The organism is Ruegeria sp. F12 (genome assembly GCF_056533885.1).
On sequence record NZ_JBQFOV010000005.1, the window covers coordinates 167,281 to 279,593 of the forward strand.

The following is a 112,313-nucleotide window of genomic DNA, read 5'->3' on the forward strand; positions in this document are numbered from 1 at the left end:
ATGCCTGCTTCGAATGGCTTTTTCCGGTGCTGGAATCCTTTCGCAAATCCTGGGGCGATGTGGATGTAGATATCCGCCCCGGTCTGGCCTTTGACGCTTTGCCCGCGCTGCAAAAGGAAGAGGTCGATCTGGTCGTCTCGTCCGACCCTGAGGACCTGCCGGGGGTCGAGTTCATCAAACTGTTCGACTATGACGCGGTGTTTGTTGCGGCCTCGGCACACCCATTGGCGCAGAAGAATTTCATCGAGGCCGAGGATTTTCGCGGCCAGACCCTAATCACGTACCCGGTCGAGCGCACCCGGTTGGATGTATTCAGCCAATTGCTGATCCCGGCGCGGGTAGAACCAGCCGCTATTCGGCAGGTGGAACTGACGGCGGTGATCTTATTGCTGGTCGCATCAAATCGCGGAATTTCGGTGTTGCCAGACTGGGTGGTGAGGGAAGTGAAGTACAATTCAGACTATGTGACCCGCCCGCTGACCAAGGATGGGATCACCCGTAGCTTATATGCGGCAGTGCGGGCTGAGGACCTTGAAAAACCCTATGTGCAGGAATTGATCGACCTTGCCGGAACCGAGGCGCGCAAGCTGCAATCGCAATAGGCGCGAAACGCGGGTCTGCTATGCGCATCAAGCCTCTTGGCAAGGGCGCATTGCATCAGTATACGCGCGGTTTGACCGAACAGGAGCCGTGGGACAATGGTAGGCAGTGCAAACCTCAACATCATGATCAAAGCCGCGCGCAAGGCGGGGCGGTCTCTGGTCAAGGACTTTCGTGAAGTCGAGAACCTGCAAGTCTCGATGAAAGGCGCGGGCGATTTTGTCTCCAAGGCCGATATTGCTGCTGAAAACATCCTGAAAGAGGAACTGCTGGGTGCCCGCCCGACCTATGGCTGGCTGGGTGAAGAAGGCGGCGGGCAGGCCGGTGAAGACCCGACACGCCGCTGGATCGTTGACCCGCTGGACGGCACCACCAATTTCCTGCACGGGCTGCCGCATTGGGCGATTTCTATCGCTTTGGAACACAAGGGCAAGATCGTTGCCGGCGTGATCTATGACCCCGCCAAGGATGAGATGTTCTTTGCCGAAAAAGGTGAGGGCGCGTGGATGAACGACACCCGCATCCGCGTTTCGGGCCGCCACCGCATGATCGAGTCCATTTTCTCGACCGGTTTGCCCTTTGGCGGACGTTCTGATTTGCCTGCGACCCTTCAGGATCTGGCGCGGATCATGCCCACTTGCGCAGGCGTGCGCCGCTGGGGCGCTGCGGCGTTGGATATGGCCTATGTGGCTGCAGGTCGTTACGAGGGCTTCTGGGAACGCCGCCTGAACGCGTGGGACGTGGCTGCTGGTATCATCATCGTGAAAGAAGCCGGTGGCTTTGTGCAGGCTCTGAACCCCGAAGGTAGCGTCTTGGAAGATGGCGAGGTTATCTGTTCGAATGAACCGATCTTCGACCAGTTCTCGAAGGTGATCCGGGGCTGACTTGCAGAACCCTGAGACGAACAAGCGCGCCCTGTCCGAGGCGCGCTTTTTTGTTGTCGGCAGCACAGGCGATCAAGGCCGCCAATGTCGTGCAAGGATATGCATCTACCGGCGCGGGATTCGGGGGATGCGGGATTGTGACAGTTTGTATGTATGCTCGGGGTGCGGCGGGTGGCCATGTGTTCGGTTCCAATACCGCGTACCGCCCCGCCGCGCCCAAAGCGGGATGCACAAAAGCAGACCGACAAAGAACCCGCCGGTATGAGCCCAATAGGCAACGCCGCCTTCGTCCGGGTTGCTGGCAAGGCTGCCCAGGAATTGCATCCCCAGCCAGACCCCCAGCATGACGAAGGCCGGGATGGTGAAAACCCGCACATAGACGATCAGGATCAGCAGAATATCCACGCGGGCCTTAGGGAACATCAACAGGTATCCCCCCATGACCCCGGCGATTGCACCAGAGGCCCCGATGGTCGGCACCACTGATCCCGGGGCCGTCAGGACGTGGATCAGGCCTGCTCCGATACCGGCCATCGTATAGAAAAGCAAAAAGGGCAGGTGGCCCATCTCGTCTTCCAGATTGTCGCCGAATATCCAAAGGAACAGCATGTTCCCTGCCAGATGCATCCAGCCGCCGTGAAGGAACATTGAGGTGAACAGCGTCTCATACGCGACCCCGTCTTCGATCCGGGCCGGGATGACCGCGTAGTCGAAATAAAGCCGGTTGAGCAACCGCGCATCATCCATGATGCCCACATAGCTGAGGAAAATCAGAATGTTCGCGGCCATCAGCAGATAGACGACGTATGGGGTGCGCCCCGAGGGGTTATGGTCACGGATCGGAAACATGGCGCGACGCTGGGCTTTCGGGCGGGCAAGGTCAAGGTACGTTTACGCAGCATACGGCATGGTGGCGAGGTGTGTGACGAAGACTTGAACGAGCCCAAGGGTTGACGCAGCCTGTCTGCGCGTCACCGTAGACACATGAAACACATCGCCTCAGCCTTTGTCGTGCTGGTCGCAGGCACCATCGCTGCCCATTCACAGGACTGTCCCGCCGCTCCGGATCACTCGGACGGGGTGGCCGGGATTATCTCTCAAATTCAACAGGCCGAGACCGAGCGCGCCGCGCAGGTTTTGTCGGGCAAGCTTTGGGAGTTTTGGACAGATGCACCGGATAGCAAGGCACAAGTCGCGCTGGACAGGGGGATGACACGTCGTAGTCAAAGCGATCTGCTGGGCGCAATCGAAGACTTCAACTCGCTGATAGATTACTGCCCATCTTATGCCGAAGGATATAACCAGCGCGCCTTCGCCTATTTTCTGGGCCGGGATTATCAGGCCGCTCTGCCGGATCTGGATCGGGCAATCGAACTGTCGCCCAATCATGTGGCAGCAATCAGTGGGCGTGCACTGACTTTGTTAGGGCTTGGGCGGATCGACGAAGCTCGCGAGGCTTTGGAACAGGCGCTGGAGCTGAACCCGTGGCTCTCTGAACGCCACTTGATGGACCCCGGAGGGCCGTTGGCACCGCAAGGCCAAGACATCTGAAATACAAAACCCCCGACCAAACAGGCCGGGGGTTTTCGATCTTGGGACTTAGCCGACAAGACCGTTATCGGCGCGTTTGATCGCAATGACCGACGAGCGCGGCGTGCCGCCGTCGGGCCAGTTGCTGCCGGGGTGCTGGATGCCGACAAACATGGTCCGCAGGTCTGTGGACCACGCCAGACCGGTCACCTCACAGCCGTTCGGGCCAGTCATGAAGCGTGCAATCTCACCGGTCACGGGATCACCAACCAGCATCTGGTTGTTGCCGTTGCCTGCGAAGTCTTCCTCGTTGTCGTCATTCCCGTCTGTCTGGATCCAGATCAGACCGGTAGAGTCGATCACCATACCGTCGGGCGAGTTGAACAGGTTGCCCTCGTTCACATTGGACGAACCGGCGCGGTCGTCGGAATGCACGGTCGGGTTGCCCGCCATGACGTACAGGTCCCAATCGAACGCTTGGGCGGCGTGGTCGTCATTGGCCGGACGCCAGCGCACGATCTGACCGTACTTGTTGGCCTCACGCGGGTTGGCCGCGTTGACCGAGGTATCATCACCGCCGGCGTTTGGCTTGACGCCGCGGTTCTTGTTATTGGTCAGGCAGCAATAAGCTTCGACCGCCACCGGGCTGGACGCGACCCATTCAGGGCGATCCATGGTGGTGCCGCCCGCTTTGGAAGCCGCCATGCGGGTAAAGATGCGAATCTCGGCATCGTCCATTCCGGTGGTTTCCGGGGTCAGAGCCAGCCATTCACCCTTCATGTCATCGTTGAACTTGGCGACATAAAGCGTGCCGTCGTTCAGCAGGCTCTCGGTTTCACCACCGGGCTGATAGGTGCCGTTCGAGACGAACTTGTACAGGTATTCACCACGTTCATCGTCGCCCATGTAGACAACCACGCGACCGTCGGCAGCCAGGGTGACTTCGGCGTTTTCGTGCTTGAAACGACCCAGACCAGTGTGTTTGACAGGGGTGCTGTCAGGCTTGGTTGGGTCAATCTCGACGATCCAGCCTGCGCGATGCGGCTCGTTGGGGTTCTTCGAGGTGTCAAAGCGCGGGTCAAAGAACTCGTAACCGTTCCAGCTTTCGGCTTTGATACCGTAGCGCGCCATACCGTCCGAGACCTTCTGGTCATAGGCGGCATTTTCATCCGACGAGCCGAAGTAGCCATTGAAGTTCTCTTCGCAGGTCAGATAGGTGCCCCAGGGCGTCTTGCCCGCACCACAGTTGTTCATGGTGCCCAACGAGGTGGTGCCGGTCGGATCAGCCTCGGTTTTCAGCAGGTCATGACCGGCTGCGGGGCCAACGATTTTCATCGGAGTGTTATGATGAATACGGCGGTTGAAGGGGCTGTCTTTGACAACAGACCAGCCCTCAGGGCCTTCGGTGATTTCCATGACTGTCACGCCTTGGATGTTCTGCAGCTTCAGAACATCACCTGCGTTTGCCGGAACACCTTCCGCAGCGGCCGGCAGGTTGATCTTGCGGTTGGGGTATTCGTGGTTGATCGCGATCAGTTCGTGACCCTGGAACGAAAAGGTTTCCATCCCGTCAGTGTTCTCACCAAAGATACGGTCGGATTTTTCGACCGAACCACCATCGGCGATGTCATAGCCGTCGGCATCCGAGAACAGTGGATCGCCCCAACGCATCATGACTTTCCACTCGTACCCTTCGGGGACGTGAACGGTGCCATCAGTCTGGGCTGCGATCGGGGTGAAGGCAAAGCGCGACGCGTCAGCGGCCTGCGCCGAGGTCGAGCTGAGCAGACCTGTGCCCATTGCGGCAGCGCCCGATCCAAAAGCCACCACACCGGCCAGAAAACCACGGCGGGAAATGGCGCTTTCGACCACGCGGTCAAAGTCGTTTTCCTTGGGGCGGGGGAAGTGCAACTCGTCCCAGTCGTCTGCGGAAAGTGTGGTGTTGTCGACGTCTTTCATGGATGGCTCCTGGCTAAAATGAAAGTTGATGAACGGGATTTAAGAGGTCTTTGTGACAGGTTCTTAACAGCGCCATTAAAGCCGCTGTATTTCGGCCTGAAAATAGATTCATTTTTGTTGCGCTAAATCGCGCCGAAGCCCTGCCTGCGCGACGCAGACAGGGTTTTACAATCATCTAAACTGATTGATCACATCGCCGTGATAGGGTTAACGCAGCCGCTGCCCATCGGCATTGAACCGATACGCTTTTTCGGGCGCGAACCCAAGGCGTAGGTCTTGACCTTCGGATATTGCGTGTTGCCCGAACAAGCGCGCCGTCACCGAATGGTTCTGAACAGTCGCAATGACGTTGGTATCACCGCCCAGCTTTTCGACATGGCTGACCTGCGCTGACAGGGGGCCGTCGTCAGACAGGAACAGATCCTCTGGCCGAATACCAAGGGTGTCTGACCCCTGATCCAGCAGGCTTTCGGGCAGGAAGTTCATCGAAGGAGATCCAAGGAATCCCGCAACAAACTGGTTGGCGGGGTTGTTATACAGCTCCATCGGTGAGCCGATCTGTTCCACCCGGCCATCGCGCAGAACTACGATCTTGTCGGCCAGTGTCATCGCCTCGGTCTGGTCGTGGGTGACATAGATCATCGAGGCATCCAGTGCCCGGTGAAGGTTTGCAATCTCAATACGTGTGTTCATCCGCAGCGCCGCGTCGAGGTTCGAGAGCGGCTCGTCAAACAGAAACAGTTTCGGCTCACGCACGATAGCCCGCCCGATGGCGACGCGTTGGCGCTGACCGCCGGACAGCTCAGATGGATAGCGGTCCAGATATTCCTCAAGGTTCAGCATCCGGCTGGCGCTGGCGACGCGCTCCTCGATCACCGCTTTGGGCTGCTTCTCTTGTTTCAGCGCCAGTGTCATGTTCCCGCGCACGTTCAGATGGGGGTAGAGCGCATAGCTTTGGAACACCATCGCAATGCCGCGTTTCGACGGCGGCACCAGATTGACCTGCTGGCCGTCGATATTGATCTCACCCGAGGTCGCATCCTCCAACCCCGCGATCACGCGCAGCAGGGTGGATTTGCCACAGCCCGAGGGGCCGACGAAGACGACGAATTCGCCTTCTTCGACCTCAAGCGAGATGTCTTTCAGGACATGTACCTCGCCAAAGGACTTGTTCACGTTTGTCAGGGTCAGAGCGGTCATGATGCGGATTCCTGCAGGGAAACGGGCTGGCCGGTGCGGATGCTTTCATCGGCGGCCAGACAAATGGCAAGGGATTGGACGGCGTCACTCATATGGCGCGTCAGGTCGATATCGTCAGCGATGGCGCGCAGCATATACGCCTGCTCGGCGTCACAAAGCTCCTGATGGCCGGGCTCATCGGGCATCTCAACCGTACGGTCACCGCCCGGCGTGTGGATCATTAGACCACCAACCTTGGTGTGGCCATCGATATCCGCCGACGCGCCTTTGTTGCCGTCGGTGATCGAGACCGAGCCGTTGGGCGAGACGATATCTTTCACGAAAAATGCGGTTTCGGACATCATCGGGCCCCATCCGGCCTCGTACCAGCCGACCGAGCCGTCCTCGAAAATCACCTGAAACTGGCCGTAATTATACATGTCGTCGGCGATCTCATCGGACAGGCGCAGGCCCATGCCATGCACGCGGACGGGCTGCGCATCGGTGATCTGGCACATCACATCCACATAATGCACACCACAATCCACGATGGGCGAGGTCGTCTGCATCAGCGCCTTATGTGTCTCCCACTCAGCGCCTGAGGATTGCTGGTTCAGGTTCAGGCGGAACACATACGGCCCGCCCAGATCCCGCGCCTCGGCAATCAGGCGCATCCAAGAGGGGTGGTGGCGCAGGATATAGCCCACGACCAGTTTGCGGTTCAGACGGGTTGCGGTTTCGACCACACGCCGCGCATCGGCCACATTTGTCGCCAGCGGCTTTTCGACAAACACATGCGCCCCGGCCTCCATCGCGGCGCAGGCGTAGTCGGCGTGGCTGTCAGAATAGGTGGCGATGATCACCAGATCGGGTTTCGTCTTGGCCAGCGCTGTGTCGAAATCCGAATAGGCGGGGTATTGGCTCAGCTCGGGGTGATCCACACGGCCCGAGCGGTTCACCAGCCCCACAATCTGCGCGTCGGGGTGGTTGTGATGGGCCAGCGCGTGGCTGAGGCCCATATTGCCAAGGCCAGCGATCAGAACTTTGGTCATTTGACAGCTCCTGAAGTGATGCCGCGGATCAGCTGGCGCGAGAAGATGACGTAAAGCACCAGCACCGGCAGGATCGCCATCGACAGGGCCGACAGAACCGCGTTCCAGTCGGTGACGAACTGCCCGATAAAGACCTGACTGCCCAGCGTGAGCGTCTTGGTTTCTTCAGCCGGGGCGAGGATCAGCGGGAACCACAGATCATTCCAGATCGGGATCATGTTGAACACGGCCACGGTCGCCATCGCGGGCCTGATCAGAGGCAGAACCAGCCGGAAAAAGATCGTATATTCCGACAGCCCGTCGATACGGCCCGCGTTTTTCAGATCATCACTGACCTGTCGCATGAACTCCGACAGGATGAACACGGCCAACGGCAGCCCTTGCGCGGTGTAAACCAGGATCAGTGCCCAAAGCGTGTTCACCAGCCCGGTGGCCACCATCATCTCAAGGATCGCCACAGTGCCGATGCGTATCGGGATCATGATCCCCAGCGCCAGATACAGCCCCATCAGCAAGTTGCCCTTGAACTGATATTCCGACAGCGCATAGGCCGCCATGGCCCCGAACAGCAGGATGAAAAACAGCGATGCGACGGTGACGATCATAGAGTTCTGGAAGTAGAGGAAGAAATCCCCCTGCTTCATTACCGTCTCATATCCGATCATGGAAAAACTGTCGGCATTCGGCAGCGCCAGCGGCTCGCGGAAGATCGCGCGGCGGGATTTGAAGCTGTTGATGATGATCACAAAAACCGGGAACAGGGCGATCAGCGTGTAAAGGATCAGCGCCCCGTGCATCGCGGCGGTATTCAGCGGGTTATGACGTGCTTTGTTCATCGCTGGCCCCTCACAGTTGATACCGGCGCATCCGGGTCTGGATGCCGAACAGGTAAATGCAGACGCCCACAAGGATGATCGCGAACATGGCCCCGGCGATGGCGGAACCCATATGCGGGTCGCCCAATTGCAGTTGGAACCCAAAGAAGGTGCGGTACATGAAGGTGCCTAAGATATCGGTCGAGAAATCCGGCCCCGCCAGCGCGCCTTGGGCGGCATAGATCAGGTCGAACGCGTTGAAATTGCCCACGAAAGTCAGGATCGAGATGATCCCGATCGAGGGCAGGATCAGCGGTAGTTTGATCTTCCAGAAGGCCGAGGCCCCGGTGATGCCGTCGATCTCTCCGGCTTCAAGGATTTCCTCGGGGATGGTCAGCAGGGCGGCATAGATCAGCATCATCGGGATGCCCACAAATTGCCAGACCGAGATCAGCGCCAGCGTGGTGAGCGCATATTCCTCTTTCCCCAGCCACGGCGCAAACAGGGATTTCAGGCCCACGGCATCCAGCATCGACGGCGCGATGCCCCAGATGGGTGACAGGATCAGTTTCCATGCAAAGCCAACGATCACAAAGCTCAGGATCGTTGGGATGAATATCGCCGACCGATAGAGCGCCGAGAACCGCAGGCGCGGGTGGCTGAGCAGGGCTGCCAGTGCGATCCCGATGGGGTTTTGAACAAGCATATGGATCAGGAAGAACCAGAAGTTGTTGCCCAAAGCGTTCCAGAACTGCTCGGACCAGATGGGATCGAAAAACAGCGTTTGAAAGTTCTGCAAGCCCACGAACACGCGGCTCTGATCCACTTCGGAATAGAGCGCCAGCCGCAGCGTGTTGAACAGCGGGAAGATCATCACCGCCGTATAGACCAGCACAGCAGGGGCCAGAAACACGACGATATGCCAGCGGAAGCGGGGGCGGTTCATGGGTCAGCTTTCAAAGGGGTGTCAGGGGGTACTCGGGCGGGATGAGCCGCCCGAGTAGGGGTCAGTTTACTGGTGCGGCGCGTACCAGGAGGCGAGGCCTTCCTGCAACTCGGCGCCCAGTTCTTCGGGCGATTTGGCGCCCTTGATAGCGGCGACGGATGCGCCCCAGGTCTCGTTCTCGAGGTTCGGCGTGCCGCGCGACAGGATTTGATAGGTCGAGCGGATGGTCGATTCACACTCATCCCGCCAGCCGACGATTTCCTTAGCCAGCGGGTCCTGCAGTTCAACCGGTGTGCTGGACAGCGGGAAGAAGCCGGGCAGGGCGTTGCCAAAGATTTCCGCGAATTCGGGGCTTGCGACCCAGGCCAAGAAGGTTCCGGCTGCTTCGGGGTTCTCGGTCGCGGCGTTCATGCCGATGCCGATATCGGTGTGGTCCGAGATATAGCAAGTATCGCCCGCGTTGCGGACCGGGGGCTTGAATGCGCCCATCTCGAAATCGGCTTGCGTGTTGAAGCCCGAGATTTCCCACGATCCGGCGGGATAAATCGCTGCGCGGCCCAGTGTGAAGATGTTCTGACTGTCGGGATAGGTCTGTGCCTCATACCCATCGCCCATATACTCGCCCCAACGGGCCAGTGTTGCGTAAGGTGCGGTCCAGGCCTCATCCGTCAGCTTCTGCTCACCTTTGATAAGCGCTTGACGGCCTTCTTCACCTTTCCAGTAGTTCGGGCCGATGTTGTTGTAACCCATTGTGGCGGCTTCCCACTGGTCATTGGTGCCCATCGCGATCGGGATATAGGTGCCGTCTTCCTTGATCTTGTCCAGCGCGGCAAAGAACTCATCCTCGGTGGTGGGCACTTCGATGCCTAGCTCGTTGAAGGCGTCCTTGTTGTAGATGAAGCCGTGGATCACCGAGGCCATCGGAACGCAGAAGCTGACCGCGCCGTCATCGGTCTGCCACGCGGATTTGGCGACGTCCGAGAAATTGCTCATGGCTTCAACGCCCGAAAGGTCCGTCAGGTGTCCTGCCTCATACAACGCCAGCGAAGCATCGAAGGGGCGACAAGTGATCAGATCACCGGCCGAGCCCGCATCCAGTTTCGAGTTCAGAACAGCGTTGTATTCGGCGGGCGCCGATGGGGTGAACTGGACCTTGATGCCGGGGTTGGCGGCCTCGAATGCGGGGATGATCTGGTCTTGCCACAGGGTCAGGTCATCGTTGCGCCAGCTTTCGATGGTGATCGTCACGTCTTCGGCCAAGGCCGATGTTGCCACCAAGGTTGTGCCCAGCAGGGCCAGTTTCAGGCTTTTGTGTTTCATTTCAGTCTCCAAGTTGGTTAGCGGTTGTTATCTGTTGTAAGAACGGTGCTGAGGTTTCCGCCCGAGTTGCCCAGTTGGGTCATGGCCTCGGGCAATGACAGGCCGAGCGCAGCGATCAGGATCGCTGGTTTGACCTCACCCTTGGCTGTGTCCAGCGCGGATTGCGCGACAGCGGTGTCTACATTTGCAATACGCGCTACGATCCCTGCGGCGCGGGCGCGCAACTTGTCATTGTCGGCGCGCAGGTTGACCATCATGCCGCCATGCACATGCCCCAACTCTAGCGCCATAAGGGATGACAGCATGTTCAGGGCTATCTTCTGCGCCGTACCAGCCCCCATGCGGGTCGAGCCCGAGATCAACTCCGGCGGCGTGGCCAGCAGGATCGGGATGTCCGCATTCAGCAGCAGGGGGCTGCCTGCGTTGTTGGCGATGCCGATCACCTTGGCACCTTTGGACTGTGCGATGGTGCTGGCGATTAGGGTGTAGGGTGTCGATCCACTGGCCGACACAGCGATGACAGTGTCATGCGGGCGCAAGTCTTGCAACGCGTCGGCAAGGCCCGCATCCGCGTCTTCTGCTGCGCCGGGCATTTCAACCCCGGTGGGCAGGCCGCCTGCCATGTGAATGCGCAGCCGCGCGGGTGAGATCGAAAACGTGCCGCCCAGCTCTTGGGCATCTGCGGCGGCCATCAATCCTGACGAGCCCGCCGCCACATAGTGCAGCACCCCGTCCGTACGCAAAGTCTCTGCCATTGCCAGTGCAGCCTGCGCGATGCTGTCGACGGCCCCCTCAACCGCCTGCGCCGCAGCGATTTGACCGGCGGCCAAGGCGCGGGCGGAGCCTGCCAGATCGCTCGGGTCAAGTCGTGCGGCATCAGTGTGCAGTTGTTCAGTCGACGGCAGCGTCAAGAGAATCCCCCTTACAGTTCCTTTACAATACCTATCTAATACCACCTGTCCATAACTTTCTTATTGCGACCGAGATGAACGATTTTTTCGCATAAATCTCTCTAAAATTGCTGATCATAGCAGGTTTGATCTTTTCTGATGGCAAAAGGTATTATAATGGTATTGTCATGAGTGAGTCTGAAAACCACGCAGTTTTGGCCGTTGATGGCGGTGGAACCCGATGCCGGGTTGCCTGCGATGTGGATGGTGAAGTCCATGCGGTCGAAACAGGTGCGGCCAATGTCTCAACCGATTTTGAGGGTGGTGCCGACCAGATCAGGACGGGCGTCGCGCGTTTGGCCGAACGTCTCGGACGGCCCGCCGCCGACCTGTTCGATTGGCCCGCTTTCGTAGGCTTGGCCGGAGTGACTGGGGACGCGGTAGCTGGGCGCTTGCAGGCTGTTCTGAACTTGACGAATGCCCGGGTGGAAGATGATCGGCCGGCCGCCGTCCGAGGGGCCTTGGGAGCAACAGACGGCCTTGTCGCGCATTGCGGCACGGGCTCATTCCTTGCGCTCCAGACCCGTGGTCGCATGCGGTTTGCTGGGGGATGGGGTTCAATCCTTGGGGATGAGGCCTCGGCCCAATGGGTCGGACGTCGCGCCTTGGCCGAAGCGTTGAACGTTGCAGATGGTGTTCAGGAAAGCTCGGGCCTGACCCGGGCCCTGTCTGATCGGTTGGGTGGTACCGCAGGCATTGTTGCATTTGCAGGCCAAGCGTCGCCGGGAGAGTTTGGCACGTTGGCGCCGCAGGTTACGTCGGCGGCGGTCGATGGAGATATCGTTGCCCGGAAAGTTCTGCAAACAGGTGCGGATTACCTTACGGATGTGGCCGCCCGTTTGGGTTGGAAACCCGGTCTGACGCTATGTCTGACCGGGGGAATTGCGCCGCACTACGCCGACTACCTGCCCGGCGAAATGCAAGAGGCAATCCGTCCGCCGCAGGGGGAACCGCTGGCAGGTGCGTTGGCTTTGGCAAAGGAGGTGGCAGATGAGCATCGCTGAATTCCTGCGCGCCGATGCATGGCTAAGCCCCGAAAACGGCCCTCGATACGTACAGCTGCGCCGCCGGTTGCAAGAGGGGATCGACACCGGTGTGCTGGCCCCCAATGCGTCGCTGCCGTCAGAACGGGAATTGGTGGAAATCACTGACCTGTCCCGCGTCACCGTACGCAAAGCGATCCAGGAGCTGGTGCAAGAAGGCGTGATCGAACAGCGTCAGGGGTCGGGCTCATTCATCCGCGAGCGCGTGCCTCGGGTCGAGCAATCGCTGACCCATCTGACATCATTCACCGAAGATATGTCGAGCCGGGGGATGCAGACCACCTCGAAATGGCTGGAACGTGGCGTGTTCGCCGCAACACCACACGAGGTGGCCGCGCTGAACCTGTCGGACGGCGCGCAGATCGCCCGTATCTATCGTCTGCGCGAGGCGGATGGCCGCCCGCTGGCGCTGGAAAAAGCGGCCTTGCCCTTGGACATCCTGCCGAACCCGATCGAGGTGACGACCTCGCTCTACGAGGTGCTGGATGGGTTGGGTCATCGTCCGGTGCGGGCGGTTCAGAAGATCTCGGCGCTTAATCTGGCAGCGCGCGAGGCCGAGTTGCTGGACGTGCCTGAAGGGGCGGCGGGGCTGAATATCGAACGTCTCTCATTTCTCAAAAACGGTCGGGTCGCAGAGCTGACCCGCTCGCTCTATCGCGGTGACGCCTATGATTTCGTCGCCGAGCTACGGCTATAACCGGAAGGATCAAAGGCCGATGTCCGAAAATACATCCAAGATGCGTCAGGAAATTCTGGAAATTCCCGATGCGGTCGACCGGCTGCTGGGCAGTGGCGCGGCCAATATTCAAAACGCCGCTGGGCTGGTCCGCGACGCCGATCCGCGGTTCCTGATCACCGTGGCGCGCGGGTCGTCGGACCATGCGTGCAGCTATCTGAAATACGCCAGTGAGTTGCTGCTTGGTCTGCCTGTGGCCTCGGTCGGGCCGTCGGTCAGTTCAATCTACGGGGCCGATCTGTTGGCGCGGAGGGCGGTCTGTGTGTCTGTGTCGCAGTCCGGCCAAAGCCCTGACATCGTCGGGTTGACGCGGTCCTTGCGGTCTTCGGGCGCTGTGGCACTGGCGATCACAAACAATTCAACCTCGCGTCTGGCGGAAACCGCTGATGCGGTGCTGCCGCTGCACGCCGGTCCTGAACTGAGCGTTGCGGCGACCAAGACCTTCGTAACCTCGCTTGTCGCGGGTCTGTGGATGCTGGCCGAGGTCAAGGGGGATGCCGACTTGCTGGCGGCTATCCGGGCTCTGCCCGCCCAATTGGACCGCGCAGCCCGATGCGACTGGTCCGCAGCGGCGTCTGCGATCACGGGGCGGTCGCTGTTCACGCTTGGCCGGGGGCCGTCCTTTGCGGTGTCGGGCGAGGCGGCGTTAAAGATCAAGGAGACCTGCCAGATTCACGCTGAAAGCTATTCGGCTGCCGAAGTGCTGCACGGCCCCGTCTCGATCGTTGAAGAGGGGTTCCCTGCAATCATTTTCGCTGCTCAAGATGCGGCGGAGGAGACAACCGCACAGGCTGCTGATGCTTTGGCTGAAAAAGGCGCGGTGGTTTTTGCGACGACGGATCGGGTCGCGCGAGCGCAGTCTTTGCCGGTCGAGCGCACGGATCACTGGATCACCGATCCGATCACGGCGATCACCGCCTTCTACAGCATGGTCGAATCGGTTGCCAGTATGCGAGGAATCGACCCTGACGCGCCACGCCACCTCAAGAAAGTGACCGAGACGGTATGACAACGAACAGGGTGATCTTTCGAAACGGGGAAATCTTTGATGGCAAGCGGTTGCTGTATGATCATGCGTTGGTCTTTGACGGCGATGCGACCGGGAGGATTGTGTCCGATGCGGATATAGCGACCGGTGACTATGTCGATCTGAACGGAGACATCGTCAGCCCCGGTTATGTGGACTTGCAGGTGAATGGTGGCGATGGGGTCATGCTGAATGACGCCCCCTCGGTGGAGACGATCCGGCGCATCGCGCAGGCCCATCGCCGGATGGGGGTCGCCGCGCTGCTGCCGACTTTGATCACGGATACGGCCGATAAGACCCGTGCCGCGATTGATGCTGCCATTCACGCCGTCAATGAGGGCGTGCCGGGCGTCGCCGGGTTACATCTGGAGGGCCCCCACCTGTCGGTTGCACGCAAAGGGGCGCATGATGGCGATCTGATCTGTCCGATGTCTGATGCAGACCTCGCTGCCTTGATAGAGGCGGCGGGTCATCTGCCCTGTCTCAAAGTGACTGTGGCGCCCGAATCGGTGTCAGAGCAGCAGGTTCGCGCGCTAACCGATGCGGGTGTACTGGTATCGTTGGGGCACACTGATGCAGATTTCGCCACCTGTCAGCGCTATGCCGCCGCAGGTGCGCGCTGTGTGACCCATCTGTTCAACGCCATGAGTCAGTTGGGCAACCGCGAACCCGGATTGGTCGGGGCGGCGCTGTCGAATGGTGGGTTCTCGGCCGGGCTGATTGCTGATGGCATCCATGTCCACCCGCAGGTCATGCGGGCGGCGTGGGCGGCTAAAACCGGACCGGGGCAAATCTATCTGGTCAGCGACGCGATGGCGGTTGCAGGAACGGATCAATCCGAGTTTCGTCTGGAAGGGCGCAGGATCACCCGCACTGACGGGCGGCTGACGCTGGAAGACGGGACGCTGGCTGGCGCGGATCTGGATTTGACGACTGCCATCCGGGTGCTGGTCACGCAAGTGGGCGTGCCTTTGCCTGCGGCGCTGGCCGCTGCCACCACCTATCCTGCACAGTTGATCGGGCGAATGCCGGGCGCTGCCATCACCCGCGACAGCATGATCCGCATCAGCGGAACGCTCGACAAGTGCGCGTGGCTGTAGGCAGTCGCGCCCTTTTTCTGCCGCACCGGGCGGGAGATTATTTTCCAGGAATGATTTTGAAATCCGGCACCGAACGGCGCTTGACGCCATCTGACGCATCGCTTAAACCGACCTCCGCTGAGCGGGCGTCGTATACTGGCTATTACCTCAGCCTTCCAAGCTGATGAAGCGGGTTCGATTCCCGCCGCCCGCTCCAAATCAGCCCTTACATTCTGCGTCAAAAGGCCCGTTTGAGGCTGCATTTCTGTCGTGCAGCTTGACCCCACCTGCACTGACCGCCAAGAAGCGCATTAGTAAGTTTGAACACGACGTAGGGCCCAGTCATGGCAAGAAACGCCTCAGCCAGTCCATCCGCAAAAGCTGCGCCCGGCGCTAGCGAAGAGCGCGCGCGATCCCGGAAAATAGGCGTTCTGGCCTCACTTTGGCCCTTCATGAAGCCGTACCGCCTGTTGATGATCGGGGCGACGCTGGCATTGATCCTCACGGCCAGTATGACGCTGACCCTGCCACTGGCCGTGCGCCGAGTAGTCGACAATTTCCGCATCGAAGATGGCGAGCTGCTGGATTGGTATTTTCTGGCCGCGCTGGGCATTGCTGGAATTTTGGCCATCGGTACAGGCATCCGCTATGCGCTGGTGACGCGGCTGGGTGAGCGCGTGGTGGCCGATATTCGCAAGGCCGTCTTCGATCGCGTCATCGGGATGAGCCCCGAATTCTACGAACGGATTATGACCGGAGAAGTTCTAAGCCGGATCACCACAGACACCACGTTGATCCAGTCGGTGCTGGGTTCGTCCGTGTCGATTGCGCTGCGCAACATGTTGATGTTTGTCGGCGGATTGGTGCTGATGTTGCTGACCTCGGCCAAGCTGACAGCGATGGTCCTTCTGCTGATCCCGCTGGTCGTAGTACCGATTCTGGTTCTGGGTCGCCGTCTGCGGGTCATCAGTCGCGAAAATCAGGACTGGATCGCCGCCTCATCCGGCAATGCAGGCGAGGCACTGAGTGCGGTTCAGACCGTTCAGGCGTTTACCCACGAACAGGCAAGCCGCGCTCAGTTCGGTGAGATGACAGAAACTTCGTACGAAGTTTCTCTGCGCCGAATCCAGACTCGTGCGGTGCTGACGGTGATCGTGATTTTTCTGGTCTTCTCCGGCATCGTGGGCGTTTTGTGGATGGGGGCGAATGACGTCCGTAATGGCGTGATGACCGAGGGCGTTTTAATCCAGTTCGTGATCTATTCAATCATCATGGCAGGCTCGGTCGCGGCCCTGTCCGAGATCTGGAGCGAACTTCAGCGCGCCGCGGGGGCGACCGAACGCCTGGTTGAATTGCTGAATGCACAAGACACGGTGAACGATCCAACGGCGGCCAAAGCGCTGCCTGCACCCGTGCGTGGCGAAATCAGGTTTGAAAACGTAACCTTCCGTTATCCTGCGCGCCCCGATGTTGTTGCGCTGGACCAGATGTCGTTGACCGTAAGTCCTAGCGAAACAGTTGCCTTTGTCGGTCCTTCTGGTGCAGGCAAAACGACTGTCATTCACATGATCCAGCGGTTTTTTGACCCAGACGCTGGTGGCGTTAGTCTGGACGGTGTCGACCTGCGCAACCTGAACCGGGCTGAATTCCGCCGCCACATGGCGCTGGTGCCGCAGGACCCGACGATCTTTGCCGCATCGGCCCGCGAGAACATTCGCTTTGGCCGTCTGGACGCAACAGATGCCGAGGTCGAGGCCGCCGCCCGCGCCGCTGCCGCGCATGATTTCATCTCGGCGTTGCCAGAAGGCTATGACAGTTTTGTCGGCGAGCGCGGGGTGATGCTGTCGGGCGGTCAGAAACAGCGCATCGCGATCGCGCGCGCCATCCTGCGCGATGCACCGGTTCTGCTGCTGGACGAGGCGACCTCGGCGCTGGATGCAGAAAGTGAGCGCGCGGTGCAGGGGGCCGTGGATCAGATGCGCGCCGGACGTACCACTCTGATCGTGGCGCACCGTCTGGCCACCGTCAAAAAGGCCGACCGTATCGTGGTGATGGATGCAGGCCAAATTGTGGCACAGGGCACCCATGACGACCTGGTAGCACAAGATGGGCTATATGCACGTTTGGCAAGACTTCAGTTCACAGACGGGGTCGCGGCTGAATAGGCTGACGCGAGGGAAAGGCCTAACCGCCGCAGCGTCATTTTGTTTTTCTGACTCTGTGCCACTAAGCCCTTGCTTGAACCAGCGCGGTTTTGCACCCATCCTACTGTGGAATAATCCGCGCGAAGCGTGCGGCACAATAGGGAGGAGACGCATGGCCTTTGAGGGGATCGACGACAAGGTAAAACTTGAACAAGAAATGCCGTGGGAGGATCGGGATATCCCGGTCACGTTCCACCAGATGCTGTCTCGTACAGCGGCCCGGTATCCGAATAGCAGCGCGGTCAGTTTCCAACTGTTTTCCGGCCCTACGGACAAGGCCGAGACGCTGACATGGTCGGACTTGCTGGGCAAGGTCAATCAGGCCGCCAACCTGTTTCGGTCGCTGGGCGTCGGGGAAAAGGATGTGGTCGCTTATATCCTGCCCAACTGCAATGAAACGCTGATCACCATGATGGGTGGCGCAGTTGCGGGGATCGTCAACCCGATCAATCCGCTGCTGGAGCCTGAACAGATTGCGGCCATTCTACGGGAAACCGGCGCCAAGGTGGTTGTGACGCTCAAGTCCTTCCCCAAGACCGATGTGGCGCAAAAAGTGGAAGAGGCCGTGCGCCATGCGCCCAAGGTCAACACCATCCTTGAGATTGACCTGAACCGCTATCTGACGCCGCCCAAGTCATGGATCGTTCCTTTCCTGCGCCCCAAAATGGGCGACAAGGAACATCTGGCTCACGCGGATTACAAAAGCTTCAACGCCGAACTGGCCAAGCAACCAACCACGCTGACATTCGAAGACAGCAAGGAAGACCGCGTTGCCTGCTATTTCCATACCGGCGGCACAACGGGCATGCCCAAAGTGGCGCAGCACAAGTACTCGGGCCTGATCTATAACGGTTGGCTGGGCGACACGCTGCTGTTCTCGGAAGAGGACGTGGTCATGTGCCCGCTGCCGATGTTCCATGTATTTGCAGTGCATGTGATCATGATGGCAGCCGTATCTTCGGGCGCGCATGTGATCTTCCCAACGCCGCAGGGCTATCGTGGTGATGGTGTCTTTGACAATTTCTGGAAGCTGATCGAACGCTGGAAAGTGACGTTCATCATCACCGTGCCTACCGCGATTGCCGCCAAGATGCAGCGCCCGGTGGATGCCGATATCTCAACCGTCAAAACCGCGTTCTCGGGCTCAGCCCCCTTGCCTGTGGAGCTGTTCCGTCGATTTGAAGAGGCCACAGGTGTCACCATTGTCGAAGGGTACGGCCTGACCGAAGCGACATGCCTTGTGTCTTGCAACCCGGTGGATGGTGAGAAAAAGATCGGCTCGATCGGGATTCCGTTCCCCTATACGGACGTCAAAATATTGACCGACGGACCGGATGGACCAGTGGAATCTGCGGCCAACGAAATCGGTGAAATCTGCGTTTCCAATCCCGGCGTTTATGCGGGCAATACCTATACCGAGGCGGAAAAGAACGTCGACCTCTACCACTTTGACTCATATCTGCGCACGGGCGATCTGGGGCGGTTCGATGAGGATGGCTATCTGTGGATCACCGGACGTGCCAAGGATCTGATCATCCGGGGTGGACACAACATCGATCCCGCTGAAATTGAAGAGGCCCTTCTGGGCCACGACGCGGTCGCCTTCGCTGGGGCCATCGGTCAGCCCGATGCCTACGCAGGCGAGGTGCCTTGCGCCTTTGTCGAGCTGGTTGACGGTGCCTCGGTCACCGAGCAGGAGTTGATGGAATACTGCGACGTTCACGTCCACGAACGTGCCGCGCAGCCCAAGCATATGACCATTCTCGATGAATTGCCGAAAACCGCGGTGGGCAAAGTGTTCAAGCCAGAACTGCGGAAACAGGCGATCACCCGCATCTACAATGGCGCGCTGGAAAAGGCGGGCGTGGATGCGCGGGTCGTCTCGGTGCTCGATGATAAAAAGCGTGGGCTTGTTGCACAGCTTGACGCGAACGGCTCCTCAGAGGACGATGTCAGCAAAGTGCTGGGCGCATTCACCCGGCCATGGGAATGGGCTGCCTGATCGCGGAGGGGACATGGATTATGAACGCCTGATTGATGAAGAAACTTGGGCGTTCATAAGCAGGACCGCCGAAAGCTATCCCGATGATGCGGTCGATCTTTCGATCCAGGATCAGCGCGGGGTCTATGACGCGATGTGTCGTGACTTTCGGCAGCCGCGCCCGATGGGGGTCGAGGCTGAGGACACGCACGCCGACGGCGTGCTTGTTCGCGTTTATACTGCCGGTGATCCGACGCGGACGGTGGTTTATCTGCATGGCGGTGGTTTTGTTGTCGGTGGGCTGGACAGCCATGACGACGTTTGCGCCGAGATTTGTGCGCAGACGGGATATCGGGTGGTGGCGGTAGACTATCGCCTTTGCCCTGAACATGTGCACCCCGCGCAGTTTCAGGACGCATGGACGGCAGTGAACTGGGCCGCGAAGGAATATGGCAACGCGCTGGTATTGGCGGGGGACAGTGCAGGAGGCAATCTGGCTGCTGCCGTCACCCATCATGCACGGCGTCGGTTGGATACGATTTTGGGGCAGGTTCTGATCTATCCCGGTTTGGGTGGTGATCGGACCAAGGGATCGTACCTGGAACATGCCCACGCGCCGCTTTTGACGCTGGATGATATCGTTTTCTACGAAAAGGTGCGGTGCAGCGGAGAACCTCCTCAGAGCGATCCGACTTACGCGCCGTTGCAGGACAGCGATTTCTCGAACCTGCCTCCGACCGTGGTTGTGACTGCTGATTGCGACCCGCTGCGCGATGACGGGCCCGACTATTGCGCCCAGATCACGCAGGCCGGAGGGGTTGCCCATTGCATCAACGAACCAGGCCTTGTGCATGGCTATCTGCGGGCGCGCACCTCGGTTAAACGCGCCGCAGACAGTTTTGAGCGGATATCCGTCGCTATTGAGGCATTGGGCCAACAGATCTGGCCCTACGACTGATTACTTCAAGAACGGCTTGGCTTTCATCGTCTCGGCGATTGGTGCGCCCATCCGGTTCAGGATCGTGGGTGCCAGTTGCAACTGGTCGATCACCGTATCACCCTGGGGGCCTTTGGCATCGCCGAAATAATACAGTGCTGTTTCCTGTTGCAGTGGTCCGCGCCCGCCGTGATGACCTCGTTCATCCTGCCCGTGGTCGGCGGTGACGATCACTTCATAGCCCAACTGCCGCCAGCGGGGGATGAATGGGGCCAGCATCTCGTCTGCGACGAAACAGGCGTGGTCCATTTCCTCGCAATCATGGAAGAACCGGTGCCCCATGCTGTCCAGGGTACAGGCGTGTAGAATGCCGTAATCCAGTCCGAAGCGCAGGCACAGGTTGGTCAGGGTGGCATAGAGATCGACATCGGACGGCGTCATCTGGTTCGCCTTGCCGTAGCCGGTCATTGTGTGGAACCGACCGTGATTGATTGTGGTGCTGTCCGGCTCGTCATATTCCACGTCCCGCACATAGTCGAAGGGATGGCGGTTGAAGAACTGCGACCAATAGCTGTGGGTGACAGCTCCGGTGACGCCTCCGGCCTCGCGAACCTGGCTGAACACGTCTTTGTGGCTCAAGCGGAAGACATTGCCGTTACCGGTGCAGCCATGTTCCTGTGGTGTCACCCCGGTGTGGATCGAGGCATAGCAACTGGCCGAGGTCGATGGCAGCACCGAGCGAAGCTTCCATACGCGCGCCTCGCCGCTGTCGACCCAGCCTTCAAGGTTGCCGAACAGACGGCGGAAATTGCGCCAGGGAACACCGTCGAGGATGATGAGAAGAAGTTTGCGGTCCATGGTTCGGCCTTTTCATGGGATCTTTCGGCGACCCTACGAGATTCGCAGGGCAGGGGCAGCTTGTTCACGCCCCAAATAGCAAAATCCCGACACCTGTTTATGACAAGCGCCGGGATTTTTTGATTGTTTTGCGCGGGATTAGTTCCCGGCGCTTTCCATCTTGCGGTGGGCGACCACCTCTTCCAGCCAGCCCAGATGCATTTCGGGCACCGAGCTGAGCAGAAGGTCGGTGTAGTCGTCGAACGGTGGGCTCAGCACTTGTGATTTCGGGCCGTAGCGGACCACGCGACCCTGATACATTACCGCGATACTGTCGCTGATCGCACGGACTGTCGCCAGATCGTGGGTAATGAACAGATAGGCCACGTCTTCGATCTTTTGCAGGTCCAGAAGCAGTTTCAGGATGCCGTCCGCCACCAGCGGGTCCAGTGCCGAGGTGACCTCGTCGCAGATGATCATCTTGGGCTTGGCCGCCAGTGACCGCGCGATGCAGACACGCTGTTTCTGCCCACCAGACAGTTCTGCTGGATAGCGGTCGATGAACTTCTCGCCCAGCTCAATTTCATCCAGCAGTTCCACGATCCGCTTGCGTTTTTCCGCACCGCGCATATTGAAGTAGAACTCCAGCGGCCGGCCGATGATGGTGCCCACGGTTTGACGCGGGTTCATCGCAACGTCGGCCATCTGGTAGATCATCTGCAACTCGCGCAGGTCCTCGCGGGTGCGTCCCTTGAGGTCGGGCGACAACTTACGCCCGTTGAACGTGATCTCACCTTCACGAGGAGGCAGCAAGCCAGTAATCACCCGCGCCAACGTGGACTTGCCCGAGCCGGATTCGCCCACAACTGCCAGTGTCTGCCCAGGATGGAGGTCAACATTGACGTTGTGCAGCACGTCGAAATTCAGCCCCTTGTAGCGCGCAGTGATGCCGGCAATGCTCAGCACCGGTTCCGCTGTGGGCTGTTTCTCCTCATGCTCGATGGACCGGACCGAGACAAGCGCCTTGGTATAGTCTTCCTGCGGGTTGTTGATGATCTGGTCGGTATTGCCGTATTCGACCGTGTTGCCCATGCGCAAAACCATGATGTCATCGCTCACCTGCGCAACGACGGCAAGGTCATGGGTGATATAGAGCGCGGCAACGCCGGTATCCGCGATGGCTTCCTTGATGGCCATCAGAACGTCGATCTGTGTGGTCACATCCAGCGCCGTGGTGGGTTCGTCGAACACCACCAGATCAGGCTCGGGGCACAGTGCCAGTGCCGTCATGCAACGCTGCAACTGCCCGCCCGAGACCTGGTGCGGGTAGCGGTTACCAATATTGTCCGGGTCCGGCAGACCCAGCTTGGCGAACAGCTCACGCGCGCGGGCTTCGGCTTCTTTCCGGCTGAACTTTTTCTGCTCAACTGCGGCCTCAACCACCTGATCCATGATCTTCTTGGCTGGGTTGAAGGACGCCGCAGCGGATTGGGACACATATGTGACCTCACCCCCGCGCAACTTGCGGATATCGCCGTGCGACGACTTGAGGATATCACGCCCGTTAACCCAGACCTCGCCCCCGGTGATCTTCACACCGCCCCGGCCATAGGCCATCGAGGCCAGACCGATGGTAGACTTGCCGGCCCCGGATTCACCGATCAACCCCAGCACCTTGCCGCGTTCGAGGTCAAAATCGACTCCGTGCACGATTTCGATGTCATGAGGCTTTTCGCCTGGCGGATAAACCGTCGCGCCAATCTTGAGGCCACGGACTTTGAGAAGCGGTTCACTCATCCCCGGCCTCCTTTCAGCGATGTGGTTCGGTTCAGGACCCAGTCAGCGACAAGGTTGACCGAGATAGCCAGCGTCGCGATGGCTACAGCAGGGTAAAGCGCCGCGCCGATACCATAGACGATGCCGTCCTTGTTTTCTTTCACGATCCCGCCCCAATCGGCCAGCGGCGGCTGAACGCCCAGGCCCAGGAACGACAGGGTCGAGATGAACAGAACCATGAAGATGAACCGCAGCCCGAATTCCGCCACCAGCGGTGACAGGGCGTTGGGCAGAATCTCGCGGAAGATGATCCACATGCGGCCTTCACCGCGCAGCTTGGCAGCCTCGACATAGTCCATCACGTTGATGTCCACGGCCACCGACCGCGACAGGCGATAGGGGCGTGTGGCGTCCAGCAGGCCCATCACAAGGATCAGGATCGGCACAGTTACCGGTACGATCGCCAGAATGACCAGCGCCAGGATCAGTGTCGGGATCGACATGACCAGATCTACCGTCCGGCTGAGAACCTGATCCGCCCAGCCACCCAGAACCGCGGCCAGCAGGCCCAGGGAGGTGCCGGTGAGAAAGCTGAGGATCGTTGCGGCCGCGGCGATAAAGATCGTCGTGCGCCCACCATAGATCATGCGGGTCAGCAGGTCGCGTCCGATATTGTCAGTACCCAGCAGATGCGCAGAGCTTGAAGGCTCCCACACATCGCCGACGACCTCGGCCATGCCATAGGGGGCGATCAGCGGGGCGGCGAAGGCGACGAAGAAATACAGGCCCGTAAAAAACAGACCGATCATCGCCGAAATAGGGATATTCTTCATCATTTCGGGTGCCTCAGTCTTGGGTTGGCAAGGATCGAGACGATGTCAGCCACCATATTCAGCCCGATATAGACGGCGGCAAAGACAACGCCGCAGGCCAGAACAACAGGCACGTCGCGTTTTGTCACCGAGTCGACCAGATACTGGCCCATGCCGGGATAAACGAACACCACCTCAACCACGACGACGCCCACGACCAGATAGGCCAGGTTCAGCATCACGACGTTGACGATGGGTGAAATTGCATTGGGAAACGCATGCCTCGCAATGACCTGAAAGTTCGACAGGCCCTTCAACTCGGCCGTTTCGATATAGGCCGATTGCATCAGGTTCAGGATCGCGGCGCGGGTCATGCGCATCATCTGCGCCAGAACCACCAGTGTCAGCACGAAGGCCGGCAGGGCGATGGCGTTCAGTTTTTGACCGAATGACATCGACTCGTTAATCATCGCCAGCGATGAGAACCATCCCAGTTTCACCGAGACGAAGTAGATCACCACGTAGCCGATCAGGAATTCCGGTATCGAAACCGTGGTCAGGGTGATCGCAGAAATCAGTTTATCCGGCCAGCGATTGCGGAACCGGACGGCCAGAAGACCCAAAAAGATCGCAAGCGGAACCGACACGACTGCGGCGGCACAGGCCAAAAACAGGGTATTGCCCAAACGTTTGCCGATGCTTTCAGCGATATCCAGCTTGTTGGTCAGTGATTGTCCCAGATCGCCCTGTAAAATACCCCCCAGCCACTCGAAATAGCGGGTCAGGGCAGGGCGGTTGAGGCCCATTTCCTCGCGCAGGTTTGCCAGAGATTCAGGGGTTGCGGACTGCCCCAGGACGGCTTGCGCGGCGTCTCCGGGAAGGGCTTCGGTCAGGCCAAAAATCAGGGCCGAAGCGCCGAGCAGCAAGAGTATTCCCAGCGCAATGCGCTGGGAAACCAATTTGACAATAGGATGCATGATCCGTGGTCCCTATCAGGCGAACCACATCTTGCGGGACATGTTGCCATTCATCATCTCTTGGGTGGGATCGCTTTCCCAGCCGGCCAGCTGATTGCTGACACCTTCGATGAAGTCATTGAACATCGGGCAGATCAGGCCGCCTTCGTCGCGGATCATTTGGCCCATCTGGCTGTAGATGTTCTTACGCTTGTCGTTGTCCAGTTCGGCACGTGCCTGGAATAGCATCTCATCAAAGGCCGGAACCTTGAAGCGCGTGTCGTTCCAGTCTGCAGTTGACAGATACGCGGTCGAGTACATCTGATCCTGTACCGGGCGGCCGCCCCAGTAGGACGCGCAGAAGGGCTGCACATTCCAGACCTCGGACCAGTAGCCATCATTGGGTTCACGCTTAATTTCCAGCGGGATACCAGCTTGTGCAGCAGTTTGCTGGAACAGCGCAGCAGCATCCACAGCCCCCGGGAAGGCACCGTCAGCCACACGAAGGATGATGGGCGAACCATCGTGGCCGGATTTCTTGTAGTGTTCAGCTGCCTTTTCAAGGCTGAACTCCCTCTGAGGGATAGAGCCATCGAACAACGGATAAGCTGCGTTGATGGGCATGTCGTTGCCAATGGTGCCATAGCCGCGAAGAACCTTGTCGACCAGCTCTTGACGGTTGATCGCATGCTTAAGTGCCAGACGCAGTTCGTTCTGGTCGAATGGTGCGGTGTCGCAATGCATGATGAACACGTAGTGTCCGCGACCGGCAGTCGAATGCACGGTCAGGTTGGGCGCGCGGCCTAACAGATCGGCAACCTTCGGTTCGACACGGTTGATCGCGTGGACCTGACCTGATTGCAGCGCAGCAGTACGGGCAGTTGCGTCGTTGATTACGATCACCTCGACGCTGTCGAAATTACCGAAATCCGGGTTCCAGTGGTTTTCAAACTTCGTGTAGAGGTGACGTACGCCGGGCTCGTCGACTTCGACTTTGTAGGGCCCGGTACCGATGCCTGCGCCAGGGTTGTCCATGCCTCCGTCCGGCTGAATGATCAGGTGATAATCAGCCATCAGATACGGCAGGTCGGCGTTGCCCTCACTCAGGGTGACCTGGAAATTGTCGCCATCGGCCTTCATCGATTCGATGCCCTTCATGATGCCAAGGGCACCAGATTTCGAATCTTCATTGGAGTGACGTTGCATGGTTTTCAGCACGTCTTCGCTGGTCATGGTCTTGCCATTGTGGAACTCAACACCTTGACGCAGCTTGAAGGTCCAGACCTTGGCGTCTGCGCTACCTTCGACGCTTTCGGCCAGGCGAGGTTCGATCGAGCCATCTGGTGCAACTTCGACCAGTTGGTCGCCAAATTGCTTGCCGTTTTGGAACGGAACCGAGCTGGCATAGGTGGCCGGGTCTAGCGAGTTAGTGGATTCGCCGCCTTGCAGGCCAAACTTCAGATCGCCGCCCTTTTTCGGGCCCGCCGCGCGCGCCGCGTCGGCAAAAATGGTGCTGGCCATCGCTGCCGAAACACCCAGAGCCGCCGCTTTCCCCATGAATTCGCGGCGGGTCAGTTTGCCCGAAGTGACCTGTTTGGTCATGTGAGTGAGTTGTTCGTTCATTATGGTCTCCCAGTTGATTGGATTTTACCCTTGAGGGCTTTTTATTGACGCATGAGTCAAAATAGGCGGAATTCGTCCTGACGGGCAAGGGTTAATCTTGGCCCCGGCAGGTGCCGCGTCACATGTGATTGCGCGGAATTTCATCCTCCAGCTCTTTCGAAAAGATCAGGTCTTGCCCTTCATAGGCCTTCAGCTCTGCACGGAGGTAGAAGTTTTCCGAGTCTGACCACATCGTACAGGATGTCTCTGTCCGCAGGAGGATGTCATCACGCTGCATTTCTTGCGTCCAAAGGCAATGGCCGCGTGCTGACAATGGGTCGTCGGGATAGATCGACCACCGTTCCGTGGCCGTGCTGCCATGGGTCAGGCCGTGATGGTTGTCGGTGATCAGGCCGAAATCATCTTCGATGATCAGATGGGTTTCGCCGGTGTTCATGTCCACCTCGACCCGTCGCGCATTTTTGTCGGGACGTAAAGTGGTGACATCGCGCGGAGTTTCGGATTCGGGCGGTTGGAACACCCATTCATCAACGGTCGAGTGGCGGACGGGGATGTCAATCGTACCTTGAGTCAAATGCAACTCGGCGGCTTCGGGCGTGGGCCAAATCAAGGGCCAATAGGCGCTGGAGATCGCAACCCGCAACCGGTGCCCCTTGGGCACGCGGTACGCAATGTAATCCAAATCCAGCTTGACCTCATAGGTTTCACCGGGGGTCAACGGCGACGGCGTTGCGTGGCTATTTCGATGGGACAGGTTCAGCACCCCATAGGTGATGCGCGTCGAGGCACCGTCGGGGTGGATATGGTTCAGTCGCACAGCCAACTGGGCGTGTGGCCGGTCTGCGCTTATCTGTAGCCGCAGGTGGGGGGCACCCACGACATCCATATCGTCGGCCAGCGGGACACTGTCGAAACACGCGGACAGCGCGTCGTCCGCGCGTTGATCGCCGGGCATGTCGGGGCCCAGCCAGATCGCGCAGTATTCGCCGCTTTCCATCCCGCAAGTTTGTGGAGACCGGATGCGTGCGTCCAATGTGCCTGCGGTGCCAAGCCCGTTATCCGCCAAGTCCAGCGTCTGAATTGGCAGATGCGTGGTTGCGCCTTTGACTTCGGTAATCCAGCGGCCGGGGCGCTCGGTGTACCAACGTTGCGGTCGCACCCCATCCATCAGATAGGCGCGATAGTCGGGGTCTTGATCCACGCCGGTATCCGCACCTTTCAGCCAGTGGTCCCACCACCGCAGTGCCTCTTGCAGGAACCCGATCCGGGGTTCGGGCACCGCGAAATGAGGGTATTTATGCACCCAGGGGCCGACGATGCCTTTGACCGGGGCGGCAAGCTGTTCGACCAGCAGAGGTACCGTATTTTTGTAGGCATCCCCCCAGCCACCGACGGCTAAGGTTGCCGCACGGATGTCGCTGAAATCTTCGCAAACCGATCCGTGCTGCCAATAGCTATCCCGCGTCTGATGGCGCAGCCAAACCGAGGGCAAGAAGGGTTCATTCTCAAGCCGTTCAAGCCATAGCTCGCGCCAGTTCGAGCGCAGCGCTGGGTCGGGCGCGCGCGAGGAATAGGACCACATGGTGGCTCCCCAGCCCAAGTTTTCATTCAGCAGGCAACCGCCCTTATAGTGAATGTCATCCGCATATCGATCGGCAGTCGAGCAGAGGGTAATTATCGCCTTCAGCGCCTCGGGCTGCATGGCGGCCACTTGCAACGAATTGAAACCGCCCCAGCTGATCCCCATCATTCCCACATGGCCGGTGCACCAAGGTTGTTCGGCCAGCCATTGGATGGTCGAAACCGCGTCGTCCAGCTCTTGCTGGGTGTATTCGTCCTCTATCAGCCCTTCACTGTCGCCATTGCCGCGCATGTCCACGCGGATGCAGGCATAGCCGCGCTTGGCAAACCACGGATGGGTCAGCGCATCGCGCGTCGCGGTGCTGTCGCGTTTGCGGTAGGGAAGGAATTCCAGAATGGCCGGGACCGGTGCATCATGGGCATCCACAGGACACCAGACCCGCGCCGAGAGGCGGCAGCCATCAGGCATTTGAATGCCAACATCGGGAAGGTCTTCGATCTCGCGCAACGTGTTTGAAGGGCTGGTCATGGTCTGAGTGTCAGGGCCTTGGGTTTTGGGTGTGTCATGAAAATCGTCAATTCAATCGCGGATTGCGACAAGCAGGTCCATAACATTCGTCCCGGTCGGACCTGTCACCAACAGCGCCCTGGCCTTTTCCAGAAAGCTGCCGCTGTCGGCATCGCGCAGCGCCTGTTCCGCGTCATCGCCCCATGTGGTTCCGTCGACGATGCCCCCAGCGGCCTGTGTCGGGCCATCGGTGCCATCGGTACCGCCAACGATTACCGTCAGCCCCTTGGCCCCCGCGATCTCCTTGGCCAAAGCCAACGCAAGCGCCTGATTGCGCCCACCGCGCCCGGGGGTTTCGGGCAGGACGACGGTCGGTTCGCCCCCTAACACCATCACGCCTGTCGGCATATCGCGCAGGCGAGGGCCAAGAGCTGTCGCAACCGCCTGATAGTCGTCATGCAGCGCTTCTTCATTGGCGATGACACGCGCGCCCTCGGCCTCGGCCTGCCTGGCCGCCGCCGCGCGGGCATGGGCGTTGGAGGCCACGATCTGCGCCGTTGCTTCAAAATCGCGGGTCACGGGCAAGACGCCGATCCCCGAGCCGATCACATTCAGATCGTCGCCGGGCACGTCCGAGATCGCCAATACAGTCGCCTTGCGACCCGTGAAATGGGACAACAACCCGCCGCCCTTGATCCGCGAAAGCTTGCGGCGCTGGGCGTTCATCGCGGTGATGTCTAGCCCCTGCGACAGCAGTTGTTTGTTGAGCTGAGCCAGATCGTCCAGCGTTTTGCCCGGCACCAGATCCTCAGCCAATGAGGACGCACCGCCCGAGACCAGCAGCAGCAGATGCGCATCAGTCGACAGACCCTCGACCGTTTCGCGTAGCGCACGCCCGCCTTCCAGACTGCGCGCGTCGGGCACGGGGTGTGAGGCTTCGATGACCCGCACGTGATCGGGCAGGTCGCCTGCATGGTCATCCTTGGTTACGACCAGCGTCGGGACTGTGCCAAAATGCTCTAGCGCAGCAAGCGCCATCGACGCGGCAGGTTTGCCCACGGCTAGTATCTGATCAGGCTTTTCGATATCGCCCAGAACCGCCTGCGTCGCGGCATAGCCACCCACGGCCTCCACCCCGGCGTTCCAGATCCGCAGGGCTTTTTCTGTTCGCTCCATCAGCTTTCCATCCAAATCGTGACCGGCCCGTCATTGACCAGCTCAACAGCCATATCCGCGCCGAACTGACCGGTTTCAACGGGGATGCCGTGATTGCTCAGTTGTTGCGCGAAGGTTTCATACAGGTGCTTTCCAAGCTCGGGCGGGGCGGCTTCGGAAAAGCCGGGCCGGTTCCCGCGCGACGTATCAGCGGCCAGCGTGAACTGGCTGATCACAAGGGCCGAGCCACCGATATCCAACACCGACCGGTTCATTTTACCCGCGTTATCCTTGAATATCCGCAGTTTCGAGATTTTGGCGGCAAGCTGGCCGGCCCGCGCCTCGTCATCGCCCTGCATGGCGCAAACCAGTATCATCATCCCTTGACCGCACTGCCCGATGACAGTGCCATCGACTGAAACGCTGGCATGGCTGACCCGTTGTAGAACTGCGCGCAAAGTTATTCTCCGTAGGTATTAGTATCGCGATTACCCGACCCAGTTCACAAATGCCTCGGGGGCGGCGCGGGTGGTTCGGAAGCAATTTGCAGGGTGATCGGTGTCGGCATAGCCAAACGAGATTGCACACAGGATCAAGCGGTCGTCGGCAATATCGAAATAACGGTGCAGGAACGGGCTATAGCTGGCCAGTGCCGCCTGTGGAATGGTCGCCACCCCCAAGGCCTGCGCCGCAAGGGTGAATGCGGTAACGAACCCGCCACAATCCAGCGCGCCGTAGGATCCAAGCTCGAGCGGGCTTGAAATGATCGCGCAATGCGGCGCACCAAACAGCGCGAAATTCTGCATCATCTGTTCGGCAGATGCGGCGCGGTCGCCGCGCTGTACCCCGACTGCCTCGTACAGCGCCCAGCCACATTCGCGTCGGCGGTCCCGATAGACGCCGGAATAAGAGGTCGGGAACGGCAGGTCGGGTTTGTGTGAGGCAGTTTGAACCTCGTCTTGCAACGCCTTGCGGAAGGCGTCGGTTTCAGCCCCGCTGGTGACAGTGACCTGCCAGGGTTGCGCATTGCACCAGCTGGGCACGCGGGCTGCGCTGGTCAGGATCTGTTCGATCTGCTCTTTCGGAACGGGATCGGAGCGAAACGCACGGCAGGAATGGCGCTGGTCCAGCAATCTGTTCAGATCGGATAGCGTCACACTGACCTCCCCTTCGGTGTTGACGACGCGCAAGATGACGCCTGCGCTTGGGATGTTCAAGCGATTAAAACACCGACCCGGTTGTTTGCTATTGCTGGCCCGTTGCCACCAGATAACCGACCCCGGCCGCAACCAGCAGGCCCAGTGTAACAGCAATCGTGACCTTGATCGCAGACCAGGGGCGTTCGCCTTGAACGCGCCCAGTGCGGCCGTTCACGACAAACCGGTAGGTCTTGCCCCGGAACTTATACGCGGCCATCCAGACCGGCAGCAGGATATGTTTGAAGGTGACTTCGCGCACATCGGTGTCGACCGCATGGATGCGCTGACGGTCGCCGCCGATATCAAACCGCACGTCACGCTCGATCTCGCGGGCCATGTGCGCGCGGGCCTGCCCATATCCTTCGCGCAGCTCGACCGTGTAGGCCTCTGCTCGAAAACCAGCCAGATACTCAGGCTGGTAAGGTTCAAGCGCGGGCAGATCCCATGGTTCCAGGGCGTCGGTATATGATTTGGGCAAGGATTGAGACGCCAAAACCAGCACATCGTCAAAGAACCGCGCGACACGGCCGGATTTCGGCGACCACCGCACCTTGGCCACCCGCTGCTGCACGCGCTTGCCGTCGCGCATGACCGTTCGGGTTTCATAGTAAACCGTGCCCCGCTCGCCGCGATAAGAGGATTTAGTGTCCGCGTCAAAGGTCCAGTAGGGCACATAAATTCCCTGCATCTTACGCCCCTTGCGCGCGTAGTCCTTCAACCCGTTGGGCGCAAACCACAGCCGACCCAACCATTCGGTCATGGCGGCGTGGGCGGCGCGTTCCTCCAACGCAAAGGGCAGAACGCCGCGCGGCTTGATATGCCGGTTCACGCCGGTATCCATCACTACCGGCGTCGCACAGAACGGGCATTCCGCCGCGTGGGTGTCGGGATCAAACTCGACCTGAGCGGCGCAGTTCGGGCAGGACAGAACGCGGGTTTCCTCGATCTCGCTGTCAGGCAAACGGTCGGCGATGGCGGCGTCGAAATCCAGTTCTTTCAGGCTGGCTCCACCCCAGGGACCTGCGCCGATGGCCTCGGAATGGCCGCAATGGTCGCAGGTCAGGGATCCGTCGCCAGGATTGAACCGGTAGTCCGCGCCGCATTGGTCACAGGGAAAGCGGTGTTCTTCTGCCATTTTATAGTCCTACGAAAAACTCACGCCCCCGGCGGTGGGGGCGGCAGGATCGTGAACAGCTGCGCCAGCTCCTGCACATCCCCCGCCTTCTTCCAGCCGTCCTGACCGGCAGTCCAGACATGGGTGTCGCGCGTTAGCTCTCCGTCAACGGCCATGCGACCCATCTTGGCCTTGGAAAACGGCCCGCTGGTCTGCCCATCCACCGCGATATGCCACACATGCTCGACCGGAGGCGGGGGCGGGGGTGCCACATGCGCCGAGGGTTGCGGGGCAGCGGGGGCGGAACTGCCCCACGGGCCGCCCGGCTGACCCGCTGCCATGTTCGACATCTGCTGCGCCATGGCCATTCCCATACCCATGCCAAGACCCGCGCCCATACCGCCGCCCTGACCAGGGTTGTTGGCAGCTGCCGTCATGGCTTCGGCTGCGGAATACTGAGTGAACTTGCCCAAATCGCCCGCCAAACCCATCGAGGTGCGCTTATCCAACGCTGCTTCAACCGCGGGCGGTAGTGAGATGTTCTCGATATAGAACTCGGGCATCTCCAGCCCATAGCCATCTAGCACGGGTGAGACTTCGGCGGCGATCAGTTTGCCCAGATCGGCTGTGTTAGCGGCCATGTCCAGAACCGGAATGCCCGAGCCCGCAATCACGCGGCTGAATTCCTGCACGATGATATTGCGGATCTGATAGCTGATCTCATCCATAGTGAATTCGCCATCTGTGCCCACAATCTCGACCATGAACTTTGCGGGGTCCTTGATCCGAACCGTATAGGTACCGAAAGCCCGAATGCGCGTGGGTCCGAACTCGGGATCGCGCAGCATGATCGGGTTCTTGGTGCCCCATTTCAGGTCGTTGAACCGGGTCGTGTTGACGAAATAGACCTCGGACTTGAACGGAGATTGAAAGCCGTGATCCCAATGCTGCAAGGTCGTCAGGATCGGCATGTTGTTGGTCTCAAGCATATAAAGACCCGGGGTGAACACATCTGCCAACTGCCCCTCATGCACGAACACGGCGGCCTGACCTTCGCGGACGGTCAGTTTGGCACCGTATTTGATCTCGTGGCCTTCACGCTCGAACCGCCAGACCATGGTGTCGCGGGTGTCGTCGACCCAGTGAATGACGTCAATGAATTCTCCGGTCAGAAAATCGAAAATGCCCATTGGGGTCTCCTTTTCTTGGGCCTAAAGCGGCTGGCCCATCAATTCACGCGCAATGATCCGCACCACGGGGCGCGCGTCTTCGGCGGACACGCCGGGTTTCAGGCGCGGATCGTAAAGCATGGTCAAAAGTTTCTCGTCATGGCTGGTCAACAGCGCGAATTCGTCGTCGTCGTTGAAAATCGACGGTCGCGCCGCCGGGCTGTCATTAGACAGACCCAAACCTTGCGCGATCTCTTCATGAATGCAGCTAAGCCGGGTCAGATCCGGCAGTTCGGCCCGGATCAGCGTGACCGCGCGCACGAATTTGAAAGGCGCACTCGGGGTTTGCGAGGCAAAAACCAGACAGTCGATATTCGAACGCGGATTGGCCACCAGATCCAGCAGCGGCGCGCTGATCCCCGGCACCAGCTCTTTCAGGCGTTTGACCACATAGGCACTGTCATCCTTACCCGCAAAGAAGACATGAAAGTTAGGTTTGCGCGTCACGACCGAAATTGGATGACCCGTCACCCGCGCCAGCCGTGTGGCAAAGGCATCGACCAGTGCCGCATCGGCCACGCGTGTGTCTGGGGCCACCGAAGGGGCAAATTCAGACTGTATGCGCACCGGGCCTGCCCAACGGCTGAGACGCCCGTCCGTTTGCGGGCTGCGGATCGTCACCGTGTGGTCGGGATATTCGCTGTAAAAGGCAATAGCCTCGAAATTGCGCGCCAGATCGTCCGCGTCATAGGGCGTATCGGGCCCGCCGCCGTCAATGCGCAGCATCCCTCGGGTCAGCAGATCGCCCTCGACCCGCAGATAGAACCGGGCCAGATCCTGACTGGCCGCTGAGGGCGGCACATAGGCATTGGCCGCAGGGAGCGCCGGTGCCGCAGGGGCTTGCGGTGCCACAGACGTGGTTAGGGCCTCGTCACAATTGGCCAGGGCCAGCAACGCAGCCAGCCTAAGAGCAGGTTTGACCAGGGCGCGTAGGGTCACGCGAATCAGCCCGGTACGGCGGTACCGGCATTGTCGCCGATCCCATCCTTGCGGGCCTTAGCGGCGGCCAGCGTGTCGCGCAACTCGGTCTCCATCTTCTGCAATTCCTGCTCGGCGGCAGCGCGTTTCGCCTTGCCCTCATCCGCGATGGCGAGGCTTTCGTTGATGGTGCCGATGAGATCGGCATTGGCCTGTTTCACAGCTTCGATGTCGAACACGCCGCGTTCCATCTCTTCGCGGATCATCTTGTTCGACTGGCGCAGATTGGCGGCGTTCGAAGTAAGCAATTCATTGGTCAGGTCGTTGGCCTCACGCACGGCCGAGGCCGCCTCGGCGCTGCGCTGGATCGTGACCGCTTGCGCCAACTGCGTTTCCCACAGCGGTACAGTGTTCACCAAGGTCGAATTGATCTTGGTCACCAAGGACTTGTCGTTTTCTTGCACCAACCGGATCGAAGGCAGGGACTGCATCGTTACCTGCCGGGTCAGTTTCAGGTCATGCACGCGACGTTCCAGATCATCCCGTGCAGCGCGCAGGTCGCGCAGTTCTTGCGCGCGCATGACCTGTTCGTCTTCCGGCGCGTCCTGAACGGCCGCCTCTTTTTCGGGGATGTCATGGCTGTCCAGTTCGGTCAGCTTTTCCTCGCCTGCCGCAATGTAAAGCGCCAGCTCGTCGTAAAAGCCCAGTGTCTTTTCATAGAGCAGATCGAGGGATTTGATGTCTTTCAGCAGCGTATGTTCGTGCGCCAAAAGGTCATCGGTGATCCGGTCGATCTGACCCTGAACCTCTTCATACTGGGCGGTGAACTTGGCGAAAGGCGCTGCCTTGCCCATCAGCTTTTCCCACCAGCTGCGTTCGCGGCGCACGTCCAACTCGCTGACGGAAAAACCTCGGATCGTGGTAACGATGTTGCGCAAACTGTCACCAGCGGGGCCCACATCCTTGTTGCGCACGTCGGCCAGCATCGCCTGGCTGATCTCTTGCAATTCCGCCTGCGCCGACGATCCGAAGGACACGATCGAGTTCGTGTTGTCCATATCGATCTCATCCATGCGGGTGCGGATTTCGGCCTTGACCGGATCGTCCGCTTCTTCCAGCGGGACAACTTCGGACTGGGGTTCGGGCAGGGTCACAGCGGTGACCTCTTGTACCAGTGTTTCGGCTTCAACCGCCTTGTTCTTAATGTCGTCGGACATGGGAAATCCTTTCTCAAAAAATCCGGCTGATCATTTCAACCGGACGCCTTCGCGCTGCAACCGTTCGCGCAGCACGTCAATTTCAACCGTCAGATCGCTGCGGTCATCCAAAAGCATCTTGCGGGTTCGGGCCGCGAAATTCTGCTCCAGATCGTCCAGCAGGGCCGTGAAATCGGCCAGCGCCTGCGCATCCCGCGTGCGGGCATAGACATCGGCAAATTTGACGGTCGCATCCCGTGCGCCTTGCAAATAGACGGTCAGATATTTACGCGCGCCCGACAGGTCACGCGGGTCATCCTCGACCGTACGAAACAGATCGCGGGCGGTGTCCTGAAACTGCTCGACCCGCGCCTCGATCCGGCGGTCGCCTGCGCGCTTGATGGCGTCGGTCATCTCGGTCAGGTGCTTTTCAGCATCTTCCACAACCCGCGCCACGCGATCTTGCTGGAAGGTATCGACCCCCTCCATCCCCTTGTCTTTCAGCGGGTCAAGTCCAAAGGACACCGCGTGCAGTGCTGTCGCGGCTGCTCCGAAAAGAACGGGGGCGAGCAAGCTCGCCTGAGCCGCTGCATCCACCAGTTCCGAGCGGTAGGCGGCCAGCGCTGTGCCAAGCCCAGTCAGGACGCTGGCAAAGATCTTTCGCGGAATCGCCGGACGCCGCGCTGTGCGGCGCGCGTTATAGGCGGCCTCGGCCCGCAGCCCTTCGCGCAGTAAGAAGGCAGCTCCGGTCAGGGTTGCGGCGGCGATCAACCCGACGGTCATGCCGATGGCACCATCGTTCAGGGACAAAAACACCAATGGGATGGCGGGTAGAAACAACAGATTGGCGCGCGCACCGGCAGGTTCGACCCGTGCGCCGTCGAACTGCCCGCGCGACCCGCTCTCGGACGTGGATGCGTCACCTGACGGGCTGTATTTTCCGCCAAATCTTTTGGCCATGGTCTACAGCCCCCCTAGAAGGCCGGTGCAAACACCAAATAACAGCGCCAAAAGGGCGGCATAGGCCAGTTTCTGTACTCCGGTGCCGGACATGAGAGCCCCCAATGACAATGCTCACGGAAAATTTAGGGCATGAGGGGCCTTGGCGCTAGGGGGAAGGTTGCCTAACCCGCGTCACTTGCGTGATTTCTTGCCGACCGGAGGCCTGTTTCGCTGAGGTCTGGTCGGGCGTTTGACTGGGGCTTCGGGTGCGGGGTCCAGTCCAAGCTGGTCACGCATGACCCGGCGGCGAATTTCCTCGACCTCGCCCGGCTTTAGATTACCCAGCTGAAACGGGCCGTAAGACACACGCAGCAAGCGGTTCACGGCATAGCCGATATCTTCCATCGCGCGGCGGATTTCGCGGTTCTTGCCTTCGCGCAGCCCGATGGTGAGCCAAGCATTGGCGCCCTGCTGGCGGTCCAGCGAGACATCCATGGGCAGGAAGCGCTCACCGTCGATCACCAAGCCCTTGCGCAAAGGGGCAAAATCTTCGTCCTTGGGGCGACCGTTCACCCGCACGCGGTATTTGCGCAGCCAGCCAGTTGAAGGCAGTTCCAGCTTGCGCTTGATGCCGCCATCATTGGTCAGCAGCAGCAAGCCTTCGGAATTCAAGTCCAGCCGCCCGACACTCATGACGCGGGGCATGTCCTCGGGCAGGTTGTCGAAGATCGTCGCGCGACCCTTTTCATCGCGCGTTGTTGTCACCAATCCGGAGGGCTTGTGATACAGCCACAGGCGCGAGGGTTCCGGTTCGGACACCGGCTTGCCATCCACAGTGATCCGGTCCTTGCTGGTGACATTCAAGGCGGGGCTGGTGATGGCCTTGCCATTCACGGTCACACGACCGGCTTCGATCATGCGTTCAGCTTCACGGCGCGAGGCGACGCCCGCGCGGGCAAGCACTTTGGCGATCCGGTCGCCGGGAGGAGGGGTTTTGGTCATCCGCAGCCCATAGCGCATCCCGCCGGCTTGCGAAAGACAGGTTTCTGATGCAGTCAGAGGCATGACTTTCAAGTCCTTTATGAACATCGCGCTGGAACAGGCCCGCGCAGCTGCCGATCGTGGAGAGGTTCCGGTGGGCGCTGTCATCGTGCAGGGCGACCAAGTGGTGGCTGCGGCGGGCAACCGCACGCGCGAACTAAACGACCCAACGGCGCATGCTGAGATTCTGGCTCTGCGTGCGGCTTGTGCTGAGGTGGGGTCCGAGAGGCTACCCGATCATGACCTCTATGTGACGCTGGAGCCTTGCGCGATGTGCGCTGCCGCTTTGTCTGCGGCGCGTATCCGGCGCATTTACTATGGCGCGGCCGATCCGAAATCGGGCGGGGTGGCGCATGGGGCGCGTGTGTTCACGCATCCTCAGGCGCATCACGCGCCCGAGGTTTACGACGGTATCGCGGGGCAAGAGGCCGCCGACTTGCTGAAGACCTTCTTTGCCACGCGACGTGATCCTAAAGCGTGATAGGTTTCATCACCTCGGGTTCAATTATATCGACACCGGGCAGTCCTTCGATCAGCGTCTGGGCAGATTGTTCCAGGATCGGGAAGGTCTTGTAGTGGCAGGGAATCACGGTTTTGAAGTTGAAATACCGCTGCGCGGCATAAGCAGCGCCTTTCATATCCATAGTGAAATGCCCACCCGCTGACAGGATCCCAATATCGGGTTTGTAATAATCGCCCATCCAGTCCATATCGGCCATGATGTCCGTGTCCCCCGACACATAGAGCATGTGACCATCGCCCGCGATCATGAACCCAACTTCGCTGCCACCGGTACGCAGGCCGTCGGGAGTGGAAAAGGTCGAGCTGTGTGAGGCCGGAACCATCGACACCATCACGCCGTTCAGGTTGACCGTGCCACCTTTGTTAAAGCCAACGGTCTCGATCTCTTCAGCTTCGCTCCAATACCCCATCAGATCGTATTGGCCGACCACCGGAATCTTGAGGCGCTTTGCCAGCGAGACAACATCAACCACATGGTCGAAATGCGTATGCGTCAGAAGGATATGTGTCGCACCATCCAGCGCCGCGTCGTGCTGGTCTTCGGGCAGAACCGGATTACCGGTCAGCCACGGGTCGATCAACAGCACTTGTCCTCCGGTTTCGATGCGGAAACTGCCGTGGCCCAGCCAAATGATATTCATGAATAATTCCTCCCAATCAGACTGTTGGCTTTACCCTAGCATCGGCTATGTAAAATTCTATGGACTGGTTTCAGGAAATTGACAGCTATTGCGAGCGCTTGTCGCCCGCCTATTGGGCCGAGCCCATAAACGCCGTGACCAACGCAGCCTTTCTGATTGCCGCTTTCATCATGTGGCGTCGGGTGCGTGGGCAGGGGATGGCGCTGGCAATGGTGCTGGTGGCGATTTTGGCGGCGATCGGCGTGGGTAGCTATCTGTTTCACACTCATGCGCAGGTCTGGGCCGCCATGGCTGACGTGCTGCCGATCGTGCTGTATATCCTGGTCTATATCTTTGCCATCAACCGTGATGTCTGGCAGATGCGACCTGCTTTTGCCGGAGCCGTAACCGCGCTCTTTATTCCCTACGCTGCCGCGACGGTGCCACTGTTTCAACTGGTGCCGGGACTGGGCGCGTCATCGGCCTACGCACCGGTACCTTTACTGATTCTGATCTATGCTTATCTGCTGCGCGATCGCGCACCTGGTGCGGCCCGAGGGTTAGCGATTGGGGCGGTGATCCTGATCGCCTCGATCACGTTCCGCGCGCTGGATGAACCGATTTGCGGCCACCTGCCGTTGGGCACGCATTTCATGTGGCATATCCTGAACGCCACCATGCTGGGCTGGATGATCGAGGTCTACCGCAGGCACATGACCCGCACGGTTTAACCCCGAAAGGCGTCGGCAAGGTCAGCGGGCAGGTCGAATTCGCCCAATACCCGCGCGCGACCCTCAGCCGACATCTTGCGGGCAGTCTTTTCGACTATGCTCTGGATTTTCTCGGCAGAGTGTTTTTCGGCAAAAGGCGCGAAGTACCACTTTAGGAAGACGAAACAGATCACATCTTCCAGCGCTTGAACCTCGGCATCGCGCTTGATGCCTTGTTTGCGCAGCATCCGCCGGGCCGCGTCGATGTCGTCTGCACCATATTCGCTAAGCTCCATGAGACCGGCCACCACCTCGGCATGATGTTCGGCTTGTGCCTTGCGCCAGGTCAGATAACCCGTGCGCCCTTCGGGGTATTCGCTGCGCGCCAGTTTCCACCGCTCGACATGCTGTCCACGCGCGGCGATCTGCAACGGGTCTGATGCGTCAGGGAACAGCCGGTCCAGCTCGGCGCTCATCCGCTGGCCATAAAGCAATGCGGCCGGCTGACCGTCTTCAAGGGTGGGGTCTTGGGTATTGGCCGCGTCGATTGCGTCCAGAACGGCTTGCTTGCGGGTGGTCATCGGGGGCTCCGTCGGATGAGACATCTTTCGAGCATCGTAACGCGTCATCACGCTAAGCGCAGCACATGATTGTAAAAACCCGGGTCGGGAGGAGGAGTTCCCGACCCGGACGAAGGGGTCATATCATTTGCCGACCTTCGTTTTGTCTTGCGAGACAGGCTCTGCGACCGTTTCGGGGAAGTTTAGGTCGCGAGTCAGGCTGTCCATGGTCGGCCCGAATGCCTGTGCTTGGGCGGCCAGAACGGTCGAGGCCAGTACAAGGGCGGTCATGAACGTTTTCATCGTCTTTCTCCGATATAGCGTTTCCGTGTAAATGAAATGAACAGTACAGTTTAGTTTTTCAAGGGCAAAAATGAACTAATTGGTTTACTTTTATGCATGACAGCTATGCGGAATTGATGGCGCAAGGGCGCTGTCTGGGCCGGGACAGGGGAAAACAGGCCTCTGCCGCTCTTGCGACCGGGGCATCAGACGGGTAAATGCCCCCTAACGCACAAGAGGTTTTCCGATGTCGATTGACCAAAGCACCGCCGCCAAGGTGGCCAAACTGGCCCGGATCAAGGTCGAGGATGACGCGCTGCCCGCGCTGGCGTCCGAGTTCAACACCATCCTTGGATTCATCGAGCAACTGAACGAAGTGGATGTCGAAGGCGTCGAGCCCATGGTCTCGGTCGAGCCGATGCGCCTGAAACGGCGCGAAGATGTGGTCACCGACGGAAACCAGCAGGACAAGGTTCTGGCAAACGCCCCCGACGCGCGCGAGGGCTTTTTCGCAGTCCCCAAAGTGGTGGAGTAAGATATGAGCGATCTGAACAAACTGGGTCTGGCCGAGGCCCGCGACGCGCTGCGCAAGGGTGATGTGACCTCGGTCGAGCTGACCGAATCCTGCCTGAAGGCCATTGATGACGCCGACGCGCTGAACGCTTTCGTCCACAAAACGCCCGAGATCGCGCTGGAGCGCGCCAAGGCCGCGGACGCACGCATCAAGGAAGGCGACGCGCCTTCCATGTGTGGTCTGCCGATCGGCATCAAGGATCTGTTCTGCACCAAGGGCGTGCCCTCGCAGGCGGCCTCGAAGATTCTGGAAGGCTTCAAGCCGGAATACGAATCCACTGTGTCTCAGCAACTGGCCGATGCCGGTGCCGTGATGCTGGGCAAGCTGAACATGGACGAATTCGCCATGGGCTCGTCCAACGAAACCTCGGTCTACGGAAACGCGGTCAGCCCGTGGCGGCGCGGCAATGACGACGCGCAACTGACACCTGGCGGCTCGTCGGGAGGTTCGGCGTCCGCTGTGGCTGCCGACCTTTGTCTGGCGGCAACCGGCACCGATACCGGCGGCTCGATCCGTCAGCCTGCCGCTTTTGTTGGCATCACCGGCATCAAACCCACATATGGCCGCTGCTCGCGCTGGGGCATCGTGGCCTTTGCCTCCTCGCTGGATCAGGCCGGTCCGATGACCAAGAACGTGCGCGATTCTGCGATCATGCTGGAAACCATGTGTGGCCATGACCCCAAGGATTCAACCAGCGCCGAGCTGGCCGTACCCAACTTCGAAGCGATGCTGACCGGCGATATCAAAGGTAAAAAGATCGGTATTCCGAAAGAATACCGCATGGACGGAATGCCCGCCGAGATCGAAAAGCTTTGGGCCGATGGCGCCGAGATGCTCAAGGCTGCAGGGGCCGAGATCGTTGACATCTCGCTGCCGCACACGAAATACGCGCTGCCAGCCTATTACGTGATTGCTCCGGCCGAGGCGTCCTCGAACCTCGCCCGTTATGACGGTGTCCGCTATGGCCGCCGCGCGCATCTGGCGCAAGGCGATGGCATCACCGAGATGTACGAGAAAACCCGCGCCGAGGGTTTTGGCCACGAGGTACAGCGCCGCGTGATGATCGGCACTTATGTGCTGTCGGCTGGTTTCTACGACGCCTATTACAACCGCGCACGTCGTGTTCGCACCCTGATCAAGAAAGACTTTGAAGACGTCTTCGCCGCAGGTGTCGATGCGATCTTGACCCCAGCCACCCCTTCGGCCTCGTTTGGTCTTGGCGAGATGACCGAGGCCGATCCGGTCCAGATGTATCTGAACGACGTCTTCACCGTCACCGTGAATCTCGCCGGTCTTCCGGGTGTTTCAGTCCCCGCCGGACTGGATGCGCAAGGGTTGCCGCTGGGTCTGCAACTGATCGGTCGCCCTTGGGAAGAGGGTGATCTGCTTAATACGGCCTACGCGCTGGAAAACGCGGCAGGCTTTGTGGCCAAGCCGGGCAAATGGTGGTAGGTCTGGGCCAAGGCAAGACATCGCAACACGGAGCAGCAGGATGCGCATCACGCTTCTGATCCCCGCACTCGGGCTTGTAACCGCCTGCAATACGGTGGCCCCCATTCAGGGCGCCGGGTTCAACACACCCTCCTATCAAGCACAGCGCGAGGCCGCGCTGACGGGGCAGGGATATACGGGCAACCCGCTGACCGGTCCCGTAGATGTATCTGAACAGGCTCTGGGTGCGCCGGGCTCCGCGCTGCCCCCGACAGGTGAAAATGCCGACTTGGCCTCGGCCACGGCGGCAGCCTTGGCCAGCACGTCCAATGCGCAGCCAGTGGGCGGCTTTGATCCGGCCACGACGGCCCCGGTTCAAACCGCGATCCTAAGCAACAACACCATCTCTGACGAACAGGATTTCGCCGCTGTATCCGACCGACGCACGATCGAATCGGACGCGGCCCGGATCGAGCAAAACCGCCAGACCTACGAAGTGGTCGCCCCTACCGCGGTCCCGCAGCGTGGCACCGACGGACAGCCTAATATCGTCCAATATGCGCTGAATACATCCAACCCGGTCGGAACACAGCTCTACAGCCGGGCGGGGTTCAACCTGCAAGCCAAAGCGCAGCGCAACTGCGCCAAGTTCCCCTCGGCGGATCAAGCGCAGATCGAGTTCTTGGCCAACGGCGGCCCGCAACGCGACCGCAAGGGTCTGGACCCGGATGGGGATGGCTATGCATGCAGCTGGGACCCAAGCCCGTTCCGCAGTGCCGTCGCAAACTGAGTTGAGCCCGATCTGGCACCCGTCGCCCAACTTTGGTCCGCGACGGGATAGCCTGAAACCCAGCCTGATCGTCCTGCACTATACAGCGATGAGCAGCGCGCAAGCCGCGCTGACCCGCCTGTGCGATCCGCAATACGAGGTCTCGGCCCACTACCTGATCGGCGCAGACGGAACGCTCTGGCACATGGTGCAGGAAACAGACCGTGCGTGGCATGCGGGCGCGGGGGAGTGGATGGGGCAAAGCGACATAAACTCGCGCTCCATTGGGATCGAATTGGATAATCGCGGCGATCACCCCTTTTCCGATCCGCTGATGACCTCGCTTGAGGCCCTGTTACCTGCCATCATGACCCGCTGGAATATCCCCGAAACCGGCATTATTGGTCATTCCGACATGGCTCCGGGCCGCAAAATCGACCCCGGCCCTCGGTTCGACTGGCTAAGGTTGGAACGCCAGGCGCTTGCCGCCAGCCGCGGCAACAGCGCACCCCCGCAAGACACCTCGCCGGCGTCCTTTCGCGCCTGCGCGCAAGCGGCCGGATACACCGCCGACGCGGATGACAAAACTATCCTGTCAACAATCCGCCTCAGATATCGCCCCTGGGCGACCGGACCCCTGACTGCCGAAGACTTCATTCCGTTGATGCCGCCTGCCGCTAGCGCATGATCCGCCCTTCATCTGGCCAAAAATATCCCGGGGTTGAATTGGCCGCAGGCCAAGAAGGGGCTGGCCCCTTCTACCTAACGATCAACTCTTGACGCCGCTGGGCCCAACGCCTAACCCATCCCATGCGCGGAGGGCCGGATGGCTGCTGGGGCCCAAGGGCCCGAGAGGAAAGTCCGGACTCCACAAGACAGCGGTGCCGGGTAACGCCCGGGCGGGGCAACCCGACGGAAAGCGCCACAGAAATCAGACCGCCACACGCGTGTGGTAAGGGTGAAACGGTGGGGTAAGAGCCCACCGCGCCGCTGGCAACAGGGGCGGCACGGCAAGCCCCACCGGGAGCAATGCCAAATAGGGTCCCCGCGCGGGCCGGTCGGCGTCCGCCGATACCGCCGCTAAGCCTGTCTTGGCCCAGAGGGACCGGGTTGGCAGCTTGAGCCGCGCAGCAATGCAAGGCCTAGAGGAATGGTCATCGAAGGGGGCAACCCCGGAACAAGATCCGGCTTACAGGCCCTCCGCGCATATTTCTCTTTAAGCAAGCGGCAAGACCCCACGCCCGATCACCCAGATACCGGCGACGATCAGCGCAACCCCGGTTGCCGGAACCAACCACCGCGCCTGCGGCAGTAGCTTCTCCAAGCCCACATAAAGCGCGATACCGGCGATCCAATAGAGGTTCATCACGCCGCCCACGAACAGCAGCAGCATCAACGCCCAGCAACACCCCAGACAGTAAAGCCCATGCAACACGCCGACCCGAAACGCGCCATAGGGGCCTGGGCGGTTGTGGTCGGCCAGAAACCGCGCCGGACTGCGGCAATGGCGCAGACAGGCCGTCTTGAGGCTGGAAAGCTGATAGAGACCAGCGGCCAGCAAAACAGTACCTGCAAAGACCTCGGACCGGATCGTCATCATCGGCCCGTCCGACAGGCCGATCTGCTCCAACCCCCATTGGCTGCCGGTTGCGAGCATACTGAAGGCGGCCCATGCGACGAGATACCCACTTAGAAACAAAAGGCTCAGCCGGGTTGAGCGCGCCCGCTCAGATCCCATTCGTTTGATCGCCGTATACAGCAGCACCGTTGGTGCCGCGCTGGGTGTCATCATGGCAACCATCATGACCCACCACATCAGGAAGATCAGAATGCCATAGCTTAGGGACCAATGAACCTCGCCGCCCATTTGCATCGGAGTGCCGATCGGTCCGGCCATCGCGGTCATATCAACCGCCGTCATGTTCATGCCGATGCCCGCAACCGTATACCAACAGGCAAACAGCACGATCATCAGAACGCAGAACAGCACGATACTGCCGTCACGACGCAGCACTTGTTCGACCACCCCAGGCATAGGTGCAGATGGATTGGGTTTCATCTAAGCGCCCAGAACGCCATGGCCCGAGATATTCAGATGCGCCAGATGGGCATGGGTCGCATCAAAGCTCAGGCTGATCTCACCCCCATGGGTGGTGGTAGTGCCCGAGGCTGATTCTGCGTGTCGGTATTCGAACCCGTTGGGCAGCTGGATCGCCGCACGGTGCGGTTGACCTGAAACGATATGGGGGATCGGGCTGACATTCAGGTCGAAAATACCTTTGACCTTAGCATAGCCTGTGCGGTCCTCACGCGACCAGTCCAGTTCGATGGGCAGATACAGCGTCTCATGTTTGGTCGGTGCCATGGCGCTGTAAACATACCAGAAGGTCGCCATTTCGTCCGTGTCTTGACCGGTCATGATGGCTTGTAGAGCCGCACGTTGCGCGTCGCTGGCGCTTTCGTCGATGATCAACTGCATCTGACCGTTGCCTTCGTGAATCGGGCCGGGCCAGTAGTACACGCCAGCGGCGCGGACCCCGGCAAGGTCAGTGTCGCCGTAATGGCCGGACTCAATGTCATAGACGACAACAGCTTCACAGTTGCCATGGGTGGGAAGAACGCTGAACTGGCACGGGCAGCCGAAATTGCAGTTGCAATTGGCCAGCTCTTCAGCCTGAATTGTCCATTCTGTCATGATTGCCCCCAAGCAAATTTGCACAAAAAAGAACTACTCGGTCAGCGGTTGCCGTCAGATCTGTGCCTCAACTGTCGCGTCGATTTCCGACGTCTTGGTTTGACAAACTGGATGCACACTATCACGGAACCGTGATCTCGCCAAACGAGGGCAGGCTTGTTGTCGGAAACTCGATTGGAAAACTGCGCAATTCAGCCCGATTCCGGTTGACTCGGCTGCGCGACCGGGTAAAAGCGCACGCTCATAGGAATTCAACCGAAAGGCCCCTGCCTTTCCGGACGCAGGAGATAACCATGGCGAAGCCGACGACAATCAAGATCCGTCTGAACTCGACCGCGGGCACGGGCCACTTCTACGTGACCAAAAAGAACGCGCGCACCATGACCGAAAAAATGACCATTCGTAAATACGATCCGGTCGCTCGGAAGCATGTCGAGTACAAGGAAGGCAAGATCAAGTAATCTGCCGATCCGCTTGGACAGTTTAAAAGGGTTGCGCTACGGCGCAGCCCTTTTTTCATGTTCGATCGGCATCCAGTTGCGCTGAGGTCAGCACCTGTCCGTTGCAGCGGCGCATCAGCCACCTGCGCATTCGAGTGAGGTGCGGGTTGCTTTTTGGGACACCTTGCCCATACGCTTCAGCTAACCGTTCCAAAATGTTGGCCGTCATGAAAAAAATCTTGTTATCCACAATCACCGTTCTGGCCCTTGCGGGCTGCGAAGATCTCTATAACCGTCAGGGCGTCGGCTTTGCTGGCCTTAGCGGAGAGCCCCGGACATCCTCGGACGTGCCGGGCACTGTCGCATTTGTTCCCGAGTCGCGGAACATCCCAGCTGATCTGGCGGAATTGACGCCGGTCTCGGTGTCGACAGGCGAGACCGAAGCCCAGAAAGTCGCGCGCGTCGCAATCGACAATGGCGGGCGCGGAGACAGTAACGCGGTTGTTCTGAATGGCTCGGGTACCAACTTGTTCCTAAGCACGGTCAATGTGAATGGCACGCCGTATGGCGTGCTGCGTACAGCTAACAACAGCACTCGCGTGGACAACGAAATCGGTGCCGCCTTTGGCCGGAACGCCGAACAGTTCACCGGATGCCTACCCGCCGGAGACGTATTCCGCAAAGGTTCGTCCTCGCGCAGCTCGGGCTTCGCGGTTGCGTTGAACTGTAGCTGATCCCGGTCTGAGAGAACTCCAAAGCCCTCGCCCATCTGGGTGGGGGCTTTTTCTTTTGCCCGATAGGCCTTGGATCTTCAGGCGCAAATGAAAAAGGGCGGGTCAATAACCCGCCCTTTGTTTGATGTGTACCGGTTGCTTATTCGCGGTTGCCGAACAGTTGCAGCAGGAACATGAACATATTGATGAAGTCCAGATACAGGCTCAGCGCGCCCATGATTGCGGCCTTGCCCAACCATTCCTGATCGCCCGAATGGGCCATTTGCAGGTAGGTTGTCTTGATGTTCTGCGTGTCATACGCGGTCAGGCCTGCGAAGATCAGGACACCCAGAACGGAAACTGCAAACGCGATGGCCGACGAGGCGATGAAGATGTTCACAACGGACGCAACGATCAGGCCGATCACGCCCATGATCAGGAATGTGCCCATGGCCGACAGGTCTTTTTTGGTCGTATAGCCATACAGCGACAGGCCGGCAAAGGCGATCGAGGTGATTAGGAAGACTTGGATGATCGACTGACCGGTGAAGACCAGGAAAATCCAGCTGATCGAAATACCCATCACTGCGGCGAAGGTGTAGAACACCAGCTGAGCCGCTGCTGCCGACAGACGGTTTATTGCTGCGCCAAAGCCGAACACAAAAGCCAGCGGGGCAAACATGATCACCCATTTCAGGGGCGATGTGAACAAGGTCGCGCCGAATTGGGTCAGATACGTGTTCGCGCTGATCTGATATTCGGTCGGAACGCTGGATACAGCCATGCCGGCAATCGCCCATGCAGCAGCAAAAGTAATCAGCATGCCCACAGACATGGTGCCGTAGACTTTGTTCATATGGGCGCGCAGGCCCTCGTCAATCTGGGCAGCGCGCGCGCCGGCCGCCGTCCGGATCGTGTCAAATTGTGCCATAAAAGGGTCTCCCTTCGTTAATTCTTTGGTGCGTCTGCAAGCGAGACGCCTTCCCCGCAAATATCGGCAAGTGGGGGCTGTGTTTCAAGAGTTTAACGCTGGAAACTGGCTAAAACACGCAACAAAAATGGCGACCTGCTGACGCGGGTCGCCATTGATGAGAAAAAGATACATTCAGAAATCACTTTTGCCAGAAATCCGGCGCATCCCAAATGGGGCGAGCAGCCTCGGCTTCGGCTTGTTCGCGGGTGATACCGATGTCTTTCAATGCGCTGTCGTCCAATCGGGCCAGCTTGTGGCGCTGGCGAAGCAGGGATAAGGCGTCCAACAGAGTCAAAACGGAAAACCGGCGATGCGGTTTGCAGCGGGATGTCAGCGCAATCTGGGTCATAGGTATTGTCCTTTCTTTCGTTTCCGATGGTTTTTAGAATTTCCATCAACTTCCTTGATCTATATGTCCCGATATGACACATTTTAAAAATGAATATTTTTGACGGAATGCATAAGGGATCGTGAAGATGAGAAATCTGGACATCACCACTCTGCGCTCATTCGTGGCGGTTGCCGATCAAGGCGGCGTAACGCGGGCAGCCGGTTTTTTGCACCTGACGCAATCTGCGGTTTCGATGCAGTTGAAACGGCTGGAGGAACTGCTGGGGCTTGAGTTGCTGGACCGCAGCGGACGCACAATTGCGCTGACGGCATCGGGGGAGCAACTGCTGGCTTATGCACGCCGCATGATTGCGTTGAATGACGAAGTGATCTCGAAGCTCACCGATCAGGCGTTCGAGGGCGAGGTCGTTCTGGGTGTGCCGCATGACATCGTTTACCCCGCGATTCCAAGGGTTCTGAAGCGATTCAACGCCGATTTCCCACGCGTGAAGGTGCAGTTGTTCTCGTCGTTTTCGATGCAGTTGAAAGAGATGTATAGGAAAGGCGAATGCGATCTGATCCTGACGACGGAATCAAACGCCGCGGAAGGGGCGGAAACGATTGCCGAATTGCCTCTGCGCTGGGTTGGCGCGCCGGGTGGGTCGGCATGGCGCAAGCGACCGATCCCCTTGGCTGAGGGGCGACGCTGTCTGTTTCGGCCCAAGGTCATCAGCGCACTGGACGGAGCCGATATTCCCTGGGAACTGGCCGTTGATTCCGAAGATGACCGCACCATCGAGGCCACGGTCAGCGCCGATCTGGCTGTCTCGGCCATGCTGGAAGGCACTGAGGCCGCCCATCTTGAGCTGATCGAATCGGGCGGCGCTCTTCCCGATCTACCGGTTCAAATGATCAACCTTTACGGCGGCAACTCGGGTCGCGGGGAAATCATCGAAGCCCTGGCGGCGCTGGTACGACAGAATTTCCGCATCATGGCGGGGACACCGTTGAAGGCTGTCGCGGGCTAGGGTGTGATGACGACCTTGCCTGTGGCCGCACGGTCCCTCAGCAGTTGCAGGCCTTGCGCGGCCTCGGTCAGGGGCAGGGTATGGCTGATATGGGGTTTGATTTTCCCCTCCGAATGCCAGCGAAATAGGGTGGCGAAGCTGTCCTGCACGATCTGAGGGCGGAATCTCAGATAGCCGCCGATGTAAAAGCCGATGACAGTCAAGTTCTTGACCAGAAGGTGATTGGCGGGGATTTGTGGCACGTCGCCGCCCGCGAACCCGATGGGCAGCAGACGGCCCTCGGGATTAGTGGCACGAAAGGCGACCTGGAACACGTCGCCGCCGATGGCGTCATAGACCACATCGGCGCCACCCAATTCCTTCACGCGCGACCGAAGATCTTCGGAGGCGTCAATCAGGTGATCGGCTCCTGCGGCGCGCGCGACCTCCAGCTTTTCCGCCCCGCGCGCCTGCGCAATCACCGTGGCCCCCATCAACTTGCCGATTTCGACAGCCGTCAATCCGACGCCACCAGCAGCCCCTGTGACCAGCAAGGTTTCACCCGGCTGCAATCGGGCGCGGTGATCCAGCGCAATGTGACTGGTTCCATATGCAATTTGAATGGCGGCGGCGTCCTCAAAGCTCGTCGAAGCGGGTAGGGGGATCGCACGATCTGCGTCGAACACCCCAAATTCCGCCAAACCGCCCTGACCTGAATAGACAGCCACACGATCCCCCACGGACAAGGTTGTCACATCCGGGCCAAGCTGATCGACAACACCAGAAATTTCCATCCCTTGCGTGAAGGGGGCTGAGGGGGTGTCCTGATAGGTGCCCTTCTGCATCAGCAGATCCGCGAAGTTCAGACCGCAGGCCTTGATGGCGACGCGAATCTGCCCCGGACCGGGGTCAGGGAGCGCGATATCGCACAGCTGAGCGTCCGCGCCTTTCGATGAGATTCTGTAGGCCAGCATAAAGGTGCTCCGTGATTTTGGGCGGAGTAGATTCGTTTTCTGGTTGAATTGTCAATCAGTGACCTTGCGCGCAAAAAACTGGCACGAACTCTAATATATACATAATGCAATAAACATAGAGGTATTATGTGTGCGCATCGCACAACCACAAATCCTTACCCTTGAAATCTTACTCAACCTTCTTGAAAAAAAACGCAAATAGGGCAATAGTGCGCTATGGTGCTGATTTGGGGGCATGTTCCAACTTAGTGAGCGGTTAAGAACTGCTCGTTAGTTATGCGATGATGAAATATATCGCACGTCCCCGGTAGTTGTGTAGTAGAGGAGAATACCAATGACCCATCACGTCGATGTCCATGTGGGCAAGCGCGTCCGGCATCGCCGCTGGCTGATTGGAATGACCCAGCAGCAACTGGCGCAGCAAGTTGGTATCAAGTTCCAGCAGATTCAGAAATACGAAACGGGTGCGAACCGCATCAGTGCGTCGCGTTTGTGGGACATCGCCGAAGCGCTGGATGTTCCGGTCAGCTTTTTCTTCGAAGGTTTGGAAGAGGCTGAGAAGGAAACCTCAAGCAAAAAATCGGTGCCTGCTGATCTGATGGGAGACAAAGAGGCGTTGGATCTGGTTCGGTCCTACTATGCGATCCCGGAAAACCAGCGCCGTCGACTGTTCGAACTGGCGCGTGTTCTCAGCGACGTTGCCTGATTAAGCGGGTTGACTTTGATGCGTGTGCCCCGCACGGGTAGCGCATGACACAGCCTATTCTGACCGATCTGGACGTAGCAGAAGAAATGGCCGACGCAGCGCGCGCGGCCATTCTTCCGTTTTTCCGCCAAGCAAATCTGGAAACCTCGAACAAGCTGTCACAGGGGTTCGATCCGGTGACGATCGCCGATCGTGAGGCCGAGCGTGTAATGCGCGACATTCTGGCCAAACATCGCCCTGATGACGGGATTTTGGGGGAAGAATTCGGTCAGGTGCCGGGCAGCAGCGGCCGAACCTGGGTCTTGGACCCGATTGACGGCACGCGCGGGTTCATCAGCGGGACGCCCACATGGGGTGTTCTGATTGCGCTCAGCAGCGCTGACGGGCCGATCATGGGGGTCATTGATCAGCCATATATTGGTGAACGGTTCGTGGGCTCGGTCGATATTGCGCAGGTCAGCGGACCCACGGGAACCCGGCCTTTGGACACGCGGGCGACAACCTCGCTGGCTCAGGCCATCGTGTTTACCACTTTCCCCGAGGTCGGCACCCCGGAAGAACGCGCCGGGTTCGAGGCCGTGGCGCGGCACGCGCGCCTCACGCGATATGGCATGGATTGCTACGCCTATGCCTTGCTGGCCGCCGGGCAGGTGGATCTGGTGATCGAGGCCGGTTTGCAAGCCTATGACATCCAGGCACCCATAGCCGTGATCGAGGCGGCTGGCGGCATCGTCACCGACTGGCAGGGTGGTCCCGCCCACAACGGCGGTCGCGCTCTGGCAGCGGCCAATGCCGATCTGCACGCCGCTGCGCTGGATATCTTGCGCCAATACTGAATCCGGTTGCCCGGACCGGCCCGGTCGGTTATTTTCTGACCGGTTGGTTCTTACGCCCGTTTTCCGCCAGCCCGCATTCTCCAAGCATGAGACGGGTTGATGCGACGGAGGGGCGAGATGACCGAAATCCTTATCAAACACGCAGATACCATCCTCACAATGGATGACACGCGACGCGAATTGCGCGGGGCCGATATTCTGATCCAAAATGGCCAGATTGCGCAGATCGGGCAGGGCCTGACCACGACCGGAGAAATCCATGACGCGACAGGATGCGTGGTGACACCTGGTTTGGTGAACACACATCACCATCTTTACCAAACCCTAACCCGCGCCGTACCCGGTGGGCAGGATGCGCTGCTCTTTGGTTGGCTGAAAACGCTCTACCCCATCTGGGCACGGTTCGGACCGGATGAAATGTTCACCTCAGCCCAGATTGGGCTGGCCGAATTGGCGCTGTCGGGCTGTACGCTTAGTTCGGACCACTTATACCTCTACCCCAACGGCGCACGGCTGGACGACACCATCGCCGCCGCTGCCGAGGTCGGCCTGCGTTTCCACCCGACCCGTGGCGCGATGAGCATCGGTGAAAGCGATGGTGGCCTGCCCCCGGATGCGCTGGTTGAAACCGAGGATGCAATCCTCAACGATATGATCCGCGTCGTCGACGCCTTTCATGACGCGTCCGAGGGCGCAATGTGCCGGGTCGGCCTGGCTCCATGCTCTCCGTTTTCGGTTAGCCGTGACCTGATGCGCGACACAGCCGTGCTGGCGCGAGACAAGGGCGTGATGTTGCACACTCATCTTGCCGAAAACGATGAGGATATCGCCTATTCCCAAGCGCAATTCGGCTGCCGCCCCGGTCAATACGCCGAAGATCTGGGCTGGACTGGCCCGGATGTGTGGCACGCTCATTGCGTCAAGCTGGACGGCGCCGAGATCGACCTCTTCGCCCGCACACAGACCGGCGTTGCCCATTGCCCCTGTTCGAACTGTCGGCTGGGCTCAGGGATCGCGCCGGTTCGGAAAATGCGCGATTGCGGCGTGTCAGTTGGGCTGGGCGCGGATGGCTCGGCCAGCAATGACAATGGCAGCCTGGTGCTCGAGGCGCGACAGGCCATGCTCCTCCAACGGGTCGCCAATGGCGCGGATGCGATGTCCTCCCGCGAGGCGCTTGAAATCGCAACCCGAGGCGGTGCTGATGTCCTCAACCGCCCCGATTGCGGCCGGTTAGCGCCGGGCAAGCGCGCAGATATCGCCATCTGGGACATAGGCGGTATCGAAAGCGCAGGCAGTTGGGACCCGGCGGCGCTGTTGCTGTCCGGGCCGATGAAGGTGAAACATTTGTTCGTCGAAGGCCGCCAAATCGTGCGCGGCGGGGCTATCACCACTCTGGACCTGCCACGTGTGATCGAACGGCAGAACGCGCTGGCGCGAGCCCTGCAAAGCTGAAACTCTTCTTCTGTTCAAAAATACCTCCGCCGGAGGCATGCGCCGCAAGGCGCATTCCCTCACGCGACAGCGGCCCCACCGATCCAAACCTCGGCAATGGCGCGATCATCCCCCATCATGATGGTCGGGAAGATCGCCTCCCATATATCATCCGCGCAAGCCTCGCGCTGCGCGATGGCCGGGGTCGAGGCCAGATCAAGCACGACCAGATCAGCCTCCATCCCCAGTGCGATATTGCCAATCCGATCGTCCAACCGCAGCGACCGCGCCGATCCGACCGTGCCCAACCACAACAGTTGCGCCGCATGCAGAGGCGCGCCGCGCAGTTGTCCGATCTCATAGGCCGAGGCCATTGTATGCAGCATCGAGAAACTCGACCCGCCGCCCGTATCCGTGGCCAACCCGACCCGATGCCCGTCATGCATCAATCCGGTCATATCGAACAGGCCCGAGCCAATGAAGGTGTTCGAGGTCGGGCAATGGATCAGCGCCGCGTCCACCTCGCGCAGGCGGTCGCGCTCGCGCGCCTCCAGATGGATGACGTGACCATAGACCCCATGCGAACCCAGAAGACCGAATTTCTCGTAAGTATCCAGATAGTCGCGCGCCTCGGGAAACAACTCGCGGACCCAGGCGATTTCATCCGTTTGTTCACTCAGATGGGTCTGCATTAGACAATGAGGGTGCTCGGCCCACAGCGCGCCCATCGCCTCAAGCTGTTCAGGCGTGGATGTCGGTGAAAACCGCGGTGTGATAGCATAGGTTAAACGGTCAACACGATGCCATTTCTCTAGCAATGCCTCCGATTGGTCATAGGCCGTTTTCGCAGTGTCCCGCAGCCCCTCGGGCGCGTTGCGGTCCATGCAGGTCTTACCTGCCACCACACGCTGGTTGCGCGCTTGTGCAGCCGCAAAGAACGCATCGACGCTTTCGGGGTGAATGGTGCAAAAGCTGCACATCGTCGTGGTGCCATGGGCCGCTGTTAGGTCCAGATAGCGGTTTGCAATTTCGGCGGCGTAGGTCGGGTCGCCGAACTTCATCTCTTCGGGGAAGGTATAGGTGTTCAACCAGTCGATCAGACGTTTGCCCCAGCTGGCAATCATCGCGGTCTGTGGATAGTGCACATGCGCGTCCACAAATCCGGCCATGATCACGTGCTGGCCGTGATCGACCACCTGCGCGTCGGGATGCGCAGAGCGCAGCGTATCGGCATGACCCACCGCGGCGATATGGCCACCCTCGACCACCACTGCTTCGCTGAACTCAACGGCGTCGGTTGGCTCGCCCTCGAACGGGGAACCGGTAAAGCTGAGCACACGCCCTTTCAGCAGCGTTTTCTGCGCCATTTTCATTCATCTCCGCCTGTATGGGACCGTCAAATAGCATAGGCGCGGGAAACTTCTGGGTAAATCGGCGCATTGTCATTGTTTTCCGGTAGCTGCTTCTTCTATTTAAAGGGCAATGACCGAAGGATAGCGGGGGCAGACATGACCACAGGCATTGACGAACCCCAAGTCGAGTCGACCAGTGACGACGACGTTTATGCGCTGGACCCGAAGGCTATCACGGCAATTCTTTATGCTGTCGATGTGGATGACCGCGACAAGCTGGTTGAGCTTATGGAGCCGCTGCACGCCGCTGACATCGCCGACCTTCTGGAACAGATCAACCCGTACGACCGCGCCCAGCTGATCCGGCTGTATGACAAAGAGTTTGACGGCGACATCTTGTCCGAACTTGACGAGGCCGTGCGGGAAGAGATCATCGGCATTCTCAAGCCCGACGTTCTCGCCGACGCCGTGCGCGAGATGGAAAGCGACGATGTCGTCGACCTGCTGGAGGACCTCGAAGAGCCGCAGCAAGAGGCCATTCTGGACGCGCTGGAGGATTCCGAGCGGATCGCGGCAGAGCAAGCGCTGTCTTACCCTGAGAACTCGGCCGGTCGCCTCATGCAGCGCGAAGTGGTCATGTCGCCCGAACATTGGACGGTGGGTCAGGCCATCGATTTCATGCGCGCCAATGACGATCTGCCCGAGCAATTCTACTATGTCGTCATGGTCGATCCGCGCCTGAAACCTGTGGCGCAGGTGACACTGGGCAAGCTTATGGCGGCGCGCCGCGAAGTGCGGCTGGCCGATCTGGCCGATGAAGAGCTGCACATTATTCCGGTCGATCAGGATGAAGAGGACGTGGCCTATGCGTTCAACCAGTACCACCTGATCTCGGCCCCGGTGGTGGATGCTGATGGGCGGTTGGTTGGTGTCATTACCATCGACGACGCCATGGTGGTTCTGGATGAAGAGCACGAGGAAGATATCCTGCGTTTGGCTGGGGTTAGCGACGAAAGCTCAATCTCGGACAGTGTGGCGGATACCAGCAAGCGACGGCTGCCGTGGTTGGCGGTGAATCTGTGTACGGCGATCTGTGCCTCGCTGGTGATTTCGCAATTCGAGGCAGCAATTGATCAGCTGGTGGCGCTGGCGATCCTGATGCCGATCGTGGCTTCGATGGGGGGCAATGCAGGTACGCAGTCGCTTACAGTCGCGGTGCGAGCACTGGCGACGCGCGACCTGACCAACGCCAACGTGATGAGGGTGATCCGGCGGGAATTGCTGGTGGGACTTCTGAACGGGCTGTGTTTTGCCATCGTGCTGGGCACGGTTGGGATGATGTGGTTTGATTCTACGATGCTGGGTGTCGTGATCGGGTCGGCCTTGGTCGTGAACATGGTGATCGCGGGGTTTGCGGGTACGGTAGTACCGGTGGTGCTGGATCGTCTGGGCGTTGACCCGGCGCTGGCGTCGGGGACCTTTGTGACGACGACAACGGATGTCATGGGGTTTTTCATCTTTCTGGGACTTGCCAGCGTGGTGCTACTGTGACCGATCTGACCGAAATCAAAGCCGCCGCGCGCAAGGCGGCCTTTGCGCGTCGAAAGGCTGCCTTTGACGCGCGACTTCCCGGTGCGGCAGGGCGTTTGTCCGAAGTGTTGGCCGGGCACCGGGGCGTGCCGATCTCGGGCTACATGCCCATCCGCACCGAGATTGATCCGCTGCCCGCCATGGCCGAGGCTTCGGCCTATGGTCCGGTCGGCGTGCCCGTGATCCAAGCTGCCGCGCAGCCGCTGAAGTTTTCGCACTGGACCCCCGAAGGCGCTCTAAAAGACGGCCCTTTCGGGGCCAAGGTGCCGGAGGTCGACGATTATTTTGACCCGGAAATCCTGATCGTGCCGCTGGTGGCCTTTGATGCGCAGGGTGGACGGCTGGGCTATGGCGGTGGATTCTATGACCGCACGCTGGAGGGACTGCGCGCCAAACGCCCGACACTGGCCATTGGTTTCGCCTTTGACGCACAAGAGGCCGAGGGCCTGCCGCTAGAGCCGACCGATCAGCCCTTGGACATGGTGATCACGGAAAGCCGGGTTCTGACGTTTTAACGCTGCTCACCCCGCATGGTTTTCGCGGAAATACTCCCACGCATCCAGATCGCGCCCATCGGGTAGGGTACACCGCCCTGTTTGGCCGTCGGCCCCGTCGACAATGCGATATTCGCCGCCGCTTTCGACACAGAACGTCGCCGCAGGGTTGGCCAGTTGTGCCGAGTTATCAGACGCAGGTTCGCATGCAGCGAGGGGGATCAGCAGAAGGGCAGGCAGGTATAGGCGGGTCATGAAACGCTCCGATGAATGGTATTGGCAGTTTATGACCTGAGTTTAACCACTTGTGCTTGGTCATTGCCACACTTAGGACGGTTCGTATGAGGATACTTTTTCTGGGTGACGTTATGGGCCGCGCCGGGCGTGCGGCGATCCAACAACATCTGCCACGTCTGCGCGACGAATGGCGGCTGGATTTTGTTGTGGTCAATGGCGAGAACGCCTCGAACGGGATGGGGCTGACCGGCGATCACGCCAAGCTGCTGCTGGATGCCGGCGCCGATTGCCTGACGCTGGGCGATCACGCGTTCGACCAGAAAGATATGCTTCAATTCATCGAGAAAGAGTCTCGTATTGTGCGCCCGGTAAATTTCGCCAAAGGCGCGCCGGGGCGGGGGCATCGTCTGTATACCGCGCCGGGCGGGCGCAAGGTTCTGGTGGTGCAGGTGCTGGGGCAGGTCTTCATGAAACGGCCCTTTGATGATCCGTTCTCGGCCATCGAGCCGATCCTGAAATCCCACCCACGCGGTGGTCAGGCGCAAGCAATCATTGTCGACATGCATTGTGAGGCCACATCCGAGAAGATGGCCATGGGTCATTATTGCGATAAACGCGCCAGCCTTGTGGTCGGCACGCATACCCATGTGCCAACGGCAGATGCGCAGATTCTGCCCAATGGAACCGCCTATCTGACCGATGCTGGGATGTGTGGCGACTACGACTCGGTCATCGGCATGGACAAGGTTGAACCGATGCGCCGCTTTATCACCGGGATGCCCAAAACCCGATTTACGCCCGCCAATGGCGAGGCCACGCTGAGCGGCGTGTTTGTCGAGACTGACGACCGCACCGGAGAGGCAAAATCTGCGCAAATGGTGCGCGTTGGCGGGCGTTTGCAGCAAGCAGGGCCGCAGTAAGGCTTGCTCTGCCCCTTCCAATGCGTGAAACTGCCTGACGAGCGCGCAGCTCGGGTCAGGGTTCGGACATAAACCAAGAATGCAACTCCTCCAGTTTTCAGAAACAGGCAGCGCGATACTGGCGCTCTTGGTTGTCGCGGGCATGTTCATCATGTTCCTGCGTGAGGTTTACCCGACCGAGGTAGTCGCCATCGGCGGCGTGGCCGTGATGCTGGTAACGGGCATTCTGCCCTATCAAAGCGCGCTGGCCGTGCTGTCCAACCCCGCACCTTGGACCATTGCCGCGATGTTCATCATCATGGGGGCTTTGGTGCGCACGGGTGCGCTGGATGCGTTCACCTCAACCGCGCAGAAACAGGCGCAGGTCAACCCAAGGATTGCCATTGGTCTGTTGATGGGGTTTGTGGTGCTGGCCTCGGCCGTGGTGTCGAACACGCCGGTTGTGGTTGTGATGATCCCGGTCTTTGTCCAGATCGCCCGCACGCTGGACGTGCCTGCGTCGAAATTGCTGATCCCGCTCAGCTATGCGGCGATTCTGGGTGGCACGCTGACGCTGATCGGTACGTCGACCAACCTGCTGGTGGATGGTGTGGCTCGATCACAAGGCATGGCACCTTTCACGATTTTCGAGGTAACACCGTTGGGTATTGCGGTGGTGATCTATGGGATGGTTTACCTGCGCTTCATCGCGCCGCGCCTGTTGCCGGATCGTGACAGCATGGCGACGCTTCTGTCCGACCGCTCGAAGATGAAATTCTTTACCGAGGCCGTCATCCCTCCCGAAAGCAACCTGATCGGGCGCGAAGTAACGGGCGTACAGCTCTTCAAACGCCCCGGCGTCCGACTAATCGACGTGATCCGAGGCGACGAGTCATTGCGCCGCAACCTTAAAGGCGTCGAGCTGAAGCTGGGCGACCGCGTGGTTCTGCGCACCGAAATGACGGAACTGCTGAGTCTGCAAAGTAACAAGGAACTCAAGCGCGTCGACCAAGTTTCGGCGGTCGAGACCAAGACAGTCGAGGTTCTGATCACCCCCGGCTGCCGCATGGTTGGCCGGACACTGGGCGCAATGCGTCTGCGGCGGCGGTATGGTGTCTATGTGCTGGCGGTGCATCGCCGGAACCAGAATATCGGGCGCCAACTGGATGACCTGGTGGTGCGCGTGGGCGATACGCTGCTGCTGGAGGGCGCACCCGAAGACATCCAGAGGCTGGCCGCTGATATGGATATGGTCGACGTCTCACAGCCCTCGGCCCGCGCGTTCCGACGCAGTCATGCGCCGATTGCCATCGGTGCGCTGGTCGGGATCGTGGCTCTGGCCGCGCTGGGCGTTGCACCGATCCTTCTGCTTTCCATTCTGGCGGTCGCGGTGGTGCTGCTGACTCGCTGTATCGACGCGGATGAGGCGTTTTCCTTTGTCGAAGGTCGCCTGCTGGCACTGATCTTCTCGATGCTGGCGATTGGCGCAGCGTTAGATAAATCCGGCGCAGTGTCGCTGATTGTCGAAGCGGTCGCACCGGGCCTCAGCGCCCTGCCGCCCTTCCTGATCATCTGGGCCGTGTATCTGTTGACCTCGGTGCTGACCGAGCTGGTATCGAACAACGCGGTGGCCGTGGTGGTGACCCCGATTGCCATCGGGCTGGCGCAAGCGGTGGGCATCGACCCGCGTCCGTTGGTGGTGGCAGTGATGGTGGCGGCCTCGGCCTCATTTGCGACGCCCATCGGATACCAGACCAACATGATGGTTTATGGCCCCGGTGGGTACCGTTTCACCGATTTCCTTAAGGTCGGGGTGCCATTGAACCTGACAGTGGGCTTGCTGGCATCGCTGCTGATTCCGTTGATCTGGCCGCTTTAAAGACGGCGCGATTTTGCCGACAAGGGTTTGCGCCACTTGTAAATACAGTTACCGTAACAATCTTTTCATCAAATGCGAATGTGAAAGGATTGGATCATGCCTTTTCCAAAACTCGGCCAAGCCATCGTCGTAGGCGCAGTGGCGCTAACCATTTTAGGTAGTCAGAGCCATGCAGGTACCATCACAGGAACTGCCACCTACCGCGAGCGGATCGCGGTGGCACCGGAAGCGACGCTATATGTTGAGTTGCAAGATATTTCCCTCGCGGATGCCCCCGCTGTCACGCTGGCATCGCAGCGCTATGCCTTGACAGGGGTACCGGCTGAATACGCGCTGAACTATGATGATGCGCTGATCCAGGACGGCAGGACTTATGCGGTCCGAGGTTCTATCTATCACGGCAACAAATTGCTGTTCACGACGGATACGGTGAACCCTGTCCTGACACGGGGTGGTGGAGATACCGCTGATCTTGTGCTCGTGAAGGTTTCTCCGAAAGCAACCGTCAATCTGGACAACACCAACTGGACGGCAATCGGCATCAACGGTGATGTGGTCGAAGCGCAACGCCCGCCGCAAATCACCTTCGAACAAGACGGTGCATTCGGCGGTACAGGCGGGTGCAACAGATTCTCGGGTCAGGCTGAAATCAGCGGTGACAGCCTGAGCTTTCCCGACAACATGGCCGCCACCCTGATGGCATGCCCGCCCGAGCTTGAAGAAGTCGAAGATCAATTCTTGGCCGCTCTTCAGACCGTAACCCGCTATGCGGTCGCAGGGGACAGCCTGGTGATGCTGGATGCAGGCGGTAAGCCCGTTTTGAAATTCGTCCGGGCCGAGTAATCAGGCCACAGCGCGCGACCGTCCGGCATTGCGGCCCGAGAAGATGCAGCCGCCTAGAAACGTGCCTTCAAGCGCGTTGTAGCCGTGATAGCCGCCACCGCCAAAGCCTGCGACTTCTCCGGCCGCGAACAGGCCGGGAACGACCTGACCATCTGCCCCGATCATCTGGCTGTCGAGGTTGGTCTGCAACCCACCTAACGTCTTGCGCGTCAGTACGTGGAGCTTGACCGCGATTAAAGGACCGTTGTTCGGGTCAAGGAACTTGTGCGGCTTGGCCGTGCGGATCAGCCGGTCGCCACGATAGTTACGCGCGGCCAGAACGGCGGCCATCTGGGCATCTTTGGTGAAGGGGTTATCAACCTGTGAATCCCGCGCCTCTATCTGGGCGCGCAGATGAGCCTCATCGATCGGGGCGTCGCCCATCTGGTTCATGCCGCTGACCAGTTCGGTCAGGGTGTTGGCGACGATGAAGTCTTCACCATGCTGTTTGAACGCCTCGACCGGGGCGGTGGCTTTTGATCCGGTCAGTATCCGCTGCAACAGCACTTCGCGCCAACCGCCTTCGGTCATGTCGGGGTTCTGTTCGGACCCAGATAGTGCGAATTCCTTCTTAATCACCTTCTGGGTCAGCACGAACCAGCTGTATTCATAGCCGGTTTTCAGGATTTCCTTTAGCGTACCCAGCGTGTCAAACCCCGGTAAACAGGGCGGCTTCATCCGGTTGCCGGTCGCGTCAAACCACATCGAACTAGGGCCGGGCAGGATGCGAATGCCGTGCGAAGGCCAGATCGGATTCCAGTTCCGAACGCCTTCGGTGTAATGCCACATCCGGTCGCCATTGATCACAAGACCGCCCGCCTTCTCGCTGATGGCAATCATACGGCCATCGACGTGAAAGGGGACACCTGCGACCATATTCTTGGGCGGCTCCCCCAGCCGATCACGTGGCCAGTTCTTGCGCACCATCTCGAAATTGCCACCAATGCCGCCAGAGCTGACAATGACCGAAGGCGCGTAGACCTCAAACTCACCCACTTCGTCGCGGTTGGTCTTGGCCCCGTGCTGGGCGGTGTCGTCGGCCAGAACCTCGCCTGAGACCCCCTTGGCGCAGCCGTTATGCATGATGATATGGCTGACCTGATGGCGGAATTTTAGCTCGACCAGTCCACTATCTACGTGTTCGCGTACGCGGCGGATGAAATGTTCCAGCACGCCCGGCCCGGTGCCCCATGTGATGTGGAACCGAGGGACCGAGTTGCCGTGACCATCCGCATAGGACCCGCCGCGTTCAGCCCAGCCGACCACCGGAAACCAGCGCAGGCCCATGTCATGCAGCCAAGGACGCATCTCGCCAGCGGCGAATTCCACGTAGGCCTCGGCCCATTTGCGCGGCCATGCGTCCTCATCCCGGTGGAACTGCGCACTGCCCATCCAGTCCCGCAAGGCCAGATCATGACTGTCGCGAATGCCCATGCGGCGCTGTTCTGGAGTGTCGATCATGAACAAGCCACCAAGGCTCCAAAATGCTTGCCCGCCCAAAAAATGCGCGGGTTCCTGATCGACGATAATCACCTTTTTGCCCCGGTCGCCCAACTCTGCAGCGGCAGCCAGCCCCGCCAGACCGGCCCCAACGACGATGGCATCTGCTGTGTTCTTGGTCATGTAGCGTCCTTTCAGCGGCGGCGGAACCAGAGGATTAAGGGCAGGGCCACCGCATACATGGTGATCCCGTAGACGGCGGAAGGCAGGGCCAATGGGCTGAACCCGCTTTCCGTCCCGGTGATCAGCGCAGCCAGCGTGATGCCTAGGGTCGAGTTCTGAATGCCAGTTTCGATTGAGACAGTCTTAGCCTCATTCCAAGACAGGTTCGCGACCCGCGCCAGCCCCAGCCCGATGAGCAGCAGGCCAAGGTTCAGAGTGATCAGCCCCGCCCCCATGATCCCAAGGTTATCGACAAAGAGTTGCCAATTCCCTGCCAGCGCCGCGAGCACGACCAGAACAAACAGCGTGGTCGCCAGCTTGGACAATCCGGGTTCGATCCGATTGGCAAATTCGGTTGCAAAATGGCGGATGCTGACGCCGATGGTGACGGGAAGGGTGGTGATCAGGAACATGGCAATCGCCAGCCCGGTGATCGAGACCTCGGGCGCGTCGTCGCCCATGAAGTAGTTGATCGACCATGCCGCCAGAAAGGGTACGGTCAGCATCGACAAAAGGCTGATCACCGCCGTCAGGCTGACCGACAGCGCCACGTCGCCCTTGGCCAGTTTGGACAGAATGTTGCTGGTCACTCCGCCGGGGCAGAAGCTGAGGATCATGAACCCCACGGCAATCTCGGGCGGCAGCGCGAACAGCGCAACGGTCGCAAATGCCGCGACCGGCAGCAGCACGACCTGACACAGGGCGCCGATGGCAAAGGGGTAGCCGCGTGTCAGGACGCGGCGGAAATCTGCGATCTCAAGCCCGATGCCCAAAGACAACATTATGATGCCCAGTGACAGGGGCAAACCGACAGATATGAGTAGATCCAAGAACAACTCCTCCCAAAGCCGTTCTGGTCAGCCTATGCGAGCGGTCCGCAATTGCGCAACCGCGCCGTTGGGTCAGCCATAGCGTTCCGCAAAACGGCGCAGGATCAGTGCCGGCTGGGTGACGTCGGCCGCGTGGCAGATGTCGATCAGGCGCTGGGCGTCTTCGGGCGGGAAATAGCCGTGATGCTTGTAGATGTTGATACGTTCCTCGAAGTCTTTTGCCTCGGCCTCGGGGTGGAACTGCGTGGCATAGACGTTGTGGCCAAAGCGGATCATCTGAAACGGGCAGGGGTCCGAGGCTAGCAGTTGCACGCAGCCATCGGGCAAGGCCTGCACAGCCTCTTTATGGCCGACAAAGGCGTCGAACGTATCGGCCAACCCGTTGGTGAGCGGGTCCTGGGCGCCATCCTCAGTCATGTGACAGGTCGAGGGGCCAACGGGTTCGCCATACTGCGCCTTGCTGACCGAACCGCCCAGATGCGCGGCCAGTATTCCAAGACCATAACAGCAGCCCATGAACGGATGGTCCTGTGCGGTAATCTGCGGCATCAGTCCCATGATCGCTGCTTCGACCCGCGCATCGACCGCCGATTTTGTTGCCGGATCATCGCTGACACATCCGGGACCACCGCCGACGATCACACCGGCATAGTCGGTCACGTCCAGCCCCTCGGGCAGGTTCTCGCAATCCAGCCGGATGCGGTGCGTTCGCTCGGGCGTCAATCCGGTTTTGTCCAGGATCGAGGCATATTCGGCATCCGAGGCATCGGTTTCGGGACGCAGTTGCAGGATCAAAAATCGTTTCATACGCAGCCTTTACCCGTCACAACGGCCAGAACACAAGGATCGAGGGGATCGAGACCGCGATGATCAAAATCTCAAGCGGCAGCCCCATGCGCCAGTAGTCGCCGAAATGATAGCCGCCGGGTCCCAGAACCAGCGTGTTGTTCTTGTGGCCAATCGGCGTCAGAAACGCAGCCGAGGCCGCAACCGCGACCGTCATCAGGAACGGATCGGGCGAGACCTCCAGCGTGCGGGCCATCTGGATGCCCACTGGGGCGGCGACAATGGCTGTGGCGGTGTTGTTCAGCACATCCGACAGGGTCATGGTGACGACCATCAACACAGTCAGGATCGCCCAGGCGGGCAGGCCATCGGTCAGTTGGATCAGCGCATTTGCGATCAATTCAGTCCCGCCAGAAGTCTCCAATGCACTGCCGAGTGGGATCATCGACCCCAGCAGTACCACGACGGGCCATTCGATATGGTTGTAGATCTCGCTAATAGGCATGATCTTGGTCAGCACATAAGCCACCACGACCAGACCCAGCGCAATCGGCAGGTAGATCAGCCCGATACTGGCCGCCAGCACGGCCGCCCCGAACAGACCAATCGCCAGCCAAGCCTTGTCATTGGCGGTCACGTTCAGGCCGCGCTCGGCCAGCGGCAGACAGCCCAGCCACTCGGTCACGTCCACGCTGCGGTCACGCGGACAGAGCAGCAACAGGATATCGCCCGCCTCAACCTCGGTCTTGCGGACTTGCTGGGTGATCTGGCGGCCTTGGCGCGAGATGCCCATAAGCACTGTGCTTTGTCGCCATGCCAGCCCCAACCCTTGGGCGGTGCGCCCGGTGATACGGGCGTTCTCGGTGGCGACGACCTCGATCACCTCTAGCCCGTCGCCCTCGGCGGTCAGCAATTCCTGCCGCCGCGTGTCCGAGAAATCGAGGTTCAGCGCCGCGCGGAATTCGTCCAGCGCCTCGGGTCTGGCCTCCAGCACTAGCGCGTCGCCCGCGTGCAGTGTGGCATGGGCGGACCGCCCATAGCGGCGCTTGCCGTCACGGATCAGGCCGATAATAGCGACGTCAGATTTCTCGGCAGTTTCGTATAATTCGCTGACACGCTTACCGATTTGGGGCGACTCGGGCGGGATGGTCAGTTCAGCGATATATTCGGCCAGCGCCTCGGTGCTTTCGGTCTGTAGGCCTCGATTTGGGATCAACCGCCAACCTATCAGAGCGACAAAGGCCAGACCGGCAATGGCCGCAATCCCGCCTACGGGGGCGAAATCGAACATTTGGAACGGCTCACCCAGCGTCTCTGCTCGGATCGAGGCGATGATAATGTTGGGCGGAGTCCCGATCAGCGTGACCATGCCACCCAGAATGGTAGCGAAACTCAGCGGCATGAGTGACAGGCCCACAGACCGTCCGGCCTTGCGTGCGGTCTGGATATCGACCGGCATCAAAAGCGCAAGTGCCGCGACGTTGTTCATGAAGGCCGACAGGACCGCGCCGATCCCGCCCATCAGCGCGATGTGGGCGCCAAGCCCGCGCGAGGCATCGACGAGCGAGCGAGTGATCAGAAACACCGCGCCCGAGCGCACCAGCCCGGCAGACACGACCAGAACCAACGCGACGATAATGGTTGCGGGATGGCCGAACCCGGCGAATGCGTTGTCCACGGGCACGACGCCCAGCACAACACCAATCATCAGCGCCGAAAAGGCAACCAGATCATATCGGAACCGCCCCCATAGAAGCATTCCGAAAACCGTGGCGAAAAGGGCAAAAAGAATAATTTGATCACTTGTCATGTCGCCACCATACCTGCGACGGGATATCGGGCAAGCCGCTCTCTTGATCCTGCCCCCCGCAAACGTCTATATGAGCGCCGAACACGCAAACATGATGACGAGGACGCACTATGGCAGGCCACTCCAAATGGGCCAACATCCAGCACCGCAAGGGACGTCAGGACGCCGCGCGGTCCAAACTGTTTTCCAAACTGTCGAAAGAGATCACCGTGGCCGCCAAGATGGGCGACCCCGATCCAGACAAGAACCCGCGCCTGCGTCTGGCGGTGAAAGAGGCCAAGTCGAACTCGGTCCCCAAGGACGTGATCGACCGCGCGATTAAGAAATCGGTGGCTGGCGAAGGCGACGAATACGAAGAAATCCGGTACGAGGGCTATGGCCCTAACGGCGTGGCGGTGATCGTCGAGACGATGACCGACAACCGCAACCGGACTGCCTCGACCGTGCGGTCCACGTTCTCGAAGAATGGCGGCAATCTGGGCGAGACCGGCTCGGTCGGGTTCATGTTCGACCGAAAGGGAGAGGTTGTCTATCAGGCGGACGCGGGCGACGCGGACACGATCTTTGAAGCCGCAATCGAGGCGGGTGCCGAAGATGTCGAAAGCTCGGAAGACGGTCACATCATCTGGTGCGCCGATACCGATCTGAACGACGTATCCAACGCGCTGGAAGAGGCCTTGGGCGAGTCCGAATCCACCAAGCTGGTGTGGAAACCCACGACCACGACCGAGCTGGGTCTGGAAGATATGCAAAAGCTGATGAAGCTGGTCGATGCGCTGGAAGATGATGACGACGTGCAGCGCGTAACGACCAATTTCGAAGCGACGGATGAGGTCATGGCTCAGCTGTGATCCTGTCGTTAATCGATCAGGAAAACCCGGCCTCTGGTCGGGTTTTTTTATGCGCCTTTTCAGTGTGCTTGGCGGAACACGTTAAACTCGGTAAGCTGTTCGCAAAACAGCAATGAGAGCATGACGGACAGTCCCCCGATCCCTGCAAAACGAAACCTGCCTGTGTTGACCGGGCAAAGCATCCTGTCGCAAATCGCCTGGACGCTAGGCAGCCCCTCCATCGTGCTGCCGTTTCTTGCTGTTTCGCTGGAATTGCCGATGTTCATAGCAGGCGCGCTGGTCTCGGTTCGCATGGTGGGCAGCGTGATCGCGGATGTGTTCCTGGCTCGTTCGATTTCGGCCCACGACCGCAAGAAACGTGGCATTGCGCTGACCGAGGTCGCGGTTGGCCTCTGCCTTCTGATCGCATTGGGGGTTGCGACGACGGGTTATGTGCCACTGATCGCGGCGGCGTTTGTCCTTGTTTTCTTCATCATCGGGTTGGTCGATGAGACGCAGATGCTGATGTATACGGATTTATTGGGCGATCACGTTCAATCCAAATCCCGCATGATCATGCGCTACCTGCAACTAGGGGTCGGAGGGCTTGGCGCCATCGGTCTGGCGCTTTTGGTGCATGAGATCGTCAAAGAAAACCCGCCTTTCTCGCGCCATTCAGCAATCATCTTCGTGTCCGTGGGCTTTTTTATCCTGTCGGGCCTGGCCATTCTGGCGATGTTCGAAGGCGCGCGCAGTGGTGAAAGCACCCGCGATACCGCGCCTGAGGCGAAACGCAAGTTCATCACCTATTTCACCGACATCATCGCGATGTTCAACGAGGCGTGGTTCCGGCGTTACATGATCATGCGCTTGCCTCTGGTCGCGGCTACGCTTTCAGTGCCCTTTTTCGCCCTGATCGCGGCTGAGGCGCACCATGCCTCGGCCAAGGGTCTGACGGCCATGATCGTTTCCTCGGCGTCTGGCTATCTGGTTTCCGCGCCATTGTGGCAGGCGGTGAACATGAAATCCCACCGGGCAGTCATGGTGACGGGGAACCTGATGGTCGCCATCACCGGGTCGGTGCTTTTGGTCTTTCATTTCTTGCGCTTGGATCATGATGTTCATCTACACGCCATCGCGCTGTTCATCGTGACGGTGGCCGTGACAGGCATCAGCAGCGCACGAAAACTGTATTATCTGGACGTGGCCCCCAAGGATCAGCGCGTCAAGGGCGCGGCAGCGATAAAAAGCGTCAGCCGCTTAGTCGCAGTCATCCTTTCCGCCGCGCTGGCCGCGGTGGCGCATATGCACGAGGTCGCCTGGGCCATTGCCTTTATCGTTGTGGTGGCCGTTTTTGCGGCCTTTGCCTGCTATCGTCTTGTTTTGCCGATGCCGGAAAGCTCGGCTTCAGCCTGACCTATAGCGGCCGCAACGTGCGGCTTGCACTGCGTTTCACGGCTTGGGTCAACGGTTGCAGGGCCGGGGCCAGAATGCGCCCGACCTGCCATGTCAGTGGCACGTCAAACGGGGCATCGGGTTTTAGTACAGTCAGTCGGCCATCCTCCAGCGCTGATTTCGCCAGATTTTCCGGGTTCATACCCCATCCCAATCCGGCAATGGCCGCATCGACAAAGCCATGCGACGACGCGAGAAAATGCGACGGCGGTGAGATACGCCGCCCGAATTCCTGAGCGATCCAAGCCTTTTGCAAGCCGTCCTCGCGGTTAAAGGTCAGGCAAGGGGCACGGCCAAGACTGGCTGTATCGACGCCGTTTGAGAACCACTTTTGCATAAAGGCAGTGCTGGCCGTCGCAAGATAGCGAAACGACCCTAAAGCAAAGGCATCGCATCCCGCTACAGGTTGCCCGCCAATGGTGACAGCGGCGCTGACCTCGCCCCGGCGCAACCAGTCGGCGGAATGGTCTTGATCGTCCAGTACAAGGTCGAACAACAACCCATCCACCTGCGCCATGGCTTGAATGAACCATGTCGCCAGAACATCGGCGGGTACAGCGATGCGCACGCGGGTCAGTGGAGCCTCTCGGTCCAGCGTCAGTTCACGCGCCAGTTGGGCTTCAAGCAGCCCGATATCCTCGGCATGTTGCGCAATGCGCAGCCCGGCCGGAGTGGCCGTGCACGGGGTACCGCGCAGGATCAAGGCGGCGCCAACCCGATCCTCCAGCGCTTTGATCCGCTGGGAAATGGCCGAAGGCGTGACTGACAGTTCGGACGCGGCGGCTTCAAAGCTGCCGTGACGCAGAATGGCGGACAAAGCCGACAGGTGGTTGGGATCGAGCAGCATTAGCCTGACTTAACCAAGATCAACATCTTTAATTTGATAGGGCGGCAGGATCGTCGTAGTCAACGGGGCATCGCGTAAGGAGGTCCCATGTCCACATCCCTGATCGCCGGTTTTGCGCTTGGCTTCAGCCTGATCCTTGCCATCGGGGCCCAGAATGCCTTTGTCCTGCGACAGGGGCTGCGGCGCGAGCATGTGTTTCCCCTGTGTCTGACCTGCGCCGTCTCGGACGCGATTCTGATTGCGGCGGGCGTGGCCGGGTTCGGAACGCTGGCGCAGGCGGTCCCGTGGTTTGAGACCGCGATGCGCTATGGTGGTGCGATTTTCCTGACATGGTACGGGTTACGCAGCCTGCGATCCGCGTGGCGCGGCGGCGCGGTGATGCAGGTCACGGGCGGCCAGCGTGCCAGCCTGCGCTCGGTCCTGCTGACGGTGCTGGCTTTCACCTGGCTGAATCCGCATGTCTATCTGGATACCGTGGTTCTGATCGGATCAATCTCGGCGCAATATGAGGATCGTCTGGCATTTGCCGCTGGCGCAATGATTTCCAGCTTTGTCTTCTTTTTTTCGCTGGGCTACGGGGCAGGGGTCTTGTCCCCGATCTTCGCGCGCCCCAGGGCATGGCAGGTGCTGGACGCGATTATCGGTGTGGTGATGCTGTCGATTGCGGTCAAGCTTGTCTCACTCTGAGGGTCTTGCTCTTGGGCGGTATTCGGTGTTGAACCGTTAACATGACAACCCTCACCGCGCCCTCCCGGCCTGTCGCCGGCATGTTCTGGATGTTCTCGGCCGGGATATCGTTCGTGGCCATGACGGCGCTGGTAAAGTCGCTGGGATCCAGTATGGACCCGATACAGGCCGCGTTTTTCCGGTTTGTGTTCGGGTTGGTCTTTCTGCTGCCTGCTTTGCGACTAATCGTGTCCACGCCGCTGACGCGCAAGCATCTGACCCTGTTCGGGATACGCGGGATAGTGCATGCGGTGTCGGTGATGTTCTGGTTCTATGCAATGACCCAGATCCCCTTGGCCGAGGTTACGGCGATGAACTACATGACCCCGGTCTATGTCACGCTTGGTGCGGCGCTGTTTCTGGGCGAGCCGCTGGCGTTTCGGCGTATCGCGGCCATTGGCGTGGCCCTGATCGGGGTTGCCATTATCCTCAGACCGGGGTTTCGAGAGGTTTCGCCCGGTCATATCGCCATGCTGATGACCTCGCTGACATTAGGGGCGTCTTATCTACTGGCCAAGCGGCTGGTGCAGGACTTGCCGCCCTCGGTCGTGGTGGCGCATATGTCGATCTGGGTAACCATCGCGCTGATCCCCTTTGCGATTGCGGTCTGGACGCCGCCCAGTTGGTACGATCTGGGCATCCTGTTCCTGATCGCCAGCTTCGCCACGCTGGGGCACTATTTGATGACGCTGGCCTTGCAGGCAGCCCCTGTGGCCGTCACACAACCGGTGACCTTCCTGCAGCTGATCTGGGCGACGCTTATGGGGGCGTTGGTCTTTCATGAAAGCGTCGACTTTTGGGTTGTCGCCGGTGGCACACTGATTCTGGCCGCCGTCAGTTTCATCGCCTGGCGCGAGGCGGTTTTGAACCGCAGCAGCCTGACCACGCCCAGCATTGCCCCCAAGCTCTAGTCGATTTCCAGGTGGCAGAGGTGTTATTGATTGACGAGTCAATAAAAACACCCTAGCGTTTTTCCATCCTGCGCAGTGAAAGGGGGAGAGATGCCAAAACTCGGAATGGAGCCGATCCGTCGGGATGCGATCGTCAAGGCGACGATTGCCGAGCTTGGCGCAAAGAAATCCCTCGACGTCACTGTGAGTCAGATTGCCAAGCGAGCCGGTATGTCCAGCGCACTGGCGCATCATTATTTCGGGGGCAAGGATCAGATTTTCCTGGCGGCCATGCGCCGTATCCTGTCCGACTTCGGGGCTGAGGCCCGACAAGAGCTGAGCTCCGCCGCACCTGATGAACGCCCGCAGGCGATTATCCGGTCCTGCTTTGCGCCCTCGTGCTTTACGCCCGATGTGATCGCTGCATGGATGACCTTTTATGTGCTGGCACAAACCAACGAGGAGGCCCTGCGCCTTTGGAAAATATACCAGGCGCGCATCCGTTCTAATCTGATCCACGCGCTGCGCCCATTACTGTCGGACCCTGTCGAGGTCGCGGATGACATGGTGGCGCTGATTGACGGCCTTTATATCCACGCCGCCCTGAACGCCCCGGAGGAACCGGAACTGGCAGTTAACCACGCAATGCGCGTGCTCGACACGTTTCTTGAGGCTGAAAAATGATACAACCCAACATTCTGATCCTGATGGTGGATCAGTTGAACGGGACCCTTTTTCCGGATGGTCCCGCAGATTGGCTGCATGCACCGAACCTGAAAAAACTGGCCGCCCGGTCCACGCGGTTTGCCAATGCCTACACAGCCTCACCTTTGTGTGCGCCTGGCCGGGCCAGTTTCATGTCCGGGCAGTTGCCTTCGCGCACCGGCGTCTATGACAACGCGGCCGAGTTCCGCAGCGACATCCCCACCTATGCGCACCACTTGCGCCGGGCTGGGTACTATACCTGCTTGTCAGGCAAGATGCATTTCGTCGGCCCCGATCAATTGCACGGGTTCGAGGACCGCTTGACCACTGACATCTACCCCGCAGATTTCGGCTGGACGCCCGATTATCGCAAACCGGGCGAGCGGATCGACTGGTGGTATCACAACATGGGTTCGGTGACGGGTGCCGGCGTGGCCGAGATTTCCAACCAGATGGAATATGACGACGAGGTCGCATATAACGCCAAGGCCAAGCTCTATGATCTGGCGCGCGGCAAGGACGATCGCCCATGGTGCGTGACCGTCAGCTTTACCCATCCGCATGATCCCTACGTGGCGCGTCGGAAATATTGGGATCTGTACGAGGATTGCGAGCATCTGCTGCCCGAAGTTTCGGACCTTGGCTATGACAATCAGGACGCGCATTCCAAACGGATTTTCGACGCGAATGACTGGCGTAGCTTTGACATCTCTGAGGACGATATCCGCAAGTCCCGCCGGGCCTATTTCGCCAATATCTCGTATCTGGACGATAAGATCGGCGAAATCCTCGAAGTGTTGGAAACCACGCGGCAAGAGGCAACGATCCTGTTTGTCTCGGACCACGGCGACATGCTGGGTGAGCGGGGCCTGTGGTTCAAGATGACCTTCTTCGAGGGCTCGTCGCGGGTGCCGCTGATGATCTCTTCGCCCGATTTACCAGCAGGTCGGATTGAGGCACCGGTCTCGACCATCGACGTCACGCCGACGCTTGGCGCGCTTGCAGGTGTCGACATGGCCGAAATCGCACCATGGACCGATGGCGAAGACCTCGTGCCGCTGGCTAAAGGCGCCGAGCGGACTGCGCCCGTGGCGATGGAATATGCGGCCGAGGCGTCATACGCGCCGCTGGTTTCGCTGCGGTATGGCAAGTGGAAATACAACCGTTGCGCGTTGGACCCCGACCAGTTGTTCGACCTTGAGGCCGATCCGCATGAGTTGGAAAATCTCGCCGAAAAACCTGAACATGCAGGCACCTTGCAAACCCTGCGTGCCAAGTCCGAGGCGCGTTGGGATCTAAACCGGTTCGACGAAGATGTACGTGCCAGTCAAGCCCGCAGATGGGTGGTGTATGAGGCGCTGAGGCAGGGGGGGTACTACCCTTGGGATTATCAGCCCCTGCAAAAGGCATCCGAGCGTTACATGCGCAACCACATGGACTTGAATGTCGTCGAGGAAAGCCAACGCTTTCCCCGCGGAGAATAACAGACTGATTTAGTAATACCCCCTTCGGTTCGGCCAAGGTTTTTCGATGGAAAATCTTGGTGCGCCGGTGGGAAACGGAGACCCGAAAATGGAAGCAGATTTCGTCATCGTCGGCGCAGGTTCCGCAGGCTGCGCGATGGCATACCGGCTAAGCGAGGCAGGGGCCTCGGTTCTGGTGATCGAGCATGGCGGAACGGATGCTGGACCGTTCATCCAGATGCCGGCTGCACTGAGCTATCCGATGAATATGTCGCGCTACGACTGGGGCTATCAGTCCGAGCCTGAACCGCATCTGAACAACCGTCGTTTGGCCTGTCCACGCGGCAAGGTGATCGGAGGGTCTTCCTCGATCAACGGCATGGTCTATGTGCGAGGCCACGCGCGGGACTTTGATACCTGGGCCGAGATGGGGGCGGATGGGTGGTCCTATTCGGATGTGCTGCCCTATTACAAACGCATGGAGACTTGGCACGACGGTGGACACGGGGGCGACACGGCGTGGCGCGGCACCGATGGTCCGCTGCATGTGTCGCGTGGGCCGCGCGAGAATCCGCTGTTCAAAGCGTTCGTCGATGCGGGCCAGCAGGCAGGGTACGAGGTCACGGGCGACTATAACGGCGAAAAGCAGGAAGGCTTTGGCCCAATGGAGCAAACCGTCTGGAAGGGGCGGCGCTGGTCGGCGGCGAATGCGTATCTGAAGCCTGCGCTCAAGCGTGACAATTGCGATATTGTGCGGGGTCTGGCGTCGAAGGTCGTATTCGAGAATGGCCGTGCGACAGGAGTCGAACTTGTGCGCGGTGGCAAGACTGAGGTCATTCGCGCCCGGCGCGAGGTGGTGCTGGCGGCGTCGTCCATCAACTCACCCAAGCTGCTGATGTTGTCAGGGATTGGCCCGTCGGCGCATCTGGCCGAGCATGGGATTGAGGTGGTCGCCGATCGTCCGGGTGTAGGTGCGAACCTTCAGGACCATCTTGAGCTGTACATCCAGCAGGCATCGCTGCAGCCGATCACGCTGTATAAACACTGGAACCTGATCAGCAAGGGCTTGATCGGCGCGCAGTGGCTGTTTACCAAAACCGGGCTTGGCGCATCGAACCAGTTTGAAAGCGCGGCGTTCATTCGCTCGCAGCCGGGTGTCGAATATCCTGACATTCAGTACCACTTCCTGCCGATTGCCGTACGCTATGACGGGCAGGCGGCGGCCGAGGGGCATGGGTTCCAGGCGCATGTTGGGCCGATGCGGTCGCCGTCGCGGGGTGCTGTGACATTGCGATCCAAAAGGGCCGAGGATGCCCCTGTGATCCAGTTCAACTACATGAGTCATGAGACGGATTGGGAAGACTTCCGCACCTGTATCCGCCTGACCCGCGAGATTTTCGGGCAGCAGGCGTTCAAACCTTATGCCGGCAAGGAAATTCAGCCCGGTGCTGACGTTCAAACAGATGATGAATTGAACGCTTTCATCGCCGAACATGCCGAAAGCGCCTATCACCCGTGTGGTACCTGCCGGATGGGGCGGGCGGAAGACAAACACGCTGTCGTGGACCCTGAAGGGCGCGTGATTGGTGTGGGCGGGTTGCGCGTCGCCGACAGCTCGATCTTTCCGCAGATTACCAATGGCAACCTCAATGCACCTTCGATCATGGTGGGCGAGAAGATGTCGGACCATCTGCTGGGGAAAGACGCCTTGCCCAAGGCCAATGATCGCCCGTGGATACATCCGCAATGGGCTACCGCGCAACGGTGATTTGATCCGCGTCAAAGCGGGTTTTGGAAGACATCTATAGACTTGACTCGCAACGATATATTTTAGGAGCGAACAGGAATGTCCCACACCCCGCATGAGCTGGCCGAAGAATTTCCGGACAAAGTTGAATTGATGAGCCAGCTCAAGCAATCAGACGCGCATTTTGCGCGGTTGGCGGATGAGTATCATGAAATCAACCGTGTCGTTCATCGCGCTGAAACCAATGTCGAGCCGATGGAAGATCTGGCTGAGGGCGAGCTGCGCAAGAAGCGTGCGGCGCTGAAGGACGAGATCTGGTCGATCTTATCCAAGGGTTGAACATCAGGGGCGGGGGCTCTGCCTCCGTCGCCTTCGGCGACTCCCCCGAGGTATTCTGAACAGAAGAAGGTCAGGTCACTTCGTAGGGGAGGGTGCCGCGTGTGTGCGCGTCAATCGTGAGGCGTCTTTCCAGAGGCGGGACTGAGCGTTGGTGGCAGTTTTGCCGCTCGCAGATTCGGCACGAGATGCCGATAGGCTCGTAAGCGCTGGCATTGTTGATGTCGAGATTGTCGGCGTAGACCAACGCTTCAGCGTGACGGATTTCGCAACCCAGAGCGATGGCATAACGACGTACGGGGGCCCCGAATGAGCCGCCGGATTTCGAGACATCCCGCGCCAGCGAGATATATTGAATCCCGTCTGGTGTCTCCGCCAGTTGGCGCAGGAAATGGCCCGGTGTTTCGAACGCGCGGTGGACGTTCCACAGGGGGCAGGCGCCTCCGAAACGGGCAAATTGCAGCCGCGTTGCAGAATGGCGCTTGGTGATGGTGCCCGCTTGATCGACGCGGACAAAGAAGAAAGGGATACCTTTGGCGCCGGGCCGCTGCATGGTAGACAATCGGTGCGCTACCTGTTCAATCGACGCCCCAAACCGGTTGCTGAGCAGCTCGAGATCGTGACGACAGTCCTGCGCCGCCTCCAAAAATGTGCCATAGGGCATTAGCGACGCACCCGCGAAATAGTTCGCCAGACCGATTTTCGCGATCGCGCGGGCCTCTTCCGTCTGGAACTTGGCAAAGTCCAATGTGGCCTCGAGCAGCTTGTTTTGCTGAATCAGCGCTACTTGCAGCAAGAGTTGGAAAACCTGCGTTTGCGGCGCAATGCGGGAGGACAGCAGAAGCGTTTTGCTGTCAGCGTCATATTTGCGCGTTTCTTCGATATCGGAAAACTGAACGCGTATGTCACGCTCGGCCAAGCTGTTGATCGCGGCGGCACGCACGCCGCCAGTGTCTTGTGCGCGGGTTGCGAATCGCTCGGCCGCGCGGTCGACGGCGTCGATATAGTTGTCGCAATAATGGAAGAAATCCCGAACCTCCTCCCAGGGGCTGGCTTGAATCTGCGCGTCTTCGCGCCCCAGCGCTTCGTCCAGTGAGGCCAGCCGTTCATGGGTTTGGCGGTAGGTTTGATGCAGTGCGATGAAGGCGCGGGCCAATGCCGGTGCGTTTGAGGCCGCCAGCCGCAGATCGGCAAGAGGTGGCGTGGCATCATCAAAGACGGGGTCGGCCAGAGCCTCGCGCATATCCGACACCAACCGTTCGCTGTCACCAGTGCTAAGCTCGGTCACGTCCATGCCGAATTCCTGCGCCAAGGCCAGAACCACGGTGGTGGAAATCGGACGGTTGTTGTTCTCCATCTGGTTCAAATAGGGCAGGGAAACCCCAAGTTTGGCAGCGAATTCTTTTTGCGTCAGGGTCAGGCGCGTGCGCATTTCGCGCAGTTTCGCACCGGCATAGAGTTTCTGGGTCGCCATAGCGGGCCTTTGCAACTTTTCTGTTGCGGCAAGCTAACTTTGCAAAAATAACTGTGCAAGTACCGCTATAGACCCAGCCGTCTTTCCCGCCGAATAACAGAGACTATCGCGCCTACGGCAAGCAGAGCGGTTATCAGCATCAGCCAAAGCAACGGCATCGCTCCTGTTTCATGGGTTAGCAGAAACCCGGCCAGTGCACTCAGACCAGCTCCGCCTGCCAGCATGATGGCACCACTTAGACCCGCCGCCGTTGCCGCCAGATGCGGGCGCACCGACAGGGCACCGGATGTGGCATTGGGAATTGTCATGCCATTTCCGATACCCACAATCGTCATCAAGCCGAAAAAGCTGAGCGGTGTCCCAAGTCCAATCAGGAACAACAGTGCGGAAATCAGCACGCCGCACGCGTTCAGAATGCAGCCGCGCAGGACCATCCGGTTCACACCGAATTTGACGGAAAACCGCCCGCTGATGAAGTTCCCGGCAAAATAGCCCAGAGCGGGTGCACCGAAATAAACGCCGACCTCGGCTGCGGACATGCCGAAGATCTCGGTTCCGATGAAAGGTGCGCCGCCGAGATAGGCAAAAAACGCGCCGGATGACAGGGCGGACGACATCGAATAACCCCAGAAGCGGGGCGAGGTGAGGAGTTCGGGGTATTCGCGGAACTGTTGCAGCAGCGTCTTGCCGCTTTTGGCCGAGGTTTCACCGAAATCCTTGAAACACAGGATCAGTGTCAGAGTGCCCAATACGAAAGGCAGCCAGAAATTTGCCTTCCAGCCGAAGGATTCCTCCAACAGCCCTCCGATTGCCGGGGCGATCATCGGAACGACGGCCATGCCCATGGTCACATAGCCGATCATCGACGCCGCCTGATCCTGATCATACAGGTCTCTCACAGCTGCCCGGCTGAGGACCATACCTACGACAATAATCGCCTGCGACATGCGAAAAGCCAGAAAGACCTCGGCATTAGGCGCGTAGATGCAGCCAAGTGTTACGATCAGGAACAGGGCCATGCCCCACAGCAAAACGGGTCTGCGACCGGCCTTGTCCGCAATCGGGCCGATGAGAATCTGCAAGATCGCACTGACCATCAGGTACAGCGCGATGGACAACTGCATAACCCTGTAGTCGGTTTGGAAATGCACGGCCATGTTGGGCAGGCTGGGCAAATAAAGATTCAGACTGAGCGCCGACAGGCCCGATAAGAGTACCAGCGTGGCGATAGACGGAGGCGAACGCCGTGCGGGAGGTGGTCCGAACTGCATGGTTCAATGGTATAATCTGGGATTTCGGGAATGCCACCTACCATTTGACATGAGTATGTAACTTTTCAATTTTGCATTATTCTTTAGATGTGTAGCCAAAACTTTGCAAATTTGCCGAAAGTTGCTTTGGAATGGCGCTTTGTCCGTATAGTGTCCCGCCAAATTACATAGGGGATTATCGTCATGAAAGACATCCTGACCGAGCTTGAAGACCGCCGCAACAATGCCCGCTTGGGGGGTGGTCAAAAGCGGATCGACGCGCAGCATGGGCGCGGCAAGCTGACGGCGCGCGAGCGCATAGAGCTGCTGCTCGACGAAGACAGCTTTGAAGAGTTCGACATGTTTGTCAGTCATCGCTGCACCGATTTCGGGATGGAAAACCAAAAGCCTGCGGGCGATGGGGTGGTCACCGGTTGGGGCACGATCAATGGTCGTATGGTCTATGTGTTCAGCCAGGATTTTACCGTGTTTGGCGGGTCTTTGTCTGAAACCCATGCGCAGAAGATCTGCAAGATCATGGATATGGCGATTCAAAACGGTGCACCGGTGATCGGGATCAACGACTCGGGTGGGGCGCGTATTCAGGAAGGTGTCGCCTCGTTGGCGGGTTATGCCGAGGTGTTCCAGCGCAATGTTATGGCTTCGGGTGTGGTGCCGCAGATCAGTGTCATCATGGGTCCGTGCGCGGGTGGCGCAGTGTACAGCCCGGCGATGACCGACTTCATCTTTATGGTCAAAGACACGTCCTACATGTTCGTAACTGGCCCTGACGTGGTGAAGACTGTCACCAATGAGGTCGTTACCGCCGAAGAACTGGGCGGCGCATCGACCCACACCAAGAAATCCTCGGTCGCTGATGGAGCATTTGAAAACGACGTTGAGGCGCTGGCCGAAGTGCGCCGTCTGGTCGATTTCCTGCCGCTCAACAACCAGGAGAAACCTCCGGTCCGCCCGTTCTTTGATGAACCCGATCGGATCGAGACCTCGCTGGATACCTTGATCCCGGACAATCCGAACACGCCTTACGACATGAAGGAACTGATCACCAAGGTGGCGGATGAGGGCGACTTCTACGAAATTCAGGAAGACTACGCCAAAAACATCATCACCGGTTTCATTCGCCTCGAAGGGCAGACCGTAGGTGTAGTCGCCAACCAGCCGATGGTTCTGGCCGGGTGTCTGGACATCGACAGCTCGCGCAAGGCGGCGCGGTTCGTGCGGTTCTGCGATTGCTTTGAAATTCCGATCCTGACACTGGTCGATGTTCCGGGCTTCTTGCCGGGTACCAGCCAGGAATATGGTGGCGTGATTAAGCACGGTGCAAAGCTGTTGTTTGCCTATGGCGAGGCCACCGTTCCAAAAGTCACGGTGATTACCCGCAAAGCCTATGGCGGGGCCTATGACGTTATGGCATCCAAACACCTGCGCGGCGACTTCAACTATGCTTGGCCCACAGCCGAGATCGCGGTGATGGGTGCCAAGGGCGCGACCGAGATCATTCACCGCGCCGATCTGGGTGATGCCGAGAAAATCGCGCAACACACGCAGGATTACGAAGATCGTTTCGCCAATCCCTTTGTCGCAGCCGAGCGGGGCTTCATCGACGAGGTGATCATGCCGCAATCGACGCGACGTCGTGTTTCGCGCGCCTTTGCAAGCCTGCGGAACAAGAAGCTTAAGAACCCGTGGAAAAAGCACGACAATATCCCTCTGTAACAGAGGGCTGGTTTCGGTATGCGCGATGAATCGCCGAAATTCACGCGCTGCTGGCCAATGTCACATAACTTTTACAATGGGCCAAGTTTGACTCTGAGTGCAAAGCTGATACATGGATACCCTTATCAGAAATAGAAAAGCGCGGGCCAAAAGCCATGCGCGCGCAATCCCGGAGAGAGGAGCTCACCTTTGGTGGGTCTGGGATTGCGCCTTAACTCTGTTTTTCCTGAATATTACTTTGCCTGCGGTTGCTGAAACGCCCCCTCAGCTGCCCGTGCCGTCCGGTCAACCCGTTCATCTGACTCAAGTTCTGTTGGATGAAAATCCGGGCGAACTGTGGCTGCGCTTTCGCTTTGTGGCGCCCAAGATCGGATCAGATGTTGGTCGTATTGGGTATGACGTCGCCTCGGTGGACATGCAACATCTGTGCCAAACGCTGGCTGTCGCCTATGTCGCCGAATACGATTTGAATCCTGCGCGCGTGGTGATTTCGCTGTCGGACCGGCCGACCGAGTTTGGGCAGACCGAGCCCGATGCCACGCAGTTTTTCGAAGCCTACCGGTTGGAGCAATCGCAGTGTATCTGGGAGGGGCTCTGACCATGAATGCTGATTTTCAGACGGACAGAGCGTTTCTGACCAGCCATGCAGCTTTGGAGGCGTGCGATATGACCTCGTCCATCAACGGATGTGATTTTCTTTTCCCGGAAGGCACTAATGCCAGCGGGGTGGCGATATGCTGAAGCATCGCGGATTTCCGGGGCGCCTTGCCGGAACAGATTTTCAGTTCACCATTCGCCGCGCCAACCCCAAGGGGGTAACGCCCCTGACCCGGCGCGAGCGCTTTCGGGATCGTAAACCAGCCGACCGGCGCGCCGATGCGGGTTTTATGGAGGCGCTATGGCAGCACTTCGGGGATCAACCATTTGAGCGTGGCAATCTGGATGCCGGCCGCCTGAGCTGGTTGTTCGAACGCGAAGTCGTTCCAGCCGAGGATCCGTTTGATCCTACCAGCTATGATGCGCTTTTGGTGATTGATCTGGATGTGGCCAAGATGTCCTTTCCCGACATCTTTGACGGACTGCGCTAAGCGTGCTTGCTGAGGTCGCATATCCTTCACGGGTGTTTCCCAATGGGAAAACCCTGCCCCGCAGTGGGGGGCAGGGTCGTGATATGCGATCAGAAGTTCAACTGCGCCGCAACCTGAACGCGGCTACCGTCAAAGTCCTCACCCGAGATTACGTCGTTCCGCTCGCCGTAGATGTATTCAGCGCTCAGAGTCAGAGTCTCGGTTGCCTGATAGAAAGCATTGACGTGGATCGTCTCCAGTTCGGTGAAGGCCAGATCGCCAGTCGAGGTGGCAAGGTCATAGTCTTCGTAACCGTAGGCGATACCAACATTCCACTTGTCGTTGACTTGCTGACGCAGTTCAACGGTGAAACCGTCGACATCGTTGGCTTCACCGCCAACGACCGGATCACCCAAGCCGATCAGCCACGGACCCAGCGCCTGACCAGTCACGTAGTTGACCTGGAACAGACCGCCTTCCCACAAACGAGCAGAACCAGACAGGGTCACGCCCCACTGGTCGACTTCGTTGAGGCCGCCGCCGTCTTGCGCGCGACCGTAAAGGCCGGCAATGCGTCCGATGTATTTGCCGTCATTGTATTCAGCCGACGCGGTGAAGACCGGATCATCAGAGTTCGATCCGCCGACGTTTTCTTCGATTGCGAAAGCGATATCGGTGTTTTCGACCGAGGAGACAGTATAACGGATCTGCGGAACACGGGCAAAGGCGATACCGACGGGACCGTTAAATTCGACCGAGGTCGGATAGGTGTCCAGCGGCTGGAAGTTGGTCCAGAACTGACCAATCAACCATGCGTCACCAATGCGGATGTTGGCGTGACGCAGGCGCAGTTCAGCAGCTCCACCGCCTGCAAACAGGTCAAGTTCCAACTGCCCGCCAATGTCTCCAATGGCGCTGGGTGTGCTGGTCAGCAGGCCAATGCGCGACTGACGAACGGTCGCACCAAAAGTGCCGCTGGTTGCCGTCGAAGGTTCACCGATGACGTTCACGAAAGCGGTGTCGCCTTGATCAAAGTCGAAGTCATAAAAGAAGTCGGCTTTGACATAGCCGTAGACGTCCAGCGTCGTATTCCCGATCCTGAATTCACCGGGGGTCGCGTTCGGTCCCTGAGATTCCAAGGCTTCGATCCGAAGGCGCAGTTCCTCCAGTTCGGCCTGCGTATTCGCATCCTGGGCATAAGCAAGCGTGCCAGTCACACTGAGCGCAGTGGCAGCGAGCAGAGATGCCGTTTTTCTCTTTGTAATCATTTGGATGTTTCCTTGTGTGCGAGTGTGCACGCGCAACCTTCCACGGCGGCGAAATTCTTGGAAATCACGAGATCGGGACTGCAGAGCGTAAATTTCTCAAGAAAAAGTGCTCCAAAAAACGTTCGATTTCACACGCGTGTGAAGCCTGTATTTAAAACGTGGAATACAAGGGATTTTGACGTTCACATTGCGGTGGCGAAAAGTGATGCTGCACTTGCAAAGTGTCTCATTCCGATAGTAAATCGTAACGAATTTGTGACGCTTTTGAGCCCAGTTCCTCGTGAAGGCGTGAGAATCGGTATAGGCGCTTATTTGCGCGGCTTTTTCGGGAATGGGCAGATTCCAGCCGGAAACCGTGTGCCTCGTGGATCGCAGTTTTCACGTGCAACTTCACCGTGCATGTTGAGCGGGCCGTGCGGCTCTACTTTGCCTGCGTCGCACATGCACCTACTATTCCGTACCCCTTCCTACCGCGGGCAGGCTTGTGAGTTACACAAAACCCTGCCCGCGTTTTTCTTTGTCCATGAATCGGTTCTAGGACGGCAAAAACCTGCGCATATTCTGCAATTTCCCCTGGTGTTATTGAATATCACTCCGCAAATCCGACATCAGCGTTCGAATGCAGTAAAAATTCTGAAGGGGCAGAAATCATGCAATTCTCGAAACTGGCACTGGCGCTGGCCGTCTGCGGGGGCCTGTCGGCCTGCGGCGACAACTTTGGCGAACAGGCGCTGTTCGGCGGCGGCGCGGGGGCGCTGGGTGCCGCCGTTCTCAACGCGGACCCCATCGTGGGCGCAGCCGTCGGGGCCGCTGGCAACGTATTGTATTGCAAAACGCAAAACAACTGTAGGTAAAGAAATCAACGGGGCGCGTGTCGCCTCGACCGTCATCGCGCGAAACGCCGTCGTGGGGTCTATGCCCCGCGGCGGCGTTTTGCGTTTCTCAAACATCAAGACAAAGGACGTTCCATGTTCAACAAGATCCTGATCGCCAACCGGGGCGAGATCGCATGTCGGGTCATCAAGACCGCGCGCAAAATGGGAATTGGCACCGTCGCCATCTACTCGGACGCGGACCGCAACGCGCTTCATGTGTCGATGGCGGATGAGGCCGTACATATCGGCCCGCCCCCCGCGAACCAGTCCTATATCGTGATTGACAAGGTGATGGACGCGATCCGTCAAAGCGGTGCTCAGGCGGTGCACCCCGGTTACGGCTTCCTGTCTGAAAACGCCAAGTTCGCCGAGGCGCTTGAGGCCGAGGGCGTAGCCTTTGTCGGCCCTCCGGTCGGTGCGATCGAAAGCATGGGCGACAAGATCACCTCGAAGAAGATTGCGCAGGACGCAGGCGTGTCGACGGTGCCGGGCTATATGGGCCTGATCGAGGACGCCGATGAGGCCGTGAAGATTTCCAACGACATAGGTTATCCAGTAATGATCAAGGCCAGCGCTGGGGGCGGCGGCAAAGGCATGCGCATCGCGTGGAATAATGAAGAAGCGCGTGAGGGTTTTCAATCGTCTAAGAACGAGGCCGCGAATTCCTTTGGAGATGACCGGATTTTCATTGAAAAATTCGTGACCCAGCCGCGGCATATCGAGATTCAGGTTCTGTGCGACAGCCACGGCAACGGTATCTACTTGGGCGAACGTGAATGCTCGATCCAACGCCGGAACCAGAAGGTTGTGGAAGAAGCTCCGTCGCCGTTCCTTGACCCGGAAACGCGTAAGGCGATGGGTGAACAAGCTGTCGCGCTGGCCAAGGCCGTGAACTATGCCAGCGCCGGAACCGTCGAGTTCATCGTGGATGGGGAAAAGAATTTCTACTTCCTTGAGATGAACACCCGCCTTCAGGTGGAACACCCTGTGACCGAGTTGATCACCGGCGTCGATCTGGTCGAACAGATGATCCGCGTGGCCGCAGGTGAAAAGCTGTCGATCACCCAAGACGACGTTGCTCTGACCGGCTGGGCCATTGAAAACCGCCTGTATGCCGAGGACCCGTATCGCGGTTTCCTACCCTCGATTGGGCGGTTGACCCGCTATCGTCCTCCGGCGGAAACGGCGGCTGGCCCTATGCTGGTGAACGGTAAATGGCAGGGGGATGCACCCCAAGGGGCGTCGGCAGTGCGTAATGATACCGGCGTCTATGAAGGTGGCGAGATCAGCATGTACTACGACCCGATGATCGCCAAACTGTGCACCTGGGCCCCGACTCGTGATCAAGCGATCGAGGCGATGCGTGTGGCGCTCGACAGTTTCGAGGTCGAGGGCATTGGTCACAACCTGCCATTCCTGTCAGCGGTGATGGATCATCCCAAATTCATCAGTGGCGACATGACCACCGCTTTCATCGCCGAAGAATATCCCGACGGTTTTGAAGGCGTCACCCTGCCAGAAGAAGACCTGCGCCGTATCGCAGCGTCTTGCGCGGCCATGTACCGTGTCGCTGAAATTCGTCGCACCCGCGTCTCGGGCCGTATGGACAACCACGAGCGCAAGGTCGGCGCGCATTGGAATGTTGCGCTGCAGGGTCAGGAGTTCGACGTCAGGATCGAAGCGGATAAAGAGGGCGCGACGGTTGCCTTCTCGGACGGCACGAGCCTGCGGATTGCCTCGGATTGGACACCGGGCGACCAACTGGCTGTTTTGGATGTCGACGGAGAGTCGCTGGTCATGAAGGTCGGCAAAATTTCGGGTGGGTTCCGTATCCGCAACCGGGGTGCAGACCTGAAGGTGCATATCCGCCGTCCGCGTCAGGCGGAACTGGCCAAGTTGATGCCCGAGAAACTGCCGCCAGATACTTCGAAAATGCTGCTCTGCCCGATGCCCGGCCTGATCGTGAAGATCGACGTCGAAGTGGGGCAAGAAGTACAGGAAGGTCAGGCGCTGTGCACCGTCGAGGCGATGAAGATGGAAAACATTCTGCGCGCCGAGAAAAAAGGCGTGGTCGCCAAGATCAACGCGGACCCTGGTGACAGCCTTGCCGTGGACGATGTGATCATCGAGTTCGAATGATCATGAGCGTGCTATTGTCATATCCCTATGACGTCCCGGCGTTCTGCGCCGGGAACTTGGGGCGTGGCGAAGGCGCTCAACCGCCCTCGCGCCGTTCGCGAATCTCGCGTTCGCGCAGGGGGGTTTTGTCGATGGATCGGCCAATCTCACGCACGCTCCAAGGGGACGGTTTGCGTAGTTTCACCACGCCGTCCTTGTCGACAAACACCATCTGGAACCCGCGCGGGCGCAATTGCGAGCGGATCGGGGACCGGTCAGACGGGTCCGTGTCGGTGATGACAATCACATCGCGATCACGCATCGCGGCTTCGCCTTCGACCAGCATGTCGATCTGTTGCTGGAATCGCGGATCGGCGGGGGTATCGGCAAAGACGATGATGGGCCGGTTGACCCACAGAAACTCGGACAGTTCGCTGTCGCCTGCGGGTCGAACAAACTCATCTTCCGCAGGTGCGGACCCATCGGCCGCCATCGCAGCCAGCGGGATTAGTGCCGAGAAAACAAGGGCAAGCGTGCGTGTCATGGGGCCTCCTGTTCCATTGAATATAGCTGCTGCTTTGACGAATGCGACCGGCGATTTGCCTGGATCGCTCAAAATTTCGCGCTTTGACCGGGTTGGCGGGGCAGGGTGCAGCACAACACCGCGGTGGCCTCAGCCCGCCGTGATCCGAATTGACGAGAGGAAATCGACATGACCAACACCAAGGACTGGCAGGCGCTGGCGGAAAAAGAGCTGCGCGGACGGCCGTTGGATGATCTGACCAAAGAGACGCTGGAAGGCATCGACGTCAAACCGCTTTACACGGCTGAAGATACCGCAGATCTGCCGCATATGGGCAATTTGCCGGGGTTCGGCCCGTTCACGCGCGGGGTGAAGGCCACGATGTATGCGGGGCGCCCCTGGACGATCCGCCAATATGCCGGGTTTTCAACGGCTGAGGAATCGAACGCCTTTTACCGCCGCAATCTGGCCGCCGGGCAGCAGGGCGTGTCTGTGGCCTTCGATCTGGCCACGCACCGCGGCTATGACAGCGACCACCCGCGTGTTGTCGGCGATGTGGGTAAGGCTGGTGTAGCAATCGACTCTGTCGAGGACATGAAAATCCTGTTCGATGGCATCCCGTTGGACAAGGTCTCGGTCTCGATGACCATGAACGGCGCTGTGGTTCCGATTCTGGCCAGTTTCATCGTGGCAGGCGAAGAGCAGGGGCATGACAAATCCGTGCTGTCCGGCACCATTCAGAATGACATTCTGAAAGAGTTCATGGTGCGCAACACCTATATCTACCCGCCTGAGCCGTCGATGAAGATCATCTCGGATATCATCGACTACACCTCGAACGAGATGCCCAAGTTCAACTCGATTTCGATCTCTGGCTACCACATGCAGGAGGCCGGCGCGAACTTGGTGCAAGAGCTGGCCTATACGCTGGCCGATGGGCGCGAGTATGTGCGTGCGGCGACGCAAGCCGGGATGGATGTCGACAAGTTCGCAGGCCGTTTGTCGTTCTTCTTTGCGATTGGTATGAACTTCTTCATGGAGATCGCGAAACTGCGCGCTGCCCGCACCCTGTGGCACCGTGTGATGACCGATTTCGGGGCGAAATCAGAGCGGTCCAAGATGTTGCGCACTCACTGTCAGACCTCTGGCGTTTCGCTTCAGGAACAGGACCCATACAACAACGTGATCCGCACGGCGTATGAGGCGATGAGCGCGGTTCTGGGTGGAACGCAAAGCTTGCACACCAACGCGCTGGACGAGGCAATCGCGTTGCCCACTGATTTCTCAGCCCGCATCGCGCGCAACACACAGTTGGTGCTGCAGGAAGAGACCGGTGTAACCGATGTGGTCGATCCTCTGGCGGGCTCATATTACATTGAAAGCCTGACCAATGAGCTGGTCGAAAAAGCCTGGGCCCTGATGGAAGAGGTCGAAGAGATGGGCGGCATGACCAAGGCTGTTGCCTCGGGCATGCCCAAGCTGCGGATCGAGGAAAGCGCCGCGCGCCGTCAGGCGATGATCGACCGGGGCGAAGAGGTCATCGTCGGCGTCAACAAGTACCGCAAGGAGCAGGAAGACCCGATCGACATTCTGGACGTTGACAACGTCGCTGTGCGCGAAGCGCAGGTGGCGCGTTTGGAAAATATCCGCGCCACGCGCGATGAGGCCGCGTGCCAACAGGCGCTGGACGCCCTGACCAAAGCTGCCCAAGAGGGCGGAAACCTGCTGGCCGCCGCCGTTGAGGCCGCCCGCGCCCGTGCATCCGTAGGAGAGATCAGTATGGCTATGGAGAAAGAATTCGGTCGCCACCGCGCCGAGGTGAAAACGCTGGCCGGTGTCTATGGCGCGGCCTATGAAGGTGATGAAGGCTTCGCCGCCATTCAAAAATCCATCGAAGATTTTGCCGAGGCCGAAGGCCGCCGTCCGCGTTTGCTGGTGGTCAAGATGGGGCAGGACGGGCACGACCGGGGTGCCAAAGTGATCGCAACCGCCTTTGCCGATATCGGGTTTGACGTGGACGTGGGCCCTCTGTTCCAGACGCCGGCCGAAGCTGCGCAGGACGCGGTGGACAATGACGTTCATGTGGTCGGTATCTCGTCGCAGGCGGCAGGGCATAAGACGCTTGCACCGCAACTGGTCGAGGAACTGAAGAAAGCCGGGGCCGAGGACATCATCGTTATTTGTGGCGGCGTGATCCCGCAGCAGGACTATCAATTCCTCTATGACAACGGTGTTAAGGCGATCTTTGGTCCGGGCACGAATATCCCCGAGGCGGCGCAAGACATCTTGAGTCTGATCGGCGATACCCGTGCATAGACTGAGATTTTTCGTCGAAAAATCTTATGCTAGAAAGTCTTCGACGAAGACTTTCTAGCAGGGGGCACCAATGCAACTGGATCATCTGGCCGTGGCGGGCGAGAATTTGCAAGAGGCCACAGCCCATATTGAACAAGCGCTTGGCGTCGCCCTACAGGAAGGTGGCAAACACGAGGCGTTTGGAACGCATAACCGGCTACTAGGCTTGGCTGACGGGCTGTATCTAGAGGCAATCGCTGTCGATCCCGATGCCCCCAACCTTGAACGCACACGCTGGTTCGATCTGGACCTGTTTCAGGGAACCGCGCGTCTGTCCAACTGGATTTGCCGCGTCCCCAGTATCGCAGCGGCGCTGGATATGTTCCCCGACGGTGTCGGACAACCAATTGATCTGGCCCGAGGCGCCCTGCGGTGGCAGATGGCAGTTCCGCCCAGCGGGCGTTTGCCGTTCGACAATCTGTTTCCTGCGCTCATCCAGTGGCAAGGGGACCTGCACCCAGCCCGGATGTTGCAACATAGCGGTTGTCAGCTAAGGCGGCTGGTGGTCACGCATCCCGAAGGGTTGGAACTGGCAAAACTGGTGGGCCAAATGGATCGCGTGGTGTTCGATACCGGCCCCGCCGCGCTAAGGGCCGAGTTTGAGACGCCGCATGGCCTGCGCGTGCTGGAATGATCATTCGCCCGGCGCAGGTTTTGGACGCCCCGGCCATAGCTGACATCACCAATGCGATCATCCGAGACACTTTGATCACCTTCACAACGGATGAACGAAACGTCGAGAGCATCACAGAAGATATCTCCGGGCGTGGCCCCGCTTTCCTGGTGGCCGAGCAACACGACAAGGTGCTGGGTTTTGCCACTTACGCTCCGTTTCGGTTTGGTCCCGGATACGCGCAATGCCGCGAGCATTCCATTCAACTGACCTCTGCCGCGCGCGGGCAGGGTGTCGGGCGCGCGCTGATGGGTGCCTTGGAAAAGGTGGCAACGGCAGAACAGGTGCATGTTCTGGTCGCGGGGATTTCCTCGGCTAATCCTGGTGCGATGGCGTTCCATACGGCGATGGGGTTCGCCGAGACCGGTCGGATGCCCGAGGTGGGCTTCAAATGGGGAAAACGGCTGGATCTTGTGCTGATGCAGAAAATTCTGACACCGCAGTGATTGGTCGCACCTGACACGGGCGAATTCAGAGGGTAGGGTGCCCTCATGTCGATCTGGACCCGCATATCCGACGCGCTCAGCGCGCTTGCCCAAGGCGAAAGCCTTACGGCTGTTTTCGAAAAGCTGCGCACGCCGCCAGAGCGTTCGGTCGCGTTTACGATCGCTGTTATCGCGCTCGGGGCCAAGATGGCCAAGGCCGATGGTCAGGTAACGCGGGATGAGGTCACGGCCTTTCGCGACGTCTTTCAAATCGCACGCGAGGACGAAGCCGACGCGGCCCGCGTTTTCGACATGGCCCGGACCGATGTTGCCGGCTATCAGGAATACGCCCGCAAGATCGCCGGGATGTTCGCCGATGACAGCACCACCTTCTGCGACCTGATGGAGGGGCTGTTTCACATCGCCATGGCCGACGGGTTCTATCACCCCAACGAAAACGAGTTCCTAGAGGAAGTCAGCCGGATCTTCGGCCAAACCGAAGCTCAGTTTCTGGCCCTGCGCGCGCGGTTTGTGCCGGATGCGCCGAATGACCCTTACACGGTGCTGGGGGTGCCTCGGGATATGCCTTTGCCAGATATCCGCAAGATCTGGCGTCAACTGGTGCGCGAAACCCATCCTGATGCGATGATGGCGCGCGGCGTCCCGGAAGAAGCGATCCGGCTGGCCGAGAAAAAGATGATCGACATCAACCGCGCCTGGGATGAGATCAACGGCGCGCGAGTCTGACCGCGATGCGGCTGGCGACCTACAATATCGAATGGTTCGCCAATCTGTTTGACCGCAAGGACAGGCTGATTGTTGATGACAGTTGGTCTGGCAGGCAAAATATTACCAAAGCTCAACAGGTCGAAGCCATCGCTAAGGTCCTGACTGCGGTCGACGCGGATGCGATGTTGATTGTCGAGGCGCCAAATACCGGCAAAACTCAGAACAGCGTGCGCGCCCTGCAAGGGTTTGCAGAGGCGTTTAATCTACGCACCAGCCATGCGGTGATGGGATTTGCCAACGATACGCATCAGGAACTGGCGCTGCTCTATGATCCTGCGGTGCTGACGGTTCGTCATGACCCAAAAGGGACCGGGTCAAATGATGCTCCTCGTTTTGATGGGGCGTTCCGAATTGATCTCGACATTGACGCCACCGAAGACCTTGTCGAGTTCTCAAAACCGCCGATGGAGCTTGCGGTGACGACGTCCGATGGAGCCAGTTTTCGCCTTATTGGCGCGCATCTCAAATCCAAAGCCCCCCACGGAGCCAGTAGCCGGGACGAAGCGATCCGCATATCGATTGCCAACCGGCGCAAACAGCTGGCGCAGGCAGTGTGGCTGTCGCGGCGCGTTCGGGCGCATCTTGAGGCGAATGAGCCGGTCATTCTGTTGGGCGATCTCAACGACGGGCCGGGACTGGACGAATTCGAAAACCTGTTCGGGCGATCCTCGGTCGAGATTCTGGTGCAAACGGGATTGTTTGATCCCCATGCGGTTTCGGCCCACACAGAAACGCCACCGTCAACGGCCCGTTTCGCGCGGCCGGCCGATGGCGGTTATCTTGAGGCCCTGCTGGACTACATCATGATCAGCGATGGTTTGCGGGCGCTAAACCCGCGCTGGCGGATTTGGCATCCGTTCCATGACCCGGCATGTTTGGCCGCAAAGGAGTTACACGGCGCGCTTCTTACGGCCTCTGACCACTTTCCGGTCACGTTGGATATCGACCTGTGACCTTACATGCGCGGTATTTTCGCCTTATATTCTCACCATGAGACATTTCATCACGATCTGCGCAATTTCCACGACGCTCAGCACGCCTGTTCTTGCCGAGGACGAGCCCGGCCCATCACTGATGGAGCAGGGCGCTGAATTGTTCTTTGAAGGATTGCGGAAGGAAATGGAACCGGCGTTGGATGAATTGCTAGGGCTGGCCGACCAGTTTGGGCCGGCAATGCAGTCCTTTATGGCCGAAATGGGTCCGGCTTTGGCCGATCTGGCTGCCGAGATCGAGGATTGGAGCGCCTATGAGGTGCCTGAAATCCTGCCCAATGGGGACATCATCATCCGCAAAAAACCGGAACCCCCGGAAGTTGCGCCGCAGACGCCACCCGAGGCACCCGAAGGTGAGATTGATATCTGAGGTTCAGCCTTTAAGCACAATCCGGGTTTCGGATTTCAACGCAGTTGCCAGAGAATTCAGCCGCGCCTCGGCCACTTCGCTGAACAAGGCGGCAGCGGTTTCGGGCAAGAACAACTCAAGCTGGCGTTTCTTGGGGTAAAAGCGCAGCTTGCCCATGGTAGCGTCGTTTTGCATCCACAACATTGCACCAAAGCGCATGGCCTTGCCCAGAATCTCGGCCTGTTTCTGGCCGTTTTCGTCCAGCAACTCGTATAGCGGCGCAAAGCGGGTGTCCTCGCGCTTGTTGCGATAGCGGTGCTGCAAAGCCAGCCCGATAAATACCCGTTCCGAGTGTTTCAGCCCGCCCAGATTGGCGCGGGTGACATAGTCGAAGCAAGTCTCTGCCCGGTAGTCGGGATGAGCGCGCCAGCTAACGTCATGCAGCAGACAGGCCGCCTTGATTAGCCGCACCCGCGCTGGCGGGGCAGATTTGAACAGGGGCATCACGAAGTCGAACAGGTGTTTGCCGAAACCGGGTAGGCGCGCATCCTTGGCCTCGGAAAACCGGCTGGCTTCGATCAGCGGATCACGGTCGCGCAGAATTTGCGGCATCTGTTCGTACAGCAGCCCCTCGCGGATACCATAGCTTGAGATCGCAATATCCTTGGGCTTGAAGGTGCGCAGCAGCCGCGCGAGCACGTCCATCGCGTAAGGGATCAACGCCATGCGCGAGCTTGAGACACCGGCGCGATTGCGCAGTTTCTCGGAGTCGCCTTTTTCGATGAACTTGATCGTTTCATGTACCTGCTTGGTGGTCATGCGGTATTCATGCAAAACGTTCAGGGGATAGCCCCGACGCAACATGTCCAGACGCGCAAAGGCCCGCCAACTGCCGCCGACCAGAAACAAACGATCCCGCTGCGGACCAAGCCGGTCGCGCAGGTCCTCCATCGTTTCCTTGATATGCGCCTTGCGTGCCCGGCGACCACCTTTAATGTCGCGCAGTTTCAGCGGACCAAGGGCTGATGTCAGGCGGCGGCCTACGTCTCCCTCCCCGATTTCGGCCAGTTCCATCGAGGAACCGCCGATGTCGCAGATCAACCCATAGGCACCGGGCCAGCCTAGCAGGACGCCTTGGGCAGACAGGCGCGCCTCTTCCCCGCCATCGATGACCGAGACGGTCAGGCCGGTCTCGGCATGGACGTCTTTGCAGAAGGCCGGGCCATCCTTGGCTTCGCGCACGGCGGCGGTGGCGACCACGTGCAGGCCGGGCAGACCCAGATCATCTGCCAGTTGGGCAAAGCGGCGCAGGGCGGCGAGGGCGCGCTCTCGTCCGCGCGGATTGAGCCGCCCGGTCTCGGACAGACCTGCGCCCAGCTCACACATGACTTTTTCGTTGTAGAAATAGGCGGGCGAGCGCGCCGCGCCGTCAAAGATCACCATCCGGACCGAGTTTGACCCGACATCGACAACGCCGACGCGCGACAGAGCGCGGGCCTCGGGGTTGTCGAATAGCGGCTTTCCGAAAGGTCCCCAGTCGGGGATGTCGGTCTCGACGGTCTGATCCATGTCTCTTCCAGATATTCCGTGCTTAGAATGCGAAATCGTTCGTTGCGGGTCAATCGCCGGATGCGACTTCGGCGGGGTCCGAATTGAGAACCCGCACAGCCAACGCGCGGGTAATGTCGCGTTTCTCGGTCAGGGCCAGCATATCAAGCTGGGCGACCACGTCGGCAGCTGTTTCAAACCGACGGTCCATATGTTTGACGAGGTACGAGATCACCTCGGGGCCAGGGTTCAACTGCCGGTCCACGAATAGTTTAGCCAGAACCGCGCCCAGTAAAGCATCGTCGGGCGGGTCCAGCGAAACGTGATGCGCGCCTTCGATCCTGCTTTGCAGATCGGGCAGGGGCAGTTCCCAGAATTTCGGAGCCAGACGCCCGGTCATAAGCAGGGCATTACCTTCGGCCAAAGTCAGGTTGTGCAGGTGAAACAGCGTTTTTTGCCGTTCGGCATCGTCGGCGATCATCGGCACATCTTCGATGGCAATCGGAGTTTGGGCCAGTGCGGGAACATCTTCGTGGCGCAGATCGGTGGCATGCAGAATACGCCCGCCGGTTTCCGCCGCCCAAACATGGGCCAGATGCGTCTTGCCTGAACCGGCGGGGCCGCTCAGGACCAGCTTGTTACCCGGCCAGGACGTTGCCGAGATCATGGCGACCGCCAGCGCGTTTGCGGGCGAGACGAAAAAATCCTCGCGCCCCAGCGCAGTTTTGGCTGGAAGATCGAAGTTCAGTTGGCGAGCCATTCAGTCGTCTTTCTGGTTCAAGCCTTCCAGGCCGGTATACAGTCGGCTGTCCAGATAGACCGAGGTGCAGAACCGTGCAAGAACCCCCAGCGCCGCCGCGACCGGAACTGCCACCAGCATTCCGACAAAGCCAAACAGCGCTCCAAACACTGACAGGGCCAACAACAGCCAGACCGGATGCAGCCCGACCGAGCTGCCGACCAGCTTTGGAGTCAGGAAATTGCCCTCGGTCACCTGACCGACCGCAAAAATACCCGCGACAAGCGCGATATGCGCCCAATCGCCCCAGAACTGGAACAGCGCCAGACCGATGGCCAGCGATCCTCCGATCAGGGCGCCCAGATAGGGGATGAACGTAACCAGCCCAGCGATGAACCCAACGATTAGTCCGAACTGCAGACCGACAGCCATCAGCGCGACCGCGTAGTAGGTGCCCAATATCAGGCAGACCGTGCCCATGCCGCGCACAAATGAGGCCAGAACATCGTCGATTTCACCCGCCAGCCGTTTGATGGTCGGGGCGTGGTCACGGGGCAGAAGCTCTCCGATCCGGGCGATCATGCGATCCCAGTCCAGCAGAAGGTAGACGGCCACAACGGGCACGATCACCAGCAGGACAACGACGTTGATCGCCGACCCGAGCGAGGCGGCGACGGATTGAAGAACATCCCCGGTTTTGGATTGCAACGTTTCACCCAGCGACACCAGGAACTGATGCGAACTGGATTGGGTATCAAGGAGGGAAGGGAATTTTTGTTCGACAAAGCCGCGCAGCTGTTTGACGAGGCTTGGCATGAACTCGATCAGATCAATCAGCTGCGTCACTAGCGCAGGAACCACCATCAGGATCAGCAGGACAAAACCCAAAATGCCAACCACGGTGATAAGCCCGGTGGCGGCCATCCGGGACAGGCCAAAGTTTTCAAGACGGTCGGCGACCGGATCAAGGAAATAGGCAATGGCCCCGCCGATCACAAATGGAAGCAAGACATCGCCAAGGGCCCATAACATCAGCACAAATACGGCTGCGGCGATGCCCCAATACCTAAGCTGATCCTTCACCGGCAAAGCCATGGCTGTCCCCTTTTTGCGGCGCTTGCCATCGTTCTTGGCGTATGCAGCACGGTGATGCAAGTGCTTCATGCAAGGGATATTTTCAGCCTGTCAGTCTTGCAACGTTCCCAGTTCCGGCGTCGCCTCATCCGCAATTTCATCGGGCCAGTTGGTTCGCCATATTTCGGCCGACCAGTGACCGCAGTGAACAGCCGGGCGGTCAAAACCGGGTTGCGGCTCCAACAAGGGCGAGACAACAACGTTATGGCGTGGCACCGCGAAATAGGGAAACGAGTACCGTTCTTGTCCAGATCGGTTCACGACCCGGTGTGGCGTGGATTTCAAGCGCCCACCGGACCATAGTTCCAGCATGTCACCGATATTCACGACAAACCCGCCCGGCGGGCAGTCCGGCGTGATCCAGCCACCTTCGCGGTTCTGAACCTCCAGCCCTCCAACTGGGTCTGGGGCGATGATGGTAAGCGCGTCGGTGTCCTTGTGCGGGTGGATGCCATAGCCGCCTTCATCCGGAGCCTGCGGCGGGTAATGCAGCAGAGTCATGTTGGTCATTGGATCGACAAAGGCATCGCGAAGGGCGCGCGCGGGCAGGGGCAGGCCGACCTCTAGCGCGCCCAGCAGATGATCGGCCACCGCATCCAGTTTCGACCAATAGCCAAGTATCGTGTCGCGCGCGCTATCCACGCCCTTTGGCCAGAGGTTAGGGCCATAAAGTGCGCAGTCCTGCCGGATCGGTGCATCGGGGGCCACGTCATAGTGTAGCTTGTAGCCTTCGTATTTGTCGGCCTTGCCTGATCCGTCATTGGGGGTGAAGAATCCCATGGGGATGTATCCACGATAGTTCTCGCGCGTGATGGCCTGATCCCATTTGGTGCTTTCCTCGACCGCAAAGATATCGCGCACGCAGGCGCGCACGGCGTCTACAGTATCGGGGGAAATGCCGGTGCCGGTGATCGACAGAAAGCCGATCCCAGTGCAGGCGTCCATGATTTGCTGAACGGTTCGGGCATAGTCCGGGTGCGCAGGGTCACGCAGAGGCGAAATGTCGATGGTCGGGATATGCTGCATCAGTGAATCCGCACGCCCTGACGGTCGAGTTCTTTGTGGACGGGGGCGAGGTTCATCGTGTCGACCTCCTGATTGCTTTTCAGCGACAGCGCAGCGGCGATGCCTGCGCCTTGGCCCATGACAGCGCAGCAGGCCATGTTGCGTGTGGCGGCATGGGCCACTTTGTCGGCTCCGTGGGAACGGCCCGCTACCAGTAGCCCTTTGATTCCCTTGGGGAGCATCGAACGATAGGGCACCTGCATGTACCGCCCCGTGGTGGGCAGGATTAGGATGCCATAGCCGTCAATGAATTCGGGGTAGATGCCGATCGTATCTTCGAACCGGCCCTGATGGCGGGCGTCATCCTCGGTCATGTTGTAAATCGCGTCGATCTTGCGGGTGTCGCGGATGCCGATGGTCATTCCGAAATTCCGCAGCCGCGCGTTTTCGCAGCCCGGCATGAAGCGCCGCAGTGCCTCGATGGCCAGCATCGACTGACGGCGGCCCTCGATCTCGCCCCGTGTCAGGCTGTCGGGATCTGTTCCGTCGATTTCGGCCAGATGGATGAGGTTCATATAAGTCAGCTCACCAGTGTCATGCATCGCGCCCCACGTGCCAGCGATGGTGTTCAGGTGCGGCGGGATCATCCCTGCATCCATCGCCTGTTGGAAGGGTTTGTGAACGAAGGGCGAGAACATGTCGTCCTCTTTGCCCGAGGTCTCGATGTTCCATTCACCGCCGCCGCCCCAGTCCTTGTAGGTCTGCGGATCGGCCTTGACGCCTTCCATAAAGGCGCGCTTGTCGACACCGGCCAGATGGAACATGACCGAGGCCGCCATCATATCCTCGCGCGCGGTTTTGTGGGTGGGCGCACCGGCGCGGTGGGCGACATCGGCGTCGCCGGTGGCGTCGATCACGACGCGGGCCAGAATCGCCTCGCGACCCGCTTTGGATTCGGTGATGATGCCGGTGATCCGGTCGCCTTCCATGATCGGGGCCACGAACTGCCGATGCAGCATCGGATGTACGCCTGCTTCCTGCACCAGCTTGTCAGCCACCAGTTTGAACCCTTCGCTGTCCAACTCATAGCTGAGCGATTGGCTTTCGGGCACCGCCGCGCCCATCTCCTTGGCGCGGGTCTCGAACTCCATCCCGATGCCGCCTGCCTCGACCGTTTGTTTATGGCGATACCAGGCGAACCCTTCGACCCCAACGGCGGTGATGTTGCCACCCATACAGCCGAAGCGATCGACCAGTGACACCTCGGCCCCGGCGCGCGCGGCGGCCAAAGCGGCGGCCAGCCCGGCGGGGCCAGAGCCCACGACCAGAACATCTGTCTGGTGAACAACAGGAATTTGACGGGCGGGTTCCGAGATTGTCTGCATCGGGGCCTCATGTTTTTACATTCCTGTCACATTTGAGATTCCTGACTGGCGGGTCAATAAAAAATGCGACGGGCCGGGGGTCGCAAAAACGCCATTGCGTGATTGCCCCCGGCGAGGCTTTGGCATAATCACCTTGCAGCGAAATTTTCACCTTTGAAGGTCCTCCCATGCGCCTGAGCCGTTACTTTCTGCCCGTTCTCAAGGAAAACCCGTCCGAGGCCCAGATCGTCAGCCACCGGCTGATGCTGCGCGCGGGCATGATCAAACAGGCATCCGCCGGGATTTACTCGTGGCTGCCGATGGGCTTCAAAGTGCTGCGCAAGCTGGAAAACATCATCCATGAAGAGCAGGCGCGCGCGGGCCACATTGCGATCCAGATGCCGATCATCCAATCGGCGGACCTGTGGCGCGAATCCGGGCGCTATGATGACTACGGTCAGGAAATGCTGCGGATGAAGGACCGGCATGACCGGGATATGTTGTTCACGCCGACTGCCGAGGAACTGGTCACTGACATTTTCCGTGGCCACGTCAATAGCTACAAGGACCTGCCGCTGACCCTGTACCAGATCCAGTGGAAGTTCCGCGACGAAATCCGCCCGCGTTTCGGCGTTATGCGGGGGCGTGAGTTCTACATGAAGGACGGATACAATTTCGACCTGACCAAAGAGGAGGCGCTGCACGCCTATAACCGCCATCTGGTCAGCTACCTGCGCACCTATGAACGGATGGGTCTGCAAGCCATCCCGATGCGTGCCGATTCAGGCCCCATCGGTGGCGACGACACCCATGAATTCCTTGTGCTGGCCGATACGGGTGAATCCGAGGTCTTCTATGACAGCGCCGTCACCGACCTGAGCTTCGGCGACCGTCAGATCGACTATGACGACCGCGCGCAATGTCAGGCGATCCTCGAGGAGTTTACTTCGAGATATGCCCGCACCGATGAAACTCATGACGAGGCGCTGTTCAATCAAGTGCCCGAGGACCGTCGCCGCGTGGCGCGCGGGATCGAAGTGGGGCAGATCTTCTATTTCGGTACCAAATATTCCGAGGCGATGGGCGCAACTGTCCAAGGCCCCGATGGCAAGCCGACGCCCGTGCATATGGGCAGCCACGGCATCGGCGTCAGCCGCTTGATCGGCGCTATCATCGAGGCCAGCCATGACGACAAAGGCATCATCTGGCCTGAAGGCGTAACCCCGTTCCATTGCGGCATCGTGAACCTGAAGCAGGGCGATGAAGAGGCAGATGCGGCCTGTGACAAGCTCTACGGTGCGCTGACCGCACTGGGGCTGGAGCCGCTCTATGATGACCGCAACGAACGGGCCGGGGGCAAGTTCGCCACCATGGACCTGATCGGTCTGCCATGGCGCATCACCGTTGGCCCGCGCGGGTTGAAAAACGGTGTGGTTGAACTGACCTGCCGCCGCTCGGGCGAGAGCGAGGAACTCAGCCCCGAGGCCGCCGTCACCAAGATCGCCGAGATCTATGAGCAAATCGGCTGACACCGACGCGCCGCTGATCTCGGTCATCACAGCGACGCATAACCTGCTGTCCCAAGGGCGGCAGGATAGCTTTCGCGAAGTGATCACCTGTATGGCTCGCCAGAAATGTGGGCGGGCCGAACATGTCATTCAGGACGGGGCCTCGACCGACGGCACAGTTGCCTTTCTGCAAGAGGTCACAGCAGACGCGCAGCGGACTCGCGTGATCAGCGAACCGGACCTCAACCTCTATGACGCGATGAACAAGGGGGCAGGGGCCGCGAGCGGCCAGTATCTGCTGTTTCTGAACTCCGATGACTCGCTGGCCTCGGATAACGTCCTGAACATTGTGGCCGACCGGCTGATAGCGAGCCAACCCGATTTTTTGTATGGTTCAACCTTGCGCAGGTTCGAGGATGGGACAGAAAGCCGCGAAAAGCGCATGTCGCTGACTGCGATCCTGCAACGGATGCCGTTCTGCCATAACTCAGTCCTGATCCGGCGCGACGTGTTTGCGGCGCTGGGCGGCCATGATCCGCAATTCCGCGTGGCGGCCGACTATGACCTGATGCTGCGCATGATCACGGCCGGGTATCAGGGCGAACGGATGGATGAGCCGATCTCGATGTTTTGGGGGCGTGGGGCCAGCAGTGACACGGATGTGACGGCCCGAGACTATGCGCGGGTTTGGATGAAGTATTACGACGGGCGTAAAGCCGCGCGTGACTTGACTGAGGAAGATTTCTGCCGGTTCTACCATCGCGGCCACATGCCCGCGAAACTGGTCCTTGGGCGCTTGATCGAACCGGGAACATGCGCCGGTATCAAATCGGCGGCGCGCCACAGCCTGTGGAAGACCACGCGGCGTTCAGTCCAGTTCTGGCGCAGCTTCTAAGCGCCGTTCACCGGAGGTCGGGCGGCTAGCAGGTCTCCGGTTTCACTGTCGCGGGCAACAACGATGGGGCGTCCCATCCGTTGCACCAGATCGCGAAACTCCAACCCCAGAAACCGCAGCCCGCAAATCCGTTTTGCCGTGGCGATCTCGGTGACACACAGCCGACCCTGTCGGAAGGCCAGTTGATACCCCTTGTCTTTCAGAATATCGGTGAGGCTGTTCCAACTTGCAGCACTTGCAAATAAAGGTCGGATCGCGGCCCTCAGCAATGCGGCCGTTTCACAATCCAGTTCTGTTGATGCCTGCCGGGCTGAAATGACGCCCGCTTCTTCTTTGTTTAGTCGAATACTCATGAGCGACCCCCGCTCCTACAAATGTATTCCCCCACAGTCAGGGTGACAAAGTTTCGCAAAATAATCAAAAATCGAAATTTTGTTCCGCGCGATATGTTGCATTTTGAGTTCAGTCGATCACGCAAACCTAGCATTGACTACATAGCTGAAACAGTTGCGCGATGTCTGTGAACGGTGTCACAACCCTTGGTGTGTCTGACGGAAGTCCACTTACGCTCTGATTGATCGAGCCCTTCAGCAGGCAGAGCTGATTCGGGCGTTGGGTTGGTTGGAACCAAACGGGATTGCTGATAGAGGGGCGAAAACCTTGAAAGGGTCCACCTGGTGCTGAGTTTCGCAACGGTCGTATATTCCAAGGACTTCCCTCTGCTGGAACTTCAGGCGCGATCCTTCGCCCGGTTTGTTGATCCGGCGCAGATCGGGTCGATCCATGTGATCATGAACGACGTTGATGAAGATACGTTGCGGCAGCAGATCGAGCCGATCCTGCCTGCCTACGGAGCGCTGCAAGACAAGGTACGCGTCCTCAGTGGAGACGATGTTCTACTGGGGGAGGGTCATTGTGCGCGACGCCCGGTGCTTGATCGTGTGCTGATCGAGAACCGCTTTCGCATTCCGCTGATCCGCAAGGGCGGTTGGCGTGGCAACAATGGCTACCGCAATCAACAGATTCTGAAACTGGGCGCGGCGCGGGTCGCGGCCTCCGAGAATATGGTCATTCTGGACACCAAGAACCTGTTTCTGCGCCAGTTTGATGAGGCAGAGTTCTTTACGCCCGGCGGCGCGGCGCGCATCCCGTTCATTGACATTGAAAGTGATTTTCACCGCAACTGGCTGCTGCAAAGTTTGGATGCCCTAGGTGCGCCACGGTCTGATCCGGGGCAGATCAAGACGACAACCTTTGCCACGCCGTACCCGGTGCGCCGGTCGCTTGTCCTGTCTCTGCTGGACGAAATCAACGCGCGCTACGGCTCGGTTCAGGCCTTGTTCGCGTCGCGCAGGCGGCCCTCAGAGTTCATGCTGATGAACGCGTTTTGCCTGAAATCCCACGACGGTTACGCCCCATGGTTCGAAGAGGCGGAGTCTACAGCCATCGGGCTCTGGCCTACCTATTCGACCGAGGCGCTGACGCAGTTGCTGGGACGGCTGGATGACCCGCGCAGTTTGACGCTTGGGTTGCACAACCGCGCCATCGCAAACCTGCCCCAGGATTTGCGCGACCTTGTCTTTCACGAGCTTGAGGCGCGCGGCATTTGTGACCGGAACCGGGCCGAGGCCGTTTTGCAGCAAACCGCAGCCCTGTCGGGATAACGCGCGGCTTGACCATTTGGCCAAATGCCGAAAGGGTCACGTCCAACAAAAACACCGGAGCAGGCATGGCCAAGACACCCCCGCCCTTTGCACCTTTTGAATGGAAAATCGCCTGGCGATACCTACGCGCGCGCCGCGCCGAGGGGGGCGTCAGCGTGATGACCTGGATCTCGCTGATCGGGATCACCTTGGCCGTGTTCGCTCTGATCGCCACGTTGGCAGTTCGATCGGGTTTCCGTGCCGAGTTTGTCGGCACCATTCTGGGGGCCAACGCGCATGTGACGGTTTATTCGGCTGGGAATTTTGATGCCCAGGGGCGCGTAGATCGGACCATTGAAAACTACGATCAGGTGGCTGACAGGATCGGGCAGGTGCCGGGCGTTCAACGGGCGGCACCTTTGGTCAAGGGGCAAGTGCTGATCACCAACCGCGACCGCAGCAGCGGTGTCGAAGTTTTTGGGATGCAGCCGGACGACTTGTTGGACCTGCCGGGCATCGCCGAAAGCGATCAGGCGGTTGGCGATCTGTCGGAATTCCAGAACGAGGAATTCGTTATTGCGATCGGTTCGGGCGTGGCGCGCAGTATCGGGGCTACAGTAGGGGATACAGTCAAGCTGACCTCGCCTAACGGGGTGAAGACGGCTTTTGGCACCTCGCCCCGCGTCAGCGCCTATCGGGTGGTTTATGTGTTTTCGGCCGGGCGCTATGACATCGACCGCACCCGTGTCTACATGCCGTTCGAACAGGCGCAGACCTTCTTTAACCGGGAAGGTGTGGCCGACGAGATCGAAGTTATGGTGGATGATCCGGAGAATCTGACACCCATTCTGATCCCCATCCTGGAAGCAGCAGGCGAACGCAGTCAGATATGGACATGGCAGGACGCCTCGGGCGGGTTCCTGCGCGCGCTTGAGGTCGAGGACAATGTGATGTTCATCATCCTGTCGATACTTGTACTGATTGCGGCGATGAACATCGTCTCGGGTCTGATCATGCTGGTCAAGAACAAGGGGCGAGATATCGGCATCCTGCGCACCATTGGCCTCAGCGAGGGGTCTGTCCTGCGCGTGTTCTTCATCTGCGGGTCATTTACGGGCATTATCGGCACCACGATGGGTGTGGTGCTGGGGTGCCTGTTTGCGATCTATATCGACCCGATCTTCAGCTTTGTAAATTTCGTGATGGGCGGCGGGGTCTGGGATCCTTCGATCCGGGGCATCTATGCGTTGCCGGCCGAGTTGCACCTGTCCGATGTGCTTAAGGCCGTGGGGCTGTCGCTTGGCTTGTCCTTCTTCGTCACCTATTTTCCGGCCCGTCGCGCGGCGCGGCTGAACCCGGTTGAGGCGCTGCGCTATGAGTGATGTGACATTGCGGCTGAACGGCCTGACCAAAACCTATCTGCAGGGCACACCGGGCGAGGTGCAGGTGCTGCGCGGCGTCGATCTGGACCTACGCGCGGGCGAGGCAGTTGCACTAGTGGCGCCCTCTGGGGCGGGCAAGTCGACGCTGCTGCATATTGCCGGGCTGCTGGACACGCCCGATAGCGGCACCGTTGAGATCGCGGGGCAGAGCATCGCAGGCAAAGGCGACCGCACCCGCACCGCGCTGCGGCGGCAGGATGTAGGCTTTGTCTATCAGTTCCACCATCTACTGCCCGAGTTCACAGCGCTGGAGAACATCACCCTGCCGCAACTGGCCAATGGTGTCTCCGAGAAGGCCGCACAGGACAGGGCGATGGCGCTGCTGGATCGCGTCGGTGTTGCGGCGCGCGCGGATCACCGCCCGGCGGCCCTGTCTGGGGGCGAGCAACAGCGGGTCGCCTTTTGCCGCGCGCTGGCCAACGCGCCGCGCGTATTGTTGGCGGATGAACCGACGGGCAATCTCGACCCCGAGACCTCGGATCAGGTGTTCGATGCGCTAATGTCATTGGTGCGGGACGAGGGGCTCTCGGCCCTGATCGCCACGCACAATATGGATCTGGCCGCGCGGATGGATCGCAAGCTGCGGTTGGATGGGGGCATTCTCAAGCCAGTTGCGTGATCGCCACCCCGGCGGCCATCACAGCGATGCCGCCTGCGCGGATCCATGTCAGCGGCGTGACCTGGGCGCCGAACAGGCCGAAATGGTCAATGGCGGCGGCGCTGATCAACTGCCCGATCAGCACGAAGAACACTGCGTTGCCCACGCCAAAATGCGGGGCGACATGGGTGATCGACAGGACGTAGAAGGCGATTAGCACACCGGCCAGTAGCAGGTGTTTCGGGGCTTCGGCGATTTTGGACACGGCCCCAAAGCCGGGAAAAACCACCATGACCGCTGCTGAGGCCGCAAAGGCGATGGCAAATAGAACCACCGCCGCAGTGGTGGGTGAGCCGATCATCTTGCCCAAAGCCGCGTTTAGCGCGGCTAGAATGGGCACTCCGACCCCGGCGGCCAACATGATGACTGCATATTGTGTCATGGCCCGTATCCTTTGGTTGCGTTGATCTGGATCATTGCGCCAAGCCGCGCCTCGGGCAAGCCTGCAAATGTCAATCGGGACAGGAGGATGCGATGATCAGAGCGATAGTTGGGGGTGTTTTCGTTGCGGCCGGGATGATGGCGTCGCAGGCCGGTGCGCAGGATGTCGAAGAGGGCGCAAAGCTCTACCAGCATTATTGCGCAACATGTCACGGGATCGATGCCACCGGGCATGGTCCGATGGCCGGAGTTTTGGTTATTCAACCCGTAGACCTGACAACCCTTGCCAACGATGATGGCACGTTCCCGGTTGCTCGTGTCGTGTCAAGGATCGACGGGCGCGACCCGCTGGTCAGCCATGGCAGCCCGATGCCGGTCTATGGGCCGTATTTCGACGGGCAGGACACCTCGATGAAAACGCCACAGGGGCAGCCGATCCTGACAAGCCAACCGATCGTGGATCTTGTGGCCTATCTTGAGACATTGCAGGGCAACTGAGCCTAGCGGCATATTCCTTCGATTTTGGCCTCGGACCACGGGATGACAACCGCCCGCTCGGCCCGCTCACTGGGCAGAGGGGCCAGATCGAAGTGCGCGCCCAGCATTTCATGCAGTCGCTCGGAGCGGGGCGCAGTTGGATCCAGGGCGCGGCAGCAGACATATTCCTCGACAATGGCACCTTGCTGTTCGAACCCGTAGGAAAGGAAATCGGACGAGGTCGCCAGATCGAATAGGTAGGGGTCTTTGTTGCCGCCATGTTCTGCCGCTGCACGCAGGGGATGATAGCCCGTGGTCTTGCGGTTCTGCCACTGCCAGACATGGGTCAATTCATGCGCCAGAAGCATGGCAGCGATCAGGTTCATCTCTTCGGGGAAATCGGACATGTAGTCCTCAAGATACCAATCCTGTGTGAAATAAACCTTGTTGAACAGGGCTACGGCGGCCGGTTTTGCCGTCACCACGCCTTCTTCCTGCGGGGGCAGGATACGTTCGCGACATGCCAATCGCGGACGTTCCTTGCGGTAAAAGGTGATCGGGGCAACCGGTGCCCCTTTGACCAGACGGACTGTGCCCACATCCAGCGTATCGCCCTGAATGGCGCTGGCGAATGCGACCTCCTGATCGGTCAAAGGACGACCGCATGAGGTCAAAAATAATGCAGACGTCATCAAAATAAGGCGCAACATGTTCGCAGCTTAGTCCTTAGCTTCTGCTCTGTAATCTGTTTTCAAACGCTCATTGCCAATACGCGGCTGATTTCGGTCAGCGACCGGCCTGATTGATCCATCCATGTGTTAAAAGCCTCTTGCACTGCTGCCATCGCTTTCTTCGAGGTGGGTGATTTGTCGATCACCCCTTCGGCAATCAGGCGCGCAGTGACGTCCTGCGACAGGATGAAACTGTCCCGCCCGGCAAATCGCATCGCATATTGTGCCGAGGCCCCGCCCAACCGCGATCCCCGTTTGGCCAACATCGCAAGCAACCCCACATAATCCGTCGAGGGCCACCCCCCAAGCACATGCCCGGCTCCGCCTTCCTGCCGAAGTTCCAGCAGAAACGCCGCGTTGTCCCGGACGGTTGCGATTTTGGTGCCGTTTCGGACGATTCGGGTGTCGGTCAGCAGGGCGTCGAATTTCTCGTCATCCATGAAGGCGCATCTGCCCACGTCGAACCCGTCAAAGGCGGTCTCGAACCCGTCCCATTTGTTTTCAATGACTTTCCAGTTAAACCCGGCTTGAAAGATACACTTGGTGATCACCGCAAGCCAGCGGTCTTCGGGCATCGCTTCCAGTTCCTCCAACGGCTTGGGCTTGGTGAGTTTTCCGCCCAGGGCGTGCGCGCCGCCATGACGGTCTGCGGCGATTTGAAAGAGTTCGTCGAAATGGCGCATCAGGGTCCTCCGACTCAAAGGTCGCGCTTTGATGGATGGGTTTCAAGCCCTCACAAACGCAGTGTGAATACGGGCAAAGGCAAAAAAGTTGCGTTTGGGCAAAAGAAATACTCGACAAAGTGTTTGGATTGGGTTTGTGATTGACTGATCAATCAATATCCCGCTCGAAAAAATGTGATAGACAGTAAGGGCGAGGGTATCCTGCACGTATCAGCAGGGGGGACAGGCAGATGGACCTTACGCGTGATTTCCGCGCCGGGCCCAACTGTTCGCTTCCCTTTTCCGGCTGATTTTGTGCATGTTGCGGCATGGCAATGTCGTGAATCAAACGCTCTGGCCCGTTTTCAGGTGCGGCCGGACGAACACAAAGAAGACAGGGAGAATGTCGATGAAGAAACTGAGTGTAAGCCTTTTGGCCATGACCGTCGCCGGATCGGCCTATGCCGCCGATATGGGCGCCGTGGATGAGCCGATCAAACTGGCCATCAACGAATGGACCGGTCAGCACGTGACGACGCATGTGGCCGGCGAGATGCTGAAAGCTGCAGGCTATAACGTTGAATACGTTACCGCAGGCATGATGAACCAGTTCCAGGCGCTGGCCGATGGCGATATCGACGCAACGCTAGAGATCTGGTCTTCGAACGTATCGGATGAATACGCCAAGAAAGTCTCCGAAGGCACCGTGGTTGAGATCGGTGATCTGGGTCTGGATGCCAAGGAAGGCATCGCATACCCTGCTCACGTGGCAGATTTGTGCCCCGGTTTGCCTGCATGGGAAGCTCTGAAAGACTGCGCGCAGGTCTTTGCGACGGCAGAAACACTGCCTGGTGGCCGTCTGGTAGACTATCCGGCTGATTGGGGTACGCCGGGTGCGGACCGCATGACCGGTTTGGAACTGCCGTTCAAAGCTGTTCCTGCCGGGTCGGAAGGCGCTTTGATTGCCGAACTGCGTGCCTCGACCGAGCGGAAATCACCATTGCTGATCACCTTCTGGCAACCGCATTGGGCGATGTCCGCCTATGACGTGCAATTCGTTGAACTGCCTGCCGGTGAAGAAGCCTGTTTCAACGATCCCGCATGGGGTCCGAACCCCAACGCGGTGAATGATTGTGACTTCTCGCCCTCGCGCATCTTCAAGGCCAGCTGGAGCGGCATGGAAGACAAGTGGCCCGCAGCTTATGAAATTCTGACCAACTATCAGTTGGCAGTCGAAGATCAGCAGCCGATGATGGGCGCGATTGACGTCGACGGCGGTAAGGTCGAGGAAGTCGTCGCCGCATGGATGGCAGAAAACGAAGGCAAGTGGCGTCCGGTTGTTGACGCGGCAACTCAGTGAGTCTGCCTAAGTGACTGACGCGCAAACACCAGCCATTGCCTGCCAGAATCTCTGGCAGGTCTTTGGCCCCGGTGCAGACAAGGCCCTGACCGACGCGCTGTCTCGGTCAGGGAATGACGCCGACAAAGCCGCCACAGACTTGCGCGAACGCGGGTTCATTCCCGCCGTGCAGGATGCCAATTTCGAGGTCAAAGAGGGCGAGCTTTTCGTCATCATGGGCCTGTCGGGTTCGGGTAAATCGACGCTGATCCGCTGTATCTCGCAATTGCTGCCCGGCACGGGTGGAGAAATCCGCGTGGATGGCGAGAACGTTATTGGAGCCTCGAAAAAGGTACTGACGGACCTGCGCCGCAAAAAGCTGGGCATGGTGTTCCAGCATTTCGGCCTGTTCCCCCATATGACCGTCGCCGAAAACGTGGCCTATCCGCTGCGTGTTCAAGGCGTTGGTAAAAAGGAACGTCTGGCCCGCGCGCAAGAGGTGATCTCATTGGTCGGCCTTGAGGGGCGCGAAGACAGCTTCCCACGGCAGCTATCGGGCGGTCAGAGGCAACGTGTGGGCATCGCCCGCAGTCTTGCCGTGAACCCCGACATTTGGTTTTTGGATGAGCCGTTCTCGGCCCTCGATCCCCTGATCCGTCGTCAGTTGCAGGACGAATTCCTGCGCATACAGGCGACGTTGAAGAAATCCATCGTCTTTATCACTCACGATATCCAAGAGGCGCTGAAGCTGGCCGACCGCATCGCGATCATGCGCGATGGCAAGATCGTGCAGATCGGCACGCCCACCGATATCGTGCTGCGCCCGGTCGATGACTACGTGCGCGAATTCTCGAAAGACGTCGCCAAGGGCCAGCACGCCAAGGTCGCCTCAGTCATGCGCGACGACTCCGAGCGTGGCCCGGATGATCCCGGCTTGACGACCAGCATGACCCTGGACGCCGCATTGGCGCATTGTATGGAGCTGTATGAACCCGTGCCCGTGCGGGATGAAGCGGGCAATATCGTCGGTACGGTTCACCCGTCCGATCTGGCTGCAGCGCTGCAGGTGGATGAGACATGACGGTGATCACGGACATCCCTGCGCAGGCACGCCTGACGATTGGGGCCAAAGCGGCACTGATCACCGTTATCGTCGGAGCGCTGTGTTTGGCGCTTGAGGGCATTGCCCCGTGGTTGGTCAAATGGCCCGCCGCTTGGGAGTTGCCGGCGACGCAGTGGGTCGGAGCCTTCCTGGACTGGTTCCTGAACGGCATCAAACCGGCGATGCGGTTGTTTTCCGACCTGATGACCTATCCGATGGACGCGGCCAATTTCGTACTTGCGAACACACCATGGCCGATCCTGATCGGGTTTGTCACCGCGCTGGGCTGGTATCTGGGCGGGCTGCCAATGGCGGCGCTGGGGTTCTTTGGCCTCAGCTTCGTGCTGGCCTCGGGCTATTGGGCTGAAAGTATGAACACTCTGGCGCTGGTGGCCGTTTCGGTTCCCGTGGCGCTGGTTGTGGGTGGAGGGATCGGCATTCTGGCCAATGAGATACCCCGCGTGAAAAACTTTGTTCAGGCCGTGCTGGACGTCATGCAGACGGTGCCAACCTTCGCCTATCTGACACCTTTGCTTCTGCTCTTTGGCTTCGGCCCGGTTGTTGGTCTGATCGCCTCGGCCATCTACGCGGCACCGCCCATGGCACGCAATGTGATGCTGGGGCTGGAACGGGTCGAACCCGAGATCAAAGAGGCCGCCATCATGTCCGGCGGAACCCGGTTCCAGCAACTGTTTCAGGTGGAAATCCCGGCGGCTGCAACCCAGATCATGGTTGGCGTGAACCAATGCCTGATGGCGGCTTTGTCGATGGTAATCATCGCGGCCGTGATCGGAGGGTTCAACGATATCGGCTGGGAGGTCCTGCTGACCATGCGCAAGGCGCAGTTTGGTGAATCCCTGATGGCCGGTCTCGTGATCGTGGTGTTTGCTGTCGTCATCGACCGGATGAGCGGCACGCTCGCCACCGAACGCAAACGCTATGACCAGCGAATCGTCTGGGCGGTGCTGGGCTTTACCGTGCTGTTCACTGCGGCCTTCTGGCTGTGGCTTCCGAACCCCTCTGATTTGACCCTGTTGGACCCGATGGCCGGGGCCATCGACAGCGGTCTGACCGCCTTCACTCAGGCCAACGGCCCTTGGCTGGACGCGCTCAAGAACAACTCGCTGTTCTATGTGCTGCTGCCACTGCGGATTGGTCTCGACCAAGCGGTGCTGCCATTCACGTGGGGCTTTCAGTGGACGACTGGCATGAGCTTCGGTCTCTTTGCGGTGGCTGCCGTCATAGCGGCGCTGATGGCATGGCGCGGGCATCTGACCGGAGGGCTGGTTGTGCTGATCCTGATCGGCATGTTGGAAACCGGCATTGCGAACCTGCCATGGCCCTTTGTCCTAACCGGTGCCGCTGCCCTCAGCTATGTGGCGGGGGGCTGGCGACTGGCGGCGCTGTCCGTGGGGCTGCTTTGCACCATCCTTGTTTCGGGCCTTTGGGAGCGCGCCTTGCTGTCGCTTTACCTCAGCGGTGCGGCGGTGTTTTCCTGTGCCGTGGTCGGCGGGCTGATAGGTCTTGCCAGCGCGGTTTGGGAACCCGTTTGGAAAATCGTACGTCCGATCTGTGACATGCTGCAGACGATCCCTCTGTTCGTGTTCCTGATCCCGGTGCTGATGGTGTTTCAGATCGGTGAGTTCTCTGCCTTTCTGGCGATCTGCGCTTATGCGATCGTGCCGATGATCCGCTACACGCGGCACGGCTTGGTCAACACCCCAGCTGAGATGATGGAGGCCGCCATTTCCAGCGGCGCGACCGAGTGGCAGATCATGCGCGACGTCCGCGCGCCCTATGCCGCGCCGACCATCCTGCTGGGGCTGAACCAGACAATCCTGTATGCCTTTGCGATGCTGGTGATCGCGGCGCTGATCGGCACCACCGGTCTGGGCCAGTCGATCTATCTGGCGCTGGGGCAGGCGGATGTGGGGCTTGGCATCTCGGCCGGGGCGGCGATGGCCATTCTGGCGCTGATCGCCGACCGTATGGTGCAGGGCTTTGCCGAGGAACGCCGCAAGGCACTGGGCCTATAACTCAGGGCAGGGGCGGCGCGACTGCCCCGCCCGCCACTTGATTTCGGACAAAGACGGACCCGCCGCGCAGGACTAGACCGGGCGCAACAGGTTCGGAGCATCTTATGACCGGTTGGGTTCTTTTCCTTGCAGCGCTGATCACCTTTCTGCTGACACATGCCATTCCGGCGCGTCCCGCCGTGCGCGGGCAGTTGATCACGGTGCTGGGGCGCAAAGGGTATTTCGCGGCCTATTCCGTGCTGTCACTTCTGGTTTTGGGCTGGTTGATTATCGCTGCTGCCCGGGCGCCGTATGTCGAGGTAATCCCGCCCTGGGCGCTCTTCCGCTGGGTGCCTTTGCTGGTCATGCCGGTGGTTTGCTGGCTGGCCGTCTCCGGGATGGCGATCCAGAACCCGTTCTCGTTCGGCGGGCTGGGTCAGCGCGCGTTTGATCCGGAAAACCCGGGCATCCTGAGCAGCACGCGCCATCCGGTACTGGCGGCGCTGATGCTTTGGGCGCTGGCGCATCTGCTGGCCAATGGCAGCCTGTCGCATGTGATCCTGTTCGGACTGTTTGGGGGTTTTGCCTCGATGGGTATGGCTCTGATCGACCGGCGCAAATCCCGGGAGATGGGCATCGAATGGGTCCGTCTGTCCCGTAACACCGCGCGCTTTTCCCTGCGCGCCCCGCATCCCTGGCCGCCCCTTTGGGTCTGGCTGGCCTCACTTGCTGCTTTTGCGGTTCTGCTTCACCTGCACGCAGCTGTGATCGGGCTTTCTCCGCTGCCGTAGCGCAGAAGAGTGGCCGGACCGCATCTTGCGTGCTATCTGGAATGTCACAGTTTTACGACGAGGGTCCCTGAATGTACCTGGCCTATGTAACCACCACCGATCGCGGCGCGACCGACCGCCTGTTAAGCGCGGCCGCAGAACAGCTCTTGAAATCCGGTGCACGACTGTCGGGTGTGGTGCAAACCAACACCGAATGCGCCGACAATACCAAGTGCGATATGGACGTGCGTGTCCTGCCCGAAGGTGAGACTATCCGCATCTCGCAATCGCTGGGAACGCAGTCGCGCGGCTGCCGTCTGGACCCTGCCGCGCTGGAGCAAGCCGTGGGCTATGTCACGGCCTCGCTGGAGGATGCGCCGCAGTTGCTGATCGTCAACAAATTCGGGAAGCACGAAGCCGACGGGCGCGGCTTTCGTCCCGTCATCGCCGAGGCACTGGCACAGGACATCCCGGTTCTGGTCGGCGTGAATGGCCTGAACAAAGAGAAATTTCAGGACTTTACCGGCGGCGCCGCGGAAGAAATTGCACCAGATCTGGATGCGATCATCGACTGGTTCAACCGTGTTTCCGCTCAGCGGGCTGATGCTGCCTAAGCCAAGTCCTTTGCAGGTAAGTCGACAAAACGCCTTTGGTCCGCCAAGGGCGTTTTTTGCAAAAAGGCGATCGAGAAAGCCAGAAAACGCGACGCACCGAATGCAGCATGTTGCGCTTTGTCACCATCTGAGGAAGATGGTGGGCGACCCTGGAATCGAACCAGGCGTGCGTCTCCGCGAGGGAGTTACAGTCCCCTGCCACACCTTGCGGCCTGTCGCCCACTGTCAGGCGTTGCACCTGACGTGGAGGCGTGATTACTAGCGCCTTAAACGAGCGTCAACAGGAAAATACCGCTTTGGCGCAGGAAACCGAATTCCCGGCCCGGAGGCCCAAGAAATGAAGAAACCCAAGTGGGTCGTTGAAAAGGAACAGGCGCGCAAGGCGGCGGCTTCTGAAACCGTGTGGCTGTTCGGCCTGCACGCTGTGCGCGATGCCCTGATGAACCCGAAACGACAGAAGCTGCGCCTGATCGTAACCCGGAATGCCCGTGACAAGTTGAGCGAAGCCATTGAATTTGCAGGGGTCGAGGCCGAAATGGTCGATCCCCGAAAATTTACGGCTCCAATCGATCCCGGCTCGGTGCATCAGGGCGCGGCGCTTGAGGTCAAGCCGCTGGGCTGGGGCGGATTGGCCGAGAACTGTATCGGGCGTGAGCACCCGCGTGTCATCCTGCTGGACCGTGTGACCGACCCGCATAACGTGGGGGCGATTCTGCGCTCGGCCGAGGTTCTGGGGGCAAGCGCGGTGATTGGCACCCGCCATCATTCGGCCCCGGAAACCGGCGCTTTGGCCAAAACGGCCAGTGGCGCGCTGGAGCGGCAACCTTATCTGCGCATGCGCAACTTGGCCGATACCATTGTCGAGCTGCAGAATATGGGTTTTCTGGTTCTGGGCCTGGATGGAGAGGCCGAGCAGACGATTGAGGCGACACTGGATGGCCGGTTCGACCAGCCGGTCGCATTGGTGCTGGGCGCCGAGGGGCCGGGATTGCGGCAAAAGACCAAGGAAACCGTGGATCATCTGGTGAAAATCGACGCGGCGGGCGGTTTTGGGTCTCTGAACGTCTCAAATGCGGCGGCGATTGCCCTATATGCATCGAGGCACAGATAGACAGGAGCGCGCCATTTCCATCCCTTCGAAAATTGCCACTTGCTGCTATTGCGGCACCCGAGCCGCATTGGTGCTGAAAGGCAAGCAGCGCCATGAGCTTAGTTGCTCAAGCTGCGGCGCCCCCTTGCACGACCTGAAAATGGTGCCCAAGCGTAAACTGTCCGAGCCCAAACCGGATCGCAGATACGAAAAGCCACGGAAAGCCAAAAAGAAGAAAAAGGGCGTATTCTCGCGCGTGTTCGATGAGGCGTGGGATGTGATAGAGGATATTTTCGACTAACTCAGTTTATTCGGGCACGACCGTTCACATCCGCGTTAATTGGGGTTTCAGATGCGTTAAAGAATTGCATCTTGATACCCTGACTTTCTAATGAACGCGCTATGATGATGAACCGACGTTTTCTCTTTGGTGCAATTTGTGCCGCTATGATTGCTCCTGCCGCGTTTGCGCAGGAATTGCCCGTGTTCTACAAAACAGACGGTGCAGCTATGGCCGGTTATGATGTGGTGTCCTATTTCGGGGATGGTGCACCTGTTCGCGGTCTGCCAGAGTATTCGGTCGTGTGGAAAGGGGCTGAATGGCATTTTGCAACAGCCGAAAACCAAGCCGCTTTTGAGATGAACCCACGGGCCTACGCCCCGCAATTCGGCGGCTATTGCGCCTATGCGATGGCACAGGGTGAGCTGGTCAGTACAGACCCAGCGCTGTGGCGTGTGATTGACGGGCGGCTCTATTTGACTCACTCGCGCGAGATTGAGCGTATGTGGATACAGGATACTGCCGGTTACATCGAAATGGCCGAGGCGCATTGGCCCGTTGTCCTTTACGAAAACTAGGCGAAGTTCCGCTTTTCGTGATCTGTCATCACAAAAATGCGCACCCCCTCTTTTTTTTAGCCAAGACATGCTTAAATGTCACAGTGACCGCGGAACGGAACTGCCGCGGGTCATTTCACTGTCCCTCGTTCCAACACCTTGCGCCCAGGTCTTTACCTGGGCGCTTTTTTCTTTGGTCCTTGGTGCATAAGGTGGCCGCATGACCGACTATACCGATGCTTTCCTGACTGACATCCTGAAACGTACCAAGACAGTGGCCGTTGTTGGTGTGTCGATGAATCCTGTGCGCCCCAGCTACTACGTGGCGCGCTACCTGTCGTT

112 protein-coding genes, 2 tRNA genes and 1 other RNA gene (2 of these 115 only partly in view) are annotated in these 112,313 nt (G+C 59.3%); 63 read left to right on the forward strand and 52 right to left on the reverse strand.

The annotated features are described in order from the left end of the window. Positions 1–602, forward strand: partial view of a LysR family transcriptional regulator gene (locus ACR0CA_RS09215; protein ID WP_170788211.1) — the 3' portion only. 304 nt of this gene lie to the left of the window's left edge; only the last 602 of its 906 coding nucleotides appear in the window; its start codon lies off the left edge, out of view; its stop codon occupies positions 600–602. A gap of 96 nt (positions 603–698) precedes the next feature. Next, positions 699–1,484, forward strand: coding sequence for an inositol monophosphatase family protein (locus tag ACR0CA_RS09220; protein WP_170788212.1), 786 nt, complete (start codon positions 699–701; stop codon positions 1,482–1,484). A gap of 105 nt (positions 1,485–1,589) precedes the next feature. Here ACR0CA_RS09220 and ACR0CA_RS09225 read toward each other — a convergent pair whose 3' ends face one another. Continuing rightward, the gene (locus tag ACR0CA_RS09225; RefSeq protein ID WP_170783911.1) at positions 1,590–2,333 is read right to left on the reverse strand and encodes a rhomboid family intramembrane serine protease; all 744 of its coding nucleotides are present in this window, start codon (positions 2,331–2,333) and stop codon (positions 1,590–1,592) included. Positions 2,334–2,468: 135 nt separating this feature from the next. Here ACR0CA_RS09225 and ACR0CA_RS09230 point away from each other — a divergent pair, with 135 nt between their 5' ends. Then, a complete protein-coding gene (locus tag ACR0CA_RS09230; protein WP_170783913.1) occupies positions 2,469–3,035 on the forward strand; it encodes a tetratricopeptide repeat protein in 567 nt (188 codons plus the stop codon). A gap of 48 nt (positions 3,036–3,083) precedes the next feature. On the opposite strand, the gene ACR0CA_RS09235 is transcribed toward ACR0CA_RS09230, so the two are convergent. The 7 genes from ACR0CA_RS09235 to ACR0CA_RS09265 all read right to left on the reverse strand — a co-directional run bounded on the left by ACR0CA_RS09235 (position 3,084) and on the right by ACR0CA_RS09265 (position 11,196). Beyond that, positions 3,084–4,973, reverse strand: coding sequence for a PhoX family protein (locus ACR0CA_RS09235; protein ID WP_480898497.1), 1,890 nt, complete (start codon positions 4,971–4,973; stop codon positions 3,084–3,086). A 207-nt stretch (positions 4,974–5,180) separates the two neighbouring features. Beyond that, positions 5,181–6,173 carry an ABC transporter ATP-binding protein gene (locus tag ACR0CA_RS09240; protein WP_480898499.1) on the reverse strand — a complete coding sequence of 331 codons (993 nt, stop codon included), beginning with the start codon at positions 6,171–6,173 and terminating at the stop codon, positions 5,181–5,183. Continuing rightward, positions 6,170–7,204 carry a Gfo/Idh/MocA family protein gene (locus ACR0CA_RS09245; protein WP_480898501.1) on the reverse strand — a complete coding sequence of 345 codons (1,035 nt, stop codon included), beginning with the start codon at positions 7,202–7,204 and terminating at the stop codon, positions 6,170–6,172. The genes ACR0CA_RS09240 and ACR0CA_RS09245 overlap by 4 nt, the downstream gene beginning before the upstream one ends. Beyond that, entirely contained in the window at positions 7,201–8,040 is an 840-nt protein-coding gene (locus tag ACR0CA_RS09250) for a carbohydrate ABC transporter permease (protein WP_480898504.1), read from the reverse strand. The genes ACR0CA_RS09245 and ACR0CA_RS09250 overlap by 4 nt, the downstream gene beginning before the upstream one ends. A 10-nt stretch (positions 8,041–8,050) precedes the next feature. Further along, a complete protein-coding gene (locus ACR0CA_RS09255) occupies positions 8,051–8,965 on the reverse strand; it encodes a carbohydrate ABC transporter permease (protein ID WP_170352415.1) in 915 nt (304 codons plus the stop codon). A 66-nt stretch (positions 8,966–9,031) separates the two neighbouring features. Further along, positions 9,032–10,285, reverse strand: coding sequence for an ABC transporter substrate-binding protein (locus ACR0CA_RS09260; RefSeq protein ID WP_480898505.1), 1,254 nt, complete (start codon positions 10,283–10,285; stop codon positions 9,032–9,034). Positions 10,286–10,302: 17 nt separating this feature from the next. Next, entirely contained in the window at positions 10,303–11,196 is an 894-nt protein-coding gene (locus ACR0CA_RS09265) for an N-acetylmuramic acid 6-phosphate etherase (RefSeq protein ID WP_480898507.1), read from the reverse strand. A gap of 167 nt (positions 11,197–11,363) precedes the next feature. On the opposite strand from ACR0CA_RS09265, the gene ACR0CA_RS09270 reads away from it, so the two are divergent. The 8 genes from ACR0CA_RS09270 to ACR0CA_RS09305 all read left to right on the forward strand — a co-directional run bounded on the left by ACR0CA_RS09270 (position 11,364) and on the right by ACR0CA_RS09305 (position 20,263). Beyond that, a complete protein-coding gene (locus tag ACR0CA_RS09270; protein ID WP_480898509.1) occupies positions 11,364–12,239 on the forward strand; it encodes a glucosamine kinase nucleotide-binding domain-containing protein in 876 nt (291 codons plus the stop codon). After that, positions 12,226–12,975 carry a GntR family transcriptional regulator gene (locus tag ACR0CA_RS09275; RefSeq protein ID WP_170769091.1) on the forward strand — a complete coding sequence of 250 codons (750 nt, stop codon included), beginning with the start codon at positions 12,226–12,228 and terminating at the stop codon, positions 12,973–12,975. The genes ACR0CA_RS09270 and ACR0CA_RS09275 overlap by 14 nt, the downstream gene beginning before the upstream one ends. A gap of 19 nt (positions 12,976–12,994) precedes the next feature. Then, the gene (locus tag ACR0CA_RS09280; RefSeq protein WP_480898511.1) at positions 12,995–14,023 is read left to right on the forward strand and encodes an SIS domain-containing protein; all 1,029 of its coding nucleotides are present in this window, start codon (positions 12,995–12,997) and stop codon (positions 14,021–14,023) included. Next, entirely contained in the window at positions 14,020–15,141 is a 1,122-nt protein-coding gene (gene nagA, locus ACR0CA_RS09285) for an N-acetylglucosamine-6-phosphate deacetylase (protein WP_480898514.1), read from the forward strand. Before ACR0CA_RS09280 ends, nagA begins: the two co-directional genes overlap by 4 nt. 121 nt (positions 15,142–15,262) lie before the next feature. Continuing rightward, a tRNA-Gly gene (locus ACR0CA_RS09290) sits at positions 15,263–15,337 on the forward strand. Positions 15,338–15,464: 127 nt separating this feature from the next. After that, positions 15,465–17,285 (forward strand): ABC transporter transmembrane domain-containing protein, encoded by a 1,821-nt coding sequence (locus ACR0CA_RS09295; RefSeq protein WP_480898517.1) that lies wholly within the window; start codon positions 15,465–15,467, stop codon positions 17,283–17,285. 151 nt (positions 17,286–17,436) lie between these two features. Beyond that, the gene (locus ACR0CA_RS09300; RefSeq protein ID WP_480549295.1) at positions 17,437–19,326 is read left to right on the forward strand and encodes an acyl-CoA synthetase; all 1,890 of its coding nucleotides are present in this window, start codon (positions 17,437–17,439) and stop codon (positions 19,324–19,326) included. Positions 19,327–19,339: 13 nt separating this feature from the next. Continuing rightward, positions 19,340–20,263, forward strand: coding sequence for an alpha/beta hydrolase (locus tag ACR0CA_RS09305; protein ID WP_480898519.1), 924 nt, complete (start codon positions 19,340–19,342; stop codon positions 20,261–20,263). Here ACR0CA_RS09305 and ACR0CA_RS09310 read toward each other — a convergent pair whose 3' ends face one another. The 15 genes from ACR0CA_RS09310 to ACR0CA_RS09380 all read right to left on the reverse strand — a co-directional run bounded on the left by ACR0CA_RS09310 (position 20,264) and on the right by ACR0CA_RS09380 (position 37,153). Beyond that, positions 20,264–21,100 (reverse strand): alkaline phosphatase family protein, encoded by an 837-nt coding sequence (locus ACR0CA_RS09310; protein WP_480898521.1) that lies wholly within the window; start codon positions 21,098–21,100, stop codon positions 20,264–20,266. Positions 21,101–21,238: 138 nt separating this feature from the next. Then, entirely contained in the window at positions 21,239–22,876 is a 1,638-nt protein-coding gene (locus ACR0CA_RS09315) for an ABC transporter ATP-binding protein (protein ID WP_170783936.1), read from the reverse strand. Continuing rightward, positions 22,873–23,688 carry an ABC transporter permease gene (locus ACR0CA_RS09320; RefSeq protein WP_480898524.1) on the reverse strand — a complete coding sequence of 272 codons (816 nt, stop codon included), beginning with the start codon at positions 23,686–23,688 and terminating at the stop codon, positions 22,873–22,875. The genes ACR0CA_RS09315 and ACR0CA_RS09320 overlap by 4 nt, the downstream gene beginning before the upstream one ends. Then, positions 23,688–24,644 carry an ABC transporter permease gene (locus ACR0CA_RS09325; RefSeq protein WP_170769099.1) on the reverse strand — a complete coding sequence of 319 codons (957 nt, stop codon included), beginning with the start codon at positions 24,642–24,644 and terminating at the stop codon, positions 23,688–23,690. The genes ACR0CA_RS09320 and ACR0CA_RS09325 overlap by 1 nt, the downstream gene beginning before the upstream one ends. A 15-nt stretch (positions 24,645–24,659) precedes the next feature. After that, the gene (locus ACR0CA_RS09330; RefSeq protein ID WP_170769100.1) at positions 24,660–26,246 is read right to left on the reverse strand and encodes an ABC transporter substrate-binding protein; all 1,587 of its coding nucleotides are present in this window, start codon (positions 26,244–26,246) and stop codon (positions 24,660–24,662) included. A gap of 118 nt (positions 26,247–26,364) precedes the next feature. Then, positions 26,365–28,356 (reverse strand): CocE/NonD family hydrolase, encoded by a 1,992-nt coding sequence (locus ACR0CA_RS09335; protein WP_480898528.1) that lies wholly within the window; start codon positions 28,354–28,356, stop codon positions 26,365–26,367. 51 nt (positions 28,357–28,407) lie between these two features. After that, the gene (locus ACR0CA_RS09340; RefSeq protein WP_480898530.1) at positions 28,408–29,511 is read right to left on the reverse strand and encodes a glycerate kinase type-2 family protein; all 1,104 of its coding nucleotides are present in this window, start codon (positions 29,509–29,511) and stop codon (positions 28,408–28,410) included. After that, a complete protein-coding gene (gene dtd, locus ACR0CA_RS09345) occupies positions 29,511–29,948 on the reverse strand; it encodes a D-aminoacyl-tRNA deacylase (RefSeq protein ID WP_480898533.1) in 438 nt (145 codons plus the stop codon). Before dtd ends, ACR0CA_RS09340 begins: the two co-directional genes overlap by 1 nt. A gap of 30 nt (positions 29,949–29,978) precedes the next feature. Beyond that, complete coding sequence (locus ACR0CA_RS09350) at positions 29,979–30,647, reverse strand: nitroreductase (RefSeq protein WP_480898536.1); 669 nt, start codon at positions 30,645–30,647, stop codon at positions 29,979–29,981. 88 nt (positions 30,648–30,735) lie between these two features. Beyond that, positions 30,736–31,824: a TFIIB-type zinc finger domain-containing protein gene (locus ACR0CA_RS09355; RefSeq protein ID WP_480898537.1), complete on the reverse strand. Its 1,089-nt coding sequence runs from the start codon at positions 31,822–31,824 to the stop codon at positions 30,736–30,738. Positions 31,825–31,844: 20 nt separating this feature from the next. Next, positions 31,845–32,993 (reverse strand): SPFH domain-containing protein, encoded by a 1,149-nt coding sequence (locus tag ACR0CA_RS09360; RefSeq protein WP_480898539.1) that lies wholly within the window; start codon positions 32,991–32,993, stop codon positions 31,845–31,847. Positions 32,994–33,014: 21 nt separating this feature from the next. After that, positions 33,015–33,977, reverse strand: coding sequence for a DUF2927 domain-containing protein (locus ACR0CA_RS09365; protein ID WP_480898770.1), 963 nt, complete (start codon positions 33,975–33,977; stop codon positions 33,015–33,017). Beyond that, a complete protein-coding gene (locus ACR0CA_RS09370; protein ID WP_170788235.1) occupies positions 33,977–35,167 on the reverse strand; it encodes a toxic anion resistance protein in 1,191 nt (396 codons plus the stop codon). Before ACR0CA_RS09370 ends, ACR0CA_RS09365 begins: the two co-directional genes overlap by 1 nt. A 30-nt stretch (positions 35,168–35,197) precedes the next feature. Further along, positions 35,198–36,106, reverse strand: a complete 909-nt coding sequence (locus ACR0CA_RS09375; RefSeq protein ID WP_480503237.1) for a 5-bromo-4-chloroindolyl phosphate hydrolysis family protein — start codon at positions 36,104–36,106, stop codon at positions 35,198–35,200. Positions 36,107–36,280: 174 nt separating this feature from the next. Then, positions 36,281–37,153, reverse strand: a complete 873-nt coding sequence (locus ACR0CA_RS09380; protein ID WP_170783955.1) for a pseudouridine synthase — start codon at positions 37,151–37,153, stop codon at positions 36,281–36,283. Between ACR0CA_RS09380 and ACR0CA_RS09385 the strand changes: the two genes are divergently transcribed. Further along, positions 37,152–37,610 (forward strand): nucleoside deaminase, encoded by a 459-nt coding sequence (locus tag ACR0CA_RS09385; protein ID WP_480503236.1) that lies wholly within the window; start codon positions 37,152–37,154, stop codon positions 37,608–37,610. The genes ACR0CA_RS09380 and ACR0CA_RS09385 overlap by 2 nt on opposite strands. Here the strand turns inward: ACR0CA_RS09385 and ACR0CA_RS09390 are convergent. Next, the gene (locus ACR0CA_RS09390) at positions 37,600–38,292 is read right to left on the reverse strand and encodes a metal-dependent hydrolase (protein ID WP_480898542.1); all 693 of its coding nucleotides are present in this window, start codon (positions 38,290–38,292) and stop codon (positions 37,600–37,602) included. The genes ACR0CA_RS09385 and ACR0CA_RS09390 overlap by 11 nt on opposite strands. Positions 38,293–38,351: 59 nt before the next feature. Between ACR0CA_RS09390 and ACR0CA_RS09395 the strand changes: the two genes are divergently transcribed. Continuing rightward, positions 38,352–39,002, forward strand: coding sequence for a ceramidase domain-containing protein (locus tag ACR0CA_RS09395; RefSeq protein ID WP_480898544.1), 651 nt, complete (start codon positions 38,352–38,354; stop codon positions 39,000–39,002). On the opposite strand, the gene ACR0CA_RS09400 is transcribed toward ACR0CA_RS09395, so the two are convergent. Together ACR0CA_RS09400 and ACR0CA_RS09405 are read right to left on the reverse strand one after the other, a co-directional pair. After that, positions 38,999–39,562 (reverse strand): DUF4202 domain-containing protein, encoded by a 564-nt coding sequence (locus ACR0CA_RS09400; protein ID WP_170769113.1) that lies wholly within the window; start codon positions 39,560–39,562, stop codon positions 38,999–39,001. The genes ACR0CA_RS09395 and ACR0CA_RS09400 overlap by 4 nt on opposite strands. Before the next feature lie 123 nt (positions 39,563–39,685). Beyond that, positions 39,686–39,844, reverse strand: a complete 159-nt coding sequence (locus ACR0CA_RS09405; protein ID WP_170769114.1) for a hypothetical protein — start codon at positions 39,842–39,844, stop codon at positions 39,686–39,688. Between the two features lie 226 nt (positions 39,845–40,070). On the opposite strand from ACR0CA_RS09405, the gene gatC reads away from it, so the two are divergent. From gatC to rnpB, 5 genes are all read left to right on the forward strand, one after another. Beyond that, positions 40,071–40,358 carry an Asp-tRNA(Asn)/Glu-tRNA(Gln) amidotransferase subunit GatC gene (gene gatC / locus ACR0CA_RS09410; RefSeq protein ID WP_170325838.1) on the forward strand — a complete coding sequence of 96 codons (288 nt, stop codon included), beginning with the start codon at positions 40,071–40,073 and terminating at the stop codon, positions 40,356–40,358. A gap of 3 nt (positions 40,359–40,361) precedes the next feature. Then, complete coding sequence (gene gatA, locus ACR0CA_RS09415) at positions 40,362–41,849, forward strand: Asp-tRNA(Asn)/Glu-tRNA(Gln) amidotransferase subunit GatA (RefSeq protein ID WP_480898547.1); 1,488 nt, start codon at positions 40,362–40,364, stop codon at positions 41,847–41,849. Positions 41,850–41,889: 40 nt separating this feature from the next. Beyond that, entirely contained in the window at positions 41,890–42,618 is a 729-nt protein-coding gene (locus tag ACR0CA_RS09420) for a hypothetical protein (protein ID WP_480898550.1), read from the forward strand. Then, on the forward strand, positions 42,569–43,285 hold the full coding sequence (locus ACR0CA_RS09425) for an N-acetylmuramoyl-L-alanine amidase (RefSeq protein WP_480898552.1): 717 nt from the start codon (positions 42,569–42,571) through the stop codon (positions 43,283–43,285). Before ACR0CA_RS09420 ends, ACR0CA_RS09425 begins: the two co-directional genes overlap by 50 nt. 126 nt (positions 43,286–43,411) lie before the next feature. After that, positions 43,412–43,805: RNase P RNA component class A (gene rnpB, locus ACR0CA_RS09430), an RNA gene on the forward strand. Positions 43,806–43,813: 8 nt separating this feature from the next. On the opposite strand, the gene ACR0CA_RS09435 is transcribed toward rnpB, so the two are convergent. Continuing rightward, on the reverse strand, positions 43,814–44,656 hold the full coding sequence (locus ACR0CA_RS09435; RefSeq protein WP_480898555.1) for a DUF2182 domain-containing protein: 843 nt from the start codon (positions 44,654–44,656) through the stop codon (positions 43,814–43,816). After that, on the reverse strand, positions 44,657–45,292 hold the full coding sequence (locus ACR0CA_RS09440) for a DUF1326 domain-containing protein (protein ID WP_480549322.1): 636 nt from the start codon (positions 45,290–45,292) through the stop codon (positions 44,657–44,659). Between the two features lie 293 nt (positions 45,293–45,585). On the opposite strand from ACR0CA_RS09440, the gene rpmG reads away from it, so the two are divergent. Together rpmG and ACR0CA_RS09450 are read left to right on the forward strand one after the other, a co-directional pair. Then, the gene (gene rpmG, locus ACR0CA_RS09445; protein WP_010441901.1) at positions 45,586–45,753 is read left to right on the forward strand and encodes a 50S ribosomal protein L33; all 168 of its coding nucleotides are present in this window, start codon (positions 45,586–45,588) and stop codon (positions 45,751–45,753) included. A gap of 206 nt (positions 45,754–45,959) precedes the next feature. Continuing rightward, complete coding sequence (locus ACR0CA_RS09450; protein WP_170769120.1) at positions 45,960–46,466, forward strand: hypothetical protein; 507 nt, start codon at positions 45,960–45,962, stop codon at positions 46,464–46,466. 139 nt (positions 46,467–46,605) lie between these two features. Here ACR0CA_RS09450 and ACR0CA_RS09455 read toward each other — a convergent pair whose 3' ends face one another. Together ACR0CA_RS09455 and ACR0CA_RS09460 are read right to left on the reverse strand one after the other, a co-directional pair. Continuing rightward, positions 46,606–47,376 carry a Bax inhibitor-1/YccA family protein gene (locus tag ACR0CA_RS09455; protein WP_170769121.1) on the reverse strand — a complete coding sequence of 257 codons (771 nt, stop codon included), beginning with the start codon at positions 47,374–47,376 and terminating at the stop codon, positions 46,606–46,608. Between the two features lie 181 nt (positions 47,377–47,557). After that, positions 47,558–47,767 (reverse strand): DUF1127 domain-containing protein, encoded by a 210-nt coding sequence (locus tag ACR0CA_RS09460; RefSeq protein WP_480898559.1) that lies wholly within the window; start codon positions 47,765–47,767, stop codon positions 47,558–47,560. Positions 47,768–47,894: 127 nt separating this feature from the next. Here ACR0CA_RS09460 and ACR0CA_RS09465 point away from each other — a divergent pair, with 127 nt between their 5' ends. Then, positions 47,895–48,776 carry a LysR family transcriptional regulator gene (locus tag ACR0CA_RS09465; protein ID WP_480898562.1) on the forward strand — a complete coding sequence of 294 codons (882 nt, stop codon included), beginning with the start codon at positions 47,895–47,897 and terminating at the stop codon, positions 48,774–48,776. Here ACR0CA_RS09465 and ACR0CA_RS09470 read toward each other — a convergent pair. Continuing rightward, positions 48,773–49,729, reverse strand: a complete 957-nt coding sequence (locus ACR0CA_RS09470; RefSeq protein WP_480898564.1) for an NADPH:quinone oxidoreductase family protein — start codon at positions 49,727–49,729, stop codon at positions 48,773–48,775. The two genes, ACR0CA_RS09465 and ACR0CA_RS09470, sit on opposite strands and share 4 nt — an antisense overlap. A 334-nt stretch (positions 49,730–50,063) precedes the next feature. Between ACR0CA_RS09470 and ACR0CA_RS09475 the strand changes: the two genes are divergently transcribed. The 3 genes from ACR0CA_RS09475 (at position 50,064) to ACR0CA_RS09485 (ending at position 52,723) form a co-directional block, all read left to right on the forward strand. Next, positions 50,064–50,435, forward strand: coding sequence for a helix-turn-helix domain-containing protein (locus tag ACR0CA_RS09475; protein WP_170769125.1), 372 nt, complete (start codon positions 50,064–50,066; stop codon positions 50,433–50,435). A gap of 44 nt (positions 50,436–50,479) precedes the next feature. Further along, entirely contained in the window at positions 50,480–51,271 is a 792-nt protein-coding gene (gene hisN / locus ACR0CA_RS09480) for a histidinol-phosphatase (RefSeq protein ID WP_170788252.1), read from the forward strand. A gap of 117 nt (positions 51,272–51,388) precedes the next feature. Next, positions 51,389–52,723, forward strand: coding sequence for an 8-oxoguanine deaminase (locus tag ACR0CA_RS09485; protein ID WP_480898567.1), 1,335 nt, complete (start codon positions 51,389–51,391; stop codon positions 52,721–52,723). A 59-nt stretch (positions 52,724–52,782) separates the two neighbouring features. Here ACR0CA_RS09485 and guaD read toward each other — a convergent pair whose 3' ends face one another. Then, a complete protein-coding gene (gene guaD, locus ACR0CA_RS09490) occupies positions 52,783–54,069 on the reverse strand; it encodes a guanine deaminase (protein ID WP_480503226.1) in 1,287 nt (428 codons plus the stop codon). A gap of 141 nt (positions 54,070–54,210) precedes the next feature. Here guaD and mgtE point away from each other — a divergent pair, with 141 nt between their 5' ends. Together mgtE and ACR0CA_RS09500 are read left to right on the forward strand one after the other, a co-directional pair. Further along, entirely contained in the window at positions 54,211–55,605 is a 1,395-nt protein-coding gene (gene mgtE, locus ACR0CA_RS09495; RefSeq protein WP_480898570.1) for a magnesium transporter, read from the forward strand. Further along, positions 55,602–56,159, forward strand: a complete 558-nt coding sequence (locus ACR0CA_RS09500; protein ID WP_170783987.1) for a 5-formyltetrahydrofolate cyclo-ligase — start codon at positions 55,602–55,604, stop codon at positions 56,157–56,159. The genes mgtE and ACR0CA_RS09500 overlap by 4 nt, the downstream gene beginning before the upstream one ends. A gap of 6 nt (positions 56,160–56,165) precedes the next feature. Here ACR0CA_RS09500 and ACR0CA_RS09505 read toward each other — a convergent pair whose 3' ends face one another. Continuing rightward, positions 56,166–56,393 (reverse strand): putative hemolysin, encoded by a 228-nt coding sequence (locus ACR0CA_RS09505; protein ID WP_480856984.1) that lies wholly within the window; start codon positions 56,391–56,393, stop codon positions 56,166–56,168. 86 nt (positions 56,394–56,479) lie between these two features. Between ACR0CA_RS09505 and ACR0CA_RS09510 the strand changes: the two genes are divergently transcribed. The 3 genes from ACR0CA_RS09510 to ACR0CA_RS09520 all read left to right on the forward strand — a co-directional run bounded on the left by ACR0CA_RS09510 (position 56,480) and on the right by ACR0CA_RS09520 (position 59,996). Further along, positions 56,480–57,295, forward strand: coding sequence for a TIGR00282 family metallophosphoesterase (locus ACR0CA_RS09510; RefSeq protein ID WP_480898574.1), 816 nt, complete (start codon positions 56,480–56,482; stop codon positions 57,293–57,295). A gap of 79 nt (positions 57,296–57,374) precedes the next feature. Continuing rightward, complete coding sequence (locus tag ACR0CA_RS09515) at positions 57,375–59,153, forward strand: SLC13 family permease (protein ID WP_480549336.1); 1,779 nt, start codon at positions 57,375–57,377, stop codon at positions 59,151–59,153. Between the two features lie 96 nt (positions 59,154–59,249). Beyond that, positions 59,250–59,996: a YbaY family lipoprotein gene (locus ACR0CA_RS09520; RefSeq protein WP_480898577.1), complete on the forward strand. Its 747-nt coding sequence runs from the start codon at positions 59,250–59,252 to the stop codon at positions 59,994–59,996. Here ACR0CA_RS09520 and ACR0CA_RS09525 read toward each other — a convergent pair whose 3' ends face one another. The 4 genes from ACR0CA_RS09525 to ACR0CA_RS09540 form a co-directional block, all read right to left on the reverse strand. Further along, on the reverse strand, positions 59,997–61,658 hold the full coding sequence (locus tag ACR0CA_RS09525; protein WP_480898579.1) for an FAD-binding dehydrogenase: 1,662 nt from the start codon (positions 61,656–61,658) through the stop codon (positions 59,997–59,999). 11 nt (positions 61,659–61,669) lie between these two features. After that, entirely contained in the window at positions 61,670–62,527 is an 858-nt protein-coding gene (locus tag ACR0CA_RS09530) for a bile acid:sodium symporter family protein (protein WP_480898582.1), read from the reverse strand. Positions 62,528–62,599: 72 nt separating this feature from the next. Next, positions 62,600–63,334, reverse strand: coding sequence for a glutamine amidotransferase (locus ACR0CA_RS09535; protein ID WP_170769136.1), 735 nt, complete (start codon positions 63,332–63,334; stop codon positions 62,600–62,602). A 16-nt stretch (positions 63,335–63,350) separates the two neighbouring features. Then, a complete protein-coding gene (locus tag ACR0CA_RS09540; RefSeq protein WP_480898585.1) occupies positions 63,351–65,123 on the reverse strand; it encodes an SLC13 family permease in 1,773 nt (590 codons plus the stop codon). Between the two features lie 110 nt (positions 65,124–65,233). Between ACR0CA_RS09540 and ACR0CA_RS09545 the strand changes: the two genes are divergently transcribed. Both ACR0CA_RS09545 and ACR0CA_RS09550 read left to right on the forward strand, forming a co-directional pair. Next, entirely contained in the window at positions 65,234–65,974 is a 741-nt protein-coding gene (locus ACR0CA_RS09545; RefSeq protein ID WP_170352472.1) for a YebC/PmpR family DNA-binding transcriptional regulator, read from the forward strand. A gap of 120 nt (positions 65,975–66,094) precedes the next feature. Continuing rightward, complete coding sequence (locus ACR0CA_RS09550) at positions 66,095–67,369, forward strand: MFS transporter (RefSeq protein WP_480898587.1); 1,275 nt, start codon at positions 66,095–66,097, stop codon at positions 67,367–67,369. Position 67,370: 1 nt separating this feature from the next. Here ACR0CA_RS09550 and ACR0CA_RS09555 read toward each other — a convergent pair whose 3' ends face one another. Next, positions 67,371–68,255, reverse strand: coding sequence for a LysR family transcriptional regulator ArgP (locus ACR0CA_RS09555; protein ID WP_480898589.1), 885 nt, complete (start codon positions 68,253–68,255; stop codon positions 67,371–67,373). Between the two features lie 87 nt (positions 68,256–68,342). Here ACR0CA_RS09555 and ACR0CA_RS09560 point away from each other — a divergent pair, with 87 nt between their 5' ends. The 6 genes from ACR0CA_RS09560 to ACR0CA_RS09585 all read left to right on the forward strand — a co-directional run bounded on the left by ACR0CA_RS09560 (position 68,343) and on the right by ACR0CA_RS09585 (position 74,125). After that, a complete protein-coding gene (locus ACR0CA_RS09560) occupies positions 68,343–68,942 on the forward strand; it encodes a LysE/ArgO family amino acid transporter (protein ID WP_170788269.1) in 600 nt (199 codons plus the stop codon). A 41-nt stretch (positions 68,943–68,983) separates the two neighbouring features. Then, positions 68,984–69,892, forward strand: a complete 909-nt coding sequence (locus ACR0CA_RS09565) for a DMT family transporter (protein ID WP_480898591.1) — start codon at positions 68,984–68,986, stop codon at positions 69,890–69,892. 90 nt (positions 69,893–69,982) lie between these two features. Next, positions 69,983–70,555, forward strand: a complete 573-nt coding sequence (gene betI, locus ACR0CA_RS09570; protein ID WP_170769143.1) for a choline-binding transcriptional repressor BetI — start codon at positions 69,983–69,985, stop codon at positions 70,553–70,555. Continuing rightward, positions 70,552–72,060, forward strand: coding sequence for a choline-sulfatase (gene betC / locus ACR0CA_RS09575; RefSeq protein WP_170769144.1), 1,509 nt, complete (start codon positions 70,552–70,554; stop codon positions 72,058–72,060). Before betI ends, betC begins: the two co-directional genes overlap by 4 nt. Before the next feature lie 88 nt (positions 72,061–72,148). Continuing rightward, positions 72,149–73,807 carry a choline dehydrogenase gene (betA, locus tag ACR0CA_RS09580; protein ID WP_480898594.1) on the forward strand — a complete coding sequence of 553 codons (1,659 nt, stop codon included), beginning with the start codon at positions 72,149–72,151 and terminating at the stop codon, positions 73,805–73,807. A 78-nt stretch (positions 73,808–73,885) separates the two neighbouring features. Next, on the forward strand, positions 73,886–74,125 hold the full coding sequence (locus ACR0CA_RS09585; RefSeq protein WP_170769146.1) for an HP1242/YdcH family protein: 240 nt from the start codon (positions 73,886–73,888) through the stop codon (positions 74,123–74,125). Positions 74,126–74,195: 70 nt separating this feature from the next. Here the strand turns inward: ACR0CA_RS09585 and ACR0CA_RS09590 are convergent, their stop codons facing one another. Then, positions 74,196–75,596, reverse strand: coding sequence for a helix-turn-helix domain-containing protein (locus ACR0CA_RS09590; protein ID WP_480503213.1), 1,401 nt, complete (start codon positions 75,594–75,596; stop codon positions 74,196–74,198). 65 nt (positions 75,597–75,661) lie between these two features. Then, positions 75,662–76,867, reverse strand: a complete 1,206-nt coding sequence (locus ACR0CA_RS09595) for a multidrug effflux MFS transporter (RefSeq protein ID WP_170769148.1) — start codon at positions 76,865–76,867, stop codon at positions 75,662–75,664. Between the two features lie 183 nt (positions 76,868–77,050). Here ACR0CA_RS09595 and ACR0CA_RS09600 point away from each other — a divergent pair, with 183 nt between their 5' ends. From ACR0CA_RS09600 to ACR0CA_RS09610, 3 genes are all read left to right on the forward strand, one after another. After that, positions 77,051–78,583 carry an acyl-CoA carboxylase subunit beta gene (locus tag ACR0CA_RS09600; RefSeq protein WP_170784020.1) on the forward strand — a complete coding sequence of 511 codons (1,533 nt, stop codon included), beginning with the start codon at positions 77,051–77,053 and terminating at the stop codon, positions 78,581–78,583. Between the two features lie 238 nt (positions 78,584–78,821). Next, positions 78,822–79,181 carry a DUF6497 family protein gene (locus tag ACR0CA_RS09605; protein WP_174819314.1) on the forward strand — a complete coding sequence of 120 codons (360 nt, stop codon included), beginning with the start codon at positions 78,822–78,824 and terminating at the stop codon, positions 79,179–79,181. Between the two features lie 136 nt (positions 79,182–79,317). Beyond that, positions 79,318–79,671, forward strand: a complete 354-nt coding sequence (locus ACR0CA_RS09610; RefSeq protein WP_480856961.1) for a hypothetical protein — start codon at positions 79,318–79,320, stop codon at positions 79,669–79,671. An 89-nt stretch (positions 79,672–79,760) separates the two neighbouring features. Here the strand turns inward: ACR0CA_RS09610 and ACR0CA_RS09615 are convergent, their stop codons facing one another. Then, positions 79,761–80,918, reverse strand: coding sequence for a DcaP family trimeric outer membrane transporter (locus ACR0CA_RS09615; protein ID WP_480898598.1), 1,158 nt, complete (start codon positions 80,916–80,918; stop codon positions 79,761–79,763). Positions 80,919–81,568: 650 nt separating this feature from the next. On the opposite strand from ACR0CA_RS09615, the gene ACR0CA_RS09620 reads away from it, so the two are divergent. After that, a complete protein-coding gene (locus ACR0CA_RS09620; RefSeq protein WP_170769152.1) occupies positions 81,569–81,772 on the forward strand; it encodes a hypothetical protein in 204 nt (67 codons plus the stop codon). 114 nt (positions 81,773–81,886) lie between these two features. Further along, on the forward strand, positions 81,887–83,932 hold the full coding sequence (locus ACR0CA_RS09625) for an acetyl-CoA carboxylase biotin carboxylase subunit (RefSeq protein WP_480898600.1): 2,046 nt from the start codon (positions 81,887–81,889) through the stop codon (positions 83,930–83,932). 76 nt (positions 83,933–84,008) lie between these two features. On the opposite strand, the gene ACR0CA_RS09630 is transcribed toward ACR0CA_RS09625, so the two are convergent. Beyond that, positions 84,009–84,455: a DUF4174 domain-containing protein gene (locus ACR0CA_RS09630; protein WP_170769154.1), complete on the reverse strand. Its 447-nt coding sequence runs from the start codon at positions 84,453–84,455 to the stop codon at positions 84,009–84,011. 168 nt (positions 84,456–84,623) lie between these two features. On the opposite strand from ACR0CA_RS09630, the gene scpA reads away from it, so the two are divergent. The 6 genes from scpA to ACR0CA_RS09660 all read left to right on the forward strand — a co-directional run bounded on the left by scpA (position 84,624) and on the right by ACR0CA_RS09660 (position 90,038). Further along, positions 84,624–86,750, forward strand: a complete 2,127-nt coding sequence (gene scpA, locus ACR0CA_RS09635; protein ID WP_170788276.1) for a methylmalonyl-CoA mutase — start codon at positions 84,624–84,626, stop codon at positions 86,748–86,750. 70 nt (positions 86,751–86,820) lie between these two features. Then, on the forward strand, positions 86,821–87,423 hold the full coding sequence (locus tag ACR0CA_RS09640) for a VOC family protein (protein WP_480898604.1): 603 nt from the start codon (positions 86,821–86,823) through the stop codon (positions 87,421–87,423). Further along, positions 87,420–87,908: an N-acetyltransferase family protein gene (locus ACR0CA_RS09645; protein ID WP_480898606.1), complete on the forward strand. Its 489-nt coding sequence runs from the start codon at positions 87,420–87,422 to the stop codon at positions 87,906–87,908. Before ACR0CA_RS09640 ends, ACR0CA_RS09645 begins: the two co-directional genes overlap by 4 nt. 45 nt (positions 87,909–87,953) lie before the next feature. Continuing rightward, complete coding sequence (locus ACR0CA_RS09650) at positions 87,954–88,634, forward strand: TerB family tellurite resistance protein (RefSeq protein WP_480898609.1); 681 nt, start codon at positions 87,954–87,956, stop codon at positions 88,632–88,634. 5 nt (positions 88,635–88,639) lie between these two features. Continuing rightward, the gene (locus ACR0CA_RS09655; protein WP_170769159.1) at positions 88,640–89,629 is read left to right on the forward strand and encodes an endonuclease/exonuclease/phosphatase family protein; all 990 of its coding nucleotides are present in this window, start codon (positions 88,640–88,642) and stop codon (positions 89,627–89,629) included. A gap of 37 nt (positions 89,630–89,666) precedes the next feature. Further along, positions 89,667–90,038 (forward strand): hypothetical protein, encoded by a 372-nt coding sequence (locus tag ACR0CA_RS09660; protein WP_480898612.1) that lies wholly within the window; start codon positions 89,667–89,669, stop codon positions 90,036–90,038. A gap of 3 nt (positions 90,039–90,041) precedes the next feature. Here ACR0CA_RS09660 and ACR0CA_RS09665 read toward each other — a convergent pair whose 3' ends face one another. From ACR0CA_RS09665 to ACR0CA_RS09685, 5 genes are all read right to left on the reverse strand, one after another. After that, positions 90,042–91,586, reverse strand: a complete 1,545-nt coding sequence (locus ACR0CA_RS09665) for a Ppx/GppA family phosphatase (RefSeq protein ID WP_170784035.1) — start codon at positions 91,584–91,586, stop codon at positions 90,042–90,044. 49 nt (positions 91,587–91,635) lie between these two features. Further along, positions 91,636–92,325: a P-loop NTPase family protein gene (locus ACR0CA_RS09670; RefSeq protein WP_170784037.1), complete on the reverse strand. Its 690-nt coding sequence runs from the start codon at positions 92,323–92,325 to the stop codon at positions 91,636–91,638. Then, positions 92,326–93,399 carry an AI-2E family transporter gene (locus ACR0CA_RS09675; protein ID WP_170788284.1) on the reverse strand — a complete coding sequence of 358 codons (1,074 nt, stop codon included), beginning with the start codon at positions 93,397–93,399 and terminating at the stop codon, positions 92,326–92,328. A gap of 90 nt (positions 93,400–93,489) precedes the next feature. Further along, the gene (locus ACR0CA_RS09680) at positions 93,490–94,464 is read right to left on the reverse strand and encodes an isopenicillin N synthase family dioxygenase (RefSeq protein ID WP_480898616.1); all 975 of its coding nucleotides are present in this window, start codon (positions 94,462–94,464) and stop codon (positions 93,490–93,492) included. Further along, positions 94,464–95,828 carry an FAD-dependent oxidoreductase gene (locus ACR0CA_RS09685; RefSeq protein WP_480898619.1) on the reverse strand — a complete coding sequence of 455 codons (1,365 nt, stop codon included), beginning with the start codon at positions 95,826–95,828 and terminating at the stop codon, positions 94,464–94,466. The genes ACR0CA_RS09680 and ACR0CA_RS09685 overlap by 1 nt, the downstream gene beginning before the upstream one ends. A 167-nt stretch (positions 95,829–95,995) precedes the next feature. Here ACR0CA_RS09685 and proS point away from each other — a divergent pair, with 167 nt between their 5' ends. Both proS and ACR0CA_RS09695 read left to right on the forward strand, forming a co-directional pair. Then, positions 95,996–97,336 (forward strand): proline--tRNA ligase, encoded by a 1,341-nt coding sequence (gene proS, locus ACR0CA_RS09690; protein ID WP_480503200.1) that lies wholly within the window; start codon positions 95,996–95,998, stop codon positions 97,334–97,336. Next, positions 97,320–98,210 carry a glycosyltransferase family 2 protein gene (locus ACR0CA_RS09695; RefSeq protein ID WP_480898622.1) on the forward strand — a complete coding sequence of 297 codons (891 nt, stop codon included), beginning with the start codon at positions 97,320–97,322 and terminating at the stop codon, positions 98,208–98,210. Before proS ends, ACR0CA_RS09695 begins: the two co-directional genes overlap by 17 nt. On the opposite strand, the gene ACR0CA_RS09700 is transcribed toward ACR0CA_RS09695, so the two are convergent. Next, positions 98,207–98,563, reverse strand: a complete 357-nt coding sequence (locus ACR0CA_RS09700) for a hypothetical protein (RefSeq protein ID WP_480898625.1) — start codon at positions 98,561–98,563, stop codon at positions 98,207–98,209. The two genes, ACR0CA_RS09695 and ACR0CA_RS09700, sit on opposite strands and share 4 nt — an antisense overlap. Before the next feature lie 324 nt (positions 98,564–98,887). Here ACR0CA_RS09700 and ACR0CA_RS09705 point away from each other — a divergent pair, with 324 nt between their 5' ends. The 3 genes from ACR0CA_RS09705 (at position 98,888) to ACR0CA_RS09715 (ending at position 101,914) form a co-directional block, all read left to right on the forward strand. Beyond that, positions 98,888–99,874, forward strand: coding sequence for a DUF6492 family protein (locus tag ACR0CA_RS09705; RefSeq protein WP_480898628.1), 987 nt, complete (start codon positions 98,888–98,890; stop codon positions 99,872–99,874). A gap of 65 nt (positions 99,875–99,939) precedes the next feature. Next, on the forward strand, positions 99,940–101,235 hold the full coding sequence (locus ACR0CA_RS09710; protein WP_480898631.1) for a lipoprotein-releasing ABC transporter permease subunit: 1,296 nt from the start codon (positions 99,940–99,942) through the stop codon (positions 101,233–101,235). After that, positions 101,228–101,914 carry an ABC transporter ATP-binding protein gene (locus ACR0CA_RS09715; protein WP_480898634.1) on the forward strand — a complete coding sequence of 229 codons (687 nt, stop codon included), beginning with the start codon at positions 101,228–101,230 and terminating at the stop codon, positions 101,912–101,914. The genes ACR0CA_RS09710 and ACR0CA_RS09715 overlap by 8 nt, the downstream gene beginning before the upstream one ends. Here ACR0CA_RS09715 and ACR0CA_RS09720 read toward each other — a convergent pair. Continuing rightward, entirely contained in the window at positions 101,898–102,335 is a 438-nt protein-coding gene (locus tag ACR0CA_RS09720) for a DMT family transporter (protein WP_480856938.1), read from the reverse strand. The two genes, ACR0CA_RS09715 and ACR0CA_RS09720, sit on opposite strands and share 17 nt — an antisense overlap. Positions 102,336–102,427: 92 nt before the next feature. Here ACR0CA_RS09720 and ACR0CA_RS09725 point away from each other — a divergent pair, with 92 nt between their 5' ends. Next, positions 102,428–102,832 carry a c-type cytochrome gene (locus tag ACR0CA_RS09725; RefSeq protein ID WP_170788298.1) on the forward strand — a complete coding sequence of 135 codons (405 nt, stop codon included), beginning with the start codon at positions 102,428–102,430 and terminating at the stop codon, positions 102,830–102,832. 2 nt (positions 102,833–102,834) lie between these two features. On the opposite strand, the gene ACR0CA_RS09730 is transcribed toward ACR0CA_RS09725, so the two are convergent. Both ACR0CA_RS09730 and ACR0CA_RS09735 read right to left on the reverse strand, forming a co-directional pair. Next, positions 102,835–103,521 carry a hypothetical protein gene (locus ACR0CA_RS09730; RefSeq protein WP_480898637.1) on the reverse strand — a complete coding sequence of 229 codons (687 nt, stop codon included), beginning with the start codon at positions 103,519–103,521 and terminating at the stop codon, positions 102,835–102,837. Positions 103,522–103,562: 41 nt separating this feature from the next. Further along, positions 103,563–104,225 (reverse strand): DNA-3-methyladenine glycosylase I, encoded by a 663-nt coding sequence (locus ACR0CA_RS09735; protein WP_170788302.1) that lies wholly within the window; start codon positions 104,223–104,225, stop codon positions 103,563–103,565. A 388-nt stretch (positions 104,226–104,613) separates the two neighbouring features. On the opposite strand from ACR0CA_RS09735, the gene ACR0CA_RS09740 reads away from it, so the two are divergent. From ACR0CA_RS09740 to ACR0CA_RS09760, 5 genes are all read left to right on the forward strand, one after another. Continuing rightward, positions 104,614–105,564: an ABC transporter substrate-binding protein gene (locus tag ACR0CA_RS09740; protein ID WP_480503190.1), complete on the forward strand. Its 951-nt coding sequence runs from the start codon at positions 104,614–104,616 to the stop codon at positions 105,562–105,564. Positions 105,565–105,574: 10 nt separating this feature from the next. Further along, positions 105,575–106,624 carry a quaternary amine ABC transporter ATP-binding protein gene (locus ACR0CA_RS09745; RefSeq protein ID WP_480898641.1) on the forward strand — a complete coding sequence of 350 codons (1,050 nt, stop codon included), beginning with the start codon at positions 105,575–105,577 and terminating at the stop codon, positions 106,622–106,624. Beyond that, a complete protein-coding gene (locus tag ACR0CA_RS09750; RefSeq protein ID WP_480898644.1) occupies positions 106,621–108,681 on the forward strand; it encodes an ABC transporter permease in 2,061 nt (686 codons plus the stop codon). The genes ACR0CA_RS09745 and ACR0CA_RS09750 overlap by 4 nt, the downstream gene beginning before the upstream one ends. 104 nt (positions 108,682–108,785) lie before the next feature. After that, positions 108,786–109,451 (forward strand): NnrU family protein, encoded by a 666-nt coding sequence (locus ACR0CA_RS09755; protein WP_480898646.1) that lies wholly within the window; start codon positions 108,786–108,788, stop codon positions 109,449–109,451. Positions 109,452–109,522: 71 nt separating this feature from the next. After that, positions 109,523–110,044: a DUF2478 domain-containing protein gene (locus tag ACR0CA_RS09760; RefSeq protein ID WP_170784067.1), complete on the forward strand. Its 522-nt coding sequence runs from the start codon at positions 109,523–109,525 to the stop codon at positions 110,042–110,044. Positions 110,045–110,181: 137 nt separating this feature from the next. On the opposite strand, the gene ACR0CA_RS09765 is transcribed toward ACR0CA_RS09760, so the two are convergent. Next, positions 110,182–110,265, reverse strand: a tRNA-Tyr gene (locus tag ACR0CA_RS09765). Between the two features lie 116 nt (positions 110,266–110,381). Between ACR0CA_RS09765 and rlmB the strand changes: the two genes are divergently transcribed. From rlmB to ACR0CA_RS09785, 4 genes are all read left to right on the forward strand, one after another. Further along, positions 110,382–111,155, forward strand: coding sequence for a 23S rRNA (guanosine(2251)-2'-O)-methyltransferase RlmB (rlmB, locus tag ACR0CA_RS09770; protein WP_480898648.1), 774 nt, complete (start codon positions 110,382–110,384; stop codon positions 111,153–111,155). 124 nt (positions 111,156–111,279) lie between these two features. After that, the gene (locus ACR0CA_RS09775; RefSeq protein ID WP_336510142.1) at positions 111,280–111,435 is read left to right on the forward strand and encodes a hypothetical protein; all 156 of its coding nucleotides are present in this window, start codon (positions 111,280–111,282) and stop codon (positions 111,433–111,435) included. Between the two features lie 107 nt (positions 111,436–111,542). Beyond that, positions 111,543–111,992 carry a YHS domain-containing (seleno)protein gene (locus ACR0CA_RS09780; protein WP_237217127.1) on the forward strand — a complete coding sequence of 150 codons (450 nt, stop codon included), beginning with the start codon at positions 111,543–111,545 and terminating at the stop codon, positions 111,990–111,992. A 199-nt stretch (positions 111,993–112,191) separates the two neighbouring features. After that, positions 112,192–112,313, forward strand: partial view of a CoA-binding protein gene (locus tag ACR0CA_RS09785; RefSeq protein WP_170784074.1) — the 5' end (the start) only. It continues 349 nt past the right edge of the window; 122 of the gene's 471 nt are visible here — the first part of the coding sequence; its start codon is at positions 112,192–112,194; its stop codon lies off the right edge, out of view.

Coding starts and splice junctions, on each gene's coding strand:
- ACR0CA_RS09595 (WP_170769148.1), bottom strand. CDS start 76,867: ATGCAGTTCGGACCACCTCCCGCACGGCGTTCGCCTCCGTCTATCGCC.
- gatC (WP_170325838.1), top strand. CDS start 40,071: ATGTCGATTGACCAAAGCACCGCCGCCAAGGTGGCCAAACTGGCCCGG.
- ACR0CA_RS09535 (WP_170769136.1), bottom strand. CDS start 63,334: ATGAAACGATTTTTGATCCTGCAACTGCGTCCCGAAACCGATGCCTCG.
- ACR0CA_RS09370 (WP_170788235.1), bottom strand. CDS start 35,167: ATGTCCGACGACATTAAGAACAAGGCGGTTGAAGCCGAAACACTGGTA.
- ACR0CA_RS09735 (WP_170788302.1), bottom strand. CDS start 104,225: ATGCGCCATTTCGACGAACTCTTTCAAATCGCCGCAGACCGTCATGGC.
- ACR0CA_RS09695 (WP_480898622.1), top strand. CDS start 97,320: ATGAGCAAATCGGCTGACACCGACGCGCCGCTGATCTCGGTCATCACA.
- nagA (WP_480898514.1), top strand. CDS start 14,020: ATGACAACGAACAGGGTGATCTTTCGAAACGGGGAAATCTTTGATGGC.
- ACR0CA_RS09220 (WP_170788212.1), top strand. CDS start 699: ATGGTAGGCAGTGCAAACCTCAACATCATGATCAAAGCCGCGCGCAAG.
- ACR0CA_RS09655 (WP_170769159.1), top strand. CDS start 88,640: ATGCGGCTGGCGACCTACAATATCGAATGGTTCGCCAATCTGTTTGAC.
- ACR0CA_RS09360 (WP_480898539.1), bottom strand. CDS start 32,993: ATGGGCATTTTCGATTTTCTGACCGGAGAATTCATTGACGTCATTCAC.
- ACR0CA_RS09515 (WP_480549336.1), top strand. CDS start 57,375: ATGCAACTCCTCCAGTTTTCAGAAACAGGCAGCGCGATACTGGCGCTC.
- hisN (WP_170788252.1), top strand. CDS start 50,480: ATGACACAGCCTATTCTGACCGATCTGGACGTAGCAGAAGAAATGGCC.
- ACR0CA_RS09245 (WP_480898501.1), bottom strand. CDS start 7,204: ATGACCAAAGTTCTGATCGCTGGCCTTGGCAATATGGGCCTCAGCCAC.
- ACR0CA_RS09320 (WP_480898524.1), bottom strand. CDS start 23,688: ATGAAGAATATCCCTATTTCGGCGATGATCGGTCTGTTTTTTACGGGC.
- ACR0CA_RS09470 (WP_480898564.1), bottom strand. CDS start 49,729: ATGCTGGCCTACAGAATCTCATCGAAAGGCGCGGACGCTCAGCTGTGC.
- ACR0CA_RS09540 (WP_480898585.1), bottom strand. CDS start 65,123: ATGACAAGTGATCAAATTATTCTTTTTGCCCTTTTCGCCACGGTTTTC.
- ACR0CA_RS09755 (WP_480898646.1), top strand. CDS start 108,786: ATGACCGGTTGGGTTCTTTTCCTTGCAGCGCTGATCACCTTTCTGCTG.
- ACR0CA_RS09435 (WP_480898555.1), bottom strand. CDS start 44,656: ATGAAACCCAATCCATCTGCACCTATGCCTGGGGTGGTCGAACAAGTG.
- ACR0CA_RS09590 (WP_480503213.1), bottom strand. CDS start 75,596: ATGGCGACCCAGAAACTCTATGCCGGTGCGAAACTGCGCGAAATGCGC.
- ACR0CA_RS09450 (WP_170769120.1), top strand. CDS start 45,960: ATGAAAAAAATCTTGTTATCCACAATCACCGTTCTGGCCCTTGCGGGC.
- ACR0CA_RS09615 (WP_480898598.1), bottom strand. CDS start 80,918: ATGATTACAAAGAGAAAAACGGCATCTCTGCTCGCTGCCACTGCGCTC.
- ACR0CA_RS09305 (WP_480898519.1), top strand. CDS start 19,340: ATGGATTATGAACGCCTGATTGATGAAGAAACTTGGGCGTTCATAAGC.
- ACR0CA_RS09260 (WP_480898505.1), bottom strand. CDS start 10,285: ATGAAACACAAAAGCCTGAAACTGGCCCTGCTGGGCACAACCTTGGTG.
- ACR0CA_RS09270 (WP_480898509.1), top strand. CDS start 11,364: ATGAGTGAGTCTGAAAACCACGCAGTTTTGGCCGTTGATGGCGGTGGA.
- ACR0CA_RS09505 (WP_480856984.1), bottom strand. CDS start 56,393: ATGACCCGCCTATACCTGCCTGCCCTTCTGCTGATCCCCCTCGCTGCA.
- ACR0CA_RS09340 (WP_480898530.1), bottom strand. CDS start 29,511: ATGGAGCGAACAGAAAAAGCCCTGCGGATCTGGAACGCCGGGGTGGAG.
- ACR0CA_RS09225 (WP_170783911.1), bottom strand. CDS start 2,333: ATGTTTCCGATCCGTGACCATAACCCCTCGGGGCGCACCCCATACGTC.
- guaD (WP_480503226.1), bottom strand. CDS start 54,069: ATGGCGCAGAAAACGCTGCTGAAAGGGCGTGTGCTCAGCTTTACCGGT.
- ACR0CA_RS09455 (WP_170769121.1), bottom strand. CDS start 47,376: ATGGCACAATTTGACACGATCCGGACGGCGGCCGGCGCGCGCGCTGCC.
- ACR0CA_RS09330 (WP_170769100.1), bottom strand. CDS start 26,246: ATGAACGAACAACTCACTCACATGACCAAACAGGTCACTTCGGGCAAA.
- ACR0CA_RS09510 (WP_480898574.1), top strand. CDS start 56,480: ATGAGGATACTTTTTCTGGGTGACGTTATGGGCCGCGCCGGGCGTGCG.
- ACR0CA_RS09235 (WP_480898497.1), bottom strand. CDS start 4,973: ATGAAAGACGTCGACAACACCACACTTTCCGCAGACGACTGGGACGAG.
- ACR0CA_RS09625 (WP_480898600.1), top strand. CDS start 81,887: ATGTTCAACAAGATCCTGATCGCCAACCGGGGCGAGATCGCATGTCGG.
- ACR0CA_RS09680 (WP_480898616.1), bottom strand. CDS start 94,464: ATGCAGCATATCCCGACCATCGACATTTCGCCTCTGCGTGACCCTGCG.
- ACR0CA_RS09685 (WP_480898619.1), bottom strand. CDS start 95,828: ATGCAGACAATCTCGGAACCCGCCCGTCAAATTCCTGTTGTTCACCAG.
- mgtE (WP_480898570.1), top strand. CDS start 54,211: ATGACCACAGGCATTGACGAACCCCAAGTCGAGTCGACCAGTGACGAC.
- ACR0CA_RS09380 (WP_170783955.1), bottom strand. CDS start 37,153: ATGCCTCTGACTGCATCAGAAACCTGTCTTTCGCAAGCCGGCGGGATG.
- ACR0CA_RS09255 (WP_170352415.1), bottom strand. CDS start 8,965: ATGAACCGCCCCCGCTTCCGCTGGCATATCGTCGTGTTTCTGGCCCCT.
- ACR0CA_RS09460 (WP_480898559.1), bottom strand. CDS start 47,767: ATGACCCAGATTGCGCTGACATCCCGCTGCAAACCGCATCGCCGGTTT.
- ACR0CA_RS09645 (WP_480898606.1), top strand. CDS start 87,420: ATGATCATTCGCCCGGCGCAGGTTTTGGACGCCCCGGCCATAGCTGAC.
- ACR0CA_RS09310 (WP_480898521.1), bottom strand. CDS start 21,100: ATGGACCGCAAACTTCTTCTCATCATCCTCGACGGTGTTCCCTGGCGC.
- ACR0CA_RS09550 (WP_480898587.1), top strand. CDS start 66,095: ATGACGGACAGTCCCCCGATCCCTGCAAAACGAAACCTGCCTGTGTTG.
- ACR0CA_RS09485 (WP_480898567.1), top strand. CDS start 51,389: ATGACCGAAATCCTTATCAAACACGCAGATACCATCCTCACAATGGAT.
- ACR0CA_RS09640 (WP_480898604.1), top strand. CDS start 86,821: ATGCAACTGGATCATCTGGCCGTGGCGGGCGAGAATTTGCAAGAGGCC.
- ACR0CA_RS09385 (WP_480503236.1), top strand. CDS start 37,152: ATGACTTTCAAGTCCTTTATGAACATCGCGCTGGAACAGGCCCGCGCA.
- ACR0CA_RS09375 (WP_480503237.1), bottom strand. CDS start 36,106: ATGGCCAAAAGATTTGGCGGAAAATACAGCCCGTCAGGTGACGCATCC.
- ACR0CA_RS09420 (WP_480898550.1), top strand. CDS start 41,890: ATGCGCATCACGCTTCTGATCCCCGCACTCGGGCTTGTAACCGCCTGC.
- ACR0CA_RS09525 (WP_480898579.1), bottom strand. CDS start 61,658: ATGACCAAGAACACAGCAGATGCCATCGTCGTTGGGGCCGGTCTGGCG.
- ACR0CA_RS09730 (WP_480898637.1), bottom strand. CDS start 103,521: ATGTTGCGCCTTATTTTGATGACGTCTGCATTATTTTTGACCTCATGC.
- ACR0CA_RS09750 (WP_480898644.1), top strand. CDS start 106,621: ATGACGGTGATCACGGACATCCCTGCGCAGGCACGCCTGACGATTGGG.
- ACR0CA_RS09710 (WP_480898631.1), top strand. CDS start 99,940: ATGGCCAAGACACCCCCGCCCTTTGCACCTTTTGAATGGAAAATCGCC.
- betI (WP_170769143.1), top strand. CDS start 69,983: ATGCCAAAACTCGGAATGGAGCCGATCCGTCGGGATGCGATCGTCAAG.
- ACR0CA_RS09400 (WP_170769113.1), bottom strand. CDS start 39,562: ATGACCACCCGCAAGCAAGCCGTTCTGGACGCAATCGACGCGGCCAAT.
- ACR0CA_RS09725 (WP_170788298.1), top strand. CDS start 102,428: ATGATCAGAGCGATAGTTGGGGGTGTTTTCGTTGCGGCCGGGATGATG.
- ACR0CA_RS09545 (WP_170352472.1), top strand. CDS start 65,234: ATGGCAGGCCACTCCAAATGGGCCAACATCCAGCACCGCAAGGGACGT.
- ACR0CA_RS09560 (WP_170788269.1), top strand. CDS start 68,343: ATGTCCACATCCCTGATCGCCGGTTTTGCGCTTGGCTTCAGCCTGATC.
- ACR0CA_RS09280 (WP_480898511.1), top strand. CDS start 12,995: ATGTCCGAAAATACATCCAAGATGCGTCAGGAAATTCTGGAAATTCCC.
- ACR0CA_RS09555 (WP_480898589.1), bottom strand. CDS start 68,255: ATGCTGCTCGATCCCAACCACCTGTCGGCTTTGTCCGCCATTCTGCGT.
- ACR0CA_RS09675 (WP_170788284.1), bottom strand. CDS start 93,399: ATGGCTTTGCCGGTGAAGGATCAGCTTAGGTATTGGGGCATCGCCGCA.
- ACR0CA_RS09440 (WP_480549322.1), bottom strand. CDS start 45,292: ATGACAGAATGGACAATTCAGGCTGAAGAGCTGGCCAATTGCAACTGC.
- ACR0CA_RS09720 (WP_480856938.1), bottom strand. CDS start 102,335: ATGACACAATATGCAGTCATCATGTTGGCCGCCGGGGTCGGAGTGCCC.
- proS (WP_480503200.1), top strand. CDS start 95,996: ATGCGCCTGAGCCGTTACTTTCTGCCCGTTCTCAAGGAAAACCCGTCC.
- ACR0CA_RS09315 (WP_170783936.1), bottom strand. CDS start 22,876: ATGAGTGAACCGCTTCTCAAAGTCCGTGGCCTCAAGATTGGCGCGACG.
- ACR0CA_RS09295 (WP_480898517.1), top strand. CDS start 15,465: ATGGCAAGAAACGCCTCAGCCAGTCCATCCGCAAAAGCTGCGCCCGGC.
- ACR0CA_RS09335 (WP_480898528.1), bottom strand. CDS start 28,356: ATGACCAGCCCTTCAAACACGTTGCGCGAGATCGAAGACCTTCCCGAT.
- scpA (WP_170788276.1), top strand. CDS start 84,624: ATGACCAACACCAAGGACTGGCAGGCGCTGGCGGAAAAAGAGCTGCGC.
- ACR0CA_RS09240 (WP_480898499.1), bottom strand. CDS start 6,173: ATGACCGCTCTGACCCTGACAAACGTGAACAAGTCCTTTGGCGAGGTA.
- ACR0CA_RS09465 (WP_480898562.1), top strand. CDS start 47,895: ATGAGAAATCTGGACATCACCACTCTGCGCTCATTCGTGGCGGTTGCC.
- ACR0CA_RS09600 (WP_170784020.1), top strand. CDS start 77,051: ATGAAAGACATCCTGACCGAGCTTGAAGACCGCCGCAACAATGCCCGC.
- ACR0CA_RS09760 (WP_170784067.1), top strand. CDS start 109,523: ATGTACCTGGCCTATGTAACCACCACCGATCGCGGCGCGACCGACCGC.
- betA (WP_480898594.1), top strand. CDS start 72,149: ATGGAAGCAGATTTCGTCATCGTCGGCGCAGGTTCCGCAGGCTGCGCG.
- ACR0CA_RS09520 (WP_480898577.1), top strand. CDS start 59,250: ATGCCTTTTCCAAAACTCGGCCAAGCCATCGTCGTAGGCGCAGTGGCG.
- ACR0CA_RS09715 (WP_480898634.1), top strand. CDS start 101,228: ATGAGTGATGTGACATTGCGGCTGAACGGCCTGACCAAAACCTATCTG.
- ACR0CA_RS09630 (WP_170769154.1), bottom strand. CDS start 84,455: ATGACACGCACGCTTGCCCTTGTTTTCTCGGCACTAATCCCGCTGGCT.
- ACR0CA_RS09780 (WP_237217127.1), top strand. CDS start 111,543: ATGAACCGACGTTTTCTCTTTGGTGCAATTTGTGCCGCTATGATTGCT.
- gatA (WP_480898547.1), top strand. CDS start 40,362: ATGAGCGATCTGAACAAACTGGGTCTGGCCGAGGCCCGCGACGCGCTG.
- ACR0CA_RS09740 (WP_480503190.1), top strand. CDS start 104,614: ATGAAGAAACTGAGTGTAAGCCTTTTGGCCATGACCGTCGCCGGATCG.
- ACR0CA_RS09275 (WP_170769091.1), top strand. CDS start 12,226: ATGAGCATCGCTGAATTCCTGCGCGCCGATGCATGGCTAAGCCCCGAA.
- ACR0CA_RS09395 (WP_480898544.1), top strand. CDS start 38,352: ATGGACTGGTTTCAGGAAATTGACAGCTATTGCGAGCGCTTGTCGCCC.
- ACR0CA_RS09475 (WP_170769125.1), top strand. CDS start 50,064: ATGACCCATCACGTCGATGTCCATGTGGGCAAGCGCGTCCGGCATCGC.
- ACR0CA_RS09300 (WP_480549295.1), top strand. CDS start 17,437: ATGGCCTTTGAGGGGATCGACGACAAGGTAAAACTTGAACAAGAAATG.
- ACR0CA_RS09665 (WP_170784035.1), bottom strand. CDS start 91,586: ATGGATCAGACCGTCGAGACCGACATCCCCGACTGGGGACCTTTCGGA.
- ACR0CA_RS09585 (WP_170769146.1), top strand. CDS start 73,886: ATGTCCCACACCCCGCATGAGCTGGCCGAAGAATTTCCGGACAAAGTT.
- ACR0CA_RS09650 (WP_480898609.1), top strand. CDS start 87,954: ATGTCGATCTGGACCCGCATATCCGACGCGCTCAGCGCGCTTGCCCAA.
- ACR0CA_RS09250 (WP_480898504.1), bottom strand. CDS start 8,040: ATGAACAAAGCACGTCATAACCCGCTGAATACCGCCGCGATGCACGGG.
- ACR0CA_RS09610 (WP_480856961.1), top strand. CDS start 79,318: ATGCTGAAGCATCGCGGATTTCCGGGGCGCCTTGCCGGAACAGATTTT.
- betC (WP_170769144.1), top strand. CDS start 70,552: ATGATACAACCCAACATTCTGATCCTGATGGTGGATCAGTTGAACGGG.
- ACR0CA_RS09325 (WP_170769099.1), bottom strand. CDS start 24,644: ATGCATCCTATTGTCAAATTGGTTTCCCAGCGCATTGCGCTGGGAATA.
- ACR0CA_RS09565 (WP_480898591.1), top strand. CDS start 68,984: ATGACAACCCTCACCGCGCCCTCCCGGCCTGTCGCCGGCATGTTCTGG.
- ACR0CA_RS09425 (WP_480898552.1), top strand. CDS start 42,569: ATGCATGCAGCTGGGACCCAAGCCCGTTCCGCAGTGCCGTCGCAAACT.
- ACR0CA_RS09230 (WP_170783913.1), top strand. CDS start 2,469: ATGAAACACATCGCCTCAGCCTTTGTCGTGCTGGTCGCAGGCACCATC.
- ACR0CA_RS09390 (WP_480898542.1), bottom strand. CDS start 38,292: ATGAATATCATTTGGCTGGGCCACGGCAGTTTCCGCATCGAAACCGGA.
- ACR0CA_RS09670 (WP_170784037.1), bottom strand. CDS start 92,325: ATGGCTCGCCAACTGAACTTCGATCTTCCAGCCAAAACTGCGCTGGGG.
- rpmG (WP_010441901.1), top strand. CDS start 45,586: ATGGCGAAGCCGACGACAATCAAGATCCGTCTGAACTCGACCGCGGGC.
- rlmB (WP_480898648.1), top strand. CDS start 110,382: ATGAAGAAACCCAAGTGGGTCGTTGAAAAGGAACAGGCGCGCAAGGCG.
- ACR0CA_RS09355 (WP_480898537.1), bottom strand. CDS start 31,824: ATGGCAGAAGAACACCGCTTTCCCTGTGACCAATGCGGCGCGGACTAC.
- ACR0CA_RS09700 (WP_480898625.1), bottom strand. CDS start 98,563: ATGAGTATTCGACTAAACAAAGAAGAAGCGGGCGTCATTTCAGCCCGG.
- ACR0CA_RS09660 (WP_480898612.1), top strand. CDS start 89,667: ATGAGACATTTCATCACGATCTGCGCAATTTCCACGACGCTCAGCACG.
- ACR0CA_RS09620 (WP_170769152.1), top strand. CDS start 81,569: ATGCAATTCTCGAAACTGGCACTGGCGCTGGCCGTCTGCGGGGGCCTG.
- ACR0CA_RS09405 (WP_170769114.1), bottom strand. CDS start 39,844: ATGAAAACGTTCATGACCGCCCTTGTACTGGCCTCGACCGTTCTGGCC.